The sequence below is a fragment of the Paenibacillus sp. FSL R10-2748 genome (genome assembly GCF_038005565.1).
Taxonomy (GTDB): Bacteria; Bacillota; Bacilli; order Paenibacillales; family Paenibacillaceae; genus Paenibacillus; species Paenibacillus polymyxa_B.
Genome location: NZ_JBBOTK010000005.1, coordinates 346,028 through 454,600, shown reverse-complemented (window position 1 = coordinate 454,600; position 108,573 = coordinate 346,028). Strand labels below are relative to the sequence as shown.

The 108,573-nt window shown below is 46.2% G+C and carries 102 protein-coding genes and 1 riboswitch (1 of these 103 running past the window's edge); of the genes, 29 read left to right on the top strand and 73 right to left on the bottom strand.

Annotated features, from left to right (window positions below; genetic code table 11):
• Positions 1-355: 355 nt before the first annotated feature.
• The 6 genes from NSS66_RS18135 to NSS66_RS18110 all read right to left on the bottom strand — a co-directional run bounded on the left by NSS66_RS18135 (position 356) and on the right by NSS66_RS18110 (position 5,506).
• On the bottom strand, positions 356-1,726 hold the full coding sequence (locus NSS66_RS18135; RefSeq protein ID WP_023987039.1) for an NCS2 family permease: 1,371 nt from the start codon (positions 1,724-1,726) through the stop codon (positions 356-358).
• 223 nt (positions 1,727-1,949) lie between these two features.
• A complete protein-coding gene (locus tag NSS66_RS18130; RefSeq protein ID WP_023987038.1) occupies positions 1,950-2,339 on the bottom strand; it encodes a nuclear transport factor 2 family protein in 390 nt (129 codons plus the stop codon).
• A 40-nt stretch (positions 2,340-2,379) separates the two neighbouring features.
• Positions 2,380-3,318 (bottom strand): NADP-dependent oxidoreductase, encoded by a 939-nt coding sequence (locus tag NSS66_RS18125; RefSeq protein WP_023987037.1) that lies wholly within the window; start codon positions 3,316-3,318, stop codon positions 2,380-2,382.
• Positions 3,319-3,339: 21 nt separating this feature from the next.
• Positions 3,340-3,810, bottom strand: coding sequence for a MarR family winged helix-turn-helix transcriptional regulator (locus NSS66_RS18120; protein ID WP_023987036.1), 471 nt, complete (start codon positions 3,808-3,810; stop codon positions 3,340-3,342).
• A 159-nt stretch (positions 3,811-3,969) separates the two neighbouring features.
• On the bottom strand, positions 3,970-4,641 hold the full coding sequence (locus NSS66_RS18115; protein WP_023987035.1) for an SGNH/GDSL hydrolase family protein: 672 nt from the start codon (positions 4,639-4,641) through the stop codon (positions 3,970-3,972).
• Positions 4,642-4,660: 19 nt separating this feature from the next.
• The gene (locus NSS66_RS18110; protein ID WP_023987034.1) at positions 4,661-5,506 is read right to left on the bottom strand and encodes a LysR family transcriptional regulator; all 846 of its coding nucleotides are present in this window, start codon (positions 5,504-5,506) and stop codon (positions 4,661-4,663) included.
• A gap of 131 nt (positions 5,507-5,637) precedes the next feature.
• Here NSS66_RS18110 and NSS66_RS18105 point away from each other — a divergent pair, with 131 nt between their 5' ends.
• Positions 5,638-6,768: a Gfo/Idh/MocA family protein gene (locus NSS66_RS18105; protein ID WP_028540989.1), complete on the top strand. Its 1,131-nt coding sequence runs from the start codon at positions 5,638-5,640 to the stop codon at positions 6,766-6,768.
• Between the two features lie 70 nt (positions 6,769-6,838).
• Here the strand turns inward: NSS66_RS18105 and NSS66_RS18100 are convergent, their stop codons facing one another.
• Together NSS66_RS18100 and guaA are read right to left on the bottom strand one after the other, a co-directional pair.
• Positions 6,839-7,456 (bottom strand): Type 1 glutamine amidotransferase-like domain-containing protein, encoded by a 618-nt coding sequence (locus NSS66_RS18100; RefSeq protein WP_028540990.1) that lies wholly within the window; start codon positions 7,454-7,456, stop codon positions 6,839-6,841.
• 474 nt (positions 7,457-7,930) lie between these two features.
• On the bottom strand, positions 7,931-9,469 hold the full coding sequence (gene guaA / locus NSS66_RS18095) for a glutamine-hydrolyzing GMP synthase (RefSeq protein ID WP_023987031.1): 1,539 nt from the start codon (positions 9,467-9,469) through the stop codon (positions 7,931-7,933).
• 145 nt (positions 9,470-9,614) lie between these two features.
• On the opposite strand from guaA, the gene NSS66_RS18090 reads away from it, so the two are divergent.
• Positions 9,615-10,271, top strand: a complete 657-nt coding sequence (locus NSS66_RS18090) for a DedA family protein (protein WP_209940977.1) — start codon at positions 9,615-9,617, stop codon at positions 10,269-10,271.
• A 62-nt stretch (positions 10,272-10,333) separates the two neighbouring features.
• Here the strand turns inward: NSS66_RS18090 and NSS66_RS18085 are convergent, their stop codons facing one another.
• Positions 10,334-10,495 (bottom strand): hypothetical protein, encoded by a 162-nt coding sequence (locus NSS66_RS18085; protein ID WP_340959501.1) that lies wholly within the window; start codon positions 10,493-10,495, stop codon positions 10,334-10,336.
• A gap of 327 nt (positions 10,496-10,822) precedes the next feature.
• On the opposite strand from NSS66_RS18085, the gene NSS66_RS18080 reads away from it, so the two are divergent.
• Positions 10,823-11,053 (top strand): hypothetical protein, encoded by a 231-nt coding sequence (locus NSS66_RS18080; protein WP_340959499.1) that lies wholly within the window; start codon positions 10,823-10,825, stop codon positions 11,051-11,053.
• A gap of 206 nt (positions 11,054-11,259) precedes the next feature.
• On the opposite strand, the gene bcp is transcribed toward NSS66_RS18080, so the two are convergent.
• From bcp to NSS66_RS18060, 4 genes are read right to left on the bottom strand one after another with little or no spacing between them, the layout of a single operon-like run.
• Positions 11,260-11,736, bottom strand: a complete 477-nt coding sequence (gene bcp, locus NSS66_RS18075; RefSeq protein WP_340959498.1) for a thioredoxin-dependent thiol peroxidase — start codon at positions 11,734-11,736, stop codon at positions 11,260-11,262.
• A gap of 42 nt (positions 11,737-11,778) precedes the next feature.
• On the bottom strand, positions 11,779-12,567 hold the full coding sequence (locus tag NSS66_RS18070) for an ABC transporter permease (protein ID WP_028540996.1): 789 nt from the start codon (positions 12,565-12,567) through the stop codon (positions 11,779-11,781).
• A gap of 4 nt (positions 12,568-12,571) precedes the next feature.
• Entirely contained in the window at positions 12,572-13,366 is a 795-nt protein-coding gene (locus tag NSS66_RS18065; protein ID WP_069081078.1) for an ABC transporter permease, read from the bottom strand.
• The gene (locus NSS66_RS18060) at positions 13,359-14,399 is read right to left on the bottom strand and encodes an ABC transporter ATP-binding protein (protein ID WP_013308769.1); all 1,041 of its coding nucleotides are present in this window, start codon (positions 14,397-14,399) and stop codon (positions 13,359-13,361) included. Before NSS66_RS18060 ends, NSS66_RS18065 begins: the two co-directional genes overlap by 8 nt.
• 103 nt (positions 14,400-14,502) lie before the next feature.
• On the opposite strand from NSS66_RS18060, the gene NSS66_RS18055 reads away from it, so the two are divergent.
• From NSS66_RS18055 to NSS66_RS18045, 3 genes are all read left to right on the top strand, one after another.
• On the top strand, positions 14,503-15,624 hold the full coding sequence (locus NSS66_RS18055; protein ID WP_023987022.1) for an LCP family protein: 1,122 nt from the start codon (positions 14,503-14,505) through the stop codon (positions 15,622-15,624).
• Between the two features lie 83 nt (positions 15,625-15,707).
• Entirely contained in the window at positions 15,708-17,024 is a 1,317-nt protein-coding gene (locus NSS66_RS18050) for a glutamate-1-semialdehyde 2,1-aminomutase (protein WP_023987021.1), read from the top strand.
• Between the two features lie 208 nt (positions 17,025-17,232).
• A complete protein-coding gene (locus NSS66_RS18045) occupies positions 17,233-18,192 on the top strand; it encodes a DMT family transporter (RefSeq protein ID WP_028540998.1) in 960 nt (319 codons plus the stop codon).
• Between the two features lie 94 nt (positions 18,193-18,286).
• On the opposite strand, the gene NSS66_RS18040 is transcribed toward NSS66_RS18045, so the two are convergent.
• From NSS66_RS18040 to NSS66_RS17975, 14 genes are all read right to left on the bottom strand, one after another.
• Entirely contained in the window at positions 18,287-18,700 is a 414-nt protein-coding gene (locus NSS66_RS18040; RefSeq protein ID WP_075153728.1) for a sensory rhodopsin transducer, read from the bottom strand.
• Positions 18,701-18,753: 53 nt separating this feature from the next.
• Positions 18,754-19,788: a glycoside hydrolase family 88/105 protein gene (locus NSS66_RS18035; RefSeq protein ID WP_069080783.1), complete on the bottom strand. Its 1,035-nt coding sequence runs from the start codon at positions 19,786-19,788 to the stop codon at positions 18,754-18,756.
• A 72-nt stretch (positions 19,789-19,860) separates the two neighbouring features.
• Complete coding sequence (locus NSS66_RS18030) at positions 19,861-20,973, bottom strand: rhamnogalacturonan acetylesterase (protein WP_340959513.1); 1,113 nt, start codon at positions 20,971-20,973, stop codon at positions 19,861-19,863.
• A 112-nt stretch (positions 20,974-21,085) separates the two neighbouring features.
• Positions 21,086-21,925: a carbohydrate ABC transporter permease gene (locus NSS66_RS18025; RefSeq protein ID WP_023987016.1), complete on the bottom strand. Its 840-nt coding sequence runs from the start codon at positions 21,923-21,925 to the stop codon at positions 21,086-21,088.
• Between the two features lie 5 nt (positions 21,926-21,930).
• Positions 21,931-22,839 carry a carbohydrate ABC transporter permease gene (locus tag NSS66_RS18020; protein ID WP_023987015.1) on the bottom strand — a complete coding sequence of 303 codons (909 nt, stop codon included), beginning with the start codon at positions 22,837-22,839 and terminating at the stop codon, positions 21,931-21,933.
• Positions 22,840-23,077: 238 nt separating this feature from the next.
• Positions 23,078-24,370, bottom strand: coding sequence for an ABC transporter substrate-binding protein (locus NSS66_RS18015; RefSeq protein ID WP_076160630.1), 1,293 nt, complete (start codon positions 24,368-24,370; stop codon positions 23,078-23,080).
• Positions 24,371-24,545: 175 nt separating this feature from the next.
• Positions 24,546-26,105, bottom strand: coding sequence for a response regulator transcription factor (locus NSS66_RS18010; RefSeq protein ID WP_023987013.1), 1,560 nt, complete (start codon positions 26,103-26,105; stop codon positions 24,546-24,548).
• A complete protein-coding gene (locus NSS66_RS18005; protein WP_023987012.1) occupies positions 26,083-27,813 on the bottom strand; it encodes a sensor histidine kinase in 1,731 nt (576 codons plus the stop codon). Before NSS66_RS18005 ends, NSS66_RS18010 begins: the two co-directional genes overlap by 23 nt.
• Before the next feature lie 124 nt (positions 27,814-27,937).
• A complete protein-coding gene (locus tag NSS66_RS18000; protein WP_338533233.1) occupies positions 27,938-28,180 on the bottom strand; it encodes a hypothetical protein in 243 nt (80 codons plus the stop codon).
• Between the two features lie 37 nt (positions 28,181-28,217).
• Positions 28,218-29,084 (bottom strand): inositol monophosphatase family protein, encoded by an 867-nt coding sequence (locus NSS66_RS17995; protein ID WP_023987010.1) that lies wholly within the window; start codon positions 29,082-29,084, stop codon positions 28,218-28,220.
• A 174-nt stretch (positions 29,085-29,258) separates the two neighbouring features.
• Positions 29,259-30,260: a UV DNA damage repair endonuclease UvsE gene (uvsE, locus tag NSS66_RS17990; RefSeq protein WP_340959494.1), complete on the bottom strand. Its 1,002-nt coding sequence runs from the start codon at positions 30,258-30,260 to the stop codon at positions 29,259-29,261.
• A gap of 138 nt (positions 30,261-30,398) precedes the next feature.
• Positions 30,399-30,722 carry a hypothetical protein gene (locus NSS66_RS17985; RefSeq protein WP_023987008.1) on the bottom strand — a complete coding sequence of 108 codons (324 nt, stop codon included), beginning with the start codon at positions 30,720-30,722 and terminating at the stop codon, positions 30,399-30,401.
• 101 nt (positions 30,723-30,823) lie between these two features.
• Positions 30,824-31,912, bottom strand: coding sequence for a D-alanine--D-alanine ligase (locus NSS66_RS17980; RefSeq protein ID WP_023987007.1), 1,089 nt, complete (start codon positions 31,910-31,912; stop codon positions 30,824-30,826).
• A 72-nt stretch (positions 31,913-31,984) separates the two neighbouring features.
• A complete protein-coding gene (locus NSS66_RS17975; RefSeq protein WP_023987006.1) occupies positions 31,985-32,980 on the bottom strand; it encodes an amidase domain-containing protein in 996 nt (331 codons plus the stop codon).
• A gap of 420 nt (positions 32,981-33,400) precedes the next feature.
• Between NSS66_RS17975 and acnA the strand changes: the two genes are divergently transcribed.
• Positions 33,401-36,112, top strand: coding sequence for an aconitate hydratase AcnA (acnA, locus tag NSS66_RS17970; protein ID WP_264454182.1), 2,712 nt, complete (start codon positions 33,401-33,403; stop codon positions 36,110-36,112).
• 267 nt (positions 36,113-36,379) lie between these two features.
• On the opposite strand, the gene NSS66_RS17965 is transcribed toward acnA, so the two are convergent.
• Positions 36,380-37,216, bottom strand: coding sequence for a YitT family protein (locus NSS66_RS17965; RefSeq protein WP_023987004.1), 837 nt, complete (start codon positions 37,214-37,216; stop codon positions 36,380-36,382).
• A 506-nt stretch (positions 37,217-37,722) separates the two neighbouring features.
• Here NSS66_RS17965 and NSS66_RS17960 point away from each other — a divergent pair.
• Positions 37,723-37,875: a hypothetical protein gene (locus NSS66_RS17960; RefSeq protein WP_010348453.1), complete on the top strand. Its 153-nt coding sequence runs from the start codon at positions 37,723-37,725 to the stop codon at positions 37,873-37,875.
• Between the two features lie 123 nt (positions 37,876-37,998).
• Here NSS66_RS17960 and thiC read toward each other — a convergent pair whose 3' ends face one another.
• Both thiC and NSS66_RS17950 read right to left on the bottom strand, forming a co-directional pair.
• On the bottom strand, positions 37,999-39,843 hold the full coding sequence (gene thiC, locus NSS66_RS17955) for a phosphomethylpyrimidine synthase ThiC (protein WP_023987003.1): 1,845 nt from the start codon (positions 39,841-39,843) through the stop codon (positions 37,999-38,001).
• A gap of 187 nt (positions 39,844-40,030) precedes the next feature.
• Positions 40,031-40,143, bottom strand: a riboswitch (TPP riboswitch).
• Positions 40,144-40,298: 155 nt separating this feature from the next.
• Positions 40,299-41,042 (bottom strand): IclR family transcriptional regulator, encoded by a 744-nt coding sequence (locus NSS66_RS17950; RefSeq protein ID WP_023987002.1) that lies wholly within the window; start codon positions 41,040-41,042, stop codon positions 40,299-40,301.
• A 298-nt stretch (positions 41,043-41,340) separates the two neighbouring features.
• On the opposite strand from NSS66_RS17950, the gene NSS66_RS17945 reads away from it, so the two are divergent.
• Both NSS66_RS17945 and NSS66_RS17940 read left to right on the top strand, forming a co-directional pair.
• On the top strand, positions 41,341-42,378 hold the full coding sequence (locus tag NSS66_RS17945) for an alpha/beta hydrolase (RefSeq protein WP_023987001.1): 1,038 nt from the start codon (positions 41,341-41,343) through the stop codon (positions 42,376-42,378).
• A 253-nt stretch (positions 42,379-42,631) separates the two neighbouring features.
• A complete protein-coding gene (locus NSS66_RS17940; RefSeq protein WP_023987000.1) occupies positions 42,632-44,011 on the top strand; it encodes a Fe-Mn family superoxide dismutase in 1,380 nt (459 codons plus the stop codon).
• 26 nt (positions 44,012-44,037) lie between these two features.
• Here NSS66_RS17940 and NSS66_RS17935 read toward each other — a convergent pair whose 3' ends face one another.
• The 7 genes from NSS66_RS17935 to NSS66_RS17905 form a co-directional block, all read right to left on the bottom strand.
• Positions 44,038-44,877, bottom strand: coding sequence for a lipoate--protein ligase family protein (locus NSS66_RS17935; protein WP_340959493.1), 840 nt, complete (start codon positions 44,875-44,877; stop codon positions 44,038-44,040).
• A gap of 165 nt (positions 44,878-45,042) precedes the next feature.
• The gene (folE, locus tag NSS66_RS17930) at positions 45,043-45,636 is read right to left on the bottom strand and encodes a GTP cyclohydrolase I FolE (protein ID WP_013308743.1); all 594 of its coding nucleotides are present in this window, start codon (positions 45,634-45,636) and stop codon (positions 45,043-45,045) included.
• 54 nt (positions 45,637-45,690) lie between these two features.
• Complete coding sequence (locus tag NSS66_RS17925) at positions 45,691-45,945, bottom strand: YneF family protein (protein ID WP_013308742.1); 255 nt, start codon at positions 45,943-45,945, stop codon at positions 45,691-45,693.
• A gap of 105 nt (positions 45,946-46,050) precedes the next feature.
• Positions 46,051-47,799, bottom strand: coding sequence for a tRNA epoxyqueuosine(34) reductase QueG (gene queG / locus NSS66_RS17920; RefSeq protein ID WP_028541010.1), 1,749 nt, complete (start codon positions 47,797-47,799; stop codon positions 46,051-46,053).
• A 95-nt stretch (positions 47,800-47,894) separates the two neighbouring features.
• A complete protein-coding gene (rnhA, locus tag NSS66_RS17915; RefSeq protein WP_023986996.1) occupies positions 47,895-48,332 on the bottom strand; it encodes a ribonuclease HI in 438 nt (145 codons plus the stop codon).
• A 93-nt stretch (positions 48,333-48,425) separates the two neighbouring features.
• Positions 48,426-49,010 carry a signal peptidase I gene (gene lepB, locus NSS66_RS17910; protein WP_023986995.1) on the bottom strand — a complete coding sequence of 195 codons (585 nt, stop codon included), beginning with the start codon at positions 49,008-49,010 and terminating at the stop codon, positions 48,426-48,428.
• 131 nt (positions 49,011-49,141) lie between these two features.
• Positions 49,142-49,567 (bottom strand): GNAT family N-acetyltransferase, encoded by a 426-nt coding sequence (locus NSS66_RS17905; RefSeq protein ID WP_023986994.1) that lies wholly within the window; start codon positions 49,565-49,567, stop codon positions 49,142-49,144.
• A 521-nt stretch (positions 49,568-50,088) separates the two neighbouring features.
• Here NSS66_RS17905 and NSS66_RS17900 point away from each other — a divergent pair.
• The gene (locus NSS66_RS17900) at positions 50,089-50,703 is read left to right on the top strand and encodes a superoxide dismutase (protein ID WP_023986992.1); all 615 of its coding nucleotides are present in this window, start codon (positions 50,089-50,091) and stop codon (positions 50,701-50,703) included.
• Between the two features lie 134 nt (positions 50,704-50,837).
• A complete protein-coding gene (locus NSS66_RS17895; RefSeq protein ID WP_069080776.1) occupies positions 50,838-51,329 on the top strand; it encodes a DinB family protein in 492 nt (163 codons plus the stop codon).
• Between the two features lie 192 nt (positions 51,330-51,521).
• Here NSS66_RS17895 and NSS66_RS17890 read toward each other — a convergent pair whose 3' ends face one another.
• Both NSS66_RS17890 and NSS66_RS17885 read right to left on the bottom strand, forming a co-directional pair.
• Complete coding sequence (locus NSS66_RS17890) at positions 51,522-52,955, bottom strand: PTS transporter subunit EIIC (RefSeq protein ID WP_340959490.1); 1,434 nt, start codon at positions 52,953-52,955, stop codon at positions 51,522-51,524.
• Positions 52,956-52,979: 24 nt separating this feature from the next.
• Positions 52,980-55,172 (bottom strand): alpha-galactosidase, encoded by a 2,193-nt coding sequence (locus NSS66_RS17885; RefSeq protein WP_340959488.1) that lies wholly within the window; start codon positions 55,170-55,172, stop codon positions 52,980-52,982.
• A gap of 174 nt (positions 55,173-55,346) precedes the next feature.
• Here NSS66_RS17885 and NSS66_RS17880 point away from each other — a divergent pair, with 174 nt between their 5' ends.
• Positions 55,347-56,165 (top strand): AraC family transcriptional regulator, encoded by an 819-nt coding sequence (locus tag NSS66_RS17880; RefSeq protein ID WP_069080778.1) that lies wholly within the window; start codon positions 55,347-55,349, stop codon positions 56,163-56,165.
• A 141-nt stretch (positions 56,166-56,306) separates the two neighbouring features.
• Here NSS66_RS17880 and mutY read toward each other — a convergent pair whose 3' ends face one another.
• Both mutY and acpS read right to left on the bottom strand, forming a co-directional pair.
• A complete protein-coding gene (gene mutY / locus NSS66_RS17875) occupies positions 56,307-57,539 on the bottom strand; it encodes an A/G-specific adenine glycosylase (RefSeq protein ID WP_069080779.1) in 1,233 nt (410 codons plus the stop codon).
• Between the two features lie 4 nt (positions 57,540-57,543).
• Positions 57,544-57,948: a holo-ACP synthase gene (acpS, locus tag NSS66_RS17870; protein ID WP_023986981.1), complete on the bottom strand. Its 405-nt coding sequence runs from the start codon at positions 57,946-57,948 to the stop codon at positions 57,544-57,546.
• 184 nt (positions 57,949-58,132) lie between these two features.
• Here acpS and NSS66_RS17865 point away from each other — a divergent pair, with 184 nt between their 5' ends.
• Positions 58,133-58,960 carry an alpha/beta hydrolase family protein gene (locus NSS66_RS17865; RefSeq protein WP_069080781.1) on the top strand — a complete coding sequence of 276 codons (828 nt, stop codon included), beginning with the start codon at positions 58,133-58,135 and terminating at the stop codon, positions 58,958-58,960.
• Between the two features lie 212 nt (positions 58,961-59,172).
• On the opposite strand, the gene nadE is transcribed toward NSS66_RS17865, so the two are convergent.
• From nadE to NSS66_RS17850, 3 genes are all read right to left on the bottom strand, one after another.
• Positions 59,173-59,982: an ammonia-dependent NAD(+) synthetase gene (gene nadE / locus NSS66_RS17860; protein WP_025722646.1), complete on the bottom strand. Its 810-nt coding sequence runs from the start codon at positions 59,980-59,982 to the stop codon at positions 59,173-59,175.
• Positions 59,983-60,083: 101 nt separating this feature from the next.
• Positions 60,084-60,518 (bottom strand): BrxA/BrxB family bacilliredoxin, encoded by a 435-nt coding sequence (locus tag NSS66_RS17855; protein ID WP_023986978.1) that lies wholly within the window; start codon positions 60,516-60,518, stop codon positions 60,084-60,086.
• Positions 60,519-60,659: 141 nt separating this feature from the next.
• Positions 60,660-62,399 (bottom strand): two-component system sensor histidine kinase NtrB, encoded by a 1,740-nt coding sequence (locus tag NSS66_RS17850; protein WP_028541021.1) that lies wholly within the window; start codon positions 62,397-62,399, stop codon positions 60,660-60,662.
• A 291-nt stretch (positions 62,400-62,690) separates the two neighbouring features.
• On the opposite strand from NSS66_RS17850, the gene NSS66_RS17845 reads away from it, so the two are divergent.
• Positions 62,691-63,950 (top strand): BaiN/RdsA family NAD(P)/FAD-dependent oxidoreductase, encoded by a 1,260-nt coding sequence (locus tag NSS66_RS17845; RefSeq protein ID WP_340959487.1) that lies wholly within the window; start codon positions 62,691-62,693, stop codon positions 63,948-63,950.
• 212 nt (positions 63,951-64,162) lie between these two features.
• On the opposite strand, the gene NSS66_RS17840 is transcribed toward NSS66_RS17845, so the two are convergent.
• From NSS66_RS17840 to NSS66_RS17815, 6 genes are all read right to left on the bottom strand, one after another.
• The gene (locus tag NSS66_RS17840) at positions 64,163-65,833 is read right to left on the bottom strand and encodes a ribonuclease J (RefSeq protein ID WP_028541023.1); all 1,671 of its coding nucleotides are present in this window, start codon (positions 65,831-65,833) and stop codon (positions 64,163-64,165) included.
• A gap of 112 nt (positions 65,834-65,945) precedes the next feature.
• On the bottom strand, positions 65,946-67,376 hold the full coding sequence (locus tag NSS66_RS17835) for a YfcC family protein (RefSeq protein WP_028541024.1): 1,431 nt from the start codon (positions 67,374-67,376) through the stop codon (positions 65,946-65,948).
• Positions 67,377-67,378: 2 nt separating this feature from the next.
• Positions 67,379-68,962 (bottom strand): amidohydrolase, encoded by a 1,584-nt coding sequence (locus tag NSS66_RS17830; RefSeq protein ID WP_068941396.1) that lies wholly within the window; start codon positions 68,960-68,962, stop codon positions 67,379-67,381.
• A gap of 135 nt (positions 68,963-69,097) precedes the next feature.
• The gene (locus tag NSS66_RS17825; RefSeq protein ID WP_023986973.1) at positions 69,098-69,811 is read right to left on the bottom strand and encodes a GntR family transcriptional regulator; all 714 of its coding nucleotides are present in this window, start codon (positions 69,809-69,811) and stop codon (positions 69,098-69,100) included.
• Positions 69,812-69,907: 96 nt separating this feature from the next.
• The gene (locus tag NSS66_RS17820) at positions 69,908-70,720 is read right to left on the bottom strand and encodes a PfkB family carbohydrate kinase (RefSeq protein WP_068941394.1); all 813 of its coding nucleotides are present in this window, start codon (positions 70,718-70,720) and stop codon (positions 69,908-69,910) included.
• Positions 70,721-70,748: 28 nt separating this feature from the next.
• Positions 70,749-71,717, bottom strand: a complete 969-nt coding sequence (locus NSS66_RS17815; RefSeq protein ID WP_023986971.1) for an SIS domain-containing protein — start codon at positions 71,715-71,717, stop codon at positions 70,749-70,751.
• 316 nt (positions 71,718-72,033) lie between these two features.
• On the opposite strand from NSS66_RS17815, the gene NSS66_RS17810 reads away from it, so the two are divergent.
• Entirely contained in the window at positions 72,034-72,666 is a 633-nt protein-coding gene (locus NSS66_RS17810; protein WP_023986970.1) for a LysE family transporter, read from the top strand.
• A 20-nt stretch (positions 72,667-72,686) separates the two neighbouring features.
• Here NSS66_RS17810 and NSS66_RS17805 read toward each other — a convergent pair whose 3' ends face one another.
• On the bottom strand, positions 72,687-74,024 hold the full coding sequence (locus NSS66_RS17805) for an amino acid permease (RefSeq protein WP_023986969.1): 1,338 nt from the start codon (positions 74,022-74,024) through the stop codon (positions 72,687-72,689).
• Between the two features lie 207 nt (positions 74,025-74,231).
• Positions 74,232-74,666: a hypothetical protein gene (locus NSS66_RS17800; protein ID WP_023986968.1), complete on the bottom strand. Its 435-nt coding sequence runs from the start codon at positions 74,664-74,666 to the stop codon at positions 74,232-74,234.
• A 291-nt stretch (positions 74,667-74,957) separates the two neighbouring features.
• Here NSS66_RS17800 and NSS66_RS17795 point away from each other — a divergent pair, with 291 nt between their 5' ends.
• A complete protein-coding gene (locus tag NSS66_RS17795) occupies positions 74,958-75,422 on the top strand; it encodes a MarR family winged helix-turn-helix transcriptional regulator (RefSeq protein ID WP_013369372.1) in 465 nt (154 codons plus the stop codon).
• A gap of 175 nt (positions 75,423-75,597) precedes the next feature.
• On the opposite strand, the gene NSS66_RS17790 is transcribed toward NSS66_RS17795, so the two are convergent.
• The 8 genes from NSS66_RS17790 to NSS66_RS17755 form a co-directional block, all read right to left on the bottom strand.
• On the bottom strand, positions 75,598-77,190 hold the full coding sequence (locus NSS66_RS17790; protein ID WP_340959483.1) for a glycoside hydrolase family 32 protein: 1,593 nt from the start codon (positions 77,188-77,190) through the stop codon (positions 75,598-75,600).
• A gap of 106 nt (positions 77,191-77,296) precedes the next feature.
• Complete coding sequence (locus tag NSS66_RS17785) at positions 77,297-78,796, bottom strand: glycoside hydrolase family 68 protein (RefSeq protein WP_023986966.1); 1,500 nt, start codon at positions 78,794-78,796, stop codon at positions 77,297-77,299.
• Between the two features lie 609 nt (positions 78,797-79,405).
• Positions 79,406-80,920, bottom strand: a complete 1,515-nt coding sequence (locus NSS66_RS17780; RefSeq protein WP_340959510.1) for an MDR family MFS transporter — start codon at positions 80,918-80,920, stop codon at positions 79,406-79,408.
• Positions 80,921-81,095: 175 nt separating this feature from the next.
• Positions 81,096-82,655, bottom strand: a complete 1,560-nt coding sequence (locus tag NSS66_RS17775; RefSeq protein WP_340959509.1) for an ABC transporter ATP-binding protein — start codon at positions 82,653-82,655, stop codon at positions 81,096-81,098.
• A gap of 56 nt (positions 82,656-82,711) precedes the next feature.
• Complete coding sequence (locus NSS66_RS17770) at positions 82,712-83,299, bottom strand: ECF transporter S component (RefSeq protein WP_023986963.1); 588 nt, start codon at positions 83,297-83,299, stop codon at positions 82,712-82,714.
• Positions 83,300-83,456: 157 nt separating this feature from the next.
• Positions 83,457-84,215 (bottom strand): energy-coupling factor transporter transmembrane component T family protein, encoded by a 759-nt coding sequence (locus NSS66_RS17765; RefSeq protein ID WP_340959482.1) that lies wholly within the window; start codon positions 84,213-84,215, stop codon positions 83,457-83,459.
• Entirely contained in the window at positions 84,199-84,795 is a 597-nt protein-coding gene (locus NSS66_RS17760) for a GNAT family N-acetyltransferase (protein ID WP_023986961.1), read from the bottom strand. The genes NSS66_RS17765 and NSS66_RS17760 overlap by 17 nt, the downstream gene beginning before the upstream one ends.
• Positions 84,796-85,013: 218 nt before the next feature.
• The gene (locus tag NSS66_RS17755; protein ID WP_023986960.1) at positions 85,014-85,319 is read right to left on the bottom strand and encodes a hypothetical protein; all 306 of its coding nucleotides are present in this window, start codon (positions 85,317-85,319) and stop codon (positions 85,014-85,016) included.
• A 341-nt stretch (positions 85,320-85,660) separates the two neighbouring features.
• Between NSS66_RS17755 and NSS66_RS17750 the strand changes: the two genes are divergently transcribed.
• Positions 85,661-86,140, top strand: a complete 480-nt coding sequence (locus tag NSS66_RS17750) for a GAF domain-containing protein (RefSeq protein WP_023986959.1) — start codon at positions 85,661-85,663, stop codon at positions 86,138-86,140.
• An 89-nt stretch (positions 86,141-86,229) separates the two neighbouring features.
• A complete protein-coding gene (locus NSS66_RS17745; protein WP_023986958.1) occupies positions 86,230-86,706 on the top strand; it encodes a hypothetical protein in 477 nt (158 codons plus the stop codon).
• A 98-nt stretch (positions 86,707-86,804) separates the two neighbouring features.
• On the opposite strand, the gene NSS66_RS17740 is transcribed toward NSS66_RS17745, so the two are convergent.
• Complete coding sequence (locus tag NSS66_RS17740; RefSeq protein ID WP_340959479.1) at positions 86,805-87,569, bottom strand: MerR family transcriptional regulator; 765 nt, start codon at positions 87,567-87,569, stop codon at positions 86,805-86,807.
• A 133-nt stretch (positions 87,570-87,702) separates the two neighbouring features.
• Positions 87,703-88,296, bottom strand: a complete 594-nt coding sequence (locus tag NSS66_RS17735) for a TetR/AcrR family transcriptional regulator (RefSeq protein WP_069080927.1) — start codon at positions 88,294-88,296, stop codon at positions 87,703-87,705.
• 207 nt (positions 88,297-88,503) lie between these two features.
• Here NSS66_RS17735 and NSS66_RS17730 point away from each other — a divergent pair, with 207 nt between their 5' ends.
• Entirely contained in the window at positions 88,504-90,504 is a 2,001-nt protein-coding gene (locus tag NSS66_RS17730; protein WP_340959478.1) for an oxidoreductase, read from the top strand.
• Positions 90,505-90,580: 76 nt separating this feature from the next.
• Here NSS66_RS17730 and NSS66_RS17725 read toward each other — a convergent pair whose 3' ends face one another.
• Together NSS66_RS17725 and NSS66_RS17720 are read right to left on the bottom strand one after the other, a co-directional pair.
• Entirely contained in the window at positions 90,581-90,952 is a 372-nt protein-coding gene (locus tag NSS66_RS17725; RefSeq protein ID WP_013308707.1) for a MerR family transcriptional regulator, read from the bottom strand.
• Between the two features lie 115 nt (positions 90,953-91,067).
• Positions 91,068-91,643: a hypothetical protein gene (locus tag NSS66_RS17720; RefSeq protein ID WP_340959477.1), complete on the bottom strand. Its 576-nt coding sequence runs from the start codon at positions 91,641-91,643 to the stop codon at positions 91,068-91,070.
• Between the two features lie 321 nt (positions 91,644-91,964).
• On the opposite strand from NSS66_RS17720, the gene NSS66_RS17715 reads away from it, so the two are divergent.
• From NSS66_RS17715 to NSS66_RS17705, 3 genes are all read left to right on the top strand, one after another.
• Positions 91,965-92,429 (top strand): AbrB/MazE/SpoVT family DNA-binding domain-containing protein, encoded by a 465-nt coding sequence (locus NSS66_RS17715; protein WP_023986953.1) that lies wholly within the window; start codon positions 91,965-91,967, stop codon positions 92,427-92,429.
• 419 nt (positions 92,430-92,848) lie between these two features.
• A complete protein-coding gene (locus NSS66_RS17710) occupies positions 92,849-93,355 on the top strand; it encodes a hypothetical protein (RefSeq protein WP_340959476.1) in 507 nt (168 codons plus the stop codon).
• A 219-nt stretch (positions 93,356-93,574) separates the two neighbouring features.
• Positions 93,575-94,093: a hypothetical protein gene (locus tag NSS66_RS17705; protein WP_076265261.1), complete on the top strand. Its 519-nt coding sequence runs from the start codon at positions 93,575-93,577 to the stop codon at positions 94,091-94,093.
• Between the two features lie 178 nt (positions 94,094-94,271).
• On the opposite strand, the gene NSS66_RS17700 is transcribed toward NSS66_RS17705, so the two are convergent.
• Positions 94,272-94,838: an NAD(P)H-dependent oxidoreductase gene (locus NSS66_RS17700; RefSeq protein WP_028541035.1), complete on the bottom strand. Its 567-nt coding sequence runs from the start codon at positions 94,836-94,838 to the stop codon at positions 94,272-94,274.
• A 431-nt stretch (positions 94,839-95,269) separates the two neighbouring features.
• Here NSS66_RS17700 and NSS66_RS17695 point away from each other — a divergent pair, with 431 nt between their 5' ends.
• The 4 genes from NSS66_RS17695 (at position 95,270) to NSS66_RS17680 (ending at position 97,577) form a co-directional block, all read left to right on the top strand.
• Positions 95,270-96,181 carry a helix-turn-helix transcriptional regulator gene (locus tag NSS66_RS17695; protein WP_071559323.1) on the top strand — a complete coding sequence of 304 codons (912 nt, stop codon included), beginning with the start codon at positions 95,270-95,272 and terminating at the stop codon, positions 96,179-96,181.
• An 88-nt stretch (positions 96,182-96,269) separates the two neighbouring features.
• Positions 96,270-96,425 (top strand): hypothetical protein, encoded by a 156-nt coding sequence (locus NSS66_RS17690; RefSeq protein WP_340959475.1) that lies wholly within the window; start codon positions 96,270-96,272, stop codon positions 96,423-96,425.
• Between the two features lie 15 nt (positions 96,426-96,440).
• On the top strand, positions 96,441-96,620 hold the full coding sequence (locus NSS66_RS17685; protein WP_340959474.1) for a hypothetical protein: 180 nt from the start codon (positions 96,441-96,443) through the stop codon (positions 96,618-96,620).
• A gap of 162 nt (positions 96,621-96,782) precedes the next feature.
• A complete protein-coding gene (locus tag NSS66_RS17680; RefSeq protein WP_069079765.1) occupies positions 96,783-97,577 on the top strand; it encodes an SDR family oxidoreductase in 795 nt (264 codons plus the stop codon).
• A 112-nt stretch (positions 97,578-97,689) separates the two neighbouring features.
• Here the strand turns inward: NSS66_RS17680 and NSS66_RS17675 are convergent, their stop codons facing one another.
• From NSS66_RS17675 to NSS66_RS17645, 7 genes are all read right to left on the bottom strand, one after another.
• Positions 97,690-99,108, bottom strand: a complete 1,419-nt coding sequence (locus tag NSS66_RS17675) for an aldehyde dehydrogenase family protein (RefSeq protein ID WP_028541038.1) — start codon at positions 99,106-99,108, stop codon at positions 97,690-97,692.
• A 42-nt stretch (positions 99,109-99,150) separates the two neighbouring features.
• Positions 99,151-99,579, bottom strand: coding sequence for a universal stress protein (locus NSS66_RS17670; RefSeq protein WP_023986945.1), 429 nt, complete (start codon positions 99,577-99,579; stop codon positions 99,151-99,153).
• 27 nt (positions 99,580-99,606) lie between these two features.
• Complete coding sequence (locus NSS66_RS17665; RefSeq protein ID WP_023986944.1) at positions 99,607-100,818, bottom strand: MFS transporter; 1,212 nt, start codon at positions 100,816-100,818, stop codon at positions 99,607-99,609.
• Positions 100,819-100,858: 40 nt separating this feature from the next.
• The gene (locus NSS66_RS17660; protein ID WP_023986943.1) at positions 100,859-101,314 is read right to left on the bottom strand and encodes a MerR family transcriptional regulator; all 456 of its coding nucleotides are present in this window, start codon (positions 101,312-101,314) and stop codon (positions 100,859-100,861) included.
• Between the two features lie 342 nt (positions 101,315-101,656).
• The gene (locus NSS66_RS17655) at positions 101,657-101,758 is read right to left on the bottom strand and encodes a hypothetical protein (protein ID WP_023986941.1); all 102 of its coding nucleotides are present in this window, start codon (positions 101,756-101,758) and stop codon (positions 101,657-101,659) included.
• Positions 101,759-101,871: 113 nt separating this feature from the next.
• The gene (locus NSS66_RS17650; protein WP_023986940.1) at positions 101,872-102,456 is read right to left on the bottom strand and encodes a TetR/AcrR family transcriptional regulator; all 585 of its coding nucleotides are present in this window, start codon (positions 102,454-102,456) and stop codon (positions 101,872-101,874) included.
• Between the two features lie 254 nt (positions 102,457-102,710).
• Positions 102,711-103,322 carry a pyridoxamine 5'-phosphate oxidase family protein gene (locus tag NSS66_RS17645; protein WP_023986938.1) on the bottom strand — a complete coding sequence of 204 codons (612 nt, stop codon included), beginning with the start codon at positions 103,320-103,322 and terminating at the stop codon, positions 102,711-102,713.
• Between the two features lie 115 nt (positions 103,323-103,437).
• Here NSS66_RS17645 and pdxR point away from each other — a divergent pair, with 115 nt between their 5' ends.
• A complete protein-coding gene (gene pdxR / locus NSS66_RS17640) occupies positions 103,438-104,952 on the top strand; it encodes a MocR-like pyridoxine biosynthesis transcription factor PdxR (RefSeq protein ID WP_340959473.1) in 1,515 nt (504 codons plus the stop codon).
• A gap of 9 nt (positions 104,953-104,961) precedes the next feature.
• Here the strand turns inward: pdxR and NSS66_RS17635 are convergent, their stop codons facing one another.
• Positions 104,962-105,600, bottom strand: a complete 639-nt coding sequence (locus NSS66_RS17635) for a pentapeptide repeat-containing protein (RefSeq protein ID WP_023986936.1) — start codon at positions 105,598-105,600, stop codon at positions 104,962-104,964.
• 151 nt (positions 105,601-105,751) lie between these two features.
• Between NSS66_RS17635 and NSS66_RS17630 the strand changes: the two genes are divergently transcribed.
• Positions 105,752-108,573, top strand: partial view of a DUF5695 domain-containing protein gene (locus tag NSS66_RS17630; protein WP_340959472.1) — the 5' portion only. 478 nt of this gene lie beyond the right edge of the window; the window shows 2,822 of its 3,300 coding nt (coding positions 1-2,822); its start codon is at positions 105,752-105,754; its stop codon lies off the right edge, out of view.

Genomic DNA, 108,573 nt, shown 5'->3' with positions numbered 1-108,573 from the left:
ATTTTACTCACTCGTTGTTCAGTTTTCAAAGATCAAACATTCTTTTTCGTTGATTTAGCTTGTCACTTCATCAACTCTTATATCATATCATGTCCGAACCAACTTTGCAAGCATTTTTTTGAAATCTTTTTTTGTAACACTCGCTCGCAACATTGTATTTCTTGGCCGGAATTAGAATATACCATATGCATATCCCTATTGCAAGCATTTATTAGATAAGATTTCACAATGCTTTATTTATTATTCGTTTTCCTTCTATATAATAGCTTCTTTGTATCTATCTGCGTCTAACTACAAAAAAAGAACCTCTTCCCTTAAGCAACAGGAAAGAGGTTCTGTGTTCTATATCTACTGATTATTCGGAGCCCATAAAGGCAAAGCGGATCACTACAATAATAGCAAGCACCCACATGAGCCAGTGAATTTTAACTTTATTGCTGGTAAACAGATTACTGAACACAGCCAGCACAACGTAAGACAGAATACCAGCAGAGATACCATTCGCGATTCCACCTGTGAAAGGCATTAGCACGATGGTCAAAAATGCAGGAAATGCCAACAGGAAGTTATCCCAGTCGATGTTGCGAACCTGACTCATCATTAGGACCCCAACGATAATCAGAGCTGGAGCAGTAGCGGCAGAAGGCACAACCAGAGCCAATGGTGCAATAAACAGGGCCAACAAGAACAGAACACCTGTCGTTACAGCAGTCAGTCCGGTACGTCCGCCTTCTTCTACCCCTGCGGAGCTTTCTACGAATGCTGTAATCGTACTTGTACCCAATACTGCGCCGGTACTTACGCCAACAGCATCCACCAGCATCGCTTTACCGATAATTTTCTCGCCTTTTTTCTTATCTTTCATTATACCCGCGCGTGTAGCTGTACCTACCAAGGTACCGAACGTATCAAACAACTCTACAAATGTGAAAATGAAAATGATATCAAACAGACCAATATGCAAAGCTGCTTTCAAGTCTAACTGACCTACAGCCAAATTACTGAAATCAGGAATCCAGTTGCCTGTTGTCAAGCTACTCAGATTTGTTACTCCCATCGGAATACCGATTAATGTAGTAGCTACGATCCCAATCAGCAATGCACCTTTGACCCGAACGACCATCAGTGCTGCGATAATAAGCAATCCGATTAGCGCCAGCAGTGCATCCTTTTGATGTACCAGACTTCCCAGAATCAAATTAAAAGCATGACCCGGAACCGGCTGACCAACATCTGTCCCTGGAACGATGCTCACCATAACCAGATTGCAAAGCTTGAAGCCGACAATCGTAATAAACAAGCCGATACCCACTGTAATGGCTGTCTTTAAATTTTCCGGAACCGCAACAAGCAGCATCTGTCTTACTCGTGTCACGGTTAAAATCAGAAAGACGATACCGGATATAAATACAGCGCCAAGTGCCGCTTGCCAAGTAATCATGCCATTCGAACTCAGGACTACAGTCATAAAATAAGCATTCAAGCCCATACCCGGCGCCATGCCGATCGGCACATTAACGAATAAACCCATCAGTATGGTAACCAAACCTGCACCTACCGCCGTCGCAAAAAAGACAGCTTCACTGGGCATACCTGCTCCAGTCGGACCTAAAAAAGTATTGTTGACCACCAGAATATAAGCCATGGTCATAAAAGTAGTAATCCCCGCAATAATCTCTGTGCGGACGTTCGTGCCATGTTCCTTTAATTTAAAGAAACGCTCCATGAGTCGTAATTCCTCCTACGCAAAGCATACTCGTATTGTTATCGTTCGTTTGAAGTAATATTCGCATTCATATGCGCTATATTATTACATTCGTTATTTTAGGCTCTCACCTACTGCTTGTCAACAGAAAAAGCGAATGTTACAAATTGAACACATATGTATTGTTCGGAAAACAGAAAACCCGCAAGCTATTATGCAGCTGACGGGTTATGATTTAGAGGAATCAGAGATTTTTGTACTTATCAAAGGCATTCGCTGTGTCTGGTATATTTTCCAGATAAACGATCTTACCTTCCGCATCCAGCCGGGCCTTGTCCACTCCAGTAAGTGTATAAACTTCGCCTGTTGCTTTTTTACCACACACTGCCCATTTGGTTTGATAGGTATCAGGTTCTCTGGGTACAGGTTTCCAACCTTCATACATATGCTTGATTTCGAGCGATCCCTCAAAGAACATATTCAAGAAGCTTTTCCAACTGTCCATACCTTGTTTTCGATCACCATTCAATACAAACTCAATCTTCTCAGAAAAAAGGCTAATTAATCGTTCTCTACTCTTCTCGTCATCTTTTGCTAAATCATAGTAGTGAAAATATTCTTCTAAAATCTTCATCGTGTGCAATTCCTTTCGTGCTGTATATGTGTATGCGTCCTTATGAGAAGGTTATTGCAATTTTACCGACAGCGTGGTGAGTTTCGCTTAAAGCGTGTGCGTCATACAAACCTTTTTGTGAAAAAGGAAACGTAGCTCCTACTACCGATCTTACTTTCTTTTGCTCCAACAGGTCGGCAATTTCCTGTAGCTGCTGTCCGTTGGGCTCCAGCCATATATTTTTGGCCGTTACGTTGTACTCCTTCACCAGCTCTTCGTCAAAATTGCTGACAATGGATATGATCCGTCCGGTATCCCTTTTCATTACCTTAAAGCTGTTCTTCTGAACATCCCCACCCATCGTATCGAACACCACGTCCACATCAGATAAAACTTCCTCAAAACGAGTTGTACGATAGTCAATGATTTGGTCGGCTCCCAATGAAGCAAGCAATTCATGATTACGCTCACTGGCTGTAGTAATGACATAGGCTCCGGCTTGTTTGGCAAACTGGATAGCAAACATGCCTACGCCACCTGCACCTGCGTGGATTAATACTTTCTCCCCTTTGGTCAGTTGACCATGTGTAAAGAGCGCCTGCCAAGCAGTCAACCCCGCCAAAGGTACAGAAGCGGCTTCTTCCCAAGAAGTTGAGGCAGGTTTACGTGCCAGCAAGTGATCATCCACCAAGGTATACTCGGCATAAGTACCGAACCGTGTGGTGTCCGGGCGTGCAAACACTTCATCTCCCACTTTCCAATCGGTGACCTCGCTGCCTACTTCCGAAATAGTGCCGGCTACATCCCAGCCTAAAATAATCGGGAACTCCCAATCCATCATTTGTTTTAAGTAACCTTCACGCAGCTTCCAGTCAATTGGATTGATGGAGGTAGCCGCCACTTTGACTACAACCTGATGAGCCTGTGGTGTAGGAGTAGCCACTTCTCTTTCTTTCAATTCATCCTTGCTTCCATACTGATCTATAACGATGGCTTTCATATTCATTTCCTCCTCGCACATTTACATATTCTTTACATTGCTAGACATACGCTGTAGCACATCTGTCAAAGCCACAATTTCCTCATCTGTAAACTTACATAGCAGCTTTTCCTGAAAGGCTTGTCTTTGCTCTGACAAAACTTGCAGCTCTTGAACCCCTAATTCGGTCAAACATATATAGGTCACACGCTTATCCTGCTCTTTTTTACTACGTAAAATCAGACCTTCCTCTTCCAGCCTTCTCAGATGTCGGGTTACTGCTGCACCATCCAGAACGAGCAGGTGTTGGAGTTCCAGCTGACTTAGTTCCTGACGATGATCAATATGATACAAAATTTCAACCTTGGTAAAGCTGGTTTTTAACTGTGCTTCAAAGGCGTTATTCATTTCTTTACACAAAAGATGCATGCGATAAAACAACTGGCTTTTTTCAGAGCAATGTTCGATGACAAACCCTCCTCCTAATACTTGACCTATCAATTGATATATCAAGTATTATACACCCCCTCTAAAAATAAACAAGCCCTGAGACAAGTCTATATATACAAATCCTACAATCACAAAAAAATGCTCAAGCTAAACGAATAAGCCTGAGCAATCTAGAATTTGTAGTTAGTAGGGTCATTCGATAAAACGATGAAATGGTCCAAATTACAGTGTATTCATAAATCCGATAATACGGGCCGCCATCCGCTCGTGGCCTGCCTGATTCGGGTGCAGGCCGTCAGGAACACCATTTTCCCCTGTAAAGTACATCTGTTTATGTACAGGCAATAGTGGTTGAATTCCGGCGATATTCCACAGATCGCAGCACGGGAAAGAATAAAGTGAGGCCACTTCTCTCACGGCCTGTGCATACGCGCTATAGACTTGACCAGTAATGGCATTAGGCAGATGCTCAGGAACCGTATCACTTGATCCGTGAGGCGGAGTCAAAAAGACGATCAGCTTGTCCGGGTAACGGTTAATTAGTCCTTCGGCAATATGCTTGAGCGCACCATAAAACGTACGCGTTTCTGTCGATGGCGTATCCAAGCTACCGAACGGTATTTCTCCCATCGAAAAATCGTTTCTTCCCCCCATAAAAAAGATCACGTCTGCATGAGGGTTCATTTTCTCATAACGCTCACACATCGGTTCAAAACCGCCGCTGGCTACACTGCTGCCGGATATGCCGTGATTCTCAAAGGTTAGGAATCCCAGTGCGTCGCTCACAAGGTGGGGGTAAGGCTTTTCTCCATCACGCAATTCATATCCAAACGTAATGCTATCGCCCAGAAATACAGCATGGCTGCCTTGGTATTTGCCTTGATTGATTGTCATTCGATATCTCTCCTATCTATTAGATCGTATTGTTGATTTCGATAAATTTATGTTCAATCGCTGTCATTTCGTGATTTGGCCGGGTTATTAAATATGTATCCATGTAGCCGAAGGTTGGGGGAGCGGGCAAATAGGATGTTACTTTAAATTGCCGCGCCAGCTTTTTGGACATGAGGGTGATTCCCATTCCCATCAAGGAAAATTGCACCATCGTATCAAACACACCGACCTCTACCACCTCGCCATGGGTCAATTGCATGTCCTGATACATCTTCTCTAAATACGTGAGATACAGGCAACCATCCGACAATATGATAATAGACGCTCCTTGGAGTACCTGTTTGAGATCCGAGCCTTCATGTATGCCTTTCCCCACCAGCACCAGTTCTTCACGGCATATTTTTTGATAATGAATATACGGGTTGGCGGGATACCCTGTAACAAAAGCAATATCGAGTTCGCCGTCAAGGATCAATCGCTCCATTTCCGTCGTGGTTCCGGTTTTTAATGTAACCGAAGCCTGCGGATACAGCTCATATACCTTCGTGAGCGCCCTCGTTGTTTCGCCCGCCACGATGGACTGCATGGTACCGATGCGCAGCTTTTCCTCCTGAGGTCTCATTTTCATCTCCGTGTCTTGCCATAGCAACAACATTTGCTTGAACTGAGCATACAAGGTTTCTCCTGCGGGTGTCAGCTCCATACCACGGGGCTTTCGGTAAAATAACGCTGTGCCGTAATGGGCCTCCAGCTTCTTTATTTTGGCCGTCATATTCGATTGCAGGTGATTCAACTTTTGTGCTGCTTCTGTCAGGCTTCTCAGCTCTGCCACCGAAACAAACGCCTGCATATTTTCAATATCCATCCCTTCACCACCCATCAAATAAAATGATACCTATATCATAAACAAGCATTTTTATTTATGAGTTAAGTGTATTATATTGGCCTTGGATGCTATTTTCCACCCTCATTTTAAAAATCAGGAGGTATGGCAACATGATCAAAAAGAAGATTCGTGTAGGTATCGTAGGAGGTTCGATGAATAATAAATGGGCCAGTCAAACGCATATTCCGGCTTTGCTCAAGCACTCGAACCTGGATATCACTGCCGTCGGTACCTCTCGTATGGAGAGTGCGCGACAAAGCGCAGAAGAAGTAGGTGCGGCACTAGCTTTTGATGATTCCAAAAAGCTCGCAGCTTCCGAGGATGTGGACATGGTCGTGGTGAGCGTAAAAGTTCCCCATCATTACGAGGCGGTGATGGCGGCAATTCAAGAGAGAAAGCATATTTTTTGTGAATGGCCCTTGGGGGCAAACACTGCGGAAGCTGCTGAAATGGCCAAAGCGGCGGAACTGGCAGGCATTCATCATACCGTCGGCTTGCAGGCACGGCAGGATCTTGAAGTGCAAACGATGAAAAAGCTCGTGGAGGGCGGAGAGATTGGTGAAATTATATCCTGTCATATGCAAGTAGCTACTCCCGGCAAAGGAGGACAAGTAAATCAGGACACTGCTTATCTGCTGAATAGAGCCAATGGGGCTAATCTGCTCACGATTAATGGCGGACATTCCCTGGATGCGCTGCAATACATCGTTGGCGAATTCCGCGAGCTATCGGCCATCACATCATCCCGTTATCACGAAGCCACTATTCAGGAAACGGGTGAAGTCATTTCCAAGGATACAGCCGATCAGATTCTGATTCACGGACTATTGGAAAAAGGAGCACCTGTATCCGTTCACATTCAAGGTGGGGTGAATTCTAAGTTTGAGATAGAGATTCAAGGGAAAAAGGGCATTTTGCGTTTGTCACAGAATCCTTCGCTTGGGCATGTTCAATTCGGGAATCTAACGCTCGAAAAACTTGTGTACGATCCAAGCAGTACGCAAAGTCATGGTCCTAATGGCGCTTTTGAACAAATAAGTATAACTAGAGAGCCTAATATAAGCCTGGATTTCCCAAGAGAAGGGGTAACCCTAAATGTAGCCAAGGCTCATTATGTTTTTGCCGAGGATATTTTGACACACACCCGTCTCGCTCCCGATTTCAACCATGCCATAAAGCTGCATCAGCTACTGGACCGCATTGAGGAATCGGCTGCAACTGGGAAAAGGATCGTATGGTAAGGTAGAATTATAAAAAAGAACCTTTAACACCACGATAGATGTGGAGTTAAAGGTTCTTGATCTTTTAAAATCATGCATTCTCGACCTTTATACTGTCACTTTCAACCAAAATAACTTCCGCGTTGCTGATTGGATATAAATTTAATTGGCTGCCATATTCCTCAATGATGCTCTCCACCGCTTTTTTAAACGGGATGTTCGTATGGTGGGGGACTGGATAGAATTCAATTATCCCAAGCGCAATAAAGGAATCCAAAGCAGGCGCCTCCTCCACATTGTCCATAAGTCGGGCATATTCGATATTCGGTGATAAAATCATCGAACCTGCCGATTCGCCTATATATAACTTCCCTGCATTAACTTCATCAGCAATGATTTTGTCAGCCCCGGTTCTTCTCAACTCTTGAAGTAAATAAAATGTGTTGCCTCCGGTAATATAAATATAGTCATTTTCTCTAATTTTACTCTCTATTTCGTTCAATGTTGCTGTGCCGATTTCGATTTCATCCACGACTAATCCTAAATTCTCTAATGCTTTTTTCCCTGAATCCACATAAAACTTAACTTTCTCTGGAATACTTGCGGTTGGGATGAAGGTGACTTTTTTTCCTTCTAAGTTTTCACCAGCGAAATGGACTAAGCATGGTGCAACATCCTTAAATGAGGACGACAGAAATAATTTTTTCATCTCTTTATTCTCCTTAGAACAGCGTTTAATAAAACGAGATATGCAACACTTTAATCTAGGTACATTATAAAATATATTAGTATCAAAACATGACACCATTAGAGCATGACATGAAAAAGAAGTGAACGTTTAATTTCATACTTGATTTAAGCTATTTATAGCTTGAATCTAATAAAACCATATAAAAAAAGGAGACATTACCATTGAATAATATCTCCTTTTTTCAGCTTCATATTCCGTTTTGCAACAATAAATGACTTCATATCTCCGCCGCATGAGGCAATGCTGTTCGCCTTTAGCTAACCCCCGTCGATTGAGGTTGCCGTACAGTAAACTTTCCCGAGCAAAGGTTCGACCTGGCACCCGTAAAAAAGACTCCAACCGCATAGCGATATTTCGCCGATACGGAGGAGTCCTGATGTTGTATTGGTAAATCTTAAAGGATTGATGGTTACGGCGCGGGAGTCTCCGCGTTTATTCCCACTCAATCGTTGCTGGTGGTTTGGAGGTGATATCATACACGATGCGATTCACGTTATCCACTTCGTTTACGATACGTACCGAAATTTTCTCCAGCACATCCCAAGGGATACGTGCCCAGTCGGCAGTCATACCGTCGATAGAGGTTACTGCACGAATACCAACAGTGTAAGAATACGTACGAGCATCGCCCATAACGCCAACACTCTTCATATTCGGCAAAGCGGTGAAGTATTGCCAGATTTCCCGGTCCAGACCGGCTTTAGCAATCTCCTCGCGCAAAATGTAATCCGACTCACGAACAATGGTTAGCTTGTCCTCTGTCACTTCACCCAGCACACGAATGGCAAGACCCGGACCTGGGAACGGCTGACGCCATACAATCTCAGGTGGCAGTCCGCATTCTTCTCCGACTTTACGCACTTCGTCCTTGAACAGGGCATTCAACGGCTCGATCAGCTTGAACTTCATGTTCTCCGGCAAACCACCCACATTATGATGGGATTTAATGGTCTGTGCCGTTGCTGTTCCGCTCTCTACAATATCCGTATACAGTGTACCTTGTGCCAGGAAAGTAAAATCGTCGAATTGAGAAGATTCTTCCTCGAACACATAGATAAACTCGTTACCGATGATTTTACGTTTTTGTTCCGGATCATCAACTCCTGCCAGCTTGGACAAGAAGCGCTCACGTGCGTCAATTTTGACAACTTTCATATCAAATTTACCAACGAACGTCTCCATTACACTTTCGGCTTCACCTTTGCGCAGCAATCCATGGTCAATGAACATACACGTCAGTTGGTCACCAATCGCTTTGTGAATGAGCATCGCTACAACGGAAGAATCCACGCCACCGCTTAAGGCACACAATACTTTCTTGTCGCCAACCTGTTGACGAATCTCACGAATTTGATCTTCAATGAACGATTCCATGGTCCAGTTGCCTTCACAACCGCACACTTCATAAAGGAAGTTGCTGATCATCTCGTTACCTTGAACGGAATGACGTACCTCTGGATGGAATTGCACCGCATACAGATTCCGCTCCAGGTTACTCATCGCGGCAATCGGCGCACTCTCTGTTCCTGCATCAAGTGTAAATCCGGTTGGCAGATCTGTAACGTGATCCCCATGGCTCATCCATACGGTTTGACGAGAATCCAGTCCTTTAGCCAAGCGGGCATCCTGATTGAATTGCACGTCTGCTTTGCCATACTCACGCTTGCCCGCACGTTCTACCTTACCATCCAGTTGGTGAGCCATCAGTTGCATGCCATAACAAATACCAAAGATAGGGATGCCAAGATCATAAATTGCCCGATCCACCTGAGGAGCATTGTCTGTATATACGCTGGAAGGTCCGCCTGAGAAAACAATCCCTTTTGGCGCCAGCTCTCTCAGCTTCTCCGCAGGCGTATTGTATGGAAGGAGCTCGCTATATACACCGAGATCCCGAATTCTTCTTGCGATTAACTGGTTGTATTGTCCTCCAAAATCGAGAACTACAACGATTTCATTAGGCTTATTCATTACCGTGCCTCCCTCAATTGTTCGTTTCATTATACGCAACGATAAAACAAGACGTCAAGAAATCAACCGGAGTTGAGTGGGCATGAAAAGATTGTTAAAATGAATTGATTCTAAAATACTCAATCTGTTCGTAGGAGTGTAAACGATGGATGTGCTGAAGTGGATCGCGCAATTGTTCGAAGAATACGGCTACGGCGTCCTTTTTTTCGGCTTGCTGCTTGAGTTTATTGCTTTACCTTTTCCCGGGGAAACCACAATGGCTTATGCGGGATATCTTTCCTATGCCGGTACCCTGGATTACGGTAAACTGGTGCTACTAGCTTTCTTGGGCACAACCATCGGTATGACTATTACCTACTTTATCGGAAAGTGGGCTGGACTCCCCTTTATTCAGAAATATGGTAAATGGGTTTTGTTATCGCCGGACAAGCTTCAGAAAACACAAAAATGGTTTCAACGATATGGATACTGGCTTATTTTCCTTGGATATTTCATCCCCGGTGTCAGGCATTTTACCGGTTATTTTGCCGGGATTATTGCTCTTTCTTTCCGTAAATTTGTCTTGTATGCTTACAGCGGCGCTTTATTCTGGGTCATCCTCTTTCTAAGCATCGGCAAGCTGTTTGGTCCCCAATGGGATGTCATTTTCCATTTGGTAGAGCTGTATGCACTGCGAATTGCGGGAGTCGTTGGGTTTATGATCCTGCTGTATATTATTTACCGGTGGAGAAACTTTCTGTTTAGTTGGCTACGCAAATCCGAAAAATCAGTGAAAACCAGCAACAAGGATGACACGGAGTAGTCAAACTCCTGCTGCCTTACGACTACGGGTCCTTGCATAATACATTGAAATCACGATAGATATCACAACAAACCCCGCGGCTCCATCATTTCAATCGCCACCCCTGCTCCAAACATAGACAGTCCGATGATACCTTGACTCCACGCCGTCAGCATGCCCAGCATGACCACAATGGACCCTGTAAATACAATGGGGTCTCCCGCATTAATAATGTATCCAGACAAATGCCCCCCTACCCCGCTAGCAACCAGACCCGCGCCCAAAGCGGCTTAAAACACTCCAATTCCGGCATCGTCCAGCCTGAAATCCTGCACTGCATATAATTAGTTGTTTATCTAATTTATAAAAATCACTCTATAAACCGTCAAGGCATAAATTCATATATTCAGAACATACTAAGCCAAGAAACTCCAATATCGGAGGATTTTACGTATGCCAAATCAGAATAAAAGTTGTCCAGTTACTCATGTGTCCTCTAACTTGAGGGATAATGTAAACCATAAAGCTCCTTTGGAAACAGCGGAGATTTAATCATTAAAGAGCTATTATGGATGCAAAAATGGCCAGCGGCTTTGTTTTATATCAATGGTCTGATTAACACTCAATTACTCCATGATTCCGTTCTGCGTTCATTAATGCGGGAAAACGAACATCATGTACCAGAGGGCGCGGAACCATTCGACTATTTAAAGGATCAAGCATTGATTGCTGGTAACTCAGGTAGTTTGGAGGAAATGGATATTACTGGTGTTTACTGTACTATCGGGAATAGAGGCTTTTAGTCGCGTTAGTGAGATGCTGTTATCTGTATATGTATTCATTTTCTGTGGTAACGGCTTGTTCATTCCGCTTATATTATGGGGTATTTACCTTTGCCAGCAAAAGTGGAAGCAGCGGCAAAACACATCTGGAAATTAACAAAAACCTTTTGAAACCCATGCGCCTGAAAGCACGATCCGGTTTCAAAAGGTTTTCTTTTGTTCTTCACTTACGCCATATCCTGAATGTATGCCAGCGCAGCATCAATATGTCCTTTCACTCTTAAACCACGCCATTCATGAATTAGGATACCATTTTCATCAATAAGGAACGTAGACCGAACTATGCCCATATACTGCTTGCCGTACATCTGTTTTTGCTGCCATACACTATACGTCTCAGCCACCTGATGCTCTTCATCGGATAACAACTGAAAAGGGAGTCCATACTTTGCAATAAACTTGTCATGCTGCTTGAGTGGATCTGGGCTTATCCCCAGAATCACCGTGTTCAAGTCTTCAAACTCCGTATGTTTATCCCGAAAATCACAAGCCTGAGTCGAGCAACTAGAGGTCAAATCCTTGGGATAGAAATACAGCAATACCCTACTGCCTCGATAATCAGACAGCTTGACACACTTTCCCTCACTCCCAGGCAATTCAAAATCCGGTGCCGGTTGTCCAATAATGGTAGATGTCGTGGACATCTCATCATCTCCTATCTTGTGGGAGTTCTTATGTGATCCGCCCTATGAGCCTGCCCCTCTGTAACGGCGAACTCCCCAGTTCCATGCCAGTAAACCCAAAGTCAGAAAGACAATTCCCATCACAGGAGTTAACAGGGCCATATGGCGCATATCCTCTCGGTGAAGGAACAGGGAGGCTGGATATACACCAACAAAAGCAAAAGGCAGTATCCAAGTTAGCACAACCTGAATAGCACGGTTATAGATCGTCACTGGATAACGTCCGTAGCCCTGAATATTGTACATGAGCGGGATAATTCCTGTCGGCGCATCCGAAAAAAACGAAAGGGATGTCAATATGGTGTATATGCCCGTATAGATCGCCACGGCACTTAGGCTCAAAATGATCAGCGCCGGTACGAACCACCACTCCATAGCCAAGTCCATCTGTGCCCCGCTGATCCCCATGATAATCAGGCCAATCACAGAACCCACCAACGCAGGCGGATCCACATTTTCAAGGAAAATCTGGAACAGATTATACGCGGGACGGGTCATTACCCGGTCGAGTTCACCTTTCACGATGTAACGTTCGCTAAAGTTCCAAAGATTTACAAAACAACTGAATAGTCCGTATGGAACCATGAAAAATCCATAAACGAACACGACTTCATTTTCACTCCAGCCGCCCAAACTGTCTGTATGCATAAAAATAACCAGGATAAAAATAAGATTTGTGGCCTGAAACAGCAGGTCTGAAATAACTTCTACCCAAAAGTCGGCTCGATAGGTGAGCCGTGACTTCATGTAATTTTTTAAATATTCGCTAATGAGACCCAAATAGTACATCATCGGCTTACCCTCCCTGCACGAACAGACGTCTGCGCGCCAGTCGCCAAATGATGATCATCGGCACGAGCAGAACGACCAGCCAAATGATTTGGATACCCAGTACATTCCAGATGCCAACGCCTTTTACACGTCCCGTAAATACAGAGCCTGGCAAATAGGTAATCGCCTGAAACGGCATCCATTGGGCGATCGTCGCCAGCCAGCCTGGAAACAAACTGATTGGCAAAATCAACCCAGAAAACAGATCTACAACTACGCGCTTCATACGCATCATGCCCTCATTATTTTCGATAAAAAAGGCCGTTAACCCCGTAATAATATTGATCTGAGTGTTGATCAGAAAGCTGAAAAACAGCATGACCAGAAAACCAACCCAGGCTACCGGGTCACTGGGGAGTGTCACTGGAAACAGCAGCATCGCAATCGCCATGCCCGGAATCATAAACAACAGAAAACGGAACATTCCCTCACCGAGTCCCTGCATAAATTTAACAAGTACATAGTTATAAGGTCGGATCATCTGAATTGCGATGCTTCCATCACGAATATCCGTCGAGATTTCACGATCCAGATTGTTAAAATAAAAGGCTCTCGCCATCCACGATACTGCAACATACGTCGTCATCTGAGCAGCGGTAAAACCTCCAATGCTACCCGCATCGCCATATATCGCTTTGTATGTGAAATAATACACGCCAATATTCATGGAATAAATAAGGATTCCTGAATAGTAGTTTACACGATACGCAAGCATCGTGAGAAATCGGATACGAATAAAATCGGTGTATACGCTAAGCATGAACTTTGGCCTCCACTACCGGATTGCCCTGGCGTTCCGCCGAGCCAGACTGATAGATACTGCGGACGATATCATCCGTGTTGGTTTCAATGATTTTGATATCCGTAATGTCCGTGCGACCGACTACGCTTGCGAGCACATCCGATACATTAATATGAAGCGGAATCCATACCTTGGCAGCCAAATCGTTATCCGCCGTCCAAGCCAGTGGCATATCAGCAGTCCATGCCTGTAATTGCTCCAGTTGGGTCGGTGTGCCGAACTGAAACCGTACTTCTCGACCTGTACCCCAACGTGCCTTCAGATCCTCCAGACCACCATCATAGATGATATTCCCATCATCCAGCATAATGACGCGCGAGCACAGCGCTTCAATATCCTGCAAATCATGGGTTGTCAGCAAAATAGTCGTACCATAATCCCGGTTCATGTCCTTTAGAAACTCGCGGATTTCGGACTTTACCATAATATCGAGGCCAATGGTCGGCTCGTCCAGAAAAACAATGGACGGATTGTGCAGCAAGGCTGCTACTAACTCACAGCGCATCCGTTGCCCGAGACTAAGCTTGCGTACCGGGCGGCTTAGCAGATCCTGCAATTGCAGTCTCTCTACCAGCTCATCCAGCCTGCGTTTGAAGTCCGTGGCCGGAACCTGATATACTTTCCGCAGTAGTTGAAAAGACTCGATCACACCGATGTCCCACCAAAGCTGGCTGCGCTGACCGAAAACAACACCAATGTTGCCTACAAATTTCTCGCGTTCCTCATAGGGGACATAACCGCCCACCTTGAGATGTCCCGATGTCGGCACGAGAATGCCTGTCAGCATCTTAATCGTGGTGGACTTTCCGGCGCCGTTCTCACCGATATAACCGCATATTTCTCCTTGCGGAATACGGAAGGATATATCTTTGACCGCGGCTACCTCGTTGTATTCGCGGGCGAATAAATCAAGGAAGGCACCTTTTAAGCCCTCGCGATTTTTTTGAACCTTAAATGTTTTGCGCAGATCCTGCACATCAATTGCCAGCATGTTATACCTCTCAATCAGGATTTGTAAAATCCATAGTTAAATTGATTGTGCTCCAAAAAGAAATTATAATGTAATGAACTGAAAAGCGAAAGGGAGAGCATCCATGACAAGCAGAACCAAAAGGACGATATGGTCGGTTCTAGCCGTGGTAATCGTCGCGATTGTCGGCTTTGCCGTGTACTATTTTACATCTATTTATAATCAGCTGGATAATCTGCATAAAGAGGGCGCTAACTCCCCCTTCAAAAATGTAAAGCAGGTCGATCAGGTTCGTACGCCAGAACCGCCCAAGTGGGAAGGTACCGATATGGTTAACATTTTGCTGATGGGTGTCGATGGGCGCGGTATCCAGAAAGGGGAAGTTCCCCGATCAGACAGTATGATGGTCGTATCGCTGGACCCCGTTAAGAAAAAAATCCACCTGTTCTCTATTTTGCGTGATACGTACGTGGATATTCCCGGCTATGGAAAAAATCGAATTAACACCGCCATTACTCACGGACCCAACACAGCCATGAAGACGGCTGGCGATCTGTTAGGCATCCCGGTGCAATATTATGTGTACACGGATTTCCAGGGCTTTATCAAACTGGTGGATGCCGTAGGCGGGATTGATTTTGAAGTGGAAAAGGATATGCATTATACAAGTAATGCGGATAAACATCAGTACGATATTGATTTGAAAAAGGGCATGCAGCATCTAGATGGCAACACGGCGCTTCAATATGTGCGGTTCCGCCACGATGCAATGTCCGACTTCTCCCGATCAGGACGGCAACGCGCATTTTTGGAGGCAATAGCCCAGAAAATGCAGACCACGACTTCCATCGCTAACTTGCCAAATATTTTAGAGCAGGTTAACCCGTTCATTGACACGAATCTCAGTGTTAACGATATGTGGAAGCTGGCAAATGTGGGGTACCAAAGCAACTTTGCAGGCAGCGAACAGGTTCCACCGATGAAGATGCTCGGAGAAGAGAATGTGGGCGGCGCGGCAGTTCTTACTGTCCGCGATCCGGAAGAACTGAAAACGTATGTGCAGGATATATTTAATAATCCACCCGCACAAACACAGGAACAAAATAAGGATCAGAATGAAACGAAACAGCCAGACAGTGCATCGTCTACCAAGAAGGATAAAGCTTCTTTTACAGGGGGCAGTAAAACCAGTAATGAGGATGCTTCCACACAATCAACAACAAAGACAGGACAAAAAGAGCTATAATGATGTATGCAGGGGCAGCCGTGAACGCTGCCCTTTGGCGTGTGTATACCCTATTTTAATGAACGGAAAGGAAGTTTTTGATGATGAAACGGGAAAACTCCGAAGCACTATATAAAGAAGCCCTGGAGCATATTGTCGGGGGCGTTAACAGCCCTTCACGCTCCTTTAAAGCTGTGGGCGGCGGCGCTCCAGTATTCATGAAACGCGCTAAAGGTGCTCATTTCTGGGATGAGGATGATAATCGGTATATCGACTATTTGGCGGCTTATGGCCCTATTATTACTGGACATGCCCATCCCCATATTACTAAGGCTATCAGCGAAGCGGCCGCGAACGGCGTATTATACGGAACCTCAACGGTATTGGAAATCAAACTGGCCAAGATGCTGAAGGAAGCAATTCCTTCTATGGACAAGGTCCGGTTTGTGAATTCTGGCACAGAAGCGGTTATGACAACGATTCGTGTTGCACGGGCCTATACGAAACGGAACAAGATCATCAAATTTGCCGGCTGCTACCACGGTCACTCGGATCTGGTACTTGTTGCCGCAGGCTCCGGCCCTTCCACGCTAGGCATACCTGACAGTGCAGGCATTACGACCAACATTGCGAGCGAGGTTATTACCGTACCATTCAATGATCTCGACGCGTTACGCCAAGCCTTGGAGCGTTGGAGCGACGATGTGGCGGCAGTCATGGTCGAGCCCATTGTCGGTAATTTTGGCATGGTCATGCCGCAACCCGGTTATTTGGAAGGGTTGTGCTCCATGGCGCGTGCGAACGGCTCACTCGTCATTTATGACGAGGTCATTACCGCATTCCGATTCCACTTCGGTTCCACCCAAACGTATGCAGGTTTGGACAACCATGATGCGATTCAGCCAGATTTGACCGCGCTGGGCAAAATCATGGGCGGTGGTCTGCCGATTGGTGCCTACGGCGGCAGCAAGCACATCATGGAGCAGGTTGCCCCACTCGGCCCAGCTTATCAGGCGGGTACGATGGCGGGCAACCCGGCGTCCATCTCGTCAGGCATCGCCTGCCTTGAAGTCCTTCAAGGGGAAGGCGTGTATGAAGAGATGGAACGTCTGGCTGTGAGGCTGACGGACGGTATCCAGTCCTCTGCCGAACGCTACGGCGTGCCATTGACGATCAACCGTATTCGTGGAGCGTTCTCGACGCATTTCTGTGATCATCCGATCACGAATTACGCGCAGGCGCAGGATACGGATAGCGAAGCGTTTGCATCCTTCTTCCGTCACATGCTGGATCGCGGTATTCATCTGGCACCATCCAAGTACGAAGCCTGGTTCCTCACAACAGCGCATACGGACGAAGATGTGGATACTACGCTGGAAGCGGCGGACGATTCGTTCCGGGCGATGTCACAAGGTAAGTAAACTAAACAGTAAGTTGATAAAATATGAATAGGATAAGAGCTGGAAGTAGTCTTAGGGATGGGTATCCGACCTCTGGGACTTCGTTCCGGCTTTTTTTCATTTCACAACTGTACCCGTACAGTTGCAGATTTTATGGATTGTATCAAGTTATGCCATCCGGGTATATTGAGAGAACCACAGGTTAAGGTCATTATTACGGAGGTTTATTATGAACAGTCGTTCCAGAAATGGAGCCGCCTATCTGGCAGCTCTCAGCTATGCAGCTATACTTGGATTTTCATTTTTATTTGTAAAATTGACAGTCACAGAGGCGAGCCCGCTGGATGTGATCGCCCACCGCTTTGCGCTGTCTTTTATCGCTTTGACCATTCCCGTGTTGCTCGGTTGGATCAAGATCAACATCAAGATGCGTGACATTCTGCGCATTTTACCACTGGCGCTGCTCTCGCCATTAGTGTATTTTCCACTGCAAGCCTTCGGGCTGATGAGCACTTCTTCATCGGAAGGTGGAATAATCCAAGCAACCGTTCCCATCTTTACGCTGCTGTTAGCTTCCTATTTTATTAAAGAGCGTACAACGGTAGTTCAGAAGATTTCCTTACTGCTCTCTGTCTTTGGCGTGGTTTTTATATTTGTGATGAAAAGTGGGGCACCGTTAGCATCCAGTAGCTATGGTGGTATTCTTCTGCTCGTGCTCTCTGCGATATGCCTATCCGGCTATAACGTACTGGCACGTCCATTAACACAAAAGTACAACCCAATGGAATTGACCTACGTTACCTCTATTTTGGGATGTATCGTTTTTAACGTGGTGGCACTGGGATATCATGCCATAGACGGCTCCATGAGCGCCTATACCGCTCCACTGGTGAAGCCTGGTTATTGGATGGCACTGATTTATCTGGGCATTCTGTCTACCCTCGTCACCTCGCTGTTATCGAGCTTTGCCTTGAAGTGGATCGAAGCCTCCAAAATGAGTGTGATCGGCAATTTATCCACCCTCATTTCCATGATTGCCGGTGCTTACATTTTGAAGGAGCAGCTCGCCTACTATCACATTATTGGGGCTGTGATGATCATTATCGGCGTGTTGGGTACCAATTTCGGAGGACGAAAAAACTTCACGCCAATCAAAACAACTTCGGCAAAATCACAAAAAACGGGCTAAAAATAGACACTCATTTGCCTGCAAAAAAAGAAATCTCCAGGCTGCGCAATTCCAGCCGAGAGATTTCTTTTTTCATTTCTTAGTCTTCGTCACATTAGATAGGGTACGCCATGACACTCATTAACGCCAATTCCGGCTGTGTCGTGTCCAATCTGCTATATTGTACGATTATGGGCACATCGCTAGTGACCGTAATTGCGTAAGGAATACCTACCGGAATCTGCTCGCCGGATTTCTCCAACGAGGCTGTTCGGATATGACGGGTTCGTCTTCCTTCCACCACCTCGATCAATCCCTCCAATGGCTCGCGGTCTTCAAAATAGATGTCTATACTCAGATTTGCCACACGTCTCCCACAATTCAGCACGCATATACTCTCATGACTGAGCAGCTCACCCCGGCTTTCCGGTGGAATATACCCATCGGGGATGACCCAGAATAGGCTGCCTCGCGGCTGATTAGCTACTTTTTCATGAGAAAGCTCCTGAGAAAGTTCAGTATCTCCCATGCTATCGGCCTCCTTTGACCTATGAATACTTTCGTTTCCCTATGTCCCTTCTTCTAGCCGTACGGATTCTCCTTGGTACGCAACAGTTGGGCCAGAAAAGCAAGCGCCAATCCCTGACCCCATCCCTGAATGCGTTTATATGGAACGTTTCGATAACCGTCAATATCGTTCATTACAGCAGTTCCAGCGGATACACCCGTGACTGTGCCGTCGTCCTTAATGCGGGAAAGAATACCTTCGATCGCCTTTTGGGTGTATTTGTTAAACAATCTTCCTTGCATAAGCAAGGCGGTCGCAATTCCTGCCGAGCCCGAGGTTTCCAGATAAGAGGTATCATCGTTCAGCACCGTATGCCACAGCCCTTCTGGGGATTGCAGCCGCACCAGTGCATTGAGCTGGTCACGCAGCGAGCCGTCGATGATCATATAAGATGGATGCTGCACCTCCACAAGTTTCAGCGCTTTTGCCATCGTGAGGGCTGCCCATGAATTGCCGCGCGCCCAATATATTCCTGACATCCGGCTTTGATTCGCATGATCCCATCCGTGATAATACAGATTCGTATCCGGGTCCTGCAAAAATTCTTCATGCCCGTGATATTGACGAACCCCATCCTCCCAATACTCCTTCTTGCCTAACAGATGACCGATGCGCAGCAAATAATAACCGGCCATAAACATCGTATCCACCCATGCTTGCTGCGGAAATACATCATGAAGTGAATTCACCGTATGCTGGAAAATGCCGTCGGCAAACCGCTCCGCTTTTTTGGCCAAAAATTCTGCCATCTCGATGGCAATATCAAGGTATTTTTGCTCACCTGTGGCCTGATAAAGCGTCAACAAACAGTGCCCGACAGAAACGCCGTTCACCGAGAGAGACGGAAGCCCATCCTCGATATTTTCGTCTACCCATTCTTTTAGCTTGGTCAGATACTTTTCGTTCCCTGTCGCTTCATACGCTTCGCATACTCCGTAAAAGGCTACTCCGCCCGGCCAATCCCAGCTGTAGTGCATTTGAAAGGTGCGTTCTACTACCCGGTCGATCACCTGCTTAACTTGTTCTTCATCAAAAATCAATGCAGGCATTTCCACGTCTCCCCCTTTGGTAAGTTTCACGTGAGTTACCTCCTTGACGCCCGTACATGAAAAGGTCGTCCTTCAACGTAAATACATGCGCAGCGGTTGCAAATCCAGTTCCTTCACAGCATCCACCACCATGTCTGCAATACGAACCGCGCCATTCTCATGAAAATGCGTGTTATCCTCTAAGCCGCCGGAAAAGTTCATGTATTCACCAGGCAGCAACCACATAAAAAGCTCTTTACTCTCTTCGGGACCCAGCTGCTCATATAACTCCTGCGTGCAGGCAGACAAATCAATCAGCGGTACATTCGCTTCTTCCGCCAGCTCACGAACCGCTGTTACATAGTCACCATGTGTATCAGATAGCGTACCATCCTCGTTAAAATAGCGACGATGTACGGGCGTGACCAGTACCGGGGTTGCCCCATGGCTTCTTGCGCCGTCGATATAGAGGCGAAGATGCTCCTTGTAGGTTGTAAAAGGCTCTGTAGCCCGCTCCGGATCAGGCTTCTGATCATTATGACCGAACTGGATGAACAGGAAATCTCCTGCCTTTATTTCGCCCAAAATGACACCCAGCCGTCCTTCGTCCACGAAGCTTTTGGAGCTTCGTCCCGATACGGCATGATTATCCACGCAGACATCATGCTTGAACAGGGCGGGCAAAGCCTGACCCCAGCCTGTATACGGATAGCCGGATGCGTCCTGATCCGTAACCGTGGAATCTCCGGCTAGGAATAGCCGGAGATTCTGTGGAGCTGGCGCAATCTCCAGCGCATTGAGCCGTGGCGCGGTGCCTGACACGGTGAGGCGTAGTTTGCCACCCCGTACAGGCACCGCAAACAGCGCTTCGGTGAACTGGCCCGGCAGCGTGTGTACTGGGGGAAGCATGTGCTTGCCTTCACCAGCCTTGAGTCGCGTGAGCGTTTCCGCCTGCGAATCGCCGACCAGTATAGTGACGAGATACAGCCCGTCTGGCACATCTGCAACAAATGCAGCGTTCAGTGGAATACAAAAGCTGCTTCGCAGCCGCGTACGTGCATCCTTGGCTGCACTCTGCCTTTTTCGACCGTACACATGCTCCGTAGTCTCAAAGCCATAGCCCTGTTCAGTTGTATATAAGCAATCCGGAGACACTCCCTTGTAGCCATCCGCAGGCTCCCCCGGACCAAAATCAAACTTCCACAATTTACTCACCTCTCAGCCATCGCCCTCAAATCCCGTCCATTCAATCGCACAAACCCGGATGCCTTCCATTTCCACTCGTAAGCTTCATAACTCACGCTATGGATTTTGGATCTTACCCCTTCAAACCACTCGTACTCATTCCTTCTACAATTTGCTTCTGGAATGCGAAGAATACAGCGATAACTGGAAGCAGGCTTAGGATAGACATCGCGAACATTCCTCCCCAGTTGGAAGCCGACTCGCTGTCGAGGAACATCTTGAGTGCAATAGATACGGTATATTTCTCTGGCGAATTCAGATACAGTACCGGACCAAGCAAATCCTCCCACTTCCAGTAGAAAGAGAAGATTGCCGCTGTAGCCAACGACGATTTAAGTAAGGGTAAAATAATTCTGAAATACAGCCGGAACTTGCCGCATCCGTCAATCGTCGCCGCCTCATCCAACTCTGCTGGAATCGTCCGTATAAACTGCACCATTAGAAAGATGAAGAACGGCATCCCGAAGAAGGAGGGTACCACTAACGGTAAGATCGTATTGATCCAACCGAGCTTGGTGAAAATAATATATTGCGGTACCAGTACCACATCCCCTGGTAGCATAAGCGTCACCATCATCAAAGCAAACCACAAGTTACGCCCTTTGAATTTCAAGCGTGCGAAGCCAAATGCGATCAATGAGGAGGAAAGCACAGCTCCAATCGTTGAAATCACCACGATCGTGAGCGAGTTCAGAATGTACGTGCCAAAGTTGTAGCCAGTCGTCCCTTTCCAGCCTGTTACATAGTTTTGCCAGATCCATTCTGTAGGGAAAAGCGAGGATGCCGTGACGAATATCGTCCGACTTTCTTTAAACGAGCTGAACAGCATCCAAAAAACAGGATACAGCATCAGGAGCGCCAGTGCAGCAACCAGTATGTGATAAATTGGCCATTTGACCGTTTTCCATGCCATCAGTATCAGCGCCCCTTTTCCGTTTCATAAAATACCCAGTATCTGGAGGTTATAAATAAAATCGCTGTCAGTATCCCAATCATAATGAGCATGACCCAAGCCATGGCTGCCGCATATCCCATGTTGCTGAACATAAACGCCTGCCGGAACAGATACAGTGAATGCAGCATCGTTCCATCCATCGGACCTCCTTCGCCCTTAGAAATAACATAAGCCGGGACGAAGGTCATAAAGGCGCTGATCGTCTGCATAATCAGATTAAATAGAATAATGGGGCTAAGCAACGGCAGCGTAATACTGAAAAATTTTCGTACTGGCTTAGCGCCATCTACACTGGACGCCTCGTACAATTCAACAGGAATGTTCTTCAAACCTGCCAGAAAAATCAGCATAGAGGAGCCAAATTGCCATACGGACAGGGTGATCAGCATCGTAAGCGAAGCATCCGGATCACCAAACCATTTCACCGGGGTCGCCCCTAGAGTCGAAAGCAGGCTGTTCACTATGCCGTTATTACTGAAAATGTTCCGCCACATAATCGATACCGCAACGCTACCTCCGATAATGGATGGCAGATAGTACATCGTCCGATAGGTGCCGACCATGCGCGATTTGGTATTCAAAATCATAGCCACAAACAGCGCGAAAATCAGTCGCAACGGTACACCGACCAATACATACGTAAACGTGACCCTGATCGAATTCCAGTATTTCGGGTCGCCTGTGAACATCTTTTCGAAGTTACCCAGACCAATCCATTTGGGCGGGGTGAACAGGTTGTAGGTGGTAAAGGACAGATACAGCGAAATAAACATTGGAATTAACGTAAACGCCAGAAAGCCCACAATAAAAGGGCTGATAAACGCATATCCGGTCATATTGGCTTTCAAGCTCTGATGATTTCGCAAGCTCATCAAGCCTCCCTTCTGTTGCATTTAAAGAATTAGTAAAACTTTATATTGTCAATAATTCGTTGTTATGAGAATAATATCGTGATGTCTGCAAAGGGTGCTTATGCAGTTGGTTCGTCGAATCAACCGTGCGCAATCATGTTTTGGACTACGCACGGTTAACTTAACGAAATGTTCCTTCGATCCTATCGATTCTTATGCTAAAACGTTGTCAGATATCCTAAAGGTCTCATTACGCTTATTATTGCTTGTTATTCGCAAGGATGGTATTCGCATCAGCCCGGAATTTGGCCGCTGCGTCTTCAGCCGTCATCTGTCCAAAATTGACCTGCTCAATATAATCGGTCAGAGTCGCAATCACTTCCGGCGATCCGACTGGTGGCGGCGGGCTCATTGGAGAAGCCTTCGGCTCCATGGAAGCTACAAATTCAAACACCTGCTTCGTAGGCTCGCTCAACTCTGGTGCAACAGCTTCCTTGATTTTGGCGGAAATCGGCACGCCCCGTTCGCCTTTAATCAATTTATTCGCTTCTACATCGTTCATCCAGAAATCAATAAACTTAGCGGCTTCATCCTTCACCTGTGAACGGGAAGCAACCGTCCAGTACATCGTAGGCTGCATATATACGCCTTTTTCCATATTCGGCCCAAACATCGGAGCCAGTGCCATTGGGCGGTTAACGACCTGCTGTAAGCCCACATACTGATTGGACCACTGCCAAATACCGATACCTGTTCCTTTTACGATATCGGATTCCTCAAGAATCCCCTTGGTCTGGTTCATGATTTCAGGAGGCGGGGTCGCTCCCTTCTTAATCAGATCAGCCAATCCGCTGAAGAAGTCAACAAACAGCTTATCGTCGTCATACCCCAATCCTGTTCCTTCCGCATTGTAGAGAGTTTTTCCTTGCGTACGCAAATAGTAGTGGAAGAAAATATCGGCAGCCATCGAGCTGTCAAAGTATACTTTATTGGAACCAGCCTTTAAAGCCATCTCTTTGTATTGATCCCATGTCCAGTTGTCAGGAATTTTGTCTATACCCGCCTTCTTGAGCAACGCCGGATCATACTGGAAACCCAGAACATTAACACCGGTTGGGATACCATATTGCTTTCCAGCAATTACGCCGGTTTTGAGTACATTTTCTGTCACATCAGCAACCTGAATTTTTTGATTCAAGTAGGGCGCGAGATCCTCCAGTTGACCATTTTTTGCATATTGGCTAATGTACGAAATGTCCATTTGCACGATATCCGGCAACTGATTAGCCGCAGCCTGCGGAGCGAGTTTTTTCCAATAGTCATCAAAAGAGGCATATTCCACATCAATCGTTACATTTGGATTTTTCTGCTTATACAAATCAACGACCTTTTGCGTGTATTCATGACGCGTATCCGATCCCCACCAAGCGATACGTAACTTTACTTTCCCGTCTGCACTTGTGCCCGAATTGCCGCCGCCGTCCGCTCCGCTACATGCCGTCGTCAAAACGAGCAGCATAGCTATGATCAGAAACCATCCCTTTTTGCTCACCTATCTCTCCCCTTTTCGCTGTTCTAGAAAGGAGCCAAATTACGAGTGACAACGCACTTTCGCAATTTTGATAGCGTTTACATTAGCTCCTGTTGTTATTTTCCCAAAAGCCGAGAAACATTGGAATACACAAATCAGGTTTCCTGGGTTTAAAAAACAGTGGGACTCCATACGCTCATCCCCGTTCATGTGATTTAATGTACTCGGAAGGCGTCATACCCGCCCACTTTTTGAACACCTGGCTAAAATATTGTGCGTTCCCACCGAAGCCGAACCATTCCGCCAGCTCAAACACCTTCACGTCTCCGGTCTCCCGAATATGCTCAGCCGCACGTTCGATCCGATAACGATTGACGTAGTGTGAGAAGTTTTCGCCCGTCACCTTTTTGAATATCTTCCCTAAGTAGTCGGAATTCATATACAGCATTTGACCTGCCACTCCGTTCAGCGACAGATCCGATTTTCTGTAGTTTTGCTCAATAATAGTGATCATTTTATCAACGGTGGAAGATTGGCGATACACATTACTTTTATAATAGATTGCGGTCATTCGTTCGGCAGCTTCCTGTACAAAAGATTTGAGACATGCCAGCGTTTTTTGCTCTGCCAGCACCACCATTCGGCTCGTAAACGCCGCACGCTCTTCTTCGGGGCATATACGGATCATAGCGGCATAGAGCTGAAGCACATAGGAGCGGGTCACGGAAATTTCCAGCTTCATACGGGACAGAATACCGAACAACCGATCCACTTCCTGTGCAACCTCCACCGTATTTCCAGCCTTGATCAGCAGACCGAACTTCTCCTCGTCCAGCTCCAAATCTGCCATCTCCCGGGTATCCTCAGCCGCTAAATCCTCCTTCGTAATCAGACTGCCCTCCCCGGTGTAAAAACGGTGATTCATACAATGCAGTGTCTCCCGATACATCCCCCGTGAATGCTGCATACTATCCGACTCACTAACTGCGACCGTTACCTCCAGCTTGTAAAAGCGATGAAATGTCGCACGTACCGCTTCAATCTGTTTCATAAACCGTGACGTGTCATCCTCACTTTCCAGCACGATGAGCAATTGCCCCTGCATGGTCGTACTGAGCAAGACATCATCCATCAAATCTGCCGCTATATTTTGCAATGCAAACAAATGCTCCGGCTCATGGGATTCCTCCACCCGCAGCAGCAGCATTCGAACCTGCTTATCTTGCAATTCAAGTCCGAATAACCGCTCATAAAAAGCGATATCGCGGCTACCGTAAGTTTTATAGGAAATAAACTCCTTCAAAAAGTGTTCCTTCACATGAGGCAGCATACGCTGAAAATCTAGCTTCATCCGGTTTACAAACTGCTTGCGTTCTTCCTGCTCCTCCCGCTCCTGCCCCAACTCGGTCAGAGCCTCATGAATTTGCCGCTCATTGCATGGCTTCAACAAGTAGTGCTTCACCCCGTATTGCATGGCCCGACAGGCATAGTCGAAATCTTTGTAACCAGACAACAGAATGAAACGAACGTCTGGAAAGTGCTCCGTCGTTTTGGCAACCAGTCCGATACCGTCTAGTCCAGGCATAGAGATGTCGCTAATCACAAAGTCAGGCGGGCTGGCCTGAATCTGATCATAAGCCTCAATCCCATTACGTGCCGTACCCACCAATCTCGTTCCCGCTTTACCCCAATCAACCACCTGCGATATGCCTTCCAAAATCATACGCTCATCATCAACCAGTAGCACCTTGTACACGACCCTGATCCCCTTTCACATATGGAATACAGACATGAATCGACGTTCCTGTTCCTGACTCGCTATGCAGCTCTATCCCCCAAGGTGTACCAAATGTCAGGTTAATCCGTTCTTGAATATTCGTAAGTCCAATGCCCTGCCCACGAGTCGTGACCTGCCCGCTCCGCAGTTTTTCCAAGAAATCCGGCGTCATTCCCGGTCCGTCATCTTCAACTCGCAGAAATAGAGCCCCCTCGCTTTCTCTCGCAATAATAGCAATCCGACAGGGTTCAATTCGCGGCTCCAACGCATAATGGATGGCATTCTCCACCAAAGGCTGAAGCGTTAGCTTCGGAATTTGCGCATCCATCAGTTCTTCCGGGACATCCAGATGGAAAACGAGACGCTCATCAAAACGTGTTGTTTGGATCGTTACGTAGCTCCTTACAATATCCAGTTCTTTTCGAAGCGGAATCAGTTGCTCTTCAAAACTGACCGCACTACGCAATAGAAAAGCAAGTGCTTCCACCATCTCTGAAATCCGATCCTGCTTATTGGCCTTGGCGAGCCAGTTCACGGATTCCAGCGTGTTGTATAAAAAATGTGGATTAATCTGTGCTTGTAGTGCCTTTAGCTCTGTTTCCCTCAGTAATAGCTGCTTGGCAACATTTTCATTAATGAGCTCACGAATGCGGCGAATCATTTTCTTATATGTCCGATGTAGCAAGCCTACCTCGTCCTGTGTGGAAAGGGGGACCGCGCCAAGTGCTTCTTCTTCCAAACGGTCGAGATCGCCTTTTTCTATTTTACGCATGTTCTGGATTAGTTGAACGATCGGTTTGGTAATGCTGCCTGACAACCTAGCTCCCAGTGCCAATGCAATAAGAAGCATAATGACAAAAATAGCGCTTACAACTTCTTTAATGATCGTAATGCTGCGAAACATATCATCGAAGGGGGTCATATGCAAATACGTCCAACCCGTATAAGAGGATTTGATTTGAGCAGCGAAAAAGGTTCCTCCTGAGTAGGTCGCAATCCCGTAAGGCTGCTTCCGACCAAGCTCGGCCTGAATATCACTCTCACTCAATAGTGGTGTTTCGGGATAAATCATCCGCCTTCCATCTGTAATCATCAGTTGTCCGTCACGGCCGGAGGTTTGCACGCGGTCCGCTACAATCCGGTCAATTCGCACACGAATCGCAAGCGTTCCGAGCCCATTCAGCGTAAAATTGGAATCGGTAAAGGATTTGAACTGCCGAGCTGCCAGCAAGGAGGAATGGCCTGCCGCATACCATGCATTGGAACCGTCATGTTCGTCTGCCAGCTCCGACAGGGTGGATCGAAGTTCTTGGGGAATACCTTCGCGGTTGCCCGCACTCATGACCTGTCCCTCTTTATCGATCACTATCATAGAATAGACATAGGTCTCAGAGCCGGCAAAGGCGACGAGCCTATTCGTTATTTTTTTACGCAGCACCATTTTGGCATAAGGTGACGTTTCCTTTTCCAATTGCAGCAAATAACGTTGAAGCTGCTCGTCCGTTGTTACCTTGAAAGTAACTTTTTCCACATCCTTCAACTCATTTTCTATACCGATTGAAGAAATATTGAGTACTTCGGATGTTTTTTTGTACATTTGATTATCATAAATATGAAATACGTACTTAAGTATGACTGCAACTACTGCAAAATTAACCAGCATAAGCACCGTAATCAGTAGTACCATTTTATGATGGATTCCAGCATTTTTGTAAGCGCTTTTAAAGTAGGTAATCAGTGAATGTCGCCTCCTTTATAACATACAAAATACCCCATGCCTTGGTCATTCGGCAAGAGGTATTTGTATTTGCTTAGCGTTGATCGGATGGTTTCGATTTGTCCGCCTTGCTCATATATTCGTCGTATCGGTCATCAAGTTCACGTGCCATACTCCGGTATTTACGCGTCTCCTCAACAATGGGATCGATATGAGTCTGAATCCGCACCTCATATTTAGGGCTGAGCCGTTCCCGCTTTTTGGCCTCATTCTCACGAATTTCGCCTTCCGTCAGCAGTTCACTGAGCTGGCGTTCCAATTCTTCGGATTGGCTCATCGCGATTTCCTCCTTCAGGATGATGGTCTACGTAGAATTATAACCCGGTTGCGTCTGCTTCTTTCAGCACTTGAATAAGTTGAGAATGAATAGCTGTATTCGTAGCTGCAATATGCCGTACACTCAGGTCATAAGGTCTGCCCAATGTATCGGTGATGGTACCGCCTGATTCCTGTACCAGCAAAGCGCCCGCTGCTACATCCCACGCATTCAAACCAATTTCGCAATAAGCCGACAGCCGTCCTGACGCTACATAAGCCAGATGCAATGCTGCCGATCCCAGCGCCCGAATGCCACGTACTTGAGGTGTAAGAACCTGCGTAATTTTCATATTTAGCGGTTGTGCATACGTACGGTCCGGTGGGAAGCCGATGCAGACCAGACTATCTCCCAGTGTTTCTTCTCTCGATGCTTGCATGCGATTGCCATGTACATACGCGCCTTTTCCTTTTTCCGCTACAAACATTTCATCACGGGACGGATCATAAATGACCCCGACAATCACCTCTCCACGATGGGCCAAGGCAATAGACACACTGTAATACGGCAGACTGTGTACAAAATTGGTAGTGCCATCTACCGGATCAATAATCCATAAATATTCCTCTTCACGGGCAGCCTCTAATGCGCGGGCCGAAGCTTCGGCTCCCGGCTCTACACTCTCTTCACCCAAAATAGCATGATCGGGAAAATGGGTCAGAATCAGTCTGCGAATCATCTGCTCTGCACCTTTATCTACCTCGGTCACTAGATCCGTAGGAGACTGTTTGGTATTCAAATGTTCAACAGTTCCCAGTCTGCTCTTAATCCATTCCCCGGCTTTGGATGCCGCGTTAATAGCCACGGCAGTATAGCTTTTTCCTGATACGATATAGGGAACCTTTTCGTTTTCATGTTCGTTCAACGTGTTCACTCTACTTTCTATATCATTGTTACGTGGTTTATGAAGCTGCCCTACAGCACAGTCTCTTAACCATCTCTGTTTCATTACAAGTTTGCTAGTTTACACATTCTAGTATACACAATAAACTGCATAAAGTTTCTCTAAATGGGAGCTTTATCCGCGAAATGCCACTTTCTAAGGCATAATTTCTACGGAAGCCCCATCCAGCACTTTAACCCCATTGTCTTCCTGAAGGCGCAGTTCATTCATCAATCCGAATAACGCTTCATCCTTAAGCTTGGCTTCAAGCATGACATCAATCCGATCCGTATATCCGGCAATATTGCGCAAAAAGGTAAGCAACGGCTCCACTAGAACACCGTCCGCATGGCCCCGGGGATCTTTTTCACTTTTGGGACTGGACGCATGGATTTTGGGCGGCAATGGATGATCAACAGAAGATCCGGCTTGGGCCAATTCCCCTTTCCAGGTATCCAAAATATCCGGCCATAGCTCCCACGGCTTTTCCCCCTCATTATTCACCCATTGATGATGAATATCGAGAACCATCGGCAACCCCGTCAATTTGCAAGCCTCCAGCGTTTCCACCGCATTGAACGTTTTATCATCATTTTCCAGCGTTAACCGTTCTCTTAACGAAAGATCCAGCACACTAACCTGCTCTACAAAACGCTGGCCTGAGGTCACCTTATCTCCGTATGCACCACCAATATGAATGTTGTTCTTGGCTTCGGCACCGAGCCCCATGGCCTCCAGCATCGCTTTGTGGTACTTCAGATCATTAATGGAGCTCTGCAACACCTCAGGACGGGGAGTGCTTAACACTGTAAAATGATCGGGGTGAAACGATACCCTCATCCTATTCGCCTTGACATAGTTCCCTACCTCTGCAAAATCAGCAGCAAGCGCCTGAAACGGGTCCCAATCCCGCAGATCCTGATGGGTCGCGAGCGGAATCAGCTTAGATGAGAAACGATAGACCTGGATATCACTCGCGCGATTATGGCGCAGCAGCCTCAAAGTATTATGGAGATTTTCGGCTGCTATCCGTTCTAGCTTGCGGATCGCAGCTTCTCGGTCTCCAATCTTGGTAAAGCTGCTCATTGTCATGGTTTTAGAGGGGGATGCATTTTGCACGGTAACCGACATGGCTACATAACCGAACCTTACGATCATAGGGTGTCTTCCTTTCAGCAGTCGCAGTAGATGGTAAGGCCGCTTTCGTTCTGTGACCTAAAACCCTTTTCTACTGATCATACCCGGAAAAGCACCTGCTGATTCGGTGTTATCGCACAAATTGCAAGAAGGAAACAGCTAGGATTGCTGCTGTGCTCCAAAAAACATTTCATCCGCCAATGCGGTCTGAATTCTCGCTTCCTCTTCATTCAGCTTACGAATGAGAATCATTTCAACTTCGGTCACTTCATCGCCCTGGAAATTAATTTCGGCGATACAGCCCACAATCTGCACGATGGCTACTGCCACGTTATCCACGCTGTAAGCGATGACCTTCTGGCCTGTCGGAAACACGCGCAGCCCGGATTTAACCATCTTGCCACGTCCGTATTCCAGCAGTTCGTAAAGTTCTTGTTCGCTCTTGAATTTGCACACTGAGTTAAATTCAGTTTGAAAGCCCATGTGTAGCCGCCACCTTTCATGATTAAGGGTTTAGTGTTGTGCTCAAAGATATGCCATTTATATGAACAAAAAGGAGAGTGATCAGCTCCCCTTTGTTTCGTTTATGAGTTCTCGTAGTGCAGTGCCGACCTGCGCTCATAACGCTCCAGTGCAAGGGCAATCATGCGGTCCAGCAGACTTGCATAGGATACGCCTGTTTCTCTCCACAGTAATGGATACATACTGAACGGTGTAAAACCAGGCATTGTATTCACTTCATTAATAAGGATATGTCCGTCCGAGCGTCTGACGAAGAAATCGGCACGGGAAATCCCGCAGCCTTCTAGAGCGCGGAATGCTTGCAATGCGGCTTCACGAATACGATCTGCCACTTCCTCATCCAACGGTGCCGGAATAAGCATTTCCGATTGGCCATCCGTATATTTGGCAGCGTAATCGTAATAATCACTCGCCGATACAATTTCACCCGGTACCGAGGCAATCGGCTCATCATTGCCCAGTACGCTGACCTCAATCTCACGGGCATCGACGTACTCCTCGACAATCACCTTTAGGTCAAATTGCAAAGCCAGATCTACAGCCTTTTCCAGCTCTTCTCGGTTGCTGGCTTTGGAAATACCGACACTTGATCCCAGATTGGCTGGTTTGACAAAGCAAGGATAACCTAGCTCGGTTTCCATGTTACGTACCAGATCATGACTGGTTTGTGCCCACTGTGTACTATTAAAATAACAGTATTTCACTTGCGGCAATCCTGCATGCTCAAACAGCTTCTTCATGACGCCTTTATCCATACCTGCTGCCGAAGCCAGCACTCCTGCACCGACATAAGGCATATCCGCCATTTCGAACAGCCCCTGAATCGTTCCGTCCTCGCCAAAGGTGCCGTGCAGCAACGGAAACAGCACATCCAGCGTCTGCTCTCCGTACAGCTTGCCGAACAATGTATCTAATGCCGCCTTGGTGTCACCCTCTGCGCGTTCCAGCTTCAATTGCTCTACAGAAGCCAGAGGAGCGCTTAATAGCGCCCCTCTACGCCAATCGCCAGCCTTCGTAATATAAAAAGGAATAATCTCGTATTTCTCATAGTTAAAAGCGTTCATTACCGCATACGCCGTTTGCAGCGAAACCTCATGTTCACCCGATTTGCCACCGTACACCAGCCCTACGGTCAATTTTTGATTTGCCATGCCTATCCTCCGCTTTCCTGCTTTCGTCATGTGACTGATTTGCATCAATGTACCTGTTATCCATCATCTCATTTAAAAATAGTCGGCGATGTGATAAAAGCGATATACCGTGTTGTCGGTCCACGCATACGAATTTTTATAGTCCCAATAACGATGTCTGGAGCTTACCGTATGTGCATTGACTAGCGGCATGCCGCCCGCATCAAAGGCCGTGACCACCGTGCTGTGCTGGAAGGTTCCGTCACCATCCCAATCGTAAAAAATGACGTCCCCCAGCATGAGCTGCTCTGGGCGACTCACCTGCTCAGCGGTCAACCCCCATGAGCTGGAGCCCAAATACCGCTCCAGACTGTTGGAAACTGCCCAACTGTAGCTCCACAGCTCACGTCCGGCGACCCGTCCTTTATACCACCAGCCCGATTCTCTTTTACCAGTATAGTGGATCGGTGCTCCCCCTGCAAAGAGGCATTGCGAGATATAATTGGTGCAATCCACATCAAAACCTTCAAACTCCGGATTGAAGCTATCCCACCACTGATCTGCATAGGCCGCTGCTTCTTCGCGGCGATATCGGCTGGGACGTGCTGATGAGCCGAAGCCCAGCACACCGCGATTCAGCAGCGGCAGATTTCCTCCTTGATTAAACGAAGCCTGTTCAAAAGGAACCTCTCCCCCCGCAGGTTTCCTTTCTGCCGGATCGCGCTCAATTCTCGCTACCTGCCAGGCTTCACCCTCGCGTGTGAACGTCAGACGCTCCCGTTCAATCCGATCCTCCCGGTGAGTCATCCCGCCCTTCTCATAAAAGAGTCGGACATGCAGTTGTACATCTACCACAGCCTCATCCGGAGTATCCTGCACCATTCGTAGCGGCTTGGCGCGTGTCTCGCTGCGTAGGGGAACAGCGTCCCGTTCGTTGTACCACTGCTCCAATCTGGCCGCACGTGCTGCTCGTTCCATCCGCTGCCCCACCTCCAGATACTCATCTGGCTGCGGTACACCATTCACTTCACTGCGATTGTATTGATTCACGTAAGCAAAAAGGGCCTGTTTCCATTCCCGCTCCCCCATCCCAATCCCTCCATATTCGTCCCGCTATCCTTTTCCGGGGATAACCGGAATGATGTATAACTTCCTTTCTTCCCTCTCTGGTCTGAAATGCTCTCTATCTATAAGTATGAATCTCTAAAGCTTGGTATGAACATCGAAACGCGAGGGAGCGGAACGTTTTATTTTCCAATCTGCAACGCATCATTTAGGCCAAAAAAACTTTACGGAACCGTCTGAAAACGGTATACTTAATCCAAAAGCAATCATTTTGAAATCACGTTTCATCTAATGAAACAAATTACATTGATCGCAACCTCTAACACGTAATGAACCACTGAAGATGTAATTGAGAACGCAACCAATTTAAACCAACTGTGCAAGACGTCGAAAAAACGACATCCCTATTTTCCCCCAAGCATCCACTTCAAGGAGGTAATACTTATGTCAGGAAAAGATCAATTCTCCATTGCCCGTAGTCTCGAAGTTAACGGTAAGCCTTATCGCTACTATAGTCTTAAGGCACTGGAGGAACAAGGAAAGAGCGGTATTGCCAAGCTGCCTTTCTCCATTAAAGTGTTGCTGGAAGCCGCGGTTCGCCAATTTGACGGACGCGCCATTACAGAAGAACATGTGCAACAGCTGACAGGATGGGCTGAGGATCGTGACACCAACAAGGAGATTCCGTTCATTCCTGCACGCATCGTGCTTCAGGATTTTACCGGTGTCCCGGTGGTTGTCGATTTGGCAGCTATGCGTGATACGGTGAAAAAAGCGGGCGGTGATCCGAAACAAATCAATCCGCTCGTCCCTGTCGATCTCGTTATCGACCACTCGGTCATGGTCGATGCTTTCGGTACCAGTGATGCGCTGGATTACAATATTAATGTAGAGTTTGAACGCAACGAGGAGCGGTACCGTTTTCTGCGTTGGGCGCAAACGGCGTTCAACAACTTCCGCGCCGTTCCGCCATCCACCGGTATCGTCCATCAGGTCAATCTGGAGTATCTCGCCTCCGTGGCCGCCACCAAAACCATTGACGGCGAAACGGTCGTCTTTCCAGATTCCCTCGTGGGAACAGACTCCCATACCACGATGATTAACGGCCTTGGTGTTGTTGGCTGGGGTGTCGGCGGGATTGAGGCAGAGGCGGGTATGCTGGGGCAACCGCTGTATTTTGTCACTCCCGATGTGATTGGCTTCAAGCTGACAGGCAGTCTGACGGAAGGCTCTACCGCCACCGATCTGGCGCTCACTGTAACGCAAATGCTGCGTAAAAAAGGCGTAGTCGGCAAATTCGTGGAATTTTACGGGCCTGGTCTGGCTAACATCAGCTTGGCTGACCGTGCGACAGTTGCCAACATGGCACCGGAATACGGCGCAACGATTGGCTTCTTCCCGGTCGATGCGGAAACGCTGGCCTACCTGCGCAGCACCGGACGTTCCGATGAGCAAGTAAGCCTCGTAGAGGAATATTACAAAGCCCAAGGCATGTTCCGCACATCCGATACACCGGACCCTGTGTTCAGCGATACGATTGAGCTGGATCTGGCTTCGGTTGTACCGAGTCTCGCCGGACCCAAACGTCCGCAGGACCGTGTTGAGCTTAGCCGCATGAAAGAAACGTTTGAAGGCATTATCCGTACCCCGGTGGACAAAGGCGGCTATGGACTGAGCGATGAAAAAATCGCACAGAAGATTCCGCTGACCCATCCGGACGGCTCCACCAGCGAGTTGGGTACAGGAGCAGTCGTTATTGCAGCTATCACAAGCTGCACGAATACCTCCAATCCAAGCGTTATGCTCGGTGCGGGCTTGCTGGCCAAAAAAGCAGTGCAGCGCGGGCTCAAAACTCCAGGCTATGTTAAAACCAGCTTGACACCAGGCTCCCTCGTCGTGACGGAATACCTGCAAAAAGCCGGATTAATCGGACCGCTCGAAGCCCTCGGCTTCCATGTAGCAGGTTACGGCTGCGCGACCTGTATCGGTAACTCCGGCCCACTTCCTGACGAAGTGAGTCAAGCCATCACAGACAATGATTTGACGGTTGGAGCAGTCATTTCCGGCAACCGGAACTTTGAAGGTCGTGTGCATGCGCAAGTAAAAGCCAACTATCTCGGCTCACCGCCACTGGTTGTCGCTTATGCGCTGGCAGGCACAGTGAACATTGATTTGGTGAATGATCCGCTCGGTTACGATCAGGACAATCAGCCTGTCTACCTGAAAGATATCTGGCCAACCTCCGAGGAGATCAAGGAAGCCATCAGCCTGTCTCTCAGCCCGGATATGTTCCGTCGTAAATATGAGAATGTATTTACTGCCAACGAAAAATGGAACTCCATTCCGGTTCCTGAAGGCGAACTATATGAATGGGATGAAAAATCAACTTATATTCAAAATCCACCATTCTTTGAAAAACTTCAGGATGGCGTGCAGGATATCAAGGAAATCCGTAATGCCCGTGTGCTTGCCCTGTTGAATGATTCGGTCACAACCGACCATATCTCACCAGCAGGCAACATTGCTCCTTCCAGCCCGGCAGGACTGTACTTGAAGGAGCATGGCGTGGAACGCAAGGACTTCAACTCCTACGGCTCCCGTCGCGGTAACCACGAGGTCATGATGCGCGGTACATTCGCCAACATCCGTATCCGCAACAATGTGGCTCCAGGTACTGAAGGCGGCGTGACCAAATACTTGCCAACGGATGAGGAAATGTCCATCTATGATGCATCCATGAAATATCAGGCAGCCGATCAAAACCTGATCGTCATTGCTGGTAAGGAATACGGCACAGGCAGTTCCCGTGACTGGGCGGCCAAAGGTACGCTTTTGCTGGGTGTTAAGGCTGTCATTGCCGAAAGCTTCGAGCGGATTCACCGCAGTAACCTGGTCGGCATGGGTGTACTGCCTCTGCAATTCCAGGAAGGCTATGGCTGGTCCAGCTTGGGTCTGAACGGTCGTGAAACGTTTGACATTCTTGGCATCGACAATGACGTGAAGCCTGGTCAAGAGCTTACGGTTGTGGCTAAACGCGAGGATGGCACGAAGTTCGAATTCCCGGTAATTGCCCGTCTGGACAGCACTGTCGATATCGACTACTACCACAACGGTGGTATTCTGCAAACCGTATTGCGTCAAATGATCGAAAGCTAAGTTTATGAACTTCATATGTGAAGAACCCCCGTTTTGCAGATAAAGCTGCAATCGGGGGTATTTTTTTATTTATATAAACCGAACTTAAGAGTTACCTATAGCGCCACTGCGCAGTCGGATGGTGCTTCGCTTGTACAGCACCATTCCGCCTACTCCGTTTTGATGTTCATTTTTCAAGTTCATCTTATTTATATAAAACAAAAAAAGTCGATCCCTCAGGACCGACTTCTAGCCACGTTCTCTTATAACCCTACCTTCGCACGCGAGTTACTTCGAAATATCCAAAAAGCCCTCTCCGAACACGTCCCGCACGTCATGAATGGTGATAAATGCTGCTGTGTCGATGGCTTTCACTATCTTTTTAAGCGCTGACACCTCTTGTTTACTAATGACGATATACAGCACTTCTTTTGGATTTTTAGTGTAATATCCGTGGCCTGACAGGACGGTAACTCCACGATCCATTTTCGTGATGACCATCTCGGCAATTTTATCTTGGTGCTCCGAAATGATCATGACCGCTTTTTTAGGGTTTAGTCCTTCGATCATGAAGTCCATCACCTTCGTACCAACGTACAAAATAACGATAGTTAGCATCAATTTTTCTGGACCAATAATAAAATAGGAAGAGAACGCGACAATCAAATCAAAAAACAGCAGGCCATAGCTGATATTCCAATCCAGATACTTGTTGGCAATTCGGGCTAAAATGACCGTTCCCGCCGTAGTGCCACCTACACGTACAATTAAGCCAATGCCGACCCCCACCAAAACTCCGGCAAATACAGCATTAATCGTCGGCTCATGCGAATCAATCCGCCAGTTGACCGTTAAATGTAGAAACAGCGAGTTAAAAGCGACCGCAATTATAGTGTACAGGGTCGTTCTCTTGTCCAAAAATTTATATCCGACAATCAACAGCAAGCCATTGATCACCAGATTGACGATCGAGGGAGACCACTGAAACAGGTAGTACAAAATGATCGTAACCCCTGTAACGCCCCCCTCACCAAACTCATTCGGGATCACAAACAGATTAACAGCTAGCGCGAAAAAAAACGCACCCAGAATAATAAATGCGATATCTGCAATACTTTTTTTCATATATGCTCTAATCCTTTCTCTAACATTTCAAAGGATGAATCGCCAGATGGATTGGCTGACTCTTGTTGCCAAAATACGCTGACAACCAGTTCATGGTATCTACTACCAAACATAAAGTCAATACAACTTTGACACTTTAATTCGCCACCAGACTGCCTCAATCCTGACTTGGATTCCGCAAAATTCTCCTTTTACAAGGTTATTCGACAAAATAACACAATCCCGACTACTAAACTAAGAAAACGGGCCTCTAGCCCTTGTTTTAGACCTAGGCACATTTTCCTCTAAAACGACCATCCTCCTAATCAACATTTTGGACACATATGACCATCTTCCTGTTTTATGTCAAAAGCGTTTTACTTTGAAAAAATGTGGGTATAATGATTGAAACATTACCAAGCAACCTACATAGCATCACGACATCAAGTACATACAAATAGTCCTATACAGACGTCCTAAGCAACTCAATCTGAATTTGACAATATGGAATTGGAGGAATGACCTACATGAATACAATGAACTTAACCGTCCACACCCTGATGCCCTTTCACCACCAATACCAACGTGCCAACGCGGTGAGTATGCAGAAGAAAGAAGATAGCTCGGAGAAGAAGCTCAGCTTTCAGGACATTTTGAATGAAAAAATGGGTAAAAAATAAGGCGCCGTTTATCCGGTTGCAAGATCCCGCTTTACATAAGCTAAAAAGCCGTAGTTTCCTACATCGACTGTAGAGAACCACGGCTTTTTTTAGTTCATTTGTTCCTAAACTCACACGTTCGTTTTACTGACCGCCATCCCGATACTGCTCTGCCTTCTCACGCATCCCGGCAGCTACTGCTTCTTGAGTGTTCAGCCCCTTATCCGCTGCATAAGCGCGAATGTCCTGCGTGATGCGCATACTACAAAATTTGGGACCACACATCGAGCAAAAATGTGCTTCCTTGGCGCCCTCTGCCGGTAGCGTTTCATCATGGTAGGACAAGGCCCGCTCGGGATCAAGCGACAGATTGAACTGGTCCCGCCAGCGGAACTCAAAGCGTGCCTTGGACAAAGCATCATCCCGCTGCTGTGCCCGTGGATGACCCTTCGCCAGATCGGCAGCATGTGCCGCAATTTTGTAGGTAATGACACCCTCGCGGACATCATCCTTATTCGGCAGACCCAAATGCTCCTTAGGCGTAACATAACACAGCATGGACGTCCCGAACCAACCGATCATCGCCGCCCCGATGGCTGAGGTAATATGATCATATCCGGGGGCAATATCCGTCGTGAGCGGTCCCAAGGTATAGAAAGGAGCTTCCTTACAAATCTCCATTTGTAAATCCACATTCTCTTTGATTTTATGCATAGGGACATGTCCTGGCCCTTCAATCATGACCTGAACATCATGCTTCCAGGCGATTTGCGTTAGCTCGCCCAACGTTTCCAGCTCTGCAAACTGTGCTTCATCATTCGCATCATAGATGCTACCCGGACGTAGACCATCCCCGAGAGAAAAGGCCACATCATAGGCTTTCATAATTTCGCAGATTTCTTCAAAATGCGTATACAAAAAATTCTCCTGATGGTGCGCAAGGCACCAGGCTGCCATGATCGACCCACCACGGGATACAATTCCCGTCATTCTATTCGCCGTCATCGGTATATACCTCAGCAATACACCCGCATGAATTGTAAAATAGTCCACTCCCTGCTCCGCCTGCTCAATCAGCGTATCGCGATACAGCTCCCACGTCAGCGCTTCTGCTTCGCCGTTCACCTTTTCAAGTGCCTGATACAGCGGTACAGTCCCAATCGGTACAGGAGAATTCCGAATGATCCATTCACGTGTTGTATGGATATTACGGCCTGTGGACAGGTCCATAACTGTATCCGAGCCCCAACGCACAGCCCAGGTCATTTTCTCCACTTCCTCCTCGATGGAGGAGGTAACCGCAGAATTACCAATGTTCGCATTGATCTTCACGTGAAAATGACGCCCAATGACCATTGGCTCACTTTCCGGGTGATTGATATTCGAAGGCAAAATGGCTCGTCCAGCCGCCAACTCCTGCCGTACAAACTCAGGCTCCACCCCTTCGCGGATCGCCGCAAATTCCATTTCGGGCGTAATGATCCCTTGCCGCGCATAATGCATTTGCGTCACTGTACGACCTTGCGAAGCACGAAGCGGACGGTTGGTCACGCCGGGAAATTCAACTGTCTCCCGTTTGGAGCCAGGTTTCAGTCCATTATCCTCCGGTTTGACGGCGCGTCCCTCGTAAGCCTCCACATCGCCCCGTTCCAGGGCCCAAGCTCGCCGTAATGGAGGCAGGCCCTGACGGATATCGACCTGATAGGCTTCGTCGGTCATGGGACCGCTCGTATCGTACACACGCAATGGCTCATGATGCTCCGTGCCCTGCGGCGTATGTGTAGGATGAAGAGCAATTTCGCGCTCTGGCACGGCAATGTCCGGCCGTGAGCCTTGAATATATACCTTACGGCTCCCTGGAAAGGGCGTTACCCCTCTGGCTTGCTCCCCGTTTGTCTTCTCTACCTCAACTTCTTTTGTTCCTACCAATCTTACTTCTGTTGATTTCAATTCTGTTCCTTTTGTTCCTTCTACTTCTGTCGGCTTCATTGTCCATTCCTCCCGTTTCGATGAAATGACACACCGATCCGGAACCATTCCCAGGGTGGCGCTGATCTATGCAAAAAAGCCGGTTCCCCAGGGAACCGGCTAATCTAACGAGGCAGCTATCCAGACAGTACGCATGTGGAATAATCCTATTCCAATGCGTCACCGTAGACAGCAGCCGCGTATACATTTCAATGGCCGATTACTTCCCTACGCTGGTATGATCCAGATCAGGTGCAAAGGGTCCGGAATCTTGCACGATTCCATCTCAGCCCGGCATTACAGGCTCCCCCAGTAACTGTGATACTTCTATTCACATGAGGCGGCTATAACAGATATCCCGCCATCCTTACCAGACTACTTTAAATTTATGGCTTTGGCAACCCTTCTAGGTTCCCTTTACCAAGGAGACGCTCCCCATCAAATCACTCTGCTTGCTTCAACTGTGTTCATTCTTGTTACGGAAGCATAAGCCCCATTTCCTTCGCCGCTTCAATCAAAATCGGAGCAAAGTCATGTAGCGTCTCGGGTGCAAGCCGACTGACCGGACCGGATACAGATAAAGCCGCAGTGACCTGTCCCTTCCGGTTTACAATTGGGGCAGCCACAGCAGCAGCCCCTGGCTCCCGTTCTTCATAGCTGGTCGCATAGCCCTTCTCGCGAATGTCCTGCAGCTGGGCTTTATAGACCTCCGGGTCTACTGAGGACGGCCATTCATCCCCGCTTAGCAGGGCTTCCAGCTCCTGCGGCGGCATAAAGGCTGCCAGCACTTTGCTGGAGGCCCCTACAGCCAGCGGCATACGCGCACCTACAGGCGCAACCCTGCGGATCGCCTGATTGCTCTGCACGGCTTGTATGCGAATACGCATGCTGCCGTCACGTAAGTACAAGCTGACCGTCTCGCCCAGACGATCACGTAGTCCTTCCATTGCAGGCTGTAACAACACCGCCGGCTCGTCGCTTTGGGACAAGTGCGTGGATAGCTCCCAAATGCGGAAGCCAAGTCGATATTTTTCCGTTTCGGCATTCCGAACGACAAAGCCCCGATCCTCCAACGTAGTCAGCAGCCGATGAACCGTGCTTTTATGTAGACCAATTTTGGAGGCAATCTCCGTCAGGCCAAGATCCGAATCTGCGGTAAAACACAGCAGTATATCAAGTGCACGCTCTACAGCGCGAACGGTTAATTTACGGTCTTCCATCGTGAACCGCTCCTCTTGTATCCATATTCGTTTCACACTATGAAACATGGTTACATAAATTATATAGAATAGTCGCGGCTACTGTAAACCGATGTTTTTGTGACAACCATATTACAGAACGAGAACAAACATCGACAATTCTTTGCATCATTTTTACTTTTCCGGTTCAGGCGTTGACTTTGGATAATCCCCATCATACGATAATAGGTATCTATACGGATCTACACTACTATTTTCAAGTGGAATTATACCTAAATTCTATGAAACGAAGATCAATTTTATATAAGGAGGCTCTTACATGATTTCGACATCCCAGCGCAACGCTCAGCTACAGACCGCTGTTCAGGAGCCGTCCACCCCACTCTTTAATCCCCGTCTGCTGCGGTTCAAGCACGTTGTGATTGCTCTGCTGCTGTCGGTCGTCTTTTTTCTGTTGTTTTGTTTTATTGCCTTGCATGCTTACATCGCATGGGTACTTACGAATCCCACCGTTGCACCACTGTACTCTAATCCGATGCAGGCCAAAAGCATGCCTTATGAGGAAGTCAGCTTCCCTGCCAAGGATGGTAGCCGCATGGTACAAGGCTGGTATATCCCGGCGGATCAATCGCGGAAAACGATTATTTTCAGTCATGGCTATGGGGCTAACCGCGAAGAAAGCTGGATTCCCATGTATGATCTGGCGCATTATGCCCACAGTTTGAACTTTAATGTGGTCATGTTCGATTATGGATTTGCGTCACAAAACAGCAAAGCAGTCGCAACCGGAGGCAAAGCAGAATCCCAACAGCTCCTCGGAGCAATTCAGCTTGCGAAGCAACGCGGCTCGTCGGAGATTATCGTATGGGGCTTCTCCATGGGGGCAGGAACCGCTCTTCAGGCGGGCTTGCAAACCAAGGATGTGGACGCAATGATTTTGGACAGCACCTTCCTGCTGGAGCCAGATACGCTGTACCATAACATTCACAATCAAATTAATCTGCCAAGACATCCGTCTTTGGAAATTCTGGAGTTGCTGTTTCCAGTCTTGAACGGAACCAGCTTGCATCAAATTCCATATCAGGAAGTTAAAAAGGAAAACTATCCGTTCCCGATCATGTTTGTGCATGGTACACAGGATGAAAAAGCTCCTTATCCTATTGCGGAAAAGCTCGCTGCCAATCAAACCAACCCGCTTTCCAGTGTATGGATTGTTAAAAACGGGATACATGAGCTTATTTTCAGAGAGCACCCTCGTGAATATTTGCGACGGGTATCGACGTTTCTAAGCAGTGTACAGGAGCTGGAGGACAAGAAAACCATCGCTGATGCCCACAAACAAACGACTACGAAGTAAATTTTTCGAAGAACTGTATTCTATTCTTCGCCTGGAAGAAGCCTGCCTATGGACACTTAACCCGTGCCGTAGCTGGGCTTCTTTTTCGTTTTCCATGGGTATTCATTGTTTTACGTAACAGATGTGACCGGATTAAGGGAGTTCATAGACATATTCCTGATGAGACAGCGAATATACTGGGTACGTATGCATCCAGGGCAGATCTGCCAGATCCGCCGGATAGCCATAGTAGGATACGGGAGGTAAAAAAACGATGCTGAGTACTTATGGGTCTTTCCTGCCCTTACGTGTGCTGGAGGAAATTCGGCATTGGAAGCAGCAGGAAAGTTGGCATGTGGAAGTGATTAAATCCGCTACCGAGGGATTGGAGCCAACTTATGTACGGTTGCTGGATGATTGGCGGACTGTATTCGAACAGACGGAACGCACCGCCATAGAGTTGCTAGAAGAGCAACGGAGCGTACTCGATCCGGCAGATCAGGCGTGGCATCAGGAATGGAAACAGATGTCGGCTGCTCCACAAGCACATACACACGAATTCACTGGACATTCAAAACAGTCAAGGGGATTAGACGCATCATCATCTGTAAAGATGCCATTGTCAGAGTCAGCCTTAAACTCTCAGCCTGACTCACAAGAATTAAATCGTCGACTGGACGATTTGCTGCAAACCGCAAACCGTCAGTCACAGGAGTATGTACGACAGCTCGGTCTGCTGAGCGAACACAGTCATGCATTGCGTCAGCAGCCAAAATCCGCCGGAGTTGTATTACACGCGGCACATGAAAGCCAATATTTCCTAATCTCGACAACCCCCTTTCAAGAACCTGGCTCCATCGCAAGGGCTGCTAGGTTGTATCATGTAGCGGCAGAGGGTGAGAATTACCCAGAGGAAGCGTTTCGAGAACGGCAGGCAGGCATAAGGGGAGAAGGCGCATGGACGACTAAAAGCGTCAAGTCCAGCCAGGCACAACCTTCGGCAACGGAAAAAACCTCAATCGGCCGGTCGGTTCCTATTGGGGGACATCGGCTACCGCCGCTCCCTTACCCCTATAATGCGCTTGAACCGTATATTGATGAGAAAACGATGCGTATTCACCATGATAAGCATCATTTGAGCTATGTGAATGACCTGAATAAAGCGGAAAAGAAGCTGGAAGAAGCCCGAAAAACAGGTGATTTTGACCTCGTAAAACATTGGGAACGAGAACTGGCATTCAACGGCGCAGGCCATTATCTGCATACTCTTTTTTGGACGATCATGAGTCCTAAAGGTGGCGGAAACCCAAGCGGACCGCTGGCTGAACAGATTAAAAAGGATTTTGGCAGCTACGATGCATTCAAAAAGCAATTCAGTTCGGCAGCCGAAAAGGTCGAGGGTGGCGGCTGGGCTATCCTGGTATGGAGTCCACGCGCGGGACGGCTTGAAATTTTGCAGGCCGAAAAGCACCAGAATCTGACTCAATGGGAGTCCATTCCGCTGCTGGCGATAGATGTATGGGAACATGCATATTACTTAAAGCATCAAAATGAGCGTAACAAATACATTGAGGATTGGTGGCATGTCGTTAACTGGCCTGAAGTGGAAGCGCGCTACGATCAAGCCTCCAAACTGAGATGGCAACCCTTCTAAGCTTCTAAGCTAAAGAAAAACTACACCTACAAATCGTATCGCTCTCTGAGCGCTGCCATTTGTTCGGTCAATCCTTCCGGTTGTACCACCCAGCCATCGGCAGGTAAAATGGCTGTCCGGCTCTCAACGACACGGCGCAGAGATGCCGTGTACGCCTCAACAGATGGCACTCCAGCCAGCTCTGCCAGGCTACCCATCGTTGCTGGATTCACCCGGGGGTAATCCTGCTGCTGCACGCCTGCCGATGTGTCCCCGGCTGCCTCTGTATAGAAATGCTGCACCGCCTGTGCACGCTCTGCACCGCTGCCCTCAATCATCACGAAGGCTGTGATGATATACGCCTTGGCTTGGCGCCGCTGTGCAATGCCGCAAAACTTGCGGCCCCGGACGCTGACATCGTAATCCCCGGGACAGAAGGACCCGAGGATTTCTCCGGTCTGCGCCTCGCCAGACCACGGAACCAGCGCATCGGCAATTAGCGCTGCCATGAGCCGAAAATCCTCATGCAGGCTGATGGCCCGCTGTGGATTCGGCAGGATTAAGGACAGGTTCAGTACCCCTCTGTCCAGCATGACGGCTGCTCCACCCGAGGGGCGTACGCATACCGAGGTTCCCGCGTTGCGCACTCGTTCCATCGCCTGTGGGGCGTAGGGAAGCCTGCGGTCCCGGTGACCGATCACAAGCGCTGACGGATGCCGCCATAGATGCAAAATGGGTGTAGCTCCTTTCCCTACTTGCCGACAAGCCAGCTCCTCCCAAGCCAGCGGAGACAAAACATTCTCCTGAGTGGCCGCGAGTGGCGTTTCAAACCACTGTAACTCAGGCAAAGCTGTTGTTTTTTCCGTTGATCTATGTACATTCTCCATACGTTATCCCCTATCTATAAAAATAACTGTTATCCATAGGCAAATCGTAATTTTAAGGCAGCTATCCCGTCGTCTCTATTTCTGATGTTAACAAAAAAAGGTGGCTACGCCTATGCGTAAACCACCCTTTTTTTGTTCATCACATAAACGTCTTGCGATGTTCGATCAATCCTTGAGCAGCGACAAAAACTCTGCGCGCTGCGCTGCATCATCACGAAACGTACCGCGTACCGCAGACGTTACCGTTTTGCTACCAGGCTTTTTGACACCTCTTGCACACATGCACAAGTGCTCGCCTTCCACGACCACCATAACCCCGTGAGCGGAGACCGCTTCATTTAAAATATCAGCGATCTGTGATGTAATACGCTCCTGTACCTGCAATCGGCGGGTCACTGCCTCTACCAGGCGTGCAAGCTTGCTCAGTCCTACAATTTTGCCGCTGGGTACATAGCCGATATGCACTTTTCCGAAGAAAGGAGCCATATGGTGCTCACACTGGCTGTAATAGACGATGTCCTTCACGATCACAAGCTCCTCGTGATTCTCGTCAAATGTCACACCCAACGCATCCCGGGGATCAACCTCATAACCCGCAAATATTTCCTCATACATGCGCGCAACGCGTGCCGGTGTTTCCAACAACCCTTCACGCTTGGGGTCCTCACCGATCAGTTGTAAAATCTGCTCCACATGGTACTCGATTTTATCCCGGTTATCCGCAGCTTTGCGGTTAATATAATCTTTTACGCCAGCCACAGTAATCCTCCTCTATGCAGCAACCTCATGCGGCATCCGTGCTCACGTTGCTCATTATTTCCGACGGCCCTGATTTTTACGCGGACCAGGCTGATTTTTGGAGAACTGTTGGTTCTTCATCATCTGCTGGGCTTTTTGCATTTGTTTCCCATTCAGGTTGTAACCCATCTGTTTGGCCATTTTTTGCAGCGTTTCAGGGTCGTTTTGCATCTTTTCAAGCTGTTTACGAAGATAATAAGCACCGATGAAAAATCCCCCAACCAAACCAGCAATCAGGGTAATAATCGGAATGACAATATTCCACACCACGAAGTCGTCACCTCTGTATATTTATATGAAACATCTTGAATTGCACGAACCTATCATAGCAAAACATGGGACAGCTAGCAAATCACTTTTTGCAAACATATGTCCTTATTGTTTCTCCAAATCCAGCAGCTTCGTCTTGACTGGTAAGCCTCCAGCATAACCGACCAAACTTCCGTTTGCACCCGATACCCGGTGACATGGAAACAGAATGGGTAACGGATTTTTGTTATTGGCTCCACCCACAGCACGTACCGCCTTGGCTCGTCCGATCGATTCTGCAATATCTTTGTAGGACACACTTTGTCCGTACGGAATATTTTGTAATGCACGCCATACCTGCTCTTGAAAAGGAGTGCCTCTCAAATCATAGGCTATACTGAATTCCCGTCGTTCTCCCGCAAAATATTCACGCAGTTGGTCCGCGGCTTCGCGCAGTTTTTCCGGCTCCTGCACATAGACATATTCCCCAATCCATGTTCGGGCCCATTGCTGAAGCAGTGCTTCCTTTGCATGAAAAACGCCATAGTCTATTCGGCACAGCCCCCGATCCGTAGCGCACAGCGTCAACGTGCCCACAGGTGTCTCCATCTCATCATAATAAATGGTGGTTGGACCCTGTGAATCTCCGGCCGTTACTTCTGATTTTGGTAATTCAGACGCCTTTTGCTGTTCTGCCTGCTCTTGTTCCTCTAGTTTGGAATGCGCTTGCGCGATCATTTCGCGTACTTGCTCATGTTGTTCCTTCTCTGATGCTTGCTTGATCGCTGTCATAGCGTTCTCCCCTCCTATTCGACTCAAAGCCCACGCCGCCGTGCCTCGTAGCTCGGGACGCGGATCATCCAATAAAACCTCCGTTAACTTGGGCACCGCGCTGATATCCTTGAAATTGCCCAGTCCAATGACTGCATTGCGTTGAATGGGCTTCTTCCCCCGCCAAGCCGCCGCACTTTGTCCAAATCGGTCTTTGAATTCACGGTTGCTCAAATCCAATAACGGCAGCAGCAACGGCTTCACAATTTCAGGATCGGGTGTAAGCTCGGGATGGTGATCCCAATTGAGACCCCGATTTTTGGGGCATACCATTTGGCAGGTATCACATCCGTATAGCCGATTCCCTATCTTCCGCATAAACTCCTCATCCAGAAAGCCCTTCGTTTGCGTCAAAAAGGACACACACCGCTGGGCATTCAGCTGTCCAGGACCCACAAGCGCGCCCGTAGGACAGGCATCCAAACATTTGGTACACTCGCCGCAACCATCCGTTACCGGTTCATCTGGCTGGAAAGGAATGTTCGTCAACAGCTCACCTAGATAAATCCATGATCCCAGCGTCGGTGAAATCATCATCGTATTTTTGCCGCTAAAGCCAATCCCTGCGCGTTCCGCAACGGCTCGATCCGACAATTCTCCGGTATCCACCATGTTTTTCAATATGGCATCAGGTACCCGCTCACTTATAAAAGCCTCAAGCTTTTCCATCGCTTCGCGTAGTACCAGATGATAATCTTTCCCCCAGGCTGAACGTGCCAAAATACCACGGTACTTCCCCTTGTCCGACTTCGGCGGGTCCTTCATTTTGGAAGGGTACGCCACCGCAATAGCAATCAGAGATGCAGGCTGTGAGCCATACAGCTCCGGGTAGATCCGCTTATCAATATCTGGCTCTTCAAAGCCGGATTCATAGCCTTTCGCACGATGCTCTTCCAATATAGCTTTCAGAGACAGAAAGGGGTCGGCGGATGCGAACCCGATGGAGTCGATACCCAGCCCTGGAGCTGCCTCAATAATTTCCTGCTTGAGCGAAGCCCAAGTCGAAGCGGTTCCGGCAGCCGCCTGAGTCAATCCGCGTTGCATCCGATACTCACCTCTCTTCCACTTTTTATCATTACAGATATGAGGATTTGCAAAATTCTCATATCTCAAATTTCAACAGAAAATAGCAGCAGATGCTACCGTAAATTTTTAACAGCACTGGTCGCCAGAAAATCACAGCGATTATTCAGTTCATTGTCACTGTGCCCCTTAACCTTCACATATTCAACCTCATGCTTACCCATCAGTTCCCACAATTCTTCCCATAGTTCCTTGTTCTCCACTGGCTGGTTTTTACTGTTGCGCCAGCCATTACGAAGCCAATTCTTAATCCAGCCCTGTTTGAAGCAATTGACGACATAGGCAGAGTCACTATGTACTTTCACATGGCAAGGCTCCTTGAGCAGCTTCAGTGCTTCAATCACGGACTTGATCTCCATACGGTTGTTTGTCGTCATTTTCTCGGCACCCGACAGCTCCTTACGATGTTCCCCATACAGCAAAACAATCCCCCAGCCCCCAGGACCGGGATTTCCCGAACAAGCACCGTCGGTATATACCATCACTTCTTTCATCATCCTCTTCCTTTCCTAATCGGTAACCGCCTGCTCCGTCATGGTCCTGATCGGTTCGGACGTGTTCCGCATTAATTTCAGACTTTAGTTGCTCTATAGCCATTTCCACTCAGATATCGGCCAAAATATAAATTCTGCACGTCCCAGTAAATCTTCAGATTTAATGCTTCCAAAATAGCGGCTATCCTTGCTCGCTGCAATATGGCGATTATCTCCCATGACAAAAAAGTGCTCCGGCTCCACCGTAAAAGGACCATAATCACCATCCTCCACGTCAGAGTTGGTGTAAGGTTCATTTAGCAGTTCACCGTTCACATACAAATGATTATGTTCAACTCGGATTACATCTCCGGGAATACCTATGACTCTTTTCACTAAAAATCTTGGACTCGACAGCTTGGAATCGGGATCTTTTAAAATCACAATGTCCCCCCTGCCCGGATCATGAAAATTATAAACCAGCTTGTTGACGAACAAATGCTGGCTTTCCATTAGCGTCGGCTGCATCGAATGTCCTCTGACCGTGGACAAGTTAAATACAAACAGGTTCAGAAGCAGCAAGACGACCATGGCAATCAGAAGGGTGACTAACCAATCGCGTATGTAACCAGAGTGACCTGCTGGTTTGGACGTTTCCGGCGAGGGAAGCGGGCCTGGCGAAGGAGCCAAAGCGTCCATGATTAAACCTCCTTAACCCTGTTATAAATAGAAAAGCATATCCCGTACCCGATTGCAACGGTTACTCAGATATGCTCTAAATGTAAATATTATACTTAATGTTATTCAATTCTCTTTATTTCGATTCCCGATTAATGAGGCGCCAAAATACTCAGCTTCTGAAAAGCCTGTAAAATCTGGCTTGCTCCATAGCCCATCGCTTCGTACAAAGGCATGGCCGCACTGTTATGCTTGTCCCCTGCTACCCAAATACGGCTAACCTTACGTTGCTGAAAACGCTGCTCCATGGATTCCACAAGCGATTTGCCGATTCCCATCCGACGACGATCCGGGTGAATAGCGATACGATAGTAACAACCATCATTCTGATCGATCGTGCCGATCAAAGCACCAACGATCTCACCCTCTTCTTCTGCAACGATGATCAAACCGGAATCCCACGAAAGCTGACGGGCAAACGCACTCACCGTCTCTTTGTAGCACTCCTCTGACAAGGCAATTTGCATGAGTTCCGTTACTGAGTTCACATCACTTAATTGAAAGGAACGAACGTGCATAAGTAATATCTCCCTTTTCGTAAGCATAATAAAAAAATTGAGACAGCACCGTCATTTTTACATAAATCCTTAAATTTCTTATCATGGTGTTAATCACAAGGCATTATGATAAAAATGCATACGATCTGCTATATATGAAATGAAGAACAGGAAAAGGGTGTATGCCCTCAAGTTCGTCATGTCATAGACATGACAGATTATAGCAGACGACAAAAAAGCCGAAATTTCTGCTTCCTTGACCATTAAACCATACTTTTTGATGGAATACATCCCTTTTTCTCATGTAAGCGCTGTATATAAAGCGTTTACATTTCAATGTTCACAATTTACCTCTTATTACCTAGGTATTATGTATTCAAATCGGGTTTTTGGACATGCTAGCTACCAGGCCGTATTGCCCAGTTTGCTATTTTACAAACAAAAATGTTGATTAAATAGGCTGAATGCGGTTTAATATAACTGTCGAGGGTATTATTACATAGGAACACTTACCCAACCATATAACCAGGAGGGATTTTACTATGGCATTTCAATTACCAGAACTTCCTTACGCAAAAGACGCACTGGAACCGCACATTGATGCACTGACAGTAGAAATTCACCATGATCGTCACCATAACACATATGTAACGAACTTAAACGCAGCTCTGGAGAGCGCTCCTGAACTGCAAAGCAAAAGCCTGGAGGATCTGATCTCCAATCTGGACAGCGTTCCTGAAAGCATCCGCACTGCGGTTCGCAACAACGGTGGTGGACACCACAACCACAGCCTGTTCTGGGAAGTTATCGGTCCTAACGGCGGTGGACAACCGACAGGTGCTATTGCTGAAGCAATCAGCAACGAGCTGGGCGGCTACGACAAATTTAAAGAAGACTTCACTAAAGCAGCTACAACACGTTTTGGTAGCGGCTGGGCTTGGTTGGTTGTCGGCAAAGACGGCAAACTGGCGATCACTAGCACTCCAAACCAGGATAGCCCGCTGTCCGAAGGTCTGACTCCAGTACTTGGACTGGACGTTTGGGAGCATGCTTACTACCTGAAATATCAAAACAAACGCCCAGACTACATTGCAGCATTCTACAATGTAATCAACTGGGATGAAGTAAACAAACGTTACGCGGCTGCAAAGAAATAAGCCAGTAACAACATCTCTATCCTATAATAAAGGGCTGTCTCAAAAGTAGATTTTCTACGAATGAGACAGCCCTTTTGGCATTCCATGGTAAACTGGTGGAGATGATTCTCAAATACAGCTCTGGAGGTTGATGGATGCAGACTTTTTTTCGTTACAACTGGATGATTCGTGAACAATGGTACCGCTGGTGTGAAGAGGTGTCGCAGGAGGAATTACTGAAACAACGCGTCGGCGGAGTCGGCGGCATTCTAAAGACACTCTTTCATATCGTTGATGTGGAGTGGAGCTGGATTCAAACGATTCAGGGCAAACCCGACTTTCAGGAGGACTTCTCTCTGTATGATACGCTCGACAAAGTCCGTGAGCTGGATGCAAATTTTCGACTCGATGTCGAGCCGTTCGTGCTCGCCTGGCATGATGGTCTGGAACGGAAAAGGTTTGAAGATCACCTCCCGGACGGCAGGATTGTAATTGATGCCTGGGGCGAGGTGATGCGTCATGTCATCGCCCACCAAATCCACCATATTGGGCAGTTGTCCATATGGTCTCGGGAGCTAGGCAAGCCTCCGGTTTCGGCCAATGTAATCGGCAAAGGGCTGATTGAAAGCGATGGTGGCATCGATTAGCTTTAACGAACATACAAGTATATTCATGTGACTCAGAGCCGTCCTCGGTCTTTTTTAACGACTGAGGACGGCTCTTTTACTTTTTCATCTATACTCTCTTGTCCATTCCACGCATATTCTCTTCTTTTAACCGTTTTCATAAAGCCTGATTGTAACTGATTAAGTTATTCAACTTATCAATACTCTCTTGGTTCAGAGTGTTGACCTCTTGCTCTTGATAGCACCGTAAGCAAATGTAAATAATGCTCCACATAACAGGGCAATAAGATGAGCGATAAGATAATTCATATGACCATGGTTCTCTGACGCTGCAATTGCAAAGCCAGGAAGAGCCGTGGTTCCGAATCCTATGGCTGTCAGCTTGCTTAAATATACATATGCTCCCGCAATCATTCCTCCAAGGCATCCAGCAATCAGGGGGAACTTATACTTTAAAGTGACCCCGAAGATCGCTGGTTCGGAGATTCCAAAAAGTACAGACCCGAATGCAGAGTAACCCATTTCTTTAACCTTGGTGTCTTTGCGATTCAAAAGAATATACCCCAAAACGGCGCCCCCTTGAGCCATCAAAGCTACTGATGCCAATGGGTTGATAAAATTTCTGCCTGTATCGGTTAACAGCTGCGCTTCTACCGCACCCATAACATGATGTAAGCCTGTAATAACAATGATCTGCTGAATGCCTGCAAAAAACATAAAACCGAATATCCCAAGGTTTTGCGTCATCCAAAGCAGCGAAACGGTGACCAGACTGGCTAGCTCTCGCCCAAGAGGGCCGATAATCGTAAACAATAGCAGGGAAGAAATAAAGACAGTCAGCAAAGGAGCCAAAAATAGTTTAATCATGTCTGGAACCTTTTTGTTAAAAAACTGATCCAACTTGGCTACCACATATCCCATCATTAGAGCAATAATAATACCGCCCTGAAATCCAACCAACTGTACGGGAAGGCCGAAAAGACTGATCGATTCCGGATTTTGACTCCCTTTAGCTACCTCAAAAGCATCTGCCAGCGCCGGATGAAGCATAATCGCACCCAGCACAAGCCCCAGAATAGGACGACCGCCGTATCTCTTGGTTGCGGAATAAACAACAAGCAGCGGCAGGATTGTAAAAATACCCGTGGAAACGATTTGAACGAAGCGATTGATCCCTTGAAAAATTGGATACATCTCCACAATCGACTTAGGACCAAATAACCCCTTCTGACCTAACAGCCCGGTTATCCCCATTAACAATGCGGCAGCAAGAATTCCCGGCATGATCTCAATGAAGACATCTGACAGCGATTTAATGGCCTTTTGAAAAGGATTTTGCTTTTGTGCGGACTTCGATTTGACATCACTTAATGACATATCTTCTGTTCCGGTCAGTTTGGAGAACACGGCATAGATGTTATTGACCAACCCTGCTCCAAAAATGATCTGCAGTTGGTCCCCCGCTATGAAAACGCCTTTAACCAGATCAATATCTTCAATCTTTTTTAATTCCGCTTTTTCATTGTCCTCAAGTACAATTCTTAATCTTGTGGCACAATGGGCCACACCGATAATGTTCTCTTCACCACCGATATATTTTAAAATTTCTTGAGAAATTTGCTTATACTGCTTTTCTTTTGCTTCCATCTAGTAAAACCTCCTCTAGCTGAGTCAGATGTCTTCTTTAACAAATCTCCAGAACATGCCTAAAAAGTCCTGCTTTACCCTGGCAAGTGTTATGCCGACATGCATTAATTCATCACCGCCGAACAGCTCACCGGTTTCTACATTTCTATAAACGTAGTCTGGATTCAGACCTTTAAATTTTAATGTTTTAATCGCGGCAGCAGGTTGGGATAAAATCTTGAAATAGCTGGCCGCCATTTCCATTTGATCCTCTGATACAAAGCTCCATGCGGCTTCATTTTCATCAAACGGATTAATTATTCTGTAAAACTTCCCAAATTGAATGAGCGATCTCATTTCTTTATATAGAGCTATCTGTTTTTTTACTATTTCTTTTTCCTCAACGGTTAATGTCGTCAAATCTAGCTCATATCCAAAATTCCCGGCCATGGCGACATAACCTCTTGTCTCCAAGGGAGTTATTCTGCCCACTTGATGGTTGGGTACTGTGGAGACGTGTGCCCCCATGGTAATTGGAGGGTAGACAAGACTTGTTCCCCATTGAATTTTCAGTCGGCAAATGGCATCCGTATTGTCACTCGTCCAGGTCTGAGGCATGTAATAGAGCATACCGGCATCAAAACGGCCTCCTCCACTAGAACAGCTCTCGAATAAGACATGGGGAAACTTTGATGTAAGCTCTTCCATAATATTATAGAGTCCCAGGATATAACGATGCGCAGTCTCCCTTTGTCTCTCAGGCGGCAAGGCTGCCGAACCCACATCCGTCATGTGACGATTCATGTCCCATTTTACATAAGTAATTGGAACGTCCGATAAAATATCGGAAACCGACTTAATAATGTACTCACACACTTCCTTCCTCGATAAATCCAACATCAGTTGATTTCTTCCCAACGTATACGGACGATCAGGGACATGGATACACCAATCTGAATGCTTTCTGTATAAATCGCTGTCTATGGATACCATTTCAGGTTCAAACCACAAACCAAACTCCATACCCAGATTTCGTATGCGGTTTGCAAGATCCGGCAATCCATCTGGAAGTTTGCGACGATCCACCACCCAATCGCCTAATGAAGTATTGTCATCATCCCGTTTTCCAAACCACCCATCATCCAGTACAAACAGCTCCACTCCTACACTTTGAGCCTCCTTCGCCAACTGCTCAATCTTGTCGGCATCAAAGTTAAAGTAGGTGGCTTCCCAGTTATTAATCAGGATCGGCCGCTCCTTGTCACGAAAAGGCCCACGACATAATCTGCTCCTGTATAATTCATGATAAATTCTCGACATGCCGCCCAATCCATTTTCGGTGTATACCATGACCACTTCTGGCGTTTGGAAGGATTCCTCCGGTTCAAGCAGCCATGTAAAATCAAAAGGATTAATCCCCATCGCGACTCTTGTGTTCCGATAGGAATCTACCTGAGCCTGGGCCGTAAAGTTCCCGCTGTACACCAGATTAAAGGCGTACACTTCACCCTGTTCTTCATCTGTTCCTTCTCTTACAAGTGCCATAAAGGGTGCCTGTTGAGGGCTGCTGGCTCCACGGCAGCTGTCTACCATTTGAATTCCGGGTAAAATTTTTCGCCTTGCTATATTTTTTTCATTATTATGCGCACCGTACAAGGTAATTAGTTCGTATTCATCATCACGAAAATCCACACTAGCACTTAACGCTCTAAGCAGTTTTAGCTGCTGTCGACCTTCATTATCGAAACGGACTGAACGGGTAATGACATCCCACTTTTGATAAAGGCTATAGGATAGTACAATCTTTACATCAATTAATGGGTCTTCAAGGACGATTTCCAGAGTTTCTACTTCGCCATCATCCTCTGCATAAGTAGAAGGAAGCCCTTTCAATTTTGACTTGCCTTGGTAAACCTGATGTTCTTTATACCGAAAGTCTGTCACGGTAGAACCATTCTCCAATTGAAGCTGATACGCAGGAATTCTGAAATCACTATTTCCAAATGATGGATACTCTTGTGGGATGGTGTCCAGTGAAAAGGCTCGATCCTCACCATCCGGATTGGGTGAAAATCCTCTATCCATAAAGATGATCTTATTGCTTCCCCGATAGTTCTGAATTTTCTTTCCCCAATACAGATGGGCTAAATAACCATCTCGTATAACCTGCATGACATAACTCGTATTGCTGCCTTGTAAATGGAATAAAAGATTCTCTTTATCGATGTGTATAGTCATAGCAACCCCCTTATAGCGCCAATAGTACGTTTTTTCAAAATTATAAATTATGTTGTTTTCTTATTGTTTACATCCTAATAATAATTGAATAGTTTTAATAATTATATGGAATAATGTAGACTCTATATGAAACGGTGTGATAATATACAGAGATGAATTAAGGGGTGAAAACAAATGAGTTCGCACTTTTCCAATCATTCCTATAACAACCTGGATCTCAATTTATACACATGTGGCAAAGAAAGCTGTACCAGCAAGCACTCTTATGGTCCAGCCATTCGAAGCGGGTATATGGTGCATTATATTTTAAAAGGAAAAGGGATCTTTAAAGTCAACGATAAAATCTATCATTTGGAGAAAAACGATGCTTTCTTCATTGAGCCGAAGGTTTTAATTTATTATGAAGCAGATGAAATGGACCCATGGGAATATGCCTGGATTGGTTTTAATGGGGTGCAAGCAAAAGAATATCTAAGCCGAACCTGTATCAATAGGGACAATCCCATTTTCCGGTTTGAAGCGGAGGGTAGCCTTGCCCGCTGTATGGAGAGCATCGTCGTTTCTTCTACACTGAAATCCAACAAAGACCTGCTGCTTGCATCCAAGCTATATGAATTTCTGTATTTGATGTTTGAACATTACCCTAATCAGGAAGTCAACCATGAAGTAAGACAGCAGCGGTATATTAAAGAAGCGCTTCTCTTCATTCAGCAAAACTATTCACACTTCATTACCGTAAGTGACATTGCCAAGTACATTTCAATTGACCGTTCGTATTTGCATCGTTTATTTAAACAGCAACTAAATAAGTCACCGCAGGAATTTTTATTACATTTGAGGATTGAAAAATCGTGCTCCCTATTAAGAAATACTTCCCTTAAAATCGGAGATATTGCGCGGTCTGTAGGGTATAAAGATGTACTCCTATTCTCCAAAATGTTCAAAACGGTCAACAAGGTGACTCCATCCGAATACCGAAAAAATCCCCAATAATAACACGCTTCGTTCGCAATTAAATTAGGCATATTCATTCCAAAAACAGAAAAATAGCGGCAGTATGGATCAACCTCATGTCCATACTGCCGCTATTTTTTTAACTACCCTCTTTTATGGGCAAAACCTTTAGTTTGACCATTAGTTCTCTTTTTGCTTCGCATAATACTCGGTGATCAGATCAAGGAACACCTTGGGAAATGCCAAGGTGGCCATATCCGCCTCGCTGATCCAGCGGTACCCCGCTGGCAGCGCATTGCGCGTGTGCTCCGCCTGCTCAGCCAGCGTAATCAATGCCCCCGGCTTCGCTCCGGTGCTGTAGCTGGCCCGCTGTTCGGCAGCCAGCGGATGTCCTCCCGCCTCTCCGGCAGGGGCGGCGACCTCTTCACACTGGAACACACGCAGGTTCCAGTGAATGTGGCTGAACGTGTGCTCCGCCTCACGTACAAACCGCACCGGGCGCGCAAGCACGCCCTCTGCCAGCAAATGAGCCGCCAGATGGTCCATGGCGGGCTCATCCGGCACCGGGCCGTTGTAGCCCTCCGGCCCGGCAAGCTCATGCGGCAGCTCCCACATGCGGGCCAACAGGCCCTTGGCCGGGCGCTGCCGTACGAGCAAGCGGCCGGCGTTCGCTCCGCTGCCCTCGATGAGAGCGACGGAGCGCGGCTCCAGCCGCGGCGGCTTCGCCTTGGTCTTGACTGGCAGTGTCTCCTCGCGACCTGCCAATCTGCCCGAGCAATGCTCCATGACCGGGCAGGTCAGACAATGAGGCGACTTCGGCGTGCAGACCAGCGCCCCCAGCTCCATCAGAGCCTGATTAAAATCAGAGGCTCTTCCTTCGGGAATCAGCTCCCGTACCAGACTTTCCATATGCGCCCGCGTGCTGCCCTTCATAATATCCTCTTCAATGAGAAAATAACGCGACAGCACACGCATCACATTCCCGTCCACAGCAGGCTCTGGTCGGTTAAAGGCGATACTCATAATCGCCCCCGTCGTATATGGGCCTACTCCTTTCAGTGCAGCGACAGCTTGTGTATCATCCGGCACCTGCCCGCCGTGAAGCTCAACTACTTGTTTTGCCGCAGTTTGCAAATTCCGGGCCCGCGAATAATAACCCAGCCCTTCCCACAGCTTAAGCACATCCTCTTCGGGTGCTTCCGCCAGTGCTTCAATTGTAGGAAAACGTGCAATAAAGCGATTAAAATACGGAATGACCGTATCCACACGCGTCTGCTGAAGCATAATTTCCGAGATCCAGATATAAAAAGGATTCCGATGGCGGCGCCACGGCAAATCGCGTTTGTTACGTGTATACCAATTCAACAGTTCAAAGCTGAAATAACGCTTTTGTTCCAATGTATTTGTAGTCATCACATCACATCTCCTTATATTCGACAATCACAAAAGCAGAGGCAATGTTAGGCTGATGTGTAATACTCAAGTGAATGCTGTAATTCGAGTCACCTGTAGACGGCAACCTCAGTCTATCCCACGCGGATGAAGACAAATAAACTACTGGCTTCCCCCCAGGTTCCGGTAAAATATCCATATCGCCGAACCCGATGATTTGCCCAATTCCACAACCGAAGGCTTTCGTTATCGCTTCCTTGGCGGCAAAGCGCCCTGCTACGAACTCCGTTAGTCTACCCTTGCGTTCCACAGCAAGCTCACGTTCTGCCGGGGTCAGCACCCGATTCAAAAACGAATCTGCATATTTACCTGCCAAAATATTAGCCATACGGTTTATTTCCAGCACATCATGTCCAATTCCGTAGATCATTTGGGTATTCCCCGTCCTTTTTACTTTACTGGATCTATTGTAACAGTGCGTCCACACCCTGGCGAGTCACAAAGGCGTAAAACCGGCACCAAAATATGTTAAAATAAGAAAGGCTATAGGTGAATGTTTTGAAATTCAGCTGATATGCCCATTTAAAAAAATTCCCGTAGAAAGGAAGGATTGGATGTCAGAAACCATTATTGTTGAAGCAGGTACCGAAGCAGGAACAGATGCGGTGATCCGGGCTTCCTGGTTTCCCGCTAAAAATACAGCCAAAAGCCTGCTCATCATCGCTCACGGCTACAAAGGATTTAAGGATTGGGGCATGTTCCCCTATATAGCAGAAGCATTGAGTACGGATAACCATGTTGTGACCTTCAACTTTTCACATAATGGCATAGGTGAGGATCTAGAGAATTTTACCGAGCTGGAAAAGTTCGCACGCAACACCTATAGCCGCGAACAAGAGGATTTGGAACTATTGCTATCCAATCTGAGAGCACGTCATGAGTTCAGAGAATTGCCGTTGTTTCTGTTAGGACATAGCCGAGGCGCGGGGAGCTGCTTTGTATATGCTCTAGATCATCCCGGTGAGATTGCTGGCGTCATTTCATGGAATGGCGTGACAGATCTTGATCTGTTTACTTTACCGCAAAAAGAAGAAATGCGCGCCAAGGGGCGCAGCTATGTGGAAAACGCCAGAACCGGACAACAGCTTCCGCTGGATGCTGTCATTCTGGAAGACCTGGAACAAAATCGCCAGCGTTTTGCCATTGTAGACAGACTTGCCAACAGCCAGCTCCCAGCTGTACTGATCCAGGGAACCGAAGATTCCAAACGTCTACGGGAAGGCTCTGCCCTGCTCACTTCCGTTCGTCCCGACATCGAATGGGTACAAATTCAAGGCGGCACTCATACCTTTAATACCGTTCATCCATTCCAGGGAGGCAGTCTTCCACTCGATCAGGCGATTACCGAAACTCGCCGCTTCATTGAGTGGATCGCCAATTAATTATTGCCCCTTCAATACAAACGGCGATCCGCCGGGCGGATCGCCGCATTTATTTACTTCAGGATTTTGCAAAATTCGATTCCAGTCGCTCCAAGTGCAATATATAGACGAACTAGACCATTTCGATCTATATATTGTTTATTGAAAATCGCTTATTGGATTTTTGCAAAATCCTCACTTGAGCATTTTTACAATTCCATAATGATTAATGCTTACACTCCTGGGATGCTTGTCCGCTTATGCGCTGTACGTGTAAAGAAGCTTTCCAGCTTTTCGCGTGCCGCCGGGTCAATTTCCTTGCCTTCTAGGTAGTCGCTGTTTGCTTCGTAGGAGATCCCCAGTTCTTTTTCATCCGTCTGGCCTTCCCACAATCCTGCTGTAGGCGCTTTGTCCAAAATGGCCTGCGGAACTCCGAGATAGCTGGCCAGCAAGCGCACCTGACGTTTGTTAAGCGTGCTAAGTGGCGTAATATCGACCGCTCCATCGCCCCATTTGGTATAAAAGCCTGTGATGGCTTCTGAAGCGTGATCTGTGCCAACGACGAGCAGATTCAGCTCATTCGCGAGTGCGTACTGAACCACCATACGTGTTCTTGCCTTTACATTCCCTCTCACTTGCGGAGTAATGGAACGCTCCAGACCGATATCCTTTAACGTATGCTCCACTTCCACGGCAACCTTGTCCACGGCTTCCTTAATGTTCGTTTCCCCAGCATATTTCAGGTCGAACGCTTTGGCTACCGCGTAGCTATGCTCGATATCTTCCTGTTGGCCATATGGCTGGAATACACCCAGCGTTTTGTATTCGTCCCCTTGCTCCTGCGTCAATTCATCTGTAGCCCGCTTGCACAAAGCGGCTGCTACGGCACTGTCAATCCCGCCACTGATGGCGATCAGCAGCCCTTTGCTTCCCGTTTTCGTTACATACGACTTGAGGAAATCCACACGCTTGCGGACCTCCGCTTCTACGTTAATCGTAGGCTGTACTCCCAATTCAGCAATAATCTGTTCCTGCAAACTCATCAGATAAGCACCTCTTTTTTAGGAATTTCCTTCACAAGCCAACATGCAAAAGCCCCGGCAAGTTTCGCAGGCGAAAAATGCGGGGCATAGCTTGAGCAGTCTTACCGGCAAAAACGATCAAATGCACTGGTCAAATCAGCAGCGATCTGATCTGCCGAACGATCCTCCACCTGATGACGCTCGATGAAGTGAACCAGCTCGCCGTCTTTCAACAGCGCGATAGAAGGGGAAGACGGTGGATAAGGTGCGAAAAATTCGCGAGCCTTTGCTGTTGCTTCCTTGTCCTGTCCGGCAAAAACCGAATACAGATGATCTGGCGTAAGATCATGCTTCAGTGCTTCAGCCACACCTGGGCGGCACTGGCCTGCGGCACAACCACATACCGAGTTCACAACAACCAGCACTGTACCTTTAGCATTAGGCAGCTTGGCCTCCACATCTTCAGAAGTACGCAGTTCCTGAATCCCAAGATTCGTCAGTTCATCACGCATTGGCTGAACTGAATCTCTCATATATTGATCGAAAGACATAGACATATTCTTTCACTCCTTTTCCAAAAATCATGTATACTACGTTTCTAATTTCATCCTTTGCCGTAGTAAAGGCATGGACATCTAAACTTCATTATACAATCTTTTTCACGTAATTTGCAAAAATCCGGATATATATTTGCACGATTATTTCTGTATCGAATTCATGACAGGAAACTCAGAATGATCCCGGTAAGTCGGAACGGTTCTGCGCAATCGAACTTTAAACTGCGTGCCCATTCCCTCCACCGAATCTACGGCAATTGTACCGTGATGACGCTCCACTATACTTTGACATAAGGCCAGACCCAGACCTGTACCTTTCGTTTTGGTCGTGTAAAAAGGTTGGAACAGCTTTTCAAGCTGCTTTTGCGGAATTCCCGGACCTGTATCCTTTACTTCCATTTCCACGAAATCCCCTTCCTCATGAGTCGAAATGGTCAGCACTCCCTTTTCCCCCATAGCTTCCATCGCATTACGCGATAAATTAAGCAGCAATTGCTTCATTTCCTTAGGGTTCAAATGCAGCATCGTCACATGATCCTCTAACTTTAGCTCAATCGTCTGTCCCCTCAGATTCGCATCTGCCCACAATAAAGGCGTCAGTTCGCGAATAATATCATGCAGATGACATTGCTCCTTCTCGACAATTCGATTCTGGGCCAGTGAAAGAAAATCGTTAATAATCCCGTTCGCCCGGTCAAGTTCCTCCATCACAATGCGGTAATAATGGTTGAGGGATTCTGGGCTTTTCTCACGCATAAGCTGTAAAAAACCACGCACAACCGCCATCGGATTACGTATTTCATGAGTAATGCCTGCTGCCATCTGTCCAACCAGACTGAGCCTTTCAAAATTACCCAGCTCACTGCGCAGCGTCTCCAGCTCTGTAATATCTTGCAAGGCGATAATGACACCTGTCGTTTGGTTTGCATGTTTATCCCGAATAGGAAGGAAACTTGAGAAGAATACTTTGGGGGTAACATTTATAAAATCAGCCCCCGCCTCTCCTTCCAACGCTTTCGCAACACGTTCGTTAACCGCAGGCAAAGCGCTAAAACCATATAACGAGGTGAATGGACGACCTACTACCTCAGGCAGCGTAATGTAGGGATCGTAGTCCCGATAGAGTTCCAGCATCGTTTTGTTCATATGTATAACTCGTTCTTCGCTGTCCAAAGTAACAAGAGATAACGGCATCAAATCCATAACTTGACGCAGCTTATCCACTTCAATTAAATATTTGCTCGTAAACTCAGTCACATCACGCCGTAACGCCAGCTTCTCAAAGGCATTATGCATCAGGCTCACGACCGTAAAACTTGCCAGTACCCCTGCACCAATATTCCAAAACGTTGTAAGTAAGTCAGGAATGTATACCGCAATATCCTGTTTGCCCCACAGTAGCGGAAATATCGCCTTAAACAGCATATCAGCCACAACATATGCGGAGATCAGGAGCTTTTTGTCCAACATTGTTCCTCTTTGAAAAAACTTGACATGCAGGAGCATAAAAGGAAAAAGGATAAAACCTGTGCCCACATACATCGGGGACATTTCTGTCGACTGGGCTATAATTAGGACTCCCATCAGTGCGGAAGCGGCGAGCACGAAGGCAGTGCGACGTCTACCGTACATGATGCCAACTGCAAGGGGAATAATACCGAGATTGGAAGGTAGACCATATGGAGACTGATATTGAAAGAGTGTACATAGCAATATGGCTGGCAAGCAACACAAATACAGTATTCCTTGATTGGGTCCAGGAAGCAGATTGCCACCCCAAACCTTTTTCTTATCCCCATAATCCGTTAATATAGAGAAAAAACCCGCCGATATAACGGCAAGGAGAACTTGGAGCACACTTTCCTTCAACGCAATTAACAAGGACTTCTCCCCCTCATCATCTTTCCTTGACGCCGTTAGTTGAATTAAAGCACAGGCTACAATATATTACAATATATGTGTTAAAATCCCGGTGTAGAACGACAAAATTTGCTAAATACTAGATGTTTATAAGAGGAGCGTTTTTACGCAATCCAAATCCCTACAATTGAAAGATATGTGCGTTTACTATACTCGAAAGGTATCTAAAGTGACGGTATTACGTTATGATGAACAATCGGTTACGCCGTTCTGAATGATTTTGAAAATTTGTCGACGAAAAGGAAGAGGTTAATGACTTACGACGTTATTGTGATCGGAGGCGGCTCAGCCGGATTAATGGCTGCTGCTGCTGCCAGCGGTGAAGGTGCCAAGGTGATTTTGCTGGAAAAGGGAAATAAACTCGGGCGTAAGCTGGGGATCTCTGGTGGAGGCCGTTGCAATGTCACAAATGCCAAAGAGCTGGACGAACTCATTCGGCACATTCCCGGCAATGGCCGATTTCTGCACAGTGCACTGGCGGCTTTCGGCAATCGGGATATCATCGCCTTTTTTGAACAGTTGGGTATAGCCTTAAAGGAAGAAGACAACGGGCGTATGTTTCCAGTGACGGACAAAGCCAAAACAGTTGTCGATGCTTTGATCAACAAGGTACGCTCTCAAGGAGTCGAGATTCGGACAAGCTGTCCTGTTCAAGAGGTTATTTACAATGAAGGTCATACAGCTGGGGTGCGACTGCGTTCCGGTGAAATCCTACATAGCCGTAATGTCATTGTAGCCGTTGGTGGCAAATCCGTCCCGCATACAGGCTCGGAAGGTGACGGCTATGCATGGGCAGAACAAGCAGGGCATACCATTACGGAGCTGTATCCAACAGAGGTGCCGTTGACCTCAGGCGAGACGTTTATCCAGACGAAAGAGCTTCAGGGACTATCCTTACGCGACATCAGTCTGACCGTATGGAATGCGAAGCAAAAGAAAGTTGTCGTCCATGAAGGAGATATGATTTTTACACATTTTGGTCTATCTGGCCCGACTGCTTTGCGGTGCAGTCAGTTTGTCGTCAAGGGAATGAAAAAGGATAAGGTGAACACGATGTTGTTGACTCTCGATTTGCAGCCTCACAAACATGCCGATGAAGTCTACCGTGAGACACTGGAATTGGCATCGGTCGATGCTAAAAAAGCGATCAAAAACGTGCTTAAGCCTTATTTACCGGAACGCTTAATTCCATTGTTGCTCCAGCAAGCCGAACTGCGTGAGGACTTGACCTATGATCATATTCCCAAGCAGCAGTGGCAAGAACTTGCTCATCGCATTAAGGCGTTTCCAATCCGTGTGAACGGTACGCTCTCTCTGAAGGAAGCATTTGTTACCGGGGGCGGTGTGAATTTGAAGGAAATTAATCCGAAAACAATGGAGTCCAAGCTGATGCCTGGATTGTTCTTCTGCGGTGAGATTCTCGATATTCACGGTTACACTGGAGGTTATAATATTACAGCGGCGTTTACGACAGGGCATACAGCAGGAACCCAAGCGGCCGTAAGCGATTAAGACGCTGCGCGTAGGATTTGATCTTACGATCGCTGTTGCTTCTCCAGATTCAAATCCTCCGCTGCGCTGCAAACCGCCATTACATCCGCATTCTTATAGGAAAAGTAGGAAGGAAATCAAAAAGACTTAAATCAGTCATGTTACTGATTTAAGCCTTTTTTTTAAAATGGCGTAAAGAACAAGCTCCATCTTGTTTTGACATTTGCCGCTATTTAAACCTCAATAATGATAGGTAAAATCATGGGTCTTCTCTTCGTCTGACTGTAAATAAACCGGCCAACATCATCTTTTAACATCTGCTTAATCAGTCCCCACTGACTCATTTCGATTTCTGTTAACTCGTTCACTGTGGACATAATCGTGTCGTGGATCTGGCTCATGAGCTCTTCGGAATCCTTAACATATACAAACCCTCTTGATATGACCTCTGGCGTTGCGAGCATTTGCTTCTCGTTTTTGCTCAACGTCATCACAATAATCAGCATTCCGTCTGATGAAAGCTTTTTACGGTCTCGCAGTACAATATTACCTACGTCCCCTGTGACCAACCCGTCTACTAAGCTATTGCCTGCTGCTACTTTGGGGCCTAGGGATGCCCTTCCCTCTTCGATTTGAACAGTGTCACCGTTATGGACGATAAATACATTCTCCATCGGAATTCCCACAGACTCCGCTAGCTGACGATGCTGATACAACATCCTGAATTCGCCGTGTATGGGAATTAAAAACTCGGGTTTCATCAGGGTCATCATTAATTTTAATTCTTCCTGGCTGCCATGACCGGACACGTGCATCCCTGTGGTGCTGCCTGATCCATAAATAACGTTGGCGCCCAGTACGTACAGGTTATCAATGACCTGGGAAAGATTCCGTTCATTCCCGGGTATGGCTCCTGCAGCAATGATTACAGTATCACCAGGCAAAATTTCGATTCTGGGATGCAGGGAATTGGCTAGACGGGACAGTGCAGCCATTGGCTCACCCTGACTTCCTGTACATAAAATAGCAATTTCTTCTGCAGGAAACCGTTCTGTTTCTCCCGCCTCAATCAACAAGTCCTCAGGCATGTGCAAGAAACCCAGCTCCTTAGCCACTGACACCACATTTATCATGCTGCGACCCAGTAGAACGAGTTTTCTGCCTGTTTCTACAGCCGCGTCAATGACTTGTTGGACACGGTTCACATTGGATGCAAACGTAGAAATAAATACTTGCTGTTTGGCTCTGGCGAAAGCATCCAAAATATGTCCGCCAACCAAACGCTCTGAAGGAGTAAATCCTGGCCTTTCGGCATTTGTACTTTCGGAGAGCAGCACTTTTACCCCCTTCTTTCCTATTTCAGCCATGCGATGAAGATCGGGGAAAGGTCCACTAACGGGAGACATATCGAATTTGAAATCCCCGGTATGGACCACATTTCCTTCCGGTGTCTGAAAAAAGACACCCAGGCAATCCGGGATACTGTGGACGGTAGTGAAAAAGGATGCCTGAATCGTTCCCGCTTGAACGGTTGAATCCGCATCTATAAGATGAAGCTCAGCATCACGTAAAAGGTTGTGCTCCCTTAACTTAATCTTAATTAATTCGATGGTGAGCTTTGTTCCATAAACGGGCATATTAATCTGCTTCAGCAGATAGGGAATACCTCCGATGTGATCCTCATGCCCATGAGTCACAATGAGCGCTCTGACTTTATCCTGATTTTCCAGCAGATAGGTGACATCCGGCACAATGAGGTCAATACCAGGCAAGTTCTCATCAGGAAACTTGGAACCACAATCGATAACGACAATATCCTGATCGTATTGGATAAAATACATGTTTTTCCCGATTTCATTAACACCGCCTAGAGCAGCAATGAGTAATCTATTATCAGCATGCATCAATTTTATTTCCTCCTTAGGAAAATGCTATCCATATTATTCATTTTCCACGTAAACTTATGCACAAAAAGAAACCCTTGTCTCTAAAAGACAGGGGCTCTCACTTGATTTATTAGATACCCACCGCAGCCGAAATAGCAGCAAAAATAGCAGCAACTAACCACAGGATCGGGAATAGCTTGAAGATTACCTTCAGCCACTGTCCAAAGCTGATCCGGGCAATGGCCAATCCCGCCAGCAGTACTCCGCCTGTCGGTGAAATTAGATTGGTTAACCCGTTACCGAATTGGTACGCTGTGACTACTGCTTCACGATTGATACCTACAAGATCGCCAAGCGGTGCAAGTACAGGCATGGTTAGTGCTGCTTCCCCCGAAGAAGATGGGACTAGGAAAGTAATAATATTATGTGCAACCAACATAATGGTAGTGAACAAGTAACTTGGCAATCCTTCCAGAATGCTTGCGAGTGCATTCAATACGGTATCGATGATCATACCCTGCTCGGCGATGATCAGAATTCCGCGGGCGAGACCTATGATCACTGCAGCGTAGATGAATTCTCCACACCCTTTTACAAAATTCTCAGCTATTTCCTTCTGGCTCATTTTAGTAACTACCCCGACAAAAAGACCGAGTGCGAAGAAAAGGGCACCAATTTCAGTCATATACCAGCCTTTGGACAAAATTCCCCAGACAATTGCTCCAAGCGTTACAATAAATCCACCTATTATTAATTTGTCCCGAAACGTGAAGACGACGTCCTCACCTGTATTTTCTTTTATAAATTGCTCACGATTTATAATATCACTCTGAAAAACAATGGATTTCTCCGGATTTCTCTTAACCCGATGCGCATACCACATCGTAAAGACAATAGAAATCATAGTAAATACAAGCCATTCAATAAATCTCAGCCAGAGCTGAGGATTCCCCTCCACTCCTGCGATCCCCTGGGCAATCAATACTGAAAATGGATTAACAGTCGAACCAACATAGCCAATTTGCGTTCCCAGAAATAGAATGAGAATAGCAGTCATAGAATCGAAGCCTAGGGCAAACATTAACGGAATAAAAATCGCATAAAGCGGAATAATTTCTTCGCTCATCCCAAAGGTAGAGCCTCCGAGACTGAATATAACCATGGCAATTGGAATAAGCAGAATCCCCTTATTCTTCAGCCGTCTGGCAAGAGCTGTCAGGGCACGATCGATGGCTCCCGTCTGCAGTATAATCCCGAAGGAGCCGCCCACAATAAGGACAAAAGAGACGACATCCGCGGCATTGATAATCCCCTCAATAGGAGCGCTTAGGATTTGAGGGAGTCCTTGTCTTAAATCACCGTTCTCACCAGTTTTGGGTACAGTGTGATAGGTTCCCGAAACGATCGCCGTTTTGGTCACACCGTTCACTGTCACTTCATGACGCTCAAATTGTCCGCTGGGCACAATCCATGTCAATGCGGCGACTGTAATAATAATCAAAAATATTAAAGTATAGCTATGGGGCAAGGATAATTTCCATTTCATATTCTTGATGTTCATGTTTATCCCTCATTCCAAGAATGGTTATACGTAACCTTCCCTCCCATAATGGTCAATATCACTTGGGCGTCCCTGATGTCACCAGCGGATGCGTTAAGGAGGTCGCGATCAAAAACGGCGATGTCAGCATATTTTCCAGCCTCTAGCGTGCCTGTAACCTCTTCCATATAACAATGTTTGGCTCCATTAATGGTCCATGCCTTTAAAACTTCGGATGGCGGCATCCCCCGATCGGGATACCAGCCTCCAGCAGGTGATCCGTCCGGAAATAACCGATGAGAAGCTGAGTACAGTGAATCGGGAACACTCGTGATAAATAAGGGCAGATCAGTCCCAATGGTTATTGGCACATTAGCCTCCAGCATAGATTTATAATTATAAAACCGATTTTCATTACCTTTGCCTACCACAACAGGCATATAGGCCTCTTCATAGGTTGGATTCAGTAGCAGGATTTGAGCGTAGACTTCGGCAAAAATTTCGTTTTCGCCCATTCTGATCAGATCATCTGGATGAGGATACTCTAGATCACTGATAGAATGTCTGATAAGGTTATTACCTTGTTGTTCGCGGCATTTTTCAATCATGGATACCGCTTGGCGAATCGCAGCATCACCTTCTGCAGTTAGGCAGCATTTGATACCTTGGCTGTCTGCTTCCAGCACAGAGGCTTCAATCTTTTTGTAGTCAACCGTCCTCAAAGTCGTTACTCCGGGCATATCTGCGTAAGGTTCCAGCATGTCCCCCGTATGATCTGCTACGACACCGTCAAGCATCAGCTTGTATCCTTGGAAACGAATAAGGTCTCCATTATAAAGTGCTTTATACTTCATACCGGTGGCAATATCAAGCGATTCAACAACGGGTTCAAGCGAGAAATGAAATCGGAGTGGCAGTTCCCCTGTTTCTTTCAATTCTTCTAGAATCGGCAGCAACTCGCTATGCCGGTCAAAGCCAATATCTTTTATGGAAGTAACTCCTCGTGCAGCTAGTATGCGGCAAAACTCCATAAACTCTTGTTTGACAAGACTGTGGTCCTGCATCATAGCTTGGAGCAGCAAAGCGCGTGCCTCAGCACTGCATTGATCCGGCAAAAATTGATATTTCTCCTGAGCCAGTCGGTTCATCCAGCAATAGCTTTTATTTAGGTTAATGGCAATTACCGCCCGATCAGGGAATAGCTCGTCCAACAAGCTTTGCTCAGGCAGCTTGCCCCATCCTTCCTCGCTCCACCCGTAAGCGGTTACATCTTTCCCTAGCGGAAGATTGTTTGCCGCTTGTAGCATGAAGTTCACTGCTTCTTCGATCGAGGCTGCATGAGTCAAATCCACGCCCCGATGCATCGACATATATCCGGTAAAAAATACATGGTTGTCATGAACTCCTGGCATGATAAAAGCATCACCCAAATCACAGACAACCGTTCCCGCTCCTATCCAAGCTTGTGCTTCCTCGGGACGCCCCACTGCTGCAATACATTCTCCTCGCAGTGCAATAAACCCAGGTGAGGCTTCATTTTCCAAGCCATTAAAAATAGCATTTGACAGTAAAACTTTGTCCGCTAATGTGTCATTCTTCCCTTGCACAATTTCACCCCCTCATTATTTATCCGCCCTATAACATAACGTAATATAACGTTATAATATTGCTTCTGCTTCTCTTATGAAGTGGAAGCAGAAGCTGCGCCGTACCTGAATAACATTACCTAACAGGCAACGGATTTATATTGAGAATTGATAACGGTCTCCAATGATGTACTGCTTACCTACATGAACGGGGCTTCCATGCTGATCATAAATAATCGTATGCATGTAGAACAACGCCTGTCCGATGGCCGTCTCCAGCAGCTTTGCTTGGTATTCATCCGCCAAAGCGATTTGTAATATCGTCTCTCCCGGTTGGTTAGGATCGATGCTGTATTTATGACGCAGCAGTTCGTATACAGAGCCCTCCAACTGTTCTTCCATTAGAAAAGAAAATCGGTCATAAGGATAAAAGTTATTCTCCAGCATGAGCGGTCGATCACCGGCGTATCTCTTGCGCTGAATAAATAACACTTTTTCTCCTTGTGGCAGCTGCAACTGATGTGCAATTTTCTCATCTGCTTCTATGATTTCACGTTCTGTGACCACACTGTGTGAAGAGAGGCCGTTGGATTTGCAGGCAGCTGTAAAGCTGATAATATGTTCAATCTTCCGCCCAATTTTGGGTACATTGACAAAGGTACCTTTTCCTTGACGTTTGGTCAGATAACCTTCATGAACCAATTCGGCAATTGCTTTTCTTACGGTAATTCGACTTACATTGTAGGTCTCGCTTAGCTCAGTTTCGGTCGGTATACGACTTCCCTGCGTAAATGTTCCATTATGAATAGCGGTTTTGACTGCTTTTTGTAATTGAATATATAATGGCTCTGCTTGGTCTGAATTCAACATAATGTGCCCTCACTTGTCATATAACGTTATATTACTCCCACTTAGAGTATCAAATGTTACATATTCTTACAAGTGAAGATATTTGAAAATAATTTTTTAGTAGCAGACGCCGTATCCGAAAGAACCTTCTACCAGACAGCTCTGGGCGGCAACCCTCGAGCCTTCTGCCATAGCGTCCTGAATGTTGCTATTTTTTAAAAAACTCAGTAAAAAGGCGGTTATATAAGAGTCTCCTGCCCCCATCGTATCCACAGCGTCAACGGAATCAGGCATTTGAAAATAGAACTTAGTACCATCATAGGCAATAGACCTATCTCCACCGCGTGTGGCTACCAGGATTTGCCCCTCTTTTTTTCGATTGGAGCGGATATAGTTCTGTGTCTCTTCATCCGTCATATGGCTGCAAGAGAAGAAAGCGAAATCGGCATACGCAATATATTTCTCCACTTGTGCATCTACGAAATCATCCGAAAAGTCAAAAGAAAGAGGGATTCCCAGCGTCTCCAATTCAGGCAGCAAGTGCCCTGTATGACTGTACAAGCCGGTGTGTATAAGGTCGAACCCGCCAACATAGGCCTTGTCTTCTTCACTCAGCTCCAGCGGATGGAGACGTGTAACTCCTCCCTCATTGCTGCCCAGAAATACTCTGTCTCCGTCTTCCAGGGTTACACGTGCGCAGCCGTTCTCACCGCTGTGATATCTGCACCGTGAAATGTCAATTTCCAGCTCACGGAGAATGTGTTCTACATGCTGCGCTTCGTTATCATCTCCGAATACTCCTATAAAGGCTGCATCTACTCCCGCTTTTTTGGCAAATACACTGAAATTAAGCGCATTGCCGCCAGGATACATCATGCGCAGATGAACATATTTATCTACCACATTATCGCCAATGCCTAGAACTTTCATGATGGTTTCCTCCTGTTGGTAAGAGCGCTTAGTAAGCTACTTTGCCCATATAACGGCGAGTTTCCAGTGGGTGATTGCGTACATTTGCGAGTGCTTCACGATAAACACATACAATGCTGTAAAATAAAACCGGGTTAAAAAACTCGACGACCTCGTCGGCAATGGTTCCGATTCCAAGCTCCTTCGCATCGATCACTTCCACTTTCTCGGCATATTGACTCAGGAAAGTCCGTGCCCGCTCATCCAGTGCCCGTGTGCGTCCTTCGTTGATCATCAGAATAAATGGAGTTTCTTTATCCGTTACTTCAAACGGACCGTGGAAAAATTCACCGGAATGGATTGAAGCCGCATGGAGCCATTGCATTTCCATCAGAGAACAGATAGCAAATCCGTAGGCATGTCCATAAGAAGCTCCGCTAGTCAGAATATAGAAGAGATCTTCATTGCGATATTTGTCAGCGAATACACTGGCACGCGGTTCAACTTGTATTTTTGCCCGGTTAATAATTCCATTGATTGCTCCCAAGCCGTTCTGGAAAGCTTGATAATGCACATAGCCTTCAGCGATTTGAAGCAGCTCAACAGTAAGCTCTAAAATAATAGCCATAGGGTTATTTTTGACATCGCTCTCATCTCCCCATTCGTAGATGAATGAATAATCGGAATAATTGAGCAGTGTCGCTTCACTATTGTGGGTTAAGCCGATGGTGTAAGCGCCTTTCTCTTTGGCTGATTTAGCAGCCGCAACCGATTCCGGCGTGTTTCCACCATGGGAGCAAACGATGACTACTGCGTTTTTACCTAAACGTTTTGGCAGCGCGTGCACAAACTCATTCGCCGTATACATGCCTGCTACCAGCTTCTTTGCTTCACTATCCAGAAAATATTTTGAGGGATACATATCGACTAATGAGCCCCCGCAGGCTACTAAATAAACCTCTGAAATCTTCCCACTCGCTTGTTCATAAATCGTTTGAACCGTCTGATGTACATTCATTGTTATCTCTCCCTTTTATATAACGTTATATAACGTATTGTTTACGAGATAAATATAAGCGCTTTCAATAAAAGTGTCAAGCCCAATTATTCGATCAAATAGACTTTTTTTATAACCTGTCATTAAAAAGCTCTAATCCTTTTATGTAAGGGATTAGAGCTCCTTTTTTAGTTTTAATTCATTGATAGTGGTTGGCAATATCGAGGCTACTCCTGCAATATACGTACAAAATAATGGTCTTACAGATGGGTTTGTCCGAATAAACTAATATAGACAAATACATAACATCCAATAATACTCAAGGAGGAAAAAGGACATTAATACGTTTATCAGTTATATTTTTCTTGGTTTGTCACTTTCCGCTCCCATTGGACCGATTAATGCCGCACAGTTGGATCGAGGTATTAAGAATGGGTTTTGGCACGCCTGGTTTATCGGGCTTGGTGCAATAACCGCAGATATAATCTATATGTTGCTTGTCTATTTGGGAATGATCCACCTTCTTAATGCCCCGTTTGTCAAAGCTTTTTTATGGATGTTTGGTTTTTTCGTGCTTGTGTATACAGGTCTTGAAAGTATTAAAAATGCTGGCGTGATTTCAGAATCTGAATTAAGGGGAAATGGTAATACCCTAACCAACTCATTTCTAGCGGGTTTCCTGATGTCATTATTCAATCCCCTCTCCATCCTGTTCTGGCTTGGGATTTACGGGTCCATACTCGCAAACGTCGCTAATTCATATCCAGTACAACAGCTAATGATCTTTAGCGGAGCGATTGTATTAGGTGTGTTACTCTGGGATGTGACTATGGCAGCCGCTTCAAGTATTTTCCGTAGGTTTCTAAAAACCGGATTGCTTAAAACCATCTCTTGGATGTCTGGATTATCTCTTATCGGTTTTGGCTTTTATTTTGGTGTACAAGCATTTCAATTACTTTTTTTACGCTAACTCTTGGCTTCTTGGCAAAATTACCGAGATACCTTCGTGTGTTTTCGGCGAACCCATTGTACGATAAGGTCACATATTGCAATTAACAAGACAAGCAATAAGCTGATGTAAACTCCCGGGCGGCTAAGCTTATGAAAAAATGATCCGACCACAGCCATAGCTATCAACAATAATCCAATCCAACGTTTAATATGGTTTGATCTACTCGATTCCAGTAGCTTACCTGAAGACAGCAAAATAAAGCACCAATTATACAACAGCATTAAACCCGCTGCAGTAGTGATATATTCATATACTTTTCCCGGTAGTAGCAACGACATTACGATGGCTGAGATTAATCCAACGGAGATCAAACTAAGTGCATATAGAGGATATTTACCCTTCCACTTCCGTGAAAATAATGTGGGTGCATCTCCTTCCTGTGCGAGTGTAATCATCATAGATGTCTCTGCATATAGAGATGCTGTCATTGTTGAGAACCCTGCAATAATAAGCACTCCATTAAATAAATGAGGCATAAAAACCAGATGATCGCTGCTGAGCGCAAGCACAAAAGGACTTTCTTTCGGGTTAAAGGCACTTAATGGCACCATAGACACAGCCAGACCAATCGAAAGCACATACACTGCAACCAGTGTAACCAGCATTACTTTTCCTGCTTTAGGTGCATCCTCCGGTTTTTGAAGCCGATTTGACATAATTCCGAGCACTTCAATACCTCCGTATGCATAAAAGGCAAAAATAAAAGATGACCACAATCCTATACCGCCGGTAGGGAAAAACTCTTTGTAACTGTTGGGGAGCTTTGGATTATATTTTCCTCCTCCGATCCAGCCTGCCAAAAGAGCAACGGCCAAGACCAGAAACATAACAATAGCTGCCATCTTAATGATGGCCAATACATTTTCAACTCGATCAAAACCCTTATTGCCAAAAAAAACAATCACAAGCCCTAAAATCCCGAAGCCTGCCGCAAAGATCCACATCGGTACCTGAGGAAACCAAAAACGTGAGAATATAGACAACGCAGTTAACTGGCTCCCATTAATAAGGAGTTCCGAAAACCAATATACCCAGCCACTGCCGAATCCTGCCCAACTTCCAAATGCTTTTTGGGCATAGGAACGGAAGGAACCCTGTTCAGGATGATCTGCCGTCATTCGCGAAAGAGCATCAAACACTACATATGTTCCAACCGCTGCCAAAAAGTATGCAATCAGTACGGCTGGACCGCCAATAGAAATCGCTAAGCCGGACCCCAGAAAATATCCTGTACCGATAGTACCTGCAACTCCTAACAAGCTAAGTTGCCACCATTTTAGTTTTTGTTCTTTTTGCATATCAGACGGTTTGTCCATTTAAAAAATCACCCTACTCCTGAATTTTGAGACAGATCTCTCCATTCTTTAGATTGCCCTCTCCAATATATTTCATGTGAATGAATGACTCTTCTTTATCAATAAAAAAGCACCAGCTAACCCGCTCAAGGTTTACTGGTGCTTTTTACTTCACAAAACATTTGGAACATAAACAACCGCCTAATCGACATAGCGTCATCATTTGGGTCAAATATGGATGCTTCCAGAAAATCCATCCACTTCGTCTTCCGGTTGTTGATCAGAGCTGACGTTGTGCTCCCCAGTTGTGTTGCTGTACGTTCGAGAGGAACCGTTTTTATACGCTTCACTCCAATCCTCGTTGATCGTGTGCGCCGGGATAATCCAGTCCTCCGGGCTATAACCTGGATTTTGTACACCGACATTTCCTTGCAGATCGGGAATTGCATCCGGTCTAGAGAAAAGAGTTCCTACCTCAATCATACTTCCTTCATAGGCTTGGCAAATCTCCAATGCAGACAGCACATCCTGGTTCTCAATATGAACACTGAGACCTGTGTCACCATTTGTGCTGGCGGAGTATCCAATTTCCTTTAATGTTTCACAGGCTTGGGTGGCTTGCTGCGGATCACGAAATTGAAAACGGAAAGAACCCGTATCCATGTGTTTCATCCTCCTCTGAAGTAGCTTATTTTGTTAATTGGGGTTCATTAGGTTAGGTATGTTATTTTTAATATAACCAACCGGAACAGTATTTTTACATTCAAAACCTTTATTTTTCAAAAATTTACTTTAAAGCTTTGAAATTAAATAGTTAAAAAAGCAGCTACTGTGACAAATCGCATGTTTTCGCTACGTAAATCCCTTTATGCTAGTAACAAGGGTATGGTTGCCCGGTCATCCGAGCCGAGCGGTCAAAGGATGCCCAAATCCATACATAAAGGCGGAATGAAGATGATAGATTACCGAACATTGGTGACACAGCAATCTATGCATTTGTATAGCGTGTTTGCCAAGTCATTCAAAAGTGTAAACGAACATGCGGTTGCTGGCATCAAAACGGTGGGCTTCAACCCAACGGCCTTCGCCGTGATGGAAGTTTTATATCACAAGGGCGCGCAGCCAATCCAACAAATTGGAGCAAAGCTGCTTCTGCAAAGCGGAAATGTCACTTATGTTATTGACAAGCTGGAAAGCCGCGGTTATTTGCACCGTCACCCGTGCGACCAAGATCGTCGGATTATATATGCAGAATTGACGGACGAAGGACAACGTGTCATGGACGAAATTTATCCTGATTATACACGTCAGATTGAACGTGCCTTTAGCGGAATCAGTGAAACCGAAAGAGATCAACTCATCGGCTTGCTCAAAAAATTGGGCCGTAGCGCTGATAACCTGTCACCTTATCACAAATAGAACGAATAGTAATTTTAGCAACTGATCGTTTGTGAATAAACGAACAATCTTATAGCTGTGCTAAACAAAAATTTAGATTTACACAGAAAAGTCCACCCTTATATTCATGGGTGGACTTTTCATATACCTGAATAGAGCGAAATATGCCCAAGCTTACGAGCAGCATAAGTACCTGCTATCGACTAAAATGTTTGACCACTACATTATTAAAAATTGCTGGACCGCCATCGGAAAACAGAGTGATTTTCTGATCCTCTAACCGTGGAAATATTAAAGAGGAATAAGCTACTTCTCCACCATCGACAAACACTTCAATACTGGTTTTATCGACGAGAATGTTCAGGTGTACCTTTTTCTTATCGGGATCAAATGGCGCCTTGCTCTCTACATATTTTCCACTCTGATCCGGCTGCCCAGTGTTCGCTCTGTTTACGTAAGAGTATTGACCTTCCACTGAGACACCCACATCGACATGACGCTTGCCATCCGTCGACTCTCGAAGCCTCAATCCTACATTTTTAATCGTGGACCAAGATACATCCGCCTCTAGCTGATAGGCATCGCCTGCTACTGGAAGCCGGTGAGCACCCTCTACTTTAATCGTTCCTAATGATTTTTTGGATGTTTGGAATCGCTCCAAATTGGGTACCGGCTGTGAAACCAATCGATATCCAGCATCTGCCGTATGTTTCAGTCGAATTTGGCGAACAATCGAATCCATTCCATTAAAGCCTTCCTTTAGGGTAGGCGTGTTATTGGCATAATCCCAATTGTTCATCCAGGCCAGAGCATAACGGTGACTATATTTATCTTTGTCTTTTCCTTCCTCGAACGTAACTGCACCATACCAGTCAAACCCATAATCCAGCCACTCAGGTTCACTGTGATCAGGGAGAAATGCTTCTCCATTAAAATCTCCCGTCCAATAGGCATACGTGTTGGGCCCGCCTGTTGATTTGCTATTGGCGCTCACGCCTAGAATCCATTGATAGGTTCCATCATCCGCACGCATCCGGTAAAGGTCAGGACACTCCACAAGCCCGATATTTTCCGTTTGAAAGCCACTCGTATACCGCCAATTCTTTAAATTATCAGACTCATAAAAGCCAATCTTTGTTCCCTCTGCCATGACCATCACCCATTGATTACGTTGAGTATCTCGGATGATTTTGGGATCTCTGAAGTCCTTTGTACCTGGGTTGGACATCACAGGCTTGTTGCGGTAAGAAGTAAACGTCTTGCCTTTGTCCTTACTGTACCACAAAAATTGTTCCTGCTTTCCGCCATCTGCGGAGGGCTGCGTCACAATGGCTACTAGAGTGCCTTTTCCAAAACCCGCGGTATTATTAACATCGATCACGACCGAACCGGACCAAGGATCTCCATTCGGGTTCGTATATTTGGGAATCGCCACCCCTTCATCTTTCCAATGTACCAGGTCGGTTGATGTGGCATGTCGCCATTCTGTACCGTTCTTTTTGGGATAGTCACGATTATATAAATAGTAATAATGATATTTTCCATCAAAATAAATGGGCCGTTGAGGATCATTCTTCCACTTATCCGGAACAGTAAAATGATAGGATGCCCGATAGGTCGGTGTTGTATGCTTACTTTGATTAGCTTGATTTTTGGGAATTGCAGCAGGTTTTTGGGGTTTGGCTACATCCTGTTGGTACATACTCCATCCCATAGCTATAAATATAGTTAAGCCTGTGATGATTACAACGGATCGTATCCAAATGCTCTTGGGAGCTTTTTTTCTCATTATGACGATCCTCCTTACCTCTCATTGCATTGTTATGTATCGTCCGACGGACGGCAGATCGGTAAGCTACCAAACCGCCGCCTTCGGACATACTGCATATACCTACTTATTTCTTCCCATACTCATTTGGAGATTCTTTTTTGTCATTCGTTGGATCAACCGTGATTTGCCCTTGCTCCAAAATACCGTTTTTCACAACAGACGTTTTCGAGCCTTTAATATTCAGCAGGAAGCTTGGCGCGAAAGTAGATTTGTGATCCGGGAAAAGCCCTCGATTAGTCATATAACTCGAAACGACTACGTTATTGCCTTTGCCTTGCGGGATAGCAAAATGGGCATACGTCCAGGTAATATCATCACGATCCAGATCCTGATGAAGAACGAGACCGGTTCCATTCAACGGTTTATAAGGCCCTGTCAAGGAAGTAGAAACATAACCCAGCATGTAAATATCATCGTCTCCGATCGCATCTACAGTCACCTTGGAACCTCTCGTACTCGTAAATAAATACCACAAACCGTTCATTTTGAACACATTCGCCCGTTCAATTTCATCTGTTACCAGATTGGAAGCAATCAAAGGAGGCATTACATTTTTCAACGTATAATCATCATTCAATTCAACGATGCCCAGTGCGCCGTTCGCCAGCTCAGCTCCTTTTTTCTTAGGACTTTGCTGCAGATTAGAAAGCTCTTCCCTGAAGAATTTCTTATTGCCGCCATAATAAGCTGAGTTTTGAAGCGAATCTTCGCCTTGGTAGCCTGTCTCTGTCCCTGTATTGGCTTCAAATATAATATATTTGTGGCCTTGATCCTCGACATAGTGAGGGTCTCTAAACGTATGGTTATCCATATCCACTCCGACGCTTTGCTGCACATTTTGATAGGTTTTCCCATCTCCACCGTCATAGATCGATTTCAAATCCTCGACTCCATCTACTTTCAGTGTCTTATCATCAGGCTGAGAGACATTAATTTGAGCCGTGCTCAAGGTTTGCTTGCCGTATAATTTGTTATTCGGATCATAGGGCTGTCTGCTGGTATAAAATAAACGTACTTGTCCATCAGAGGTTAAGGTAGCTGAACCTGACCATTCTTCTGACTGATTTTTTAGAATCGGATCGTTGGCAAGCAATTTATCATTGTCTTTAAATACTCTGCCGGCATTTTTCCAGCCGCTCAGTGAAGTATTGCCCGCTTTTTGATAGAACAGGTATATGAATGTATCCTCGCCTCTTTTAGGATCGCCTGCCAATCCAAAAACGATATTATACCCTTTGTAATTGGCTACTGTGCCATCGGCATTTTGTAACGGCCAAGAGTCCCAGACATCGAAATCAATTAGCTTGCCTGAGCTGTCGCGACCAATAGCAGAAGGAATATTCTTAATTGTAGACGCATCGAAGGACGGAACCTCATATTTTTCTTTGCCTTGCTGTTTGAAAATATTCAGCATGTCATTACGCGTAATTTGGGTAAATGCATTGTCTGTTTTGAGATCAGATGCATCATTTTCCTCGGCAAAAGCCTGAACGCCGCCTCCTAACAGCAAGGTAGTTGCTACTGTTGCAGTGGCTGCTTTACTGAACCATTTGTTAAACTTCAAGTACTCCATCTCCCTTAATCTAATTATGCTTCTAGATTTGAAACCCAACTTTTTGGTTGGTAGGGCCATTTTATATGGTATGTCAAACGATTGATATAGACTGAAAAGCCCTATTATGTGAGGTAAGCAAACAGGTGCCTCTTGAATTTCATCCTCATATTTTCCTAGTAATTTTCTGAAAATTCCTACATTTTTCATTTTTATTACATTCAGAAAAATTTGCTACTTGATTTTTTTCCGTGTCCCATTTTGCTAGGTTGGTTGCTTCATTCACATGCAAAATCGTTCTAAAATAAATCATACAAAGCCCGATTTGTAAGCGGGTTCAAAAAAATGGTTCCTTAGTACCCTACAGCTCAATTCAGAAACATATTTTTTGTTACAATTTCTTAAGACTTTTTTACCATTTTGTTACCTATACCCTATGAATATATAGCAACTCTAGGGGGTTTTTATCTCCTTTTTGTATACTGGGGAATTTATCGGTCCTATACGAGGTGGCTATTTTGCTGAATCAGTAGGAGGAGAGACCATTGCATAAAGAGACAGCCCGGACCCTTATTTGGTGTACCGGACTGTCTCTTTATCATGAAAGATTTATATTATTTTTTATGCATGTTCTCTTTGTGGTGTCTTTACGCGCTGATCTGCCTCTTCTTCAGTGCCCGGCGGACGGTTCCGCAGTCCGAGGACGACAAACCAGCTAATAACCGCAATAACGACCATGATAACGAACAGAGAATGCAGACTGTTTTCCAATACAGAACGAAGTAATCCGGCAACCTTGTCACTTAGACTCTGTGAAGCATGAGGTGCAAGCAGACCGTTAATATCCTCCTGCGTTACCCCTTGCTGTGTAAGCTGTCCGTCTGCTGTCTGGGCAGCAATGCGATAATTCAGCCATGAACCGAAGGCTGCAACCCCGATCGTTTGCCCCAACGTGCGCAGGAATGTATTCAAAGCTGTAGACGCGCCACGCAACTGGAACCCGACCGAGGACTGGGCAATAATCGTAAACACAGTCATCGAGAAGCCAAACCCCAGTCCATACAACAATGTAGACAGGAACAGCAGCCAGATCGGAGCCGTTTGGCCCATCAAGGTCATGACGAAAGCCCCCAAAACAATCAGGGTCAGCCCAATCAAAGAGGTTCGACGTGAGCCCAGGGTCAGCAAAATGCGTCCTCCGATCATGGAGCCAAATAGCCAGCCTACGGACATTGGAGCCAGCGCGAGACCAGATGAAGCGGCATCTTCACCGTGTACACCTTGAATCCATAGTGGAAGATAGCTAGTCAGTCCGATCAGCAGGGTGCTGACTAACAGTGCTGCGGCACAGGAAAAAGCGATATCCCGTATCCGAAATAGCTTTAGTGGCACCATCGGTTCCTGAGCGCGTTTTTCGATAACCAAAAACAGAATCAGGAACAAAATGGCTACGGCAGCCAAGGCCAACAATTCAGGAGAAGCCCAGCCGATATACTGCCCGCCCAGTGCCAATACGAGCAAGAGGGCCGTCATCCCGATGGTAAAGGTAACCGCTCCCGGCACGTCGATACGCGCAGTACGCTTGCTTACCTGTTCCCGCAAGTAACGGGCGATGAAGAACATAGCCAGCAATCCAAAGGGAACGTTAAAACCGAAAATCCACTCCCAGCCAAAATAGGTAACCACATAACCACCCAAGAGAGGCCCGATCAGGGAAGAAATCCCCCATACGGAGCTAATCATGCCTTGGACTTTGCCGCGTTCCTCCATTTTGTAGATATCACCGATGATGGTAAAAGTAACAGGAATGACACCACCCGCACCAATACCCTGAATGGCCCGGTAGATAATAAGTTGCTCCATACTACCAGCCAGCATACAAAGCAAAGAGCCAAGTACAAACAACGAACAGCCGATTAAAAATATGGGTTTTCGGCCAAACAAATCGCTAAGCTTGCCGAAAATGGGTGTGGTCACAGCCATAGTCAGCAAATATGCCGTAAAAATCCAACTGAGCAAATTCACGCTGCCCAGCTCGCTAACAATCGTCGGTCCCGCCGGACCGATAACCGTTCCTTCAATTGCGGCCAGAAAAGTGGCCAATAGAACACCTGTCAGCACGAGTCCGCGCTTCATGGGTTTATCGTTTGCCAAGCAAATCACAAATCCTTCCCTTATAAAAACTGTGTTGTATCTGTGCGCGGTTTGCCTTTCCAGATTGGATTATTACCCGCACTGCATAATCGTAAACAGGCGGCCTATATAGGCCGCCTGTTTTGTACGATGTATATATATTATTGTCTACATGTCGTTAATTTTTGTCAACTGTAATCGTATGATAAATCTCACTATTTTCCACTTTATAGAGATGACCCTCTTCCATGCACAGAACATCGCTGGCAAAGCTTTCAGCCACCTGCATATCGTGGGTGATGACCAGAAAAGCCGCACCTTCGGCAGACTGCTCTGTGCACATACGGAGCAGAATTCTCGCCCCTTCGTAATCCGTTCCTGCGGTAGGCTCATCCAGAATGTATAGCTTTTTGGGCAAGATGAACTGTGCCGCAACGCTCAACAGTCTTTTTTCGCCTCCACTTAGTAGGTACGGGGAGGCATCCAGTCTGTGCTCCAGCCTGGCGGCGGCCAGTAAGCGCTGCGCCCGTTCCACATATGCGGCGGGAACCGGCTCCCCGGTCCGTAAACCAAGCTTGGCGCGCACGCTGTATAAACACTCCTCCCACACCGTTGCAGCTGCAAACTGGTGCTCTGGCTGCTGGAACACATAGCCGATTCCGGCAGCCAGCTGGTGAATTGGCAGCTTCGCCATATCCTGCCCCTCCCACCGCATGCACCCCTTCGGTGCTGGGAGCAGGCCCATGAGCAACTTGCCGAGCGTGGTTTTACCCGAGCCGTTCTCACCCAGCAGCACGGCTCGTTCACCGGGCGCAAGAGCTAGGCTCACGCCCTTTAGCGCTGTCCGCTGGCTACCGGGATAGGTGAAGGTCAATCCCTTCACCTCCAACAATGGCTGCCCAGCGCGGTCTGCCGCTGAGCCGGGATTCACCTCCGGCTCACCCGTCATGTCTCCCCTCCCTGCGGAAGAGGGGAGCAGCCCCAAAGCGGCCAGCTGCGCACCATGTTCGCGCAGCAGCGTTTCGGGCGGACCCTGCAGCTGCACGGTCCCGCCCTTCAAGACGATGACGCGCTGCGCTGCCCGCACGCCATCGTCTATGCGGCCGGACGCGGTAACCACCGTCCGACCCGCCGCGTGGAGCCGCCGACATAACTCTACGAATTCGCGTACAGCCGGCGGGTCCAACTGCGCAGCTGCGTCGTCGAACACGACCAGCGGCGCTTCCAACGCCAGTACCGCAGCAATCGCGGTGCGTTGGCGCTGGCCTCCCGAGAGGCGCCGCACGAAGGAGTCGCGCTCGGGAGCTAGGCCGACGGCTTCCAGCGCAGTAGCAATGCGCTGCGCTATTTCTGCCGGAGGCACGCGCAGGTTCTCCGGCCCAAAAGCAATCTCATCTTCGACGATTCCCTGCACCAGCTGGGCATCCGGGTCCTGAAGCACGACGCCAACAGTGGTGGCGACAGTAGCCAGATCAGCGATATCGGGGTCCATCCCGTACACGGTCAGCTCCCCTGTCCGTTCGCCCTCACCGGAACGGGACAATCCACCATGAAGCAGCTGACATAGCGTAGACTTTCCACTTCCACTAGCTCCGACAATGGCTACATACTCACCCACCGCAATGTCCAGTGTCAGACCATGTAACGCTGGCTCTACCTGATCATCATACCGATAGCCAAAATTCTTCAAGGATACGGCTATTTTACGGCTAGAATTATAATCGCTATGTTCAATCATAACTGAAATATCCTCGATCCCCATTGTTGAAGATATAACCACATGCATAGCCACGGCTATGCACGTGAAGCGCGTCCCAGTTCAAACCGTTTTAACAGTCCCGTACGATTTAAGGCATCGCCCAGCACTTTCGTCAGCAGACCGCACAGGACAATGCCGCTCAGGATACGAACGACCAGTGCAATCGTCAGCACCTTCCACCCCCAATGCATATAGCCAAACATATTGGCTGCGACAATAAACCACAGCGGAACCATAGCCCCACCCACTAGCATCAGCGAAACTGCGTTCCAGCGCCGATACCGCAACAAGGCAAATACCAACTCAGCCGCAATCATATAGCAGACAGCCGCCGCGATAATAGAAGCAATTCCATAGGCGGAGCCCATAAAAGACTGCACTACCGCGCCAAATGCATAAGCAATAACCGCCGTACCCGGCTTACGAATAATATAATAGGCCAACAAGCCGTATATCATGTACAGCCCGACAATAGCGGAAGTTGCGATAGGCCCTCCCAGACTGTTTAATGTTTTGTTAATGAGCGACAAATACACGGTCATGACGCCGTTCAACGTGGCCAGCATCGCCATGAGTACGATATCCAGCGTTGTAAACTTTGCAAACATACGAGATTCCTTCATATGTATTTCTTGACTCCTCTCCCTATCTAATCTATAAGATTACAGCTCTGATCCTTGTACAAGCTGCTACTGTATAAATGTATTCATTTGCAGCCTTATTGTCAACCTAATTATATTTTACAGGTTGACAATAAGAACAAAAATAAGAGGCTTCACTTTATAAGCTCCACCATAAAACAGCCGTAGTTAATACAGCAGTCACAGCACATAAGTTGCCTACACGCCCATTGTTCAGTGTACGAAGATATGTCCGTTCTGCATAAGCGCCGAAACCTTTGCCCTCCATAGCCAGCGCCGTCTGCTGAACCCGTCTTACAGCATTCACCAACACGGCAGCCGCATACCCGCTCCACCATGATAACCGATTGCCCCACCCTCGTGGTGGTTCCTGTCCACGAACACGCCGTGCTGCCATAATTGTTCGCCCTTCTTCTTCCAATAAGGGGAGAAACGTCAGTGCCACTGAAATACCGAACGCAAACCGATAAGGAACACGCAAGCGCAGATTCAATGCCTGCACAAAATCTCGGGGATCCGTCGTCGAGAGATAGATATAAGATGCCAAAAACAACACAAAAATCCGCAACGTTAACGCCCCTGCGATATCCAGTCCCTCTGCTGTAATGACAATGGGTCCCCATGAAGCCACGGTATGTCCTTCTCGAATCGCTAGGATAGACAGTATAAAATACGGGATACCTAAACCAATCAGGAACGACATAGTCCGAAGTTGGCGTGCTAAGGTCAAACGTGCGCCCAAGCCAGCCACAGCAATCAGTACAGCCAAGAGTGCTGCTTCCCGCAGCGTCGAATCCCAAGCCATTGACAGGAGGCTAAAGCACCCCACCCATATTAGCTTACTTAACGGCCCTAGCCTGTGCAGCGGCGACGAACCGCCATTATACTGAAACAGCATTTCGTTGTGCCTCCAGTCTGAGCCATTCTTCATGCAGTAAAGAATACATCAGCATATCCTTAAAGCCTGTAGATGTATGCTGTACCTGCCGCAACAGTCCTTCCTGTGTCCAGCCCATCGAGGACAGCAGGGCTTGCGAGCCTGTATTACGCGGGTCCACCAGCGCTTCGATCCGATTCAACCGAATCGTGTTATACCCGAATGACAGCACCAAGCGTAGCGCCTCGGTCATGTAACCCTGTCGCCAATAAGGCTTGGCTATCTCATAACCAATCTCGGCTTTATAAGCTCCCTCCGTCTGCCAATAATTAAACCCACAGCTTCCAATCAACTTCCCATTCTCCTTCAGTTCTATTCCCCAGCGCAGCGCATCCTCCGTCTTCGCCAGCTCATTCAACAACTCAATCATATCCTCTGCATCCTCACGTCCTGACATACCAGAAAGGTTCATATAACGGTGAACCTCCGGGTCAGACCAGCAAGCGAACATCGTAGCCGCATCCCCGCTTTCCATCCTTCGCAGCCGAAGACGCGGACTTTCCAGCGGTGGTATATGCCCCTTACATGCATATGCACACATGTTCAATCATCCTTCCAACATTAAAATGACAATAAATATACGCTACATTTAAGCATACACCTTTAACAAACACAACCTTATTTAAAGCTGAGAAGCTTAAATATATAAATAGCCCTCCTGTTCCTAGGATTAGGAATTAGAAGGGCATCTTCTATATTATAAGAGATTAAACTGTGCGAGCTTGTCTTCCGAATCAAAATTATCGAGCCTCTAAGCCTTTAAGAAGAGACTCGGGTAGTGGTGCGAGTCGGTTTCTTCACAACATCCTTGTACAGTACGCCTAGCATCGACTGAATTTCCTGTAATTCATCGATCCCTGCACCGGTAATGCTAAACATATCATCATGCGGTGTCAGAAAGTTTTCCTGCGTCAAGTTTTCAAGCTCCTGCTTGACCTCACGTTCTCCTACACGGTAACCGCGTTCTTCCAACACAGGTTGAATATCTCTTACCGTGAGATCGTTCTGATGTGCATAAGAAAGCATCTGTATACGGATAAACAAGTTCTGAACATCTGCATGCATAATTGCAACTCCTCCCTGGCCTAGGCCAACCATGTTACACTGTTTTTACCCATAGAGGATAAGCTGGAAACAGATGAGGGCAACCCTTGCTGGATTACTTTCTATACTGTTTGCCCCGCTAAAACGTATAGCTTATCCCCTTCCCAAAATGATTCTGTACAGAGGTTAGAGTACGGAGATACCAAAAGGTTACAGAGTGATTTTTCACTTGACTGAATATATACAATCGTTATATCTTAAATTAATTAACCAATGGTAAAAGCGAATTGCATAATTACCTATTTTTGACGATATATACAACAGTTAATGTAAAAATTTAATGTTAGGAGCGTGAACTCTACATGTTTCAAACCATACCTTACGAGGGCACACGTCATGAACAATTCGAATCGGTTCTCGGACAACTCCGGGCACTTATTCATGATGAATCCAATACCATTGCCAATCTGGCGAATGCTTCAGCACTACTTGGTCATTTCCTTCCAGATATTAACTGGAGCGGCTTCTATCTTTATGATGGTACTGAGCTTGTACTTGGTCCTTTCCAGGGCTTACCTGCATGTATACGGATTCCATTGGGACGTGGCGTATGCGGTACCGCAGCAGCTGAGCAACGAACACTTGTTGTAGATGATGTGCATGCGTTTCCAGGACATATCGCCTGTGACGCTGCTTCCAATAGTGAAATCGTTATTCCCCTTGTCAAGAATGGGGAACTGATTGGAGTGCTGGACATTGACAGCCCGCTAAAAGGCCGCTTTGATCACGAAGATCGTGTATTCCTAGAGGAATTTACGGCTATTCTGGTGTCTAGCTTGTAACCAAAATTGTGCATATATATGGTCTCCCTTCGCCACAATAAATGAGGGTCTGAAACCCAAAATTATGCGGCGAAGGAGATTGATGATTCATGTACAACAACATGGCTCCACAACAACAACTTCATCAATGTGAACAAATCATGCAGCAATTGGTACAACAAACACAGCAAGGAACTGCCATGTATCAGCAGTTGCTGCAACAGGAACAACAAAATGCATCCAGTCTTGAAAGCCTGGTGCAACGTGAACGAAGTGCAGCTCAAATGATCCAAACTGCAATTCAGCATCACCAGCAGGCTATGCAGCAGTACCAGCAAGTTATTCAACTGTGTAGTCAGTTGGAAAACTCCATCCGTTCCAGCAGTCAAATGACTCAGCCCGGATTTGGCGATAGCTACGCCTCACGCAGTATGCAACCATCCTCCTATAATGCAGGAAGCCACATGAATCACAGCTTCCCGCAACACATGGGGACGACTGGACAGCATTATGTAAGCGGTAGTGGCATGCAGCAGTACGGAAACAACAGCCAGCAAGGCATGAGAGCGACACAAAGCAGCATGTAAACTGCTCTACACACAAAAAGGGTGAACAGCAGGCCATCGGAATTGGCTTGTTGTTCACCTCTTTTTCAGACCTTTTACAGCCCTTCTTCCCCGCTTTGTTAATTTAATTCCCGTTCGGCTAGAACCTTCATCCCGTCTCGCAAATACTCAGCTAGTCCGGGGCGATAGCCTTCATACATTTTACTGAAATCCTCATGCTCCACATACAAGTCTCCCAGCCCGCTATAAATTTCTGCTGTAGGAGTATAGAATCGGCTTACCCATTGAAGATGACGGCGGATCAGCGCCTGTACTTCTTCACTATTATGCTTCAATCCTTTATTCATGGCTTCAGCCAGCTGCCGATGAATCTGATCAGCCTCTGCCTGTGAATCCAAATAATCCTCTTTGCTCCAGTTCTTTGTCGCCGTCTTGCTTTCCTGAATTGTTTCCTGAGCCTCTTGACCATAACGGTCTGTCAAATCACGTTCGTACATTTCCTGCTTTTCCGGGTTAAACCCTTGGTACATGTGCTCTGGTTTCATTGCTTGTTCCCCTTTCAAATGAGCCACCGTTTCGTCGATGGTCTGTAGGAGAGTATGCAAGCGGAAGACTTTGGCCTCGACCTTGGCTCGATGCTCCTGTAAAACCTCAGCTTTTTGTTCCTTGGTTTGCTCCAGCACCTTTCCAATTTCAGATAAAGGCAAATCCAGTTCCCTGTACACCATGATTTGCTGAAGCCTCAAAAGTTGTTCATGTTCGTAATATCGATATCCATTATTTCCAATATGATGCGGTTTCAGCAATCCGATTTCATCATAATAATGCAAAGTTCGTACGCTGATTCCCGACAGATTAGATACTTCCTTTACCGTATAGGCCATTCCGCTTCACCTCCCTTGCTTGACAGTCTAGTGTCTCACGTGGCGTGAGAGTCAACACCCCCACTTGCCCACCTTGGTACTACACTTTTACCCGTTAAGCGTGTGATGAACCGTCCCTGTGACAAGGATACAATCAATTCTTTTGTTTAAAGATCGTGATCAGACGACTCATATATTCACGCATATTTACAATTAAATTCGAGTCGCCATCATGAAGACACCAGTTGTACATGACCCCACGAGCTGCAATAAATAAGTAGTCTGTCATCTCTTCGGATGTCATGCTTTGATCCAACTCTCCTGCAGCTTGTCCTCTCTCTATAATCTGTTGAAGTATATTTTGCATATCACGACCCTTAGTAATGAAAAGCTTGTTATTAGTTGTATATAACTGTTTCACCGTCTCTAAACCAATATTCTGATTATATTCCGCATAAACTTCAAAATATTGAATAATATCCTGCACAATACTTTCTGAAGGTGGTTCATTCTTAAATTTCAATTCAAAGTAGCCATCCGCCTGCGCATACATCTCCACCAAAATATCACTTTTAGTCTTGAAATGATTATAAAATGAGCCCACAGACACTCCGGCCCTCCGGCAGATATCCTCAATTTTAATTTTTTCCAGACTCTTTTCATGCATTAGCTCTAATGTACTGTTATATATATTTTTTTTAGTCTGCAGGCTTTGCAGCTTTCGTCCACTCAATTGTTGGTTTGGCATTTACCTACTCTTCCTTTCTATTCTAAACATTCCTATCCTCGATGCCTTGTCCATGTTACTTAATTATAATAAGAAATGCTATTTTGTTTATTTGTGAAAACAATCACATAATAATGTCCGCTACCGTCCTATACTGAATCCATTCAATGAATTCATTCACTGAATGGATTCATTGAAATGGTCGATTCATAATTAGGAGGCATTGTTATGAAAGAAGAGCATCGAATTTTATTTGAGTCTATGAAAATTGGAAAACTAGAAATTAAAAATCGGTTTGTCATGGCTCCCATGGGCCCTGGTGGGCTTTGTGATGCCGATGGCACCTTTAATGAGCGCGGCGTCGAATATTATGTTGAACGGGCAAAAGGCGGGACAGGACTGCTCATTACAGGTGTAACGATGGTTGAGAATGAAATTGAGAAATGTGCCCTGCCATCAATGCCCTGCCCTACTCTAAACCCCTTAAATTTTGTTAAAACGGGTAAAATGATGACGGAGCGGATTCATGCATACGGCACAAAAATATTTCTACAATTATCCGCAGGCTTTGGACGGGTAAGCATCCCTTCAATTGTAGGTAAAACGGCTGTCGCTCCCTCTCCTATCCCTCATCGCTGGCTTCCCGATGTAATCTGTCGTGAGCTAACTATCGATGAAATTCACACCTACGTTAGAAAATTTGCGGAATCTGCGGCTATTGCCAAAAAGGCAGGCTTTGACGGTATTGAAATCCATGCGGTTCATGAAGGCTATTTACTGGATCAATTTGCGATTTCTTTCTTTAACCATCGAAAAGACCAATACGGCGGAAATCTGAGAAACCGCTTAAGATTTGCCATAGAGATCGTCCAAGCCATCAAAGCCGAATGTGGACAGGATTTCCCGGTATCTCTTCGGTACAGCATCAAAAGCTTTATTAAAGATTGGCGTCAGGGCGGATTGCCAGGCGAAGAGTTTCAAGAACAGGGACGGGATATTGAAGAAGGAATTGAAGCGGCCAAAATATTAGAGGAAGCTGGATATGATGCTTTTAATGGTGATGTTGGTTCGTACGATTCATGGTATTGGGCACATCCACCAATGTATCAGGAAAAAGGACTCTATCTTCCTTATAACAAAATTTTAAAAACCATTCTAAAGGTACCTGTCATTACTGCTGGCAGATTGGATAATCCAGACTTGGCCAGCAAGGCTATACGTGAAGGAAAAACCGATATGATTGCACTGGGTCGGCCATTGTTGGCTGATGCTGACATCCCCAACAAAATCAAGGCCGGGAAAATAGAAAAGATTCGTCCTTGCCTCTCCTGCCAAGAGGGCTGCATGGGTCGATTGGCATCTTTTGCAACGATTTCATGTGCCGTTAATCCGGCTTGCGGCAGAGAAAAAGACTATGCACTCGGAAAAGCAGATCAGTCCAAAAAAGTCTTGGTGATCGGTGGAGGACCCGCAGGATGTGAAGCTGCCCGTGTAGCTGCTATTCGCGGACACCACGTTACCTTATTCGATAAAAATAACCGATTGGGAGGTAATCTGATCCCGGGTGGAATTCCAGACTTCAAAGAAGACGATCATTTACTTGCGACCTGGTATGAAGGGGAGCTAAAGGATTTAAAAGTTGACGTTCAATTGAATACCGAGGTTAACCGGACTACCGTAAATGAATATGCAGCAGATGTTGTTATTTTTGCTACCGGCTCCTCTCCCAAAACCTTCTCCATTGGTACATCTACTAAGGTGTATTCCGCAGAAGAAGTTTTGCTTGGGAAAAAAGATCCCGGTGCTTCCACCGTAATTGTCGGAGGTGGGCTTGTGGGATGCGAAACTGCACTTTGGCTTGCTGATCAAGGTAAAAAAGTAACGCTGGTGGAAATGCAAGAAGATATTTTAACCGTCGGCGGCCCGCTGTGCCATGCAAATGAAGATATGCTGCGTGACCTTGTTGCATACAAGGATATCCATCTCCTGACCAACGCCAAAATTGTCGATGCCAACGATCAAGAATTCGTTCTTCAAAATAAAGATGGTGAAGAAACGATTCTAAACGCAGATACAGCGATTCTGGCTGTAGGATATACTCCTCAGCAATCGCTTTATGAAGACATTCAAAATGAGGTTTCCGAGTCCTACTTAATCGGCGATGCCAAGCAAGTACAAAATATTATGTATGCTGTCTGGGACGCCTATGAGGTTACTAGAAATATATAGTACCCCGCTACCTCCAAAGCCGTTTACTATGTAAGCAGGCGGCTTTGGCTTTTTTACCTTTGCAGCAATTGCTTAGTTAAGAGAGGCTTTTCCCCATAACCACATGATCATAAAAAGCTATCTTTTGAATAATTTTCTCCAAATTGTGCTGCGTTTGTGCCACATGTGCTTCCACTTTCTTTTTGTGGGCTACAAGGAAATCTCTTCTCTCTTGGATTGTGGCTTCTCCTTTTACATTTAGCTCAAGGTATGCCTTAATTTCTTCAATAGTCATCCCTGTATCTTTCATAGCCATAAGGAACCTAATCCAATCGATTTGTTTTTCGGTATATACCCTTCTTCCACCTTCATCCCGACCGACATCAGGTAATATGCCTTCTTTTTCATAATAACGAAGGGTGGATGCGGGCAATCCGCTCTTGATTTGAACTTCTTTAATGGAGTACATGGTTATTCCCCTCCTCGTTCTTTTATTTTCTCTTCAAGTCAGCTTTAACGATAAGTATAAGTTTTCATAGTAAAGAGTGCAAAATTAAGATTCCGATATTCGTCTAGCAGAAAAGCTAGCCCTCTCCCTGTCCTTCTTCTCTCAATTTCCCAATACAACTCCTAACATTCTCCTCCGGATGGTTCACTTCCCAATGATCCAACAGCCGATTAACCTCCTCATCCAGAGGTTGCAGCCGATAATAAAATATGGCAGCTCGTAATTGGTGATGCTCCTCGACAGGTTCATCGTCGGGCCAGTGGTACTCTTGCTTGCCATTCTCATCGGTAGTCCCTATAGCTCCATCCAGCAAGGGAGAACGGCCTTCTAACCCTTCACCACGGGCAATTGCTTTGAGAAAATCGGCATGCCTCATGGCAACATCCGGCGAACAACGGTACAAATTCTCGAAAATATCAAAGGCATCAATCGGATCGTATTCCAGATTCTCAAGGAAATGCCTTTGCAGCAGCGAAGCAACCTTCTTATTGCCCGTCAGTCCAGACAGAAAATAGAACGTGGGCATCTGTGCCTCATAACGAAAATCGTCGACATGGCTGATAATATCGTCCACAATCTGGTCGGTCTGAAGACCTTCACGTGCTAATCGAGTTAGTATTCGCACCGCCTTATACTGCGTCCAATCGTACACACCGAATAGCAGTATCCAAATCGATTGCCACTACAGCTTTCTTATTCTTCTTCCAAAACTGAAATATTCTCATATGTAATTCACAGCTCCTTATCCCGTGTTACTAACAATTTCATTGCCAACTAGAATATTCTTTATGAATATATATCGGAAATTCTTTATAATCTCCTCAATACGTTTTCTCCAATAATAAAACATATTTTGGAAATTACTTGTATACTTTTCAACAGTTTACTAAATATATGCGATTGCTTCTCTAAGCCTATTCTTTTTTATCATAACTATTTAGTATTATAAGGATATAAAAAAGGAGGTTATCATTTGAAAAGTACAGGTATGACACGTCCCCTAGATGCGTTAGGCCGTATCGTTATCCCCAAAGAAATGCGAATTTCCATGGATTATAATGTGGGTGATCCTGTTGAGATTTTTGCAGATGAGGAAACTGGTATTCTCGCCTTTCGAAAGTATACTGGGGTGACGTGTAAAATGTGTGGTTCAACAGAACAATTAACTTATTTTAGAGACAGCTTTATTTGCGGGGAATGTATTGAAAGTTTAAAAAAGGGAATACATTTTAGCCCTATCCTAAGACCAGCCAAGTCAGCTTTATCCAACTCACAACGATCTAATAAAGAGTCCAAACGTCTGCGGCGATCGACACAACAGATGATCGAAAGTCTAAAAGAATTAATGCAAAAACACCCCAATGCAGCACAGCACGAATATGCCAAAATACTTGAGGTTTCCCAAGCCCGTATATCCCAGCTCAAAAAAATGCTCTAACTACAGCTTGATACCCTACATAGATATACACCAGAGATTTCATCATGTGCAGCTACTTTTGAACCGTGATACGCAGCATCATAGCTAACCGACAAAACGCATGAACGTCCATACGAAAATTCCACACTAGGTATAAAGAACTAGTGAATGACTTGCAAGCGAGAACGCCTATAAGCAGAAGGCTGTGCTACATTTAATAATGGTTCCTGAATTAAAAAATGACCTTCTTTAATTAGAGAAGGTCATTTCATTTATTTATTCATTTTTCTATAGTAAACCACCACACACTTCTAATGTTATTTTTCAATTAATCCACTTTAACCCCAATAATGTAAAAAAAATTTTACAACTATGATTTATCACAAAAAAAGTAAAACTGTTTTTACATATGGTTGTAAATAAGGATGGGTGAATCTAATATGAACAGACCTGCTCAAATTATTTCTATTCTTATATTTTCCGTAAGTGTAAGTGTGTTTGCTGGTTGTGGAAAGCAGGGAACAACGGATACATCTACCAATGGAACAATACCAACAACCTCAGAAACGGTAGTAAAAGAAGAAACAGATCAACCAGCCGCCCTGCAAAACTTGGACGAGATCAAATGGAATGATGTTAAAGACCCTCTAATTGAGGATGCCATGATAGCAAAACTCAAAGCAGCAATAGCTGCCTTCGTGTCAAAAGATTTGGATCAATTCCATGCTGCGCTCGGTCCAGACGTTGGAACAGGTCACGATTACCTCTTCGATCATCCGGTGAAGTTTACTGGTATTGCTGAAGCTATGAAAGAAAATAATCGGATATTGATACCCATTGTAGGGGAACGGCTGAAAAATGAAGAAGGATATTCACCCGATATACGATATACCTTCTATTTAGAAAAAGATAAAGATGGTGCATGGCAAATTGTTTCAATTGATTAACTAAATTCTCTAAGATGCATTTATCTCGATTTCATTCATGATGCTATAAACCAAATGCTTTTCATTCGTAAAGGTATGTTTTTAGTAGTCGCTAAAAGCACACTTTTTTGGGACAATGAATTTTTCCAAAAAAATATCTTGTAGCAACATTGCCCATTCCAACAAGTACGTTTGCACATATGATGTCACAAAATTCAATCTAAAGGAGAGATACACACCTTGTCTAAACATTCTTCTCATCGTTCGATGGGGCCGTTACAACCACATTTCGCGACCACTACTGAAGTGAGCAATTTTGTTAATTTATGGGGAATATTTACTGTGAATGGTCAACAGATCGTTGCTTTTGTAAAAAGCGTAGATCCCGCTAACAAATCAATGTTAGTGCTATATCCTAATGGTACACAATCATATATTGATGTAACTCAAATCAGTCAGGCACAAGGCCCTTATCCAAGTATGCCTTCTATTCCAGGACAAAGCAGTGGTCAGGGCGGTCATCAAGGCGGTGGATCGCCTTGGCCTCCTCACGGTCAAGGCGGTGGTCAGGGCGGTGGGTCGCAGTGGTGGCCTCAACATGGTCAAGGCGGCGGTCAGGGCGGTGGGTCGCAGTGGTGGCCTCAACATGGTCAAGGTGGCGGTCAGGGTGGTGGATCACAGTGGTGGCCTCAACATGGTCAAGGTGGTGGATCACAGTGGCCTTCCGGTGGATCTCGTAGCGCCAATCGGAAAAACTAATACCCAACCCTTATTGTAGCAATTGCCGTTTGCCATGAGCGAGTGTCGATTGGAACACATTCAATATTGGACCAAACAAAAAGGCGTCGCCTGCAAATGCACGCGATGCCTTTTGGATTAGCCACTGGCTACTTCGATTCCCCTAATTCTTAATCCTCTGCTCCTAAACATATTTCCATTAGGCTTTGCTGGCCATGTCTGCAATCTGGCGAAGCCACACTTTACGTGTATCCTCATCGGATTGGGGTACCGACTCGAAGAACAGATGATACATGACGTCAAGCCCACAGTATTCAAATATACCTTTGTCGGACGTCAAGCGAAGTGCTTGATCCATGCCATTGCTAGCATATTCCGCATGTGATTTTCCTTGCGTATTGAGGATAATAGCTTTCTTTCCCTTGAGCATTCCCATCTGCACTCCATTTACATATTTATAAGCAAATCCATAAGAGAATACACGGTCAATATACCCCTTCATAATAGCTGGCATCCCCGTCCACCAAATAGGATAAATAAAGGTGATTACCTCTGCCCATTGCAAAAATTCCTGTTCCCGTACAACATCTTCTCCGATTCCTTCAATGACCTCGCTGCTGCTAATCACAGGTTGAAAGTTGATTGCATATAGATCACGAACAACCACATCATGTCCTTTTTGCTTTAGCCCCTCGACTGCTGTGGTCAAAATTGCATGATTAAAGCTTCCCTCGGATGGATGTGCGTAAATAATAAGATGCTTCATGTTCTCTCCTCCATTTACTTTAAAATAAGTGATTGATCAATTACTTAACTACGTACTCCTTCAATCAACTGAATATGCTCAATCCATAGTTCGGATAAAGATACGTTTGAGTAAACTTTAGCGGTATCCTGCTCATGAATATCACCTCCGTTGCTTATTAATCCAGTTAGTGATTGATCAATCACTAATGATTGGCCTCAGTATAGTATATACCTTTTTACTTTGCAAGTGCTCTTTGTTCAACTTTATATAAAAGATTGTAAAAAGATCTGATCCCAAAACAGTGTTATTATCGCTGTTCAAAGTAAATAAAGTCCCCCAGTTGGTTTTAAACAGATTGATGTCCATCATGGTGTGATATCAAGCAATCACTTAATATGACTTTATAATGTCATATTATAAGGTGTATGCTACTGAGAGAGGTGAAGCGTATGCCGTTAAGCAGACATTTTGAAATCGTTTATATATTACTCCATAAGAAAAAAGTGACTGCTGATGAATTGGCAGAGCATTTTGAGGTTTCCACACGAACGATTTATCGGGACATAGATGCCTTAAGCGCAGCTGGGATTCCCATCTACAGCAGTAGAGGCAAGGGTGGCGGAATATCATTGATGGAGGGTTATGTCTTTAACACCTCTTTACTGTCCGAGCAGGAACAAGATGATATCTTAATGGCCCTTCAGAGTGTGGCTACAGCTACCATCCCACAGGTAGAAGAAGTGCTAAACAAGTTGAGTAGGCTTTTTAAAAAAGACATGGGAAACTGGATCGAAGTAGATTTTTCGCCATGGGGAAGCCAAAACAGCCAGAGACAGCTATTCACTCTTATACGCAACGCAATAATCACAAACCGTGTTATAAAGTTCCGCTATTATAACGTCGCCGGGGAACAGAGTTATCGTAGCGTCGAACCTGCCAAGCTCTTGTTTAAAGATAAATCCTGGTATGTGGAAGGTTACTGTTTAAATACCGAAAGTCATCGTGTATTTAAGATTAGCCGAATGAAAGAGATTGCAGTTACCGAAATTAGTTATGAGCCAAGAACGGTCGTAGCATCTACAGATACAAAGATGAACGACTTGCTTCATACCATTGAAGTAACTCTTCACATTTCTGCTCAAGGAGCTTACCGCGTATACGATGAATTTGCCGAGAAAACAATTACTCAGAAGGAAGACGGCTCTTATACCGTCACGGCACAATTTCCTGTAGGCAATTGGCTGGACAGTTATCTGCTGTCCTTTGGTCCCCTCCTTATAGAGGTTAGCCCCGAACAAGTACGTACAAGAATATTGTCTCTTTTAGAAACGATGAAAAGAAATTTAAATGATCCTCTATAATATGACACCATGTAGTCATATTATCACTGCTATGATGAGTTTGAAGTTATCGCTCACAACATACTCACCATAGGAGGTTGAAGGATTAATGAATCCACATAAAACCATGCCACCGGCAGTAGAAACTTACTTTACATCAGCGAACAAATCCCAGCTTGAAGTATTTACTTCCGCTTTCGATAAAGATGCGTTGATCTTGGATAATCATCGCGAAATCAAAGGTATGGAAGCCATAAAATCATAGTGTGAAGCAGAAATATTGGAGCCGAATGTCACCTTCGAGATCGTGGATATGGATGACAGTAATAATACCATCGTCGTAATTGCGAAAGTAGACGGAGACTTTGATAAATCGAATCTTCCCGATCCACTCCTCCTTAAACATCAATTTCTAGTAAACAACAATAAAATTAAAGAACTGATTATTACACTTCCATAAAGGAATTTAAAAAATAAGAAAGGGAAAACGAATATGCCTGCTTATGTTGTTTTTATACGTGAACAGAGTACCGATCAAACTGAACTCCAACTCTATTCTCGGAGTGGAGATACCTAGAGGTATTCCTCAACCACATTGTAAAATTTAGGAGGAATTATTCGCATGAGTTTTCAATTAGAAAGCATATTAAGTGAGTTTAAAGGCAAAAGGGCCTTGGTCACAGGCGGTACCAAAGGAATGGGAGAGGCTATTGCTAAGAGACTTACGGCTGCAGGTGCTACCGTAATAACTACGGCTCGAACGACTCCAGTTAATTTAGAAAATCCAGACCTGTTTATTCCAGCCGATATTAGTGTGCCTGAAGGTGTAGATAAAGTAGTAAACAGTGTTCTTGAGCGCCTAGGCGGTGTAGATATTCTTGTCAACAATGTTGGAGGCTCGTCAGCCCCATCTGGGGGAGCTCTTATCTTGACAGACGAGCATTGGCAGCAAACTTTTAACGCCAATCTGTTTGCTGCCGTCCGTTTAGACCGTGGACTGCTGCCGGCTATGGTGGAAGAGGGTTCCGGTGTTATTATTCATATTTCATCCATTCAACGTCGCTTGCCGCTATATGATGCAACATTGGCTTATGCTGCAGCCAAAGCAGCTTTAACTACTTACAGCAAAGGGTTATCCAAGCAGTTTTCACCTCAAGGCATTCGTATTAATACAGTTGCGCCGGGCTTTATCGAAACGAAGGCAGCACAAAGTTTGATTGATCGGATTGCTGAGACGACAGGTGACCGAGAAAGTGCATTAAAGCAACTGATGGACTCGTTGGGAGGAATTCCAATTGGTCGTCCAGGACTACCAGAAGAAGTCGCTGAGCTTGTTGCTTTTCTGGTATCCGACCGGGCCGCTTCAATTACAGGAAGTGAATATAATATTGACGGTGGAACAGTTCCAACGGTCTAACACTTTATTTTCATCTGACAATCACGCAAAAGGTGAAAAAAAAGCCCATCTAATGAGCAGACATACGCAAAACGTATTATCTATGTCCATCAGATAGGCTTTTATATAACTACTACCGTTTAATAACGATCAGCTTTGTTTCCAGCATTTCTTCCATTGCATACTTTACACCTTCGCGTCCCGTGCCACTTTGCTTCACACCACCATACGGCATATGATCAACACGGAAGCTTGGAATGTCATTGATCATCACGCCGCCCACCTCAAGCTTGTCCGCTGCATCCAGCGCGGTCGTGATATTACGAGTGTAAATTCCCGCCTGCAGGCCATAGATCGAATCATTTACATGGTTTACGGCTTCATCTATAGAGCTAACAGAATGAATCAGCACAAGCGGGGCAAACACTTCACGACAGGACACCTTGGAGGTCGGGTCCACATTAAGCAAAACCGTCGGCTCCAGAATACCTCCCTTGGCTTGGCCACCCAGAGCGATCCTTGCGCCTGCTTGAACCGCTTCTTCCAGCCATTCACGGACACGTTCGACATCCTTGGCTGAAATAAGCGCGGATACATCCGTGTCCGGCTCTAGCGGATCTCCAATTTTTAAACGTTGAGTTGCTTCTATAAATCGGGATACAAAGGTATCATACAGTTCATCGACAACGTAAATACGTTGAACTGAGATACATACCTGCCCCTGATTGGCAAAGGCTCCACTCACACAACGGTCGATGACCGCGTCTACATCCGTATCACGGTCGATAATAACGGCCGCGTTGGAACCCAGCTCCAGCGTGACCCGCTTCAAGCCAGCCTTGGAGCGAATTTCTGTACCGACCGCCGGGCTACCGGTAAAAGTGATATAGCTGACGCGCGGATCAGTGACAAGTACGTCGCCAATGGTTTTACCATCGCCGCTGATCACGTTAAGAGCGCCCGCAGGCAATCCAGCCTGCTCCAGCAGCTCCGCAATCAAGTAAGCCGACAACGGCGTCTGCTCCGCAGGCTTCAATACGACCGTATTGCCTGCTGCCAGCGCGGGACCCACTTTATGAGCAACCAGATTCATCGGGAAGTTAAATGGTGTGATAGCTCCTACTACCCCTACAGGTTCTTTGAGCGTGTAGGCCATACGACCCTCGCCGCCCGGTGCGGCATCCAGCGGAATGGTTTCCCCGTGAATCCGTTTGGCTTCTTCAGCTGCGAACTTGTAGGTTTGCACCGTCCGGTCAACCTCCGCCAGCGCAGCCTTCCATGGTTTGGATGCTTCACGTGCAATGATGCGCGCTGCATCCTCACGCCGCTCTTCCAGCAGGTCAGCCAGCTTCTCCAAAATGGCTGACCGCTGGTGCGCTGGCATGACCCGCATCTCCGAGCGTGCATCAGAGGCTGCCTGAATAGCAGCCTTGGCATCCTCTGCTGTGGCCTCTGCCACCTCAGCAATGATTTTTCCGGAATAGGGTGATTTCAACGTCGTGTACGATGAAGCTGCTTTCCATTCTCCACCAATAAATAAATGCTGCTGCATGCTTTTTCCTCCTTCTCTTGATATCAACGTTCCTTTTACCGTCTATTTTACCGTCAACACCGGACAAGGTGCATGCTGAATCACCTGATGGCTCACGCTACCCAGTATCATTTCGGAAACAAGTCCTTTGCCCCGCGTTCCCATAATGATCAAATCCGTCTTTTCCTGCTTTGCACTTTCGCAAATGACACTCGCCGGATCACCGTGACCCGCCAGCATACGGTAAGAAATACCCTCGTCCTTCAAATAGTCGGATGCTGGTTCCAAGATATGACGACCTTCCTCTTCGATTCGCTCATCCACATCAACCCCAACCGGGGGCTCATTCATGGATAAAGCCGGGTTTACATGTAATACAGTCAGATGTGGATTCCCCTGAAGCTGCTTAGACAACGTTTTGGCTGTCTGCAACGCATTCATAGCATGTTCCGAACCATCAATCGCGACCAGAATATGTTTGTATTCGCTCATACTCTTTTCCTCCTCAGAAGTTCGATCTTAGTGTGCATCCACCTGAATATCCTGCATATGTCGACGACGTACGATCAGCACAGCTACGCCAATCAGTACCATCAATGCTCCAAAATAAAATGGGGTTTCTGCTGAGTACCACTCTGACAGCTTCCCTGCAAGCCACGGCGAAATTGCCCCGCCCAAAAACCGCATGAAGCTGTAGGCCGCAGATGCTGTCGAGCGCTCCACTGGAGCAGCCTGCATAACAGCAGTTGTAATCAATGTATTGTTAATCCCCAGAAAAATACCAGCCACAATGACGGCGACAATGACAGTCGTTGGTGAACCAGCTACCGTCCCGATCGCCATAACACCTAAATCAATGGCAAACAGCGTCAGCATGATACTAATGGAAGATACCACGCTCAAGCGTGCTTGAATCTTCGGTGCTACAAACACCGAGGTAAAGGCCAGCATAATTCCCCAGCCAAAAAACACATAACCCAAACCATGCTCGTCCAGATTCATTACATATGGAGAATACGCCATCAACGTAAAAAATCCAAAGTTATATAACAACGCTACAATGCCGAGCGTGAGCAAAGCCGGATAACTGAGCGCTTTGAACGGATCGGCAATGGAACCGCGTTTTTTGGGCTTTGGAATGGAAGGCAGCATAAACGTAATGAACAAAAATCCCACTACCATCAGTCCGGCTACACCGAAAAACGGACCGCGCCAGGAAATGGAACCTAACTCACCGCCCAGCAACGGACCCACTGAAATCCCGAGGCCCAATGCCGCTTCATACAAAATAATTGCTTTAGCTGTTCCAGAAGTGGACAGACCTACAATCGCAGACAACGCTGTTGCGATAAACAAAGCGTTCCCCAAACCCCAGCCTGCCCGGTAGCCCACAATTCCGCCAACTGTACTGGCTGTGCCGCCCAGTCCAGCAAACACAATAATAAATAAAATCCCGGTTAGTAGTGTCCATTTGACACCCAATCGACTAGATACAACGCCTGTAATCAGCATCGCAACGCCTGTTACCAGATTATAGCTGGTGAACAGCAATGACACTTGGCTTTTCGTAGCATGAAGCTGATCAGCAATGGCCGGAAGAATCGGATCGACCAATCCCAGACCCATAAATGAAATAACACAAGCAAAGGCGACTGCCCATACCGCTTTAGGTTGAGACAGCAAGCCTGAGCGTTCTTTTAACTCTTCAGGTAATGCATGTTGTGAACTCATATTATGATGTTACCTCCACATCTGAATGTAAATGTTCTTGTTATGACGGGTCGTGATCAAGTTCATCATCCAGAAGAACCTTGCGTTCACGCACCCTAACCCGTAACTCCTCCAACTCAGTCTGGAGCATACGGATGCTGTTGATTTTTCCCTCCATTAATTCCAACTGCTCGTTCAATGTACTTTCCATATCCTCCAACATGGCCCGTCGCTCGTTCGGTTGCAAATGCTCCGTTCGCTCGCGATATTCCTCCCGCTGACCCTTAAGCATTTCCGCTGCGGACATGTAACGCTGAAGCTCTTGCAAGGAGAATCCAAGTACTTCCTTGGCACTCACTATTTTTTTTAGTAAGTCCACATCCTCCTGCGTATACAGGCGCATATTTCCTTCACTGCGCTGCGGAGAGGGCAATAAGCCGATTTCCTCATAATAACGAATGGTTCGCTTGGTTAATCCGCTTTGTTTGGCGACCTCATCAATTTTATACGTAACCATGACACCCACCTTATGAAAAAGATTATATATAAATACTACGCCTCTATAACGTTAACGTCAACGTAAACTTCAATATAAAAAAAACCGCCTCTAATTGGAGACGGTTCCTATTTTGACTAGTACGGTCATAGACCCGAGCATCGGTGCTCAAGCCCATGAATATAGCTTTAGATGAAACAAGTACGAGTGATGATAACCAGTAAAATGAAGAGAACCAGAATAACACCAGTGGAGGTGAACATGTTACAACCGCCACAACCTCTATCTACTTCACCCATTTCGTATTCCTCCTCCCTACTGATTCCAGCAAATCTCCCGAATTTTAAATCCTTGAGCTACGAATTAGATGATAAATGCTTTGGAAATAATAACGAGCAGAATGAAAAGTACCAGAATCGCTCCTGTAGATGTAAAAGCTCCATAACCAGCGCCTACTCCAGACATGGTGATTCCTCCCTTCATGGTTTACAAGAGCATCTTATGCTTATGCCATCATCCATGATAGGGACAAATGCCGCGCCTGCCGCCCAAATCTAGGTTGGGGTTGTACTGTCCTGTTATTCTTCGGACCCGAGCATGCCGTGATACAGGAGGTTTCGTGCCTGCTTGGCAAGCACAGACGGACTTTCACGTCCAGGCAGCAATTTAGTTAACGTCAGCCGTTCAATCAAGCCGATCACGCATTCTGCTGTCAGTTCAGGGTCCAGTTCCTCACGGCAGGAGCCCCATCGTTGCGCCGCCAGCAGATGCTTTTTGATATGCTCAGCCATTTCCGCCTTAATACGCACCGAATCTGTCGCCTGGTAAAATCCGACACGAGTGATCGCCGGATTATTAGACAACACGCGAAAAATAGCTTCCAGAAACACCTGTCCCCGTCTCAAAATTTCAGCCTCGCTTAGGTCTGGGCCTATCTTCATGCTTTGTACCGTATCATTCACCAAAGTACCGAAGCTCTCCACAAGCTCCTCGTACAACTGTTCCTTGCTTTCAAAATGAATATAAAAATCCGGCTGCGTCAATCCTGCACGTGCCGCGATCGAACTTACCTTTGTCTGATAAAACCCCGTCTGAGCAAACTCTTCAGCCCCCGCTTCCAGTAACAACCGTCGACTCTCCCGACTTCTGACTCCTGCTCTCATCACGGTCTTGCCCCCTTACGCCACAAATCTATCGTATTATAAAGTTCCTTTGCAGTAAGAACAACGGGCTTGAGGATGATATATACCTGTCCTTCAAAAGTCCTAATACAGAAGGACTGAACGTTTTGGAAAATCAAGGGCATCTCCCTACAAGGTATAATTAACCAATCTGACGGTGAGCGAGCAGGAATTATTACGTGGAATTCAAATATTTATACTTGAGGATTTTGCAAAATCCTGACTTTCGATATATATCAGTGATGAGGACAATATTTGCGCATCATCTCAATCGTTGTCAGATCATCATCCAACCCCCGTTGTTGCAAGCCATCGATAATTTGCTGACGTTCCTGATCTTTAACATTTTGACCGAATTTAAACTTGGCAGTCCATTCCTCCGGTACAATTTTGATCAGAGCGACCCCTTTTAAACGTGAAGCATACCGAGAATCGCTGGCATCAATCGTGTCATACCCGCCTTCCGGTTGCAGCTTACTCATAAAAATGGAAAAGGCCGATGCTTTTTCTTCCAGATCCACTACATGCTCCGCATGACCACGCACGGTAATACTTTTAAAAAATGAAGTCGCCGGACATGCCATATGTTCATCCGTAAAATAAGACGGAATGAGCGCATATTCTTTGGCGGCTGAAAAAGTAACTCGATTATCTTCTTTCATCCGTTCCATCTTTTCTCCAGCACGGCTGCCATGAATATAAAAAACGCCATTTCCATAAGCGAAATTCAAGGGAACCACACGCGGAAAACCATCCTCGCTGTTCATGCCTAAAAATCCGAAACTGACCTCGCTTAGAAACTGCTCTATTTCCTCTAGTTCTGCCACCGTAAATTCTTTTCTTCTCACAGGGAACTCTCCTTCCATCTATTGACCAATGATACATTTCAGATTATGTTGAAAATGGATTCATAAAAAGATCCAATATGAACGAAAATGAGTGGCCCAATCGAAGGAGAAGAGTATGGATATTACGATTGCTTATCAGCGTGCGCTTCAAAAATATCATTTAAAATATTTGGCATTGTATCATGCTCTTCGTGAGGGAATCCTCAATGGTTCCCTTGCCAGTGGTACGCGTCTGCCTTCCACTCGTGATCTGGCTGTGATGTATGGAATTTCACGAGGGAGCGTTAAAGAGGCATATGATATGCTGTTGGCAGAAGGATATATAGATTCGGCAGTAGGCAGAGGAACCTTTGTTATGGAACAGACAGCGGTGCTGCCCGACAAATCTTTAATCAACCAGCAGAACCAAAATTCACCTGTTGTAAAACAAAAAGCCCCTGCTCTATCAGCTTGGGGACAACGAATCATGCAGATCGAAAGGGAACGAAACTTACAGCCGTCTCCTGCTTCTGCTACAAATAGAGACAGTGCGCAACAGCCTTTGATTTCTTTTCAGGCAGGAGAAGTTGTATTGGAGGGCAGTTCACAGATCGCATGGAAAAGCGCAATGACTGCCGCTGGAAAAGATCTGCAAAAGCCCTCGGCTGACGCGACGACTGCACCAGTGAGCGGTGATGAATGGCTGCGTGAAGCGATTTGCCATCATGTTGGCAGAACACGCGGAATTACAGCCACTCCGGATCAAGTCGTATTATGCAGTGGTTCCATGGAAGTGATCACGTTATTAAGTCAGTTGCTTATTCATGAACAAGATCGAATTGTATTGGAGAATCCCTGTTATTCCGGCATCTACCGTGCAGTTACTGCCTCAGGCGGACAGATACATGCTGCTGAAATGGACCAACATGGAATTGTCCCACAGGATTGGGATTCCAAACTCCTATTTGTTACACCTGGACGACAGTTTCCAACCGGTGCAGTGTTGCCATTAACACGCCGTCAACATATTTTGCAATGGGCAGCATCCAAGGGAGCGTGGATCATTGAGGACGATTATGACAGTGAATTCCGTTGGGCAGGACGGCCCATTGAACCATTAAAAGCACTGGATCGTACAGAATGTGTCATCTATGTCGGCTCCTTTTCCAAAAGCATGTTCAGCAGCCTTCGACTCGGGTTTGCAATCTTGCCCGTTGAATTAGCCCAAGCGCTGACAGCTGCCAAACGACTATACGATCCCCTGCCGCCTGCCCGCTTGGAACAGCGCGCACTGGCACGTTTTATGATGCGCGGCGACTACGTTCGCCATGTGCGACGGATGACTCGAATATACAGATCACGCTACGACGTGTTCCAACGTGAAATACAGCAGTTAAGTGAACTGTTTCACTGGCATCAGAACGATTGTGGACTACATGCCTATGCCATCTGGAAGCATGAGCCTGCCCAGTATTATCATTTGATGCAGACAACACAGTTTTACGGAGTCACATGGCGTGATGCCGCCGATTACCAACTGACACCGGGACCTCCATCAGCCTGCTTTATCTTTGCCCATTTAACGGAGCAACAAATTGTTGAAGGGTTTAACCGTCTGCGCCAGGCTTGGGACCATATTAAAAATCAATGAGGAGTTCCCTTATTTAATCACTAGCCCCAACAGCCCTACAAATGATGAAGCCTGATGCGGTGAGATGATGCAGCCATTCAAATCTTCTATATCCACCTGTAACCCATCAAATTCGCAATCGCTCAGATCAATTCCTTTGAGCTTGGACCCGGATAGTACCGCTTGATCCAGATTGCAACGGTTAAAAAAGGTTTTTTGTAGTGTTAAATGATACAGATCGGCACTTATTAAAGAACAATCCTCAAAACCAACTTGCTTAAAATTAGCAAAACGGAACATCGAATAATCCGCTAAGCAATCCGAAAAACGAACGTTTTGGAGCCTGCTTCTGGAAAAGTCTGTTCCAAGCAATTTGCAGTTTTTGAACTCTACCCGATGGATAAAGGAACCGGAAAAATTAACATTAGACAGATCGCATTTATCAAAAATGACGTCTGTCCATTCACTTTCCGGTAATGACGATTCCATGATCGTTACATTTTTAAAAGTCATCTTCTCTAATGAAACCTTAACCGCTTCCACATTATCCAAAATCATATCTTCTACAGACCCCATACTATATTCGCCTTTGGACCGTAAGGAATACATTTCTTCGTTTAGTACGGGCAAGTCCACAGGAATTTTCGGCAACTCCATTTTAATTTTCATAATAACTCTACCTCCACGATTGAGAGCCCTCTAGGACATCTATATGAATCTATTTTCTATCAATTCTCATACATAGGGTAGCAAAAGTATTTCTCACACATATATTAACGTAGTGAGCACGCTCACGAACCTTTGTTAGGAGGTTGATAGCATGGCAGTACAACTATCTAATCAAGTGTTCTCCATCTCTGTCGGAGATTACGGCGATCTCTCTTCCTTGCGGCTGGTAGGGGACACTTTTAATACCAACTATGTCATGAACAGCTCTAACGCACCTAAACAGAATACGTCGGATCATCAGTGGCTGGGTGAACTGATGTTCACCTATCGTCTCGGCAACGGAGCGTGGACTCGGGCATGGACAAGTAATTCTGCTGATGCGCGCCAGATCACCTCTTCTGGAAACAGTGTCCAGGTAGCCTATCAGAATTCATCAAACAATCAGGGAATACGTAATTTCATTTTACATGAAACTTATTCGTTGGTTAACGATTATTTGCATTGGCAAATGAAAGTAACGAACACCTCTAATCAAACACTGGAGATCGGAGATTGGGGACTGCCGCTTCCGTTTAACGAGTACTGGTCCGGCGGCAATAATGAACAAATTTATGAAACCAGAGTACTCTCACACTCCTTTGTAGGCCATAACAGCTCCTTTATTACCGCTGGACGACCTAGCGGCATCGGACCGTATGTACTGCTGATCCCTGATGCCTCAACGGGTGCTGGTCTCGAATATCAGGACCATTGGAGAACTGAGGAGCATCCCGGCAGCACATGGGCTATGGAGCAAGGTGGCTGGTCCGAAGGACTGAATGTGTTCTATATCCATTCCAATGTCATCAAGAGCACCAACCGTGGCTATCTTGGAAGCACCAGTCTGTCGCTGGCTCCTGGTGAAAGCAAAACGTATGCCTTTAAATTTTACAAGGTAGCGGACGAGCTGGCTGTAAAGGACAGGCTGTACAGTGAGGGACATGTGGATGTGACCGTGGTTCCGGGTATGATTTTCCCGACGAATCTCAAGGCCAAATTCGATCTGCATACCAGCAAATCCATTACCTCTGTCACAGCGCAATATCCGTCTGAAACGACCATCAGCTATCTGGAAACAGCCCCTACAAACCATAAAATATATGAACTCACACTGGGACGACTGGGACATAACAATATTACTGTAAACTATGGTAACGGCGAAAAAACCGTTCTCCAGTTCTATGCCATCGAGCCAGTCGAAGCTGCACTTCAGCGTCACTCTACCTTCATGGTCAACAGCACCCAATGGAACGTGCCGGGCGACCTGAGGGACAAGGTCTTTGATGACTGGATGATGCAGTACAAGGCTAGACGCAACAGCTTTGCTGGTTACTGGGGCTGGGGTGATGATTGGGGACTAACTCACGGCCAGTTTCTGGCGGAGAAAAACGTTCAGAAGCCCGTGGCATCTGAGATCAAGGCAGTCGATGATTATTTGGAAGTAGCCATCTGGACGAATTTGATGGAAGGCCATCATACCGATTATCTGGTCCCTGATTTCCTGATGCCGCAGCCTAACACGACACCAACGTACCGTGGCTATGCCTATCCGCACATTTATAATACGTTTTTTAGCATGTATAAACTTGCCAAGCTGTATCCCAACCTGATCAGCTATCGCAATAGCAAAAACACATATTTGCTACGTGCTTATCGAATTTTTAAAGCGTTGTATGAAGGCCCTGTTGCTTATAACTGGAACACGGGACTCATGGGTGAGCTAACTACACCTGATATGATTAAAGCGCTTCAGGAAGAAGGCTTGACCACCGAGGCTAACGACCTGATTGGCAAAATGGCTACCAAGTACAACAATTTCAAAAACACCACCTATCCTTATGGCTCTGAGTATAACTATGACAATACAGGCGAAGAAGCCGTATATACACTCGCCAAAATGAACAACAACACGACGATGATGAGCAAAATCAACGCCAAAACGCGTGCTGCACGCGGTCATATGCCTGTCTGGTACTATTACACCGATCCGGTCACCATCACCGGAGAGAATTGGTGGAACTTCCAGTACACCACCTCACTGGCCGGCTATGTGATGGATGACTGGACACGTCGGCATTCGTCCAAGCCCGAATTGGATCAGCGTCTATCCTATGCCGCCAAGTTGGCGAACATCGGAGCGATTAACTCGGGACAGATCAGCTCTGATCCTGCCAACATCGGGGCAGTATCGTGGACATATCAGGCGGGCAAAGGCAATTATGGCGCACTTGGTCTGGACGGCGGCCCTCTCTTTAACGGATGGCGCGGCATGTCCGGGGAAGCCGATCTGGGATTGTTTGGAGCCATTAAAATCCTAAGCTCGGATGTTGCTGTAGATCCAATATTCGGCTTGTTCGGCTATGGCTGTGACGTTACAGAAAGCAGTAACAGCTACGCGATTACTCCAAAGGACGGTGTATTCCAACGTCTGCATCTGATCACCCAAAAGCTGAGTTTGGAGCTGAATCGGGATCAATATAGCTCGGCCATCGTGTCCAAGTCCAAGAACAACATCCGTCTGACACTGAAAAATATGACCCCAGGCACGACTCATACCACCGTTATGAGCTTGATCGGACTCGCGGCAGGTACGTATGACGTGCTTGTAGATGGCACAAAAACCGGGTCAGTCACGGCTGCTAACAGCTCTGCGACCACGGTCAGACTGAATATTGGTACGGCAGCCAACTATGATATCCGTATCCAGTCGAGTACAGACAACCCGTCTCCCGCCGGAGACATTGTAGCCCGTTATGAATTTGACGAAACGGCCGGATCTACCGCAGCCGATTCGTCAGGTTATGGACAGCAGGCCAGTGTAAGTGGAGGCGCGTGGGGCGCCGGACGAAAAGGTAATGCCCTGCACTTTAACGGTACAGACGCCTATGCTAGCCTGCCCGGTGGTATCGTTAGCAGCATAAATGACTTTACGAT

Bases quoted from the DNA above. Each gene is read 5' to 3' on its own strand.
- NSS66_RS17690 (WP_340959475.1), top strand. From the start codon at position 96,270: ATGAATCCACATAAAACCATGCCACCGGCAGTAGAAACTTACTTTACA.
- NSS66_RS18035 (WP_069080783.1), bottom strand. From the start codon at position 19,788: ATGCCTGCATTGATTTTTGATGAAGAACAAGTTAAGCAGGTGATCGAC.
- NSS66_RS17835 (WP_028541024.1), bottom strand. From the start codon at position 67,376: ATGAACATCAAGAATATGAAATGGAAATTATCCTTGCCCCATAGCTAT.
- NSS66_RS18065 (WP_069081078.1), bottom strand. From the start codon at position 13,366: ATGCTTAGCGTATACACCGATTTTATTCGTATCCGATTTCTCACGATG.
- lepB (WP_023986995.1), bottom strand. From the start codon at position 49,010: ATGGACGCTTTGGCTCCTTCGCCAGGCCCGCTTCCCTCGCCGGAAACG.
- pdxR (WP_340959473.1), top strand. From the start codon at position 103,438: ATGGATATTACGATTGCTTATCAGCGTGCGCTTCAAAAATATCATTTA.
- NSS66_RS17790 (WP_340959483.1), bottom strand. From the start codon at position 77,190: ATGAGAAAAAAAGCTCCCAAGAGCATTTGGATACGATCCGTTGTAATC.
- NSS66_RS18125 (WP_023987037.1), bottom strand. From the start codon at position 3,318: ATGAAAGCCATCGTTATAGATCAGTATGGAAGCAAGGATGAATTGAAA.
- NSS66_RS18060 (WP_013308769.1), bottom strand. From the start codon at position 14,399: ATGCTGGCAATTGATGTGCAGGATCTGCGCAAAACATTTAAGGTTCAA.
- NSS66_RS17760 (WP_023986961.1), bottom strand. From the start codon at position 84,795: ATGTGTGCATATGCATGTAAGGGGCATATACCACCGCTGGAAAGTCCG.
- NSS66_RS17980 (WP_023987007.1), bottom strand. From the start codon at position 31,912: ATGGCAAATCAAAAATTGACCGTAGGGCTGGTGTACGGTGGCAAATCG.
- NSS66_RS17695 (WP_071559323.1), top strand. From the start codon at position 95,270: ATGCCGTTAAGCAGACATTTTGAAATCGTTTATATATTACTCCATAAG.
- NSS66_RS17820 (WP_068941394.1), bottom strand. From the start codon at position 70,720: ATGAAAGTTCTAGGCATTGGCGATAATGTGGTAGATAAATATGTTCAT.
- NSS66_RS17670 (WP_023986945.1), bottom strand. From the start codon at position 99,579: ATGAGCGAATACAAACATATTCTGGTCGCGATTGATGGTTCGGAACAT.
- nadE (WP_025722646.1), bottom strand. From the start codon at position 59,982: ATGAGTTTGCAGGAACAGATTATTGCTGAATTGGGAGTACAGCCTACG.
- NSS66_RS17855 (WP_023986978.1), bottom strand. From the start codon at position 60,518: ATGTCTATGTCTTTCGATCAATATATGAGAGATTCAGTTCAGCCAATG.
- NSS66_RS17985 (WP_023987008.1), bottom strand. From the start codon at position 30,722: ATGGGCTTTCAAACTGAATTTAACTCAGTGTGCAAATTCAAGAGCGAA.
- NSS66_RS17805 (WP_023986969.1), bottom strand. From the start codon at position 74,024: ATGGACAAACCGTCTGATATGCAAAAAGAACAAAAACTAAAATGGTGG.
- queG (WP_028541010.1), bottom strand. From the start codon at position 47,799: ATGCAACGCGGATTGACTCAGGCGGCTGCCGGAACCGCTTCGACTTGG.
- uvsE (WP_340959494.1), bottom strand. From the start codon at position 30,260: ATGATCGTAAGGTTCGGTTATGTAGCCATGTCGGTTACCGTGCAAAAT.
- NSS66_RS17725 (WP_013308707.1), bottom strand. From the start codon at position 90,952: ATGTACTCCATTAAAGAAGTTCAAATCAAGAGCGGATTGCCCGCATCC.
- NSS66_RS17660 (WP_023986943.1), bottom strand. From the start codon at position 101,314: ATGGTTACGTATAAAATTGATGAGGTCGCCAAACAAAGCGGATTAACC.
- NSS66_RS17815 (WP_023986971.1), bottom strand. From the start codon at position 71,717: ATGAATGTACATCAGACGGTTCAAACGATTTATGAACAAGCGAGTGGG.
- NSS66_RS17780 (WP_340959510.1), bottom strand. From the start codon at position 80,920: ATGAAGCGCGGACTCGTGCTGACAGGTGTTCTATTGGCCACTTTTCTG.
- NSS66_RS17880 (WP_069080778.1), top strand. From the start codon at position 55,347: ATGAGTTCGCACTTTTCCAATCATTCCTATAACAACCTGGATCTCAAT.
- mutY (WP_069080779.1), bottom strand. From the start codon at position 57,539: ATGACTACAAATACATTGGAACAAAAGCGTTATTTCAGCTTTGAACTG.
- NSS66_RS17935 (WP_340959493.1), bottom strand. From the start codon at position 44,877: ATGGAGAATGTACATAGATCAACGGAAAAAACAACAGCTTTGCCTGAG.
- NSS66_RS17840 (WP_028541023.1), bottom strand. From the start codon at position 65,833: ATGCATGCTGATAATAGATTACTCATTGCTGCTCTAGGCGGTGTTAAT.
- NSS66_RS18070 (WP_028540996.1), bottom strand. From the start codon at position 12,567: ATGATGTACTATTTGGGTCTCATTAGCGAATATTTAAAAAATTACATG.
- NSS66_RS17965 (WP_023987004.1), bottom strand. From the start codon at position 37,216: ATGAAAAAAAGTATTGCAGATATCGCATTTATTATTCTGGGTGCGTTT.
- NSS66_RS17945 (WP_023987001.1), top strand. From the start codon at position 41,341: ATGATTTCGACATCCCAGCGCAACGCTCAGCTACAGACCGCTGTTCAG.
- NSS66_RS18100 (WP_028540990.1), bottom strand. From the start codon at position 7,456: ATGAAAAAATTATTTCTGTCGTCCTCATTTAAGGATGTTGCACCATGC.
- thiC (WP_023987003.1), bottom strand. From the start codon at position 39,843: ATGAAGCCGACAGAAGTAGAAGGAACAAAAGGAACAGAATTGAAATCA.
- NSS66_RS18050 (WP_023987021.1), top strand. From the start codon at position 15,708: ATGAAACGGGAAAACTCCGAAGCACTATATAAAGAAGCCCTGGAGCAT.
- NSS66_RS17700 (WP_028541035.1), bottom strand. From the start codon at position 94,838: ATGAAGCATCTTATTATTTACGCACATCCATCCGAGGGAAGCTTTAAT.
- NSS66_RS18090 (WP_209940977.1), top strand. From the start codon at position 9,615: ATGGATGTGCTGAAGTGGATCGCGCAATTGTTCGAAGAATACGGCTAC.
- NSS66_RS17895 (WP_069080776.1), top strand. From the start codon at position 50,838: ATGCAGACTTTTTTTCGTTACAACTGGATGATTCGTGAACAATGGTAC.
- NSS66_RS17655 (WP_023986941.1), bottom strand. From the start codon at position 101,758: ATGTCTGGAGTAGGCGCTGGTTATGGAGCTTTTACATCTACAGGAGCG.
- NSS66_RS17750 (WP_023986959.1), top strand. From the start codon at position 85,661: ATGTTTCAAACCATACCTTACGAGGGCACACGTCATGAACAATTCGAA.
- NSS66_RS17745 (WP_023986958.1), top strand. From the start codon at position 86,230: ATGTACAACAACATGGCTCCACAACAACAACTTCATCAATGTGAACAA.
- NSS66_RS17940 (WP_023987000.1), top strand. From the start codon at position 42,632: ATGCTGAGTACTTATGGGTCTTTCCTGCCCTTACGTGTGCTGGAGGAA.
- NSS66_RS17890 (WP_340959490.1), bottom strand. From the start codon at position 52,955: ATGGAAGCAAAAGAAAAGCAGTATAAGCAAATTTCTCAAGAAATTTTA.
- NSS66_RS18040 (WP_075153728.1), bottom strand. From the start codon at position 18,700: ATGGGAGATACTGAACTTTCTCAGGAGCTTTCTCATGAAAAAGTAGCT.
- NSS66_RS17710 (WP_340959476.1), top strand. From the start codon at position 92,849: ATGAACAGACCTGCTCAAATTATTTCTATTCTTATATTTTCCGTAAGT.
- NSS66_RS18130 (WP_023987038.1), bottom strand. From the start codon at position 2,339: ATGAAGATTTTAGAAGAATATTTTCACTACTATGATTTAGCAAAAGAT.
- NSS66_RS18115 (WP_023987035.1), bottom strand. From the start codon at position 4,641: ATGACAATCAATCAAGGCAAATACCAAGGCAGCCATGCTGTATTTCTG.
- NSS66_RS17865 (WP_069080781.1), top strand. From the start codon at position 58,133: ATGTCAGAAACCATTATTGTTGAAGCAGGTACCGAAGCAGGAACAGAT.
- rnhA (WP_023986996.1), bottom strand. From the start codon at position 48,332: ATGAAAGAAGTGATGGTATATACCGACGGTGCTTGTTCGGGAAATCCC.
- NSS66_RS18080 (WP_340959499.1), top strand. From the start codon at position 10,823: ATGCAAAAATGGCCAGCGGCTTTGTTTTATATCAATGGTCTGATTAAC.
- NSS66_RS18105 (WP_028540989.1), top strand. From the start codon at position 5,638: ATGATCAAAAAGAAGATTCGTGTAGGTATCGTAGGAGGTTCGATGAAT.
- NSS66_RS17975 (WP_023987006.1), bottom strand. From the start codon at position 32,980: ATGGGGGAGCGGGAATGGAAACAGGCCCTTTTTGCTTACGTGAATCAA.
- NSS66_RS17770 (WP_023986963.1), bottom strand. From the start codon at position 83,299: ATGAAGGAATCTCGTATGTTTGCAAAGTTTACAACGCTGGATATCGTA.
- NSS66_RS17650 (WP_023986940.1), bottom strand. From the start codon at position 102,456: ATGAGAGCAGGAGTCAGAAGTCGGGAGAGTCGACGGTTGTTACTGGAA.
- NSS66_RS17900 (WP_023986992.1), top strand. From the start codon at position 50,089: ATGGCATTTCAATTACCAGAACTTCCTTACGCAAAAGACGCACTGGAA.
- NSS66_RS17960 (WP_010348453.1), top strand. From the start codon at position 37,723: ATGAATACAATGAACTTAACCGTCCACACCCTGATGCCCTTTCACCAC.
- acnA (WP_264454182.1), top strand. From the start codon at position 33,401: ATGTCAGGAAAAGATCAATTCTCCATTGCCCGTAGTCTCGAAGTTAAC.
- NSS66_RS18135 (WP_023987039.1), bottom strand. From the start codon at position 1,726: ATGGAGCGTTTCTTTAAATTAAAGGAACATGGCACGAACGTCCGCACA.
- NSS66_RS17680 (WP_069079765.1), top strand. From the start codon at position 96,783: ATGAGTTTTCAATTAGAAAGCATATTAAGTGAGTTTAAAGGCAAAAGG.
- NSS66_RS18025 (WP_023987016.1), bottom strand. From the start codon at position 21,925: ATGGCATGGAAAACGGTCAAATGGCCAATTTATCACATACTGGTTGCT.
- NSS66_RS17775 (WP_340959509.1), bottom strand. From the start codon at position 82,655: ATGATTGAACATAGCGATTATAATTCTAGCCGTAAAATAGCCGTATCC.
- NSS66_RS17740 (WP_340959479.1), bottom strand. From the start codon at position 87,569: ATGGCCTATACGGTAAAGGAAGTATCTAATCTGTCGGGAATCAGCGTA.
- NSS66_RS17735 (WP_069080927.1), bottom strand. From the start codon at position 88,296: ATGCCAAACCAACAATTGAGTGGACGAAAGCTGCAAAGCCTGCAGACT.
- NSS66_RS17765 (WP_340959482.1), bottom strand. From the start codon at position 84,215: ATGCTGTTTCAGTATAATGGCGGTTCGTCGCCGCTGCACAGGCTAGGG.
- acpS (WP_023986981.1), bottom strand. From the start codon at position 57,948: ATGATCTACGGAATTGGACATGATGTGCTGGAAATAAACCGTATGGCT.
- NSS66_RS17950 (WP_023987002.1), bottom strand. From the start codon at position 41,042: ATGGAAGACCGTAAATTAACCGTTCGCGCTGTAGAGCGTGCACTTGAT.
- NSS66_RS18045 (WP_028540998.1), top strand. From the start codon at position 17,233: ATGAACAGTCGTTCCAGAAATGGAGCCGCCTATCTGGCAGCTCTCAGC.
- NSS66_RS17635 (WP_023986936.1), bottom strand. From the start codon at position 105,600: ATGAAAATTAAAATGGAGTTGCCGAAAATTCCTGTGGACTTGCCCGTA.
- NSS66_RS17730 (WP_340959478.1), top strand. From the start codon at position 88,504: ATGAAAGAAGAGCATCGAATTTTATTTGAGTCTATGAAAATTGGAAAA.
- NSS66_RS17800 (WP_023986968.1), bottom strand. From the start codon at position 74,666: ATGGATACGGGTTCTTTCCGTTTTCAATTTCGTGATCCGCAGCAAGCC.
- bcp (WP_340959498.1), bottom strand. From the start codon at position 11,736: ATGTCCACGACATCTACCATTATTGGACAACCGGCACCGGATTTTGAA.
- NSS66_RS17665 (WP_023986944.1), bottom strand. From the start codon at position 100,818: ATGAGTTCACAACATGCATTACCTGAAGAGTTAAAAGAACGCTCAGGC.
- NSS66_RS17795 (WP_013369372.1), top strand. From the start codon at position 74,958: ATGATAGATTACCGAACATTGGTGACACAGCAATCTATGCATTTGTAT.
- NSS66_RS18020 (WP_023987015.1), bottom strand. From the start codon at position 22,839: ATGAGCTTGCGAAATCATCAGAGCTTGAAAGCCAATATGACCGGATAT.
- NSS66_RS17845 (WP_340959487.1), top strand. From the start codon at position 62,691: ATGACTTACGACGTTATTGTGATCGGAGGCGGCTCAGCCGGATTAATG.
- NSS66_RS17675 (WP_028541038.1), bottom strand. From the start codon at position 99,108: ATGCAGCAGCATTTATTTATTGGTGGAGAATGGAAAGCAGCTTCATCG.
- guaA (WP_023987031.1), bottom strand. From the start codon at position 9,469: ATGAATAAGCCTAATGAAATCGTTGTAGTTCTCGATTTTGGAGGACAA.
- NSS66_RS17825 (WP_023986973.1), bottom strand. From the start codon at position 69,811: ATGTTGAATTCAGACCAAGCAGAGCCATTATATATTCAATTACAAAAA.
- NSS66_RS18005 (WP_023987012.1), bottom strand. From the start codon at position 27,813: ATGGTACTACTGATTACGGTGCTTATGCTGGTTAATTTTGCAGTAGTT.
- NSS66_RS18110 (WP_023987034.1), bottom strand. From the start codon at position 5,506: ATGGATATTGAAAATATGCAGGCGTTTGTTTCGGTGGCAGAGCTGAGA.
- NSS66_RS17755 (WP_023986960.1), bottom strand. From the start codon at position 85,319: ATGCATGCAGATGTTCAGAACTTGTTTATCCGTATACAGATGCTTTCT.
- NSS66_RS18000 (WP_338533233.1), bottom strand. From the start codon at position 28,180: ATGAGCCAATCCGAAGAATTGGAACGCCAGCTCAGTGAACTGCTGACG.
- NSS66_RS17905 (WP_023986994.1), bottom strand. From the start codon at position 49,567: ATGCACGTTCGTTCCTTTCAATTAAGTGATGTGAACTCAGTAACGGAA.
- NSS66_RS17885 (WP_340959488.1), bottom strand. From the start codon at position 55,172: ATGACTATACACATCGATAAAGAGAATCTTTTATTCCATTTACAAGGC.
- NSS66_RS18055 (WP_023987022.1), top strand. From the start codon at position 14,503: ATGACAAGCAGAACCAAAAGGACGATATGGTCGGTTCTAGCCGTGGTA.